Origin of the sequence: Frankia sp. QA3 (assembly GCF_000262465.1) — a bacterium.
GTDB lineage: Bacteria > Actinomycetota > Actinomycetes > Frankiales > Frankiaceae > Frankia.
In genome coordinates this window covers 2,166,597-2,279,200 of the sequence record NZ_CM001489.1, presented here as the reverse complement: position 1 = coordinate 2,279,200, position 112,604 = coordinate 2,166,597, and the positions used below count along the sequence as shown (strand labels likewise).

Here is a 112,604-nt window from a genome sequence, read left to right as displayed (position 1 = left end):
CCGTGATCTCCTCCCGATGGCGGTCGGCCCTGGCCAGGGTGCCGACAGGCCAACCGGCCGCGTCCACATAGGCCACGACCATCTCCGCGGAACCGTCGAGGAATGCCGTGAGCTGCTCGGCGCTCATCGCGATCCGCCGGCGGCGCTCAGCCGGCATCATCCGCTCCTTCCGTGAACAGGGCGGTGAGGGGGGTCACCCGGATGATGATCCGCTTGCCGTCGAGCAGTCTCTCCCGGACCTTGCGGACGACATGGGGCGGCGTGACGGGGGGCGGCGTGACGGGGGGCGGCGTGACGGGGGGCGGCGTGATGTGGGGCGGTGTGGACAGGCCCGGCTCCGGCCCGTCGCCGTCGCGCATCCAGTGCTCGATGGTCCCCTCACCCGGCTGCACGCGTCCCCAGACGCTGAGCACCCGACGATCGGCGGCACGGTCCCGCGGCACCACGACCACGCACACCCGGCCGTCACGCCGCAGGTGGCTGACCTTCGCGCTCCTGCGGTAGGTGTTGAACTCCAGCGTCCCGTCGCACCATCGGACGGTCATCGGGTAGCCGATCGGCCCGCCGTCCGCGCCGGTCACGATCAGGAAGCCACGCGTGTGCACGGCGAGGAACCGCCGCTGCTCGCCGGTCAGGCCAGCGCCGGGCGGCTGGCCGTCCCGCCCGCGTCGGTCGGGTAATTCCGCGTCCGGACCGGCGGCGGCGTCCTCGGTCGGAACCGTCATCTTCGATCTCCCCGGGCCTGGGCCGACCCTCGGGGTCCACGGGGGTCAGCGTCCGATGGTGGTCATGTCGGAGTAGCGGTCGCCGACCGGCGGCTCGATCGCGTCGAGCCGGGCGAGCTGGTCGGGGGTGAGGACGAGCGCGTCCGCGCCCGCGTTCTCCTCCAGCCGGCTGACCCGCTTCGTGCCCGGGATCGGAGCGAGGTCGTCGCCCTTGGCTAGCAGCCAGGCCAGCGCCACCTGGGCCGGGGTGGCCCCGAGCTCGCCGGCGACGGCCTCCACCTCAGCCACGATCCGCAGGTTCTGCGCCAGCGCCTCGGCGGCGAAGCGAGGATTGCCGCCGCGGAAGTCGCCGGCCTCGAGCTGGTCCGCCGAGCGGATCCGGCCGGTCAGGAAGCCGCGACCGAGCGGGGAGTAGGGGACGAAGCCGATGCCGAGCTCGCGCAGCAGGGGCAGGATCTGCGCCTCCGGTTCCCGCGACCACAGCGAGTACTCGGTCTGCAGCGCCGTGATCGGGTGGGTCGCGTGCGCCCGCCGGATCGTCTCGACGCCGGCCTCGGACAGGCCGATATGGCGGATCTTGCCCTCGGTGACCAGCTCGCCGAGCGCGCCGACGGTGTCCTCGATCGGCGTGTCGGGGTCCACCCGGTGCTGGTAGTAGAGGTCGACGTGCTCCACCCCGAGGCGGCGCAGGGACCCCTCGAGCGCGGCCCGCAGGCTCGCCGGCGAGCTGTCCAGGCCGGGCCGGTCGCCGTCGCGGTGCGAGATCAGACCGAACTTGGTCGCCAGCACCACCTCGTCGCGGCGCCCGGCGATCGCCCGGCCGACCAGCTCCTCGTTGAGGAACGGGCCGTAGATCTCCGCGGTGTCGAGGAAGGTGACGCCGAGGTCCAGCGCCCGGTGGATCGTCCGGATCGACTCGGCGTCGTCCGCACCGGCGCCGGCGTAGTACGCCGACATCCCCATCGCGCCGAGGCCGAGGCGGGAGACGTCCAGTCCGGCCAGTGACACATGCTTCATGCGCCGTGATCCAATCCGAGGGGGTCGGGACGAGCCGGGTGCGGCACCCGGTGCCACGTTAGTCCTCGGGTCGCACGAGACTCCGCTGGCACGCCAGGCCCGCTTCCCTCCTCAGGAGGCGGTGGACTCGGCGGCACGGGCACCATGCCGCCGCCCAGGCCCTGCTCCGCCGCGTCAGGCGCGGACGAGCTCGTTACGGACGAGCGGGATGACCTCGGTGGCGAACCGCTCCCGGTGCTCGGGTTCTGCCAGCCCGAGTGCCTGAAGGAAGGTGAAGCCGGCCCGGACGATCGTGACGAGCTGCTCGGCTATCGCCTCGCTGCTGCCGACGACGAGCCGGGACGTGGGGGAGCGGCGCTCGTCGAACCCGACGACGACGTTGCAGGCGCACGTGATCTCATCGGGATCGCGCCCGGCGGCCAGGGCACTCGACCGGACCGCGGCCCGCATGGCCACCGCCTCGGCGAGCTCCAGCCGGGGCAACGACGGAATCCAGCCATCGGCGAGCGCACCGGTCAGCCGGAGTGCCCGGGGACCGTAGGTGCCCAGCCAGACGGGGATGCGATGCGCCGGCCTGGGCTCGATGCGCGCCTCGTCGGTGTGGAAGTGCTCCCCGGCGAAGGTCACCGTCTCCTCGGTCCACAGGCCACGGATGATCCGCACCGCCTCCTCGAGGGCCGCGACCTTCTGCCCCGGCGTGCGTCGAGCCAGGCCGAACGCCGCGAACTCCTGGTCGTACCCGCCGACGCCGAGGCCGAGCACGAGCCGCCCGGCGCTGAGCCGGTCGAGAACCTCGGCCATCTTCGCCGTCACCGCCGGTGCGCGGTAGGGCAGCCCGAGCACGTTGGGCAGGACGCCGATGCGTTCGGTCGCCGCGGCCACCCACGTCAGCGCCGTCCACGGCTCGAACCTGGGCTGGTCGCTGTGGAGGTGATCGCTGATGCTGAACAGGTCGTATCCGAGGGCATCGGCGTGTTGCGCGTCCTCGGCCAGGCGATCCGGATCGAAGCCGACGCCCAGCTCCGTGCCGAATCCGAGCTGCTGTCCGACAATGGTGCTCACGGAGGATCCTCCTGTGGTGATGGTCATGAGCGAGGCCGCTTCCAGCGGACGCGCTCGGCGGCGCTCCGGAGCAGCACCCGCTCGGCCTGCAGGTCGAACGGGGCGGCCAGGCCGCCGCCGGGTGGGCCGGCGTCACTTCCGCAGGGAGGTGTCGAAGAACCACGGGAAGCCCTGCGCGTCGAAGGTCAGGCCGTCGACGTTGGGGGCGGTCCCGACGATGTAGACGACATCGTTGATCGGGATGGCCTGGGCCTGGTCGATCGCACCGCGTCCTCCGAGATGGTCTTGAAGGTGATTCCGTCGAGGAAGGGCGCGTTCTGGTGGGCCGCCGTCGCCGGAGCCCAGGCGTGGTCCGCCCACCTGGTGAGGGTGACCTCCTGGCGCGGGGTGTAGGAGTCCAGCGTGAACGGCCCGCTGTCGACGATCTTCTGGCAGGTGCCCTGCGGTCCCTTCGCGAAGGTCGCGGGTGATTCCAGGCCGAAGAACGCGGTGGACGCCGCCTGGAGGAGCTGGGCGCCGGGTTGCTTGAAGCGCACCGTGGCCGTGTCGCCGTCCACGACCGTCGTGCCCTGGTAGCCGGCGAGGTAGAGGACCGAGGAGGTCGACTTGGTCGCCGGGTCGACGACGCGGTCGAAGTTCCGCTTGACGGCTTCGGCGTCCAGGGGCGTCCCGTCGCTGAAGGTGATCCCCGGTCGCGGATCGAACGTGAACTCCCGCGCGTCGGGGGAGACCGTCCAGGAGGTGGCCAGCCAGGGCTTGAAGCCGCCCGTCCTGGGATCCTGCGCGACGAGCGAGTCGACCACACCACGGGTCACGAGCTGCACGGTCGCCAGCGGTGACTGGTGGGGATCGATGCAGCCGCCGTCCTGGTCGATCGCGTAGGTCAACCGGCCGCCCTGCTGGGAGGTCCTGCCGCCGTCGCCGCCCCCGCAGTCCGCCAGGGTCCACGCGCCGAGTGCGACGCCGGGTGCTCCGGCGACGCGACGGACGGAGGGGCTGGGGGTGCGTCTCACGGCGGCTCCTCGCGAGGCTGGGCGGCTTCCCGATGCGTCCGGTCGGCTTTGTCGGCTTGGCGACGGTAACGCGGGACGCTGGTAAAGTACAACGTGCATGGCAAATCGGGGGCGGGGACGGCAGGAAGCCGTCCGGACCTGTGGAGGACCACTGAGCACCTCACTGCCCGGCATCTCGCAGCCCGGCGTGTCGCAGCCCGGCGTGTCGATCTCCGGCTCGATGCCGCCGGACGCGGCAGCGCTGGGCCCGGCGGCACGGACGGGTGGGCGGGCGGGCAAGCATGCGGCGATCACCCGGGCTGCCCGCAGGATGTTCGGCCGTGACGGCTACTCGCGCACCAGCATCGACGCGATCGCGACCGAGGCCGGTGTCTCCACGCGCACCATCTACAACCACTTCGAGAGCAAGGAGCAGCTCTTCTCGGCCGTCCTGCACGCAAGCGCGGCCCAGGTCGCCGACGAGTTCGCCCGTAACGCCGAGCGCCGTCTGACGGGTACCGACCTGGAGGGCGACCTCGTCGCTCTGGGGCACGCCTTCGTGGCGCAACGGACCGAGTTCCCCGAGCACTTCGCGATGGTCGAGCAGATCAAGACCGAGTCGTCGCACTTTCCGCCGGCGCTCATCGACGCCTGGCAGCAGGCCGGTCCGCTGCGGGTGCGGGGCGAGGTCGCCCGCCGCCTGGCCCGGCTCGCCGATGCCGGGCTGCTACGCATCGGCGACCCCGCCGTCGCGGCGGTCCACTTCATCGCCCTGGCCACCGCCGGCGTGTCGATGCGCCCCTACGGCTCGCCGCCGCTGGACGAGGGACAGACCCGCGAGGCCGTCCGCGTCGGCATCGATGCGTTCCTTAACGGATATCGCGCCGGATAGGGTGATTCGACGGAATCGTCCAGATGCGAGGGGGGCTGGCCGCGGTGACGGATGCAGGCGAGCGGGACCTGGCGGGCGAGCGGTGGTGGCAGAGTCTCGTCGAGGAGCGCAGCCCGGTGGATCTCAAGACCGACCAGCCGCATTCGGCCCGGATGTACGACTACTTCCTCGGCGGGAAGGACAACTTCCCCGCTGACCGGGAGGCCGCCGAGCAGTCGCTGGCCGCGTTCCCGAACCTGCGGGTCGTGGCCCGGGAAAACCGGGCGTTCCTGGCCCGGACGGTCCGCTTCCTGGCCGGCGAGGTCGGCGTCCGGCAATTCCTCGACATCGGCACCGGCATCCCCACCTCGCCGAACCTGCACGAGATCGCCCAGAGCATCGTCCCCGACGCGCGCGTGGTATATGCGGACAACGACCCGATCGTCCTCACCCACGCCCGCGCCCTGCTCACCAGCACCCCGCAGGGCGCCACCGCCTACCTCGACGTCGACGTCCGCGACGTCGAGAGCATCCTGACCTCCTCGGAGCTGCGCGAGACCCTCGACGCGACGAAGCCGGTCGCGCTGTCCCTCATCGCGCTGTTCCACTTCATCCCAGACTCCGACGACCCCTACGGCATCGTCCGCAGCCTCGTCGACGCGCTTCCCGCCGGCAGCTACCTCGCCCTCTCCCACATCACCGCCGACCAGGACCCGGCGTGGGAGCAGGTCGCCGAGACCTACCGCAGCCGCGGCATCCCCCTTCAGCCGCGTACCCGCGCACAGGTCGCCCGGTTCTTCGACGGCCTGGAGCTGGTCGAGCCGGGTGTACAGGTCGTCCACCGCTGGCGCCCGGACGGCACCGCGACCGGCCTGACCGACCTCGAGGTCAGCAACTACGGCGCGGTCGGCCGAAAAGTCTGACGCGCGCCGCCGCGCCGCACAGTGCTACCCGGAGGCGTGGCGCGGTTCCGCGGAACACCATGATCGCCAGAGCAGAGCAGAGCAGAGCCAGAGTCAGAGCCGGAGCCGGAGCCGCCAGGGACCACCACCACCCACCAGGCCACCCCCGCCGTCGAGATCAGCACCAGCCGTGAGCGGGCACCCGCACACAGCCCCACCGGAAACCCCTGCGACCAGGGCGCATAGCCGGCTGCGAGCAGAAGGTGACCGGGCAAACTCCTTGATCCAGATGGTGGACATGCGAAGCCCGAGACCGGCGAGGCAGCCGCCCGGGGTTCTGCCGTAGCGGGTGGCGGTGCCTCGCCACACCTTCAGTCTGTTGATCAGATGTTCGGCTGATCAGCCGTTCGGCGGTGTTCCGTTCCGTGGCGGGATCGGCGTCGTGGCCGACAGGCCGGCCGCAACCGCTCCGGGTGCGGGCCGAACCCGCAGATCGGCAGAGGAGGCCCGATGAACCCCCACTGCTCGCCCGTCACCTCCACCCACATCACACCCGACGACCTACCGGATCACGCCCCACCGGAAAAGCGAATCCCGCAGACAGATCACCACTCGACACGCGCCCCTAGGACGCGGTGACGATGTCGGAGCGCAGCGGGGCGAGGATCGCGCCGAGCTGGCCGGTGGTCTCCGCCGGGACGCCGAGGCCGGCGAACGACGCGATCAGATGGTCCACCACCGCGTCGAAGTGGGCGCCGGTGATGCCGAGCGTGGCGTGTACCGTGGCGAGGTCCCGGCCCTGGTAGACCTCGGGGCCACCGATCGCCGCGGCGACGAATGCCCGCTGGTGCGCCTTGAGACGGTTCAGGTCCCGGTTGGCGAAGAAGGGTGCAAGGGTGGGGTCGGCCGTCACCCGGACGTAGAACTCGTCGACCGCGGCCTGCACGGCCGTCGCGCCACCGACAGCGTCGTAGATACTCATCAGCGGTCTCGCTTTCGCAGGAGAGGTCCGATCGTGGATCGTTGACCATGCTGTGTTGCGTGGGCTGCGCGCTGGTACCTGTCCGATATGTCCAGTGAACCGCAGGCGCGACTTTCCGTGAAAGAGCCGAATGCCCGCGCGGCGGAGACAGACGGCCGGCGCCCGCGGGCCGTCCGGCTCCTTACGCCCAGGCGTGGGAGGACACATCGCCTGTTGACGGCCGCGGCCGCCGCCCAGCCGAGACCAGCCGCTGGTGGTGGGGACCGGGCCGGTCCCGCCAGCCGTGGAACACGGCCTCCACTCGCCAGGCCAGATCCTGGCCCGTGCCTCGATACTGGCCATGTCCCGGTCCGGTCGAAGTGGGAGGGTGATGCGGTGACCTCGGCATCCACGACGGCCGGCCCGGCATCCGCAGGCGATCGGGGGGCCGCGACCGGGACAGCGCCCTGCGACCCGCCCAGCGACCCGCCCGGCGACCCGGCCTTCGACGCGGGACCGGTCGGCTTCGTCGGGCTCGGCACGATGGGCCAGCCGATGGCGGCGAACCTCGCCGCCGCGGGCCGGCCGCTGGTGGTGTGGAACCGCACGCCCGTCCGAACCGGGCCCCTGGTGGCGGCCGGGGCCGAGACCACCGACGACCCCGCCGAGGTGTTCGCGCGCTGCCGTGTCGTGATCGTCATGCTCGCCGGCCCCGAGGCGATCGATGTGGTGCTCGACCGCGGCGGCCCGACGTTCCCGGCCCGGCTGCGGGGCCGCATGCTCGTCCAGATGGGAACGACCTCGCCGGCCTACTCGCGAGCCCTCGACGCCGACCTCCGCCGGGTGGGCGCTCGCCTCGTCGAGGCACCGGTGTCCGGGTCGCGTGGGCCCGCCGAGGCCGGACGGCTCGTGGCCATGCTCGCCGGCGACCCCGGTGACGTCGCCGGTGTGCGACCGCTGCTCGCCCCGATGTGCCAGGACCTGGTGGACTGCGGGCCGATTCCCCGGGCGATGTCGACGAAGCTCGCCGTCAACCTGTTCCTGATCACGCTGGTGACGGGGCTCGCGGAGGCGGTGCACTTCGCCGGGCGCAACGACGTCGACCTCGGTGTGCTCGGCCGGGTGCTGGCCGCGGGCCCGATGGCCAGCGACGTCTCCCGGACGAAGCTGCCGAAGCTCGTCGAGCGTGACTTCACCGTGCAGGCCGCCGTCCCCGACGTGCTGGAGATCACCCGTCTGATCGCCCAGGCGGCCCGGTCCGCCGGCATCGCGTCGCCCCTGACGGACGTCTGCCACGCGCTCTACCGCGAAACCCTGGCGCAGGGCCGCGCCGCCGCCGACATGGTCGCCGTCCTCACCGCCCTCGAATCCCGCAGCGACCCCGACCTCGCCCCCGCTGGTCCTGAACCTGACCGCGCTGATTCTGAACCCGACCCCGCCGCCCGATGACCGAGCCGCAGAGGATCACCGTGGGGACGACCCGGCTGTGCTGTCGGCGGCACTGGTCTCGGTGACGAAGCCGGTCTGGATCAGGCGGCTGCCTCGACGCGTGCACAGCAGCGCGGGCGCTGTTGCGTTGGCGGCGCCGTGGTTGACCCGGCCGAACGCGCATGATCGAGTTATGCATCGTAGGCGTGTGCTTCCTCCGGCCGGGTCCTCGCCGCGCACATCCCCGCCGCCCACCACATCGACGAGCGGTACGCGAACAACCCGATCGAAGCCGACCACGGCAGGTTCAAAGCCCGACTCCGCCCCATGCGGGGCCTCGAACGTCTGCGATCCGCACAGGTGATCGGCTCCGGACACGCCTTCGTCCAGAACATCCGCCGCGGCCGCTACGAACTCGCCAGCGACGCCGAGCCTCCCCAGCGGCTCGCGGCTGCCTTCACCGAACTCGCCCTCGCCCTCTGATCAGGGGCACCACCTGAGCCCGCCACGTCCCGCCTCGGCATAACGCAACAGAGCTGATCGGCGCGGGGGACGGCGCCGCGGTGGGGGAGGCGGGCGAGGACCTGGACGGCGGCGCGGATGTCGATCGCGGGAGGAAGGGGCGGGATGGTGCCGCCGGCTCGTGGGACGGGGGCGGGATACCTCCCACGGCGTAGGCGGGTACGCCGCAAGGTGGATACCGACGCCCGCATAGATCGCTCTGTGGGCCGTCGTCCTGCCGTGTCCAGCGGATTAGGTTCAGCACCGTTGCTGGACTTGGATCCCTAGAGATGGGCGATCAGCGATGATCGAGGTGCAAGGTCTCACCAAGCGATACGGCGAGAAGCTCGCCGTGTCGGAGCTGAGTTTCACGGTCCGGCCCGGCATCGTCACCGGTTTTCTCGGGCCGAACGGATCGGGAAAGTCCACGACGATGCGGATGATCGTGGGTCTGGACCAGCCGAGCGAGGGCAGCGTCCTGATCAACGGGCAGCGGTACCGCGATTTCCGGGCGCCGCTGTGCGAGGTCGGTGCGTTGTTGGAGGCGCGGTCGGTGCACACCGGTCGGTCGGCCTACAACCACCTGCTGGCCCTCGCCCAGACCCACGGCATCCCGCGCCGCCGGGTCAGCGACGTCATCGAGCTGGCCGGGCTGGCCGGGGTGGCCCGCAAGCGGGCCGGGGGCTTCTCGCTGGGCATGGGGCAGCGGTTGGGTATCGCCGCGGCGCTGCTCGGGGATCCCGGGACGCTGATCCTCGACGAGCCGGTCAACGGCCTCGACCCGGAGGGCATCCGCTGGATCCGCACGCTGCTGCAGGACCTGGCCGCGCAGGGGCGCACGGTGCTGGTGTCGTCCCATCTGATGAGCGAGATGGCGCTCACGGCCGAGCATCTCGTCGTCATCGGGCAGGGTCGGCTGATCGCGGACATGTCCGTCGCGGACTTCGTCGCCGGCGCCTCCGAGAACGTCGTGCACGTCCGGTCGCCGCGCGCGCCGGAACTGCGGGATCTGCTGCTGTCCGCGGACGTCACGATCCGCGCGGACGGAGTCGACGTCCTCGAGGTGTCGGGCCTGCCGAGCGCTCGGATCGGTGATGTCGCCGCCGCGGCCGGCATCCCGTTGCACGAGCTGACGCCGCGTCAGGCGTCGCTGGAGGAGGCGTTCATGGCGCTGACCCACGACGCCGTCGAATACCACGGCGGCTCGGCGTCGACGCTGCCGCACCAGCCGGGGGACGGGGCAGCGCAGGCGGTGGGTGGCGCCCACCTCGAAACCCACGGGGCGGGAGCGAGATCATGACAACGTTGACGGGCGTCGGACCGGGGCGCGGCGAGCTGACGGCGAAGGCCGGCTACGGGGTCACCCAGCGGCGGGTCCTGCTGTCGGAATGGACGAAGCTGCGGTCCCTGCGGTCGACTCTGTTCTCCCTGCTCGCGGCGATCGTCTTCGTGGTCGCCCTCGGCATTCTCATCTCCTGGGCGCAGGCCAGCCACTGGGATCAGGCGTCGCAGATCGACCGGCTCACCTTCGACCCGACGAACACGAGCCTGAGTGGCGTGTTCCTCGCGCAGCTCGCGATCGGCGTGCTCGGCGTGCTGATGTTCAGCGGCGAGTACGGCACCGGCATGATCCGCGCGACGATCACCGCGGTGCCCCACCGCCTGCCGGTGCTGTGGGCGAAGTCGATCGTGTTCGCGGTCGTCACGTTCGTGCTGATGACGGTCTCGTCGTTCGTCGCCTTCTTCGGCGGCCAGGCGATGCTGTCGTCGAAGCACATCGAGACCACGCTCGGTCATTCCGGCGTCCTCACCGCCGTGGTCGGCGGGGGTCTCTACCTGACGGTCGTCGCCCTGCTGGGAGTCGCTCTCGGCGCGCTGGTCCGCAGCACCGCCGGCGGGATCGCCATCCTGTTCGGGGTGCTGCTGATCCTTCCGTTGATCGTCAACTTCCTTCCGTCGAGCTGGTACGACAACATTGATCCGTACCTGCCCAGCAGCGCCGGCCAGGCCGTTTTCGCCGTCGTGCGGGACTCCTCGTCGATGGCGCCCTGGACCGGCTTCGCGCTGTTCTGCGGATACGCGGCGGTCCTGCTGGCCGCCGCGGCGGTGGTGCTGCGGCGACGGGACGCCTAGGGTCGTGGCGTCCTCGGCGCGGGGCTTCGGGCGGGTCGTCGGGCGGGTCGTCGCGAGCACAATGGAGCGCGTGGCCCATGACGTGGCTGTCGACGATCTGCCCGGCCCGCGCAGCCCCGGCCGGATGCGCCAGCTGCTCGCGGCGCATCCGACCGGGGTCGACGCGGCGATCGTGCTTCCGTGCGCGGCGCTGGCGCTGATCGCCGCGGTGCTGCACCCCGAGGGGCACCCGCTGGGCATGGTGTTCGCGGCCGTGCTGCTGGTTCCGCTGATCTGGCGGCGCTCCCGGCCGATCGCAGTGTTCGCCCTGCTCGCCGCGATCGCCTTCGTCCAGTGGCTGCTCGACGTGACCTCGCCGGGCGACGCGGCGTTGCTCATCGCCCTCTACTCCGTCGCCGCGTCCCGGCCCCGTCGCTGGATGCTGCTCGCCGCCGGCGTCACCGAGCTCGGAGTGGTGCTGGCGGCGGTGCGCTGGGGCGGGCCGCCGGTGCAGGAGATGTTCAGCGCCTTCGTGTTCCTCACCGGCATGGTGATCGCGGCCTGCGCGACCGGGGTGAACATCGGTGGGCGCCGCGCGCGGCTGGCCTACCTGGAGGACCACGCGGCCCGCCTCGAACGCGAACGCGACCAGCAGAATCGCCTGGGCGCCGCGGCCGAACGGGCCCGCATCGCCCGCGAGATGCACGATGTCGTCGCCCACAACCTCTCCGTGATGATCGCCCTCGCGGACGGCGTGGCGTTCACCCTCGATACCGACCCCGCCGAGGCCGGCCGGGCGGTCCAGGCCGTGTCCGACACCGGCCGTGAGGCGCTCGCGGAGATGCGCCGGCTGCTCGGCATCCTCCGGGACGACGCCCAGCAGGACACCCGCGCGCCGCAGCCCGGCCTCGCTGATCTCGACCGGCTGGTCGAGCAGGTCCGGGCGACCGGTCTGCCCGTCACCATGGAGATCAGCGGCGAGCCGCTCGTGCTGTCCGGCGGCGCCGCGCTCACCGTCTACCGGCTCGTCCAGGAAGCCCTGACCAACACCCTCAAGCACGGCGGGCCCGCGGCGACGGCCCAGGTCCGGCTGCGGTACGGCGCCGGCGCGGTCGAGGTCGAGATCCTCGACGGCGGGCTGGGCCGGGCAGCCGCCGGACGCCGCGCCACCCAGACCACCGACCCGCACCACAGCGGGCCCGCCGGTTCTGGTGGGCCCGCCGGTTCTGGTGGGCCCGGCGGTTCTGGTGGGCAGGGGCTTGTCGGGATGCGGGAACGGGTGGCGGCCTTCGGCGGCATCGTGGTGGCCGGGCCGCGGCCGACGGGCGGCTGGCGCGTGCACGCGCGGCTTCTCGCCGATCCCGATCCGGTCGCGCCCGCCGCCGGCGCCGCGCCGGGCGGCCCCGCGCCCAGGCGGGTCGCGGCGCAGCGGGTGGCCGGGTGAACATCTCGGTCCTGCTCGTGGACGACCAACCGCTGCTGCGCCTGGGCTTCCGGATGGTGCTGAACTCGCAGCCCGATCTGACCGTCGCCGGGGAGGCGGGCGACGGCGCGGAGGCGATCCGGCTGACCGCCGAGCTCGCGCCCGACGTCGTGCTCATGGACGTCCGGATGCCCGGCATGGACGGGATCGAGGCGACCCGTCAGATCATCGCCGCCGGCGGGACGGCCCGGATCCTCATCCTGACCACCTTCGATCTCGACCAGTACGCCTACGCGGCCCTGCGTTCGGGTGCCAGTGGCTTCCTGCTCAAGGACGTGCCTCCGGCGGATCTGCTGTCCGCGATCCGGGCGGTGGCGGTCGGCGACGCGGTGGTCGCGCCGAGCATCACCCGGCGGCTTCTCGACACCTTCGCCCACAAGCTGCCCGACCCGGACAGTCCGCAGGCTCCCGCGGATCCCCGCCTGGCCCGGCTCACCGACCGTGAGCTGGTCGTGCTGGGCGAGGTCGCGGCCGGACGCTCCAACGCCGAGATCGCGGCGCACCTCGTGCTGTCCGAGGCGACCGTGAAGACCCATGTCGGCCGGATCCTCGCGAAGCTGGAGCTGCGCGACCGCGTCCAGGCGGTCGTCTTCGCCTACGAGACGGGCCTCGTACGCCCCTCCGACCGGCCGCCCACCCAGCCGGGAGCGGCCTGACTGGCGCCCTGACCCGCGGCGCTGCCCACGCAGGTCACTGCGGCAACCCAACCGGAAGCGTGCTGCCTGCGTGTTCACGGGCGAACGGGCTGGCCAGTCGGCCTAGCGGCGTCGGGGGACGGAATCGGTTCGTGGTCGGTGAAGACATCCGTCGGGGAACGAGGAGCGGCTGCCGTTAGGGTGATTCAAGGTGTTCGTCCTGATATGAGGGGGCTGGCCGCGGTGACGGGCGAAGGCGAGCGGGACCTGGCGGGCGGACGGTGGTGGCAGAGTCTCGTCGAGGAGCGCAGCCCGGTGGATCTCAAGACCGACCAGCCGCATTCGGCCCGGATGTACGACTACTACCTCGGCGGGAAGGACAATTTTCCCGCCGACCGGGAGGCCGCCGAGCAGGCCCTGACGGCGTCCCCGAACGTCGCGACCGCGGCCCGGTCGAGCCGAGCGTTCATGACCCGGGTGGTGCGCTTCCTGGCCGGCGAGGTCGGGATCCGCCAGTTCCTCGACATCGGCACCGGCATCCCCACCTCCCCGAACCTGCACGAGACCGTCCAGAGCATCGCCCCGGACGCGCGGGTCGTCTACGCCGACAACGACCCGATCGTGCTCACGCACGCCCGCGCCCTGCTGACGAGCAGCCCCCAGGGCGCCACGGTCTACCTCGACGCCGACCTGCGCGACCCCGAGCGCATCCTGGCCGCCCCCGAACTGCGCGCCACCCTCGATCTCAGCCGGCCGGTCGCCCTGTCCCTGATGTCCATCTTCCACTTCATTCCCGACTCCGACGACCCGCACGGCATCCTGCGCCGGCTGCTCGACGAGTTGCCGTCCGGCAGCTACCTCGTCCTCAGCCACGGCACCGGCGACGTCGACCCGGCGGTGGCGGCGGCGGCCGAGGCCTACCGGCAGCGCGGCATTCCCACCCGGCTACGCAGCCAGGCCGAGGTCGAGGGCCTGTTCACCGGTCTGGACCTGATCGAGCCGGGGGTGCAGCTGGTGCACCGCTGGCGCCCGGACGGCACAATCCCGGCAGGCCTGACCGACGCCCAGGTCAGCGCCTACGGTGGCGTCGGCCGGAAGGCATAGCACCGCAACTCATGCCTTCGCGGGCTGCGACGCGACCCCTGCTACCTGGTCGGCCAGGGCGGCGTAGGCGAGCATGGACAAGGTGATGTGGCGTACCAGGCCCGGTAGTCACGGAACTTGGTAGTCGTCCAGTCCGCAGGTCTGTTTCACCTGCTGGAAGGCCTCCGCGATCGCCCACCGGTATGCGCTCGTGCTGTTCGAGGCACTCACCGCCGTCGCGTGCTGGTGTTCCCCGTCTCAGAGCTGGCCGCGATCTGCGCTCCGCAAGCGGCCCCCGTACCAGCAGCTCGGGCTTCGGGTTTGTCGACTCCACTCCTGCCGATCCGGTCCTTGGCAACCTTTCGGACCGCTCTCGCGTATGAGAGGGGTGAGCGCGGCGACCGGGAGGTGAACGGGTGGGCGACGGCCGGGACCACCGTCTCCTCGACGGCGGCGACGGCGACGACGGCGGCCGGGATGCGGACGGCCGGGACGTCGGCGACGAGGACTTCGAGGGGTTCGTGCGCCGGCGCGGCGCGCACCTGACCCGGTTCGCCTACCTGCTCCTCGGGGACCGGGGCCGAGCGGAGGACCTGGTGCAGACGGCCCTGGTCAAGACCTGGTTACGAGGTGACCGGATCGCCCCCGAGGGCCGCGAAGCGTACGTGCGTCGAACCATGGTGACGACCGTCGTCTCCTGGTGGCGCCTCGGTGGTTGGCGTGAACGGTCGACAAGCACGCTTCCCGACCTCGTCGCGGCAGCGGACGCTACCGCCACAGTCGACGAGCGCGACCTGCTGCTGGCCGCGCTGCGGCGCCTGCCACCGCGGCAGCGGGCAGCGGTGGTGCTCCGGCACTATGCCGCGCTGACGGAGGCGGAGACGGCAGACCTCCTCCACTGTTCGGTGGGGACGGTCAAGAGCCAGACAAGCCGCGGCCTGGCCGCCCTACGGGGCGTGCTCGCGACCACCGAAGCCTCCTTGGAGGGTGAGCGCAGGTGACCGACCGGATGATCGAGACACTGCTACACCGGACGGCCGATCGCGTCGAGGCTGATCCCGCTCTGGCCGAGAACGTGCGCGGTCTGGTCCGCCGGGCCCGGCGCCGGCGCGGCATCGCCGTGGCCGGGGCGGCAGTCGCGGTCGTCGCGGCGGGTTCGGTGGTGTTCGCCGGCCCGGTCCGGGACTGGCTCGACGACGGCGGCCCGGCTCCCGCCGCGATCGTGGTCGCCCAACCGGCCAGGTCGCCCGACCTCACCTCCTGGCGGTGGCGGGACGTCCCGCCACCCGACCCGACCACGTCCGGCAACGACGTACGCGCATTCGTGGTGGGGCACTCACTTGTCTCCCTCGACTACGACGACGGGCACTACGTCGCCTCGGTCTCCGGGACAGCCGGAGAGCCCTTCGGCCCCGCTCGACCAGCCAGCCCAACGACGTTGACCAGCGCCGTGTCCGCCGCTTCCGACACCACGTTGTATCTCTGGGGCGGCCAGGACACTGCGCGGGGCACGCCCGCGCAGGGGCCCACCTACCCGCCCAGCGGCCTCGCTTTCGACGTCGCTTCGCAGACCTGGTCGAAGCTCCCACAGGCGCCGATCGAGTCCCGCGACGGGGCGGTCGCGGTGTGGACCGGTGACCGTCTGTTGATCTGGGGCGGCACCGTCGGGGCGGCCCCGAACACAGGTACACCGAGTCGAATCCGTGCCGACGGCGCCGGCTACGACCCTGCAACAGGCACCTGGGAGGTGCTGCCGCCCGCCCCGGGCGGCGGCAGCCTCGTTCCGGTGGCCGCTGTCTGGTCCGGCGAGCGGATGGTCGTCTGGGCGAGGGCGCAGGACGATTCGTCCGGGCCTGAGAGCGGGCGGACTCTCGTCTTCGACCCGGCTGCCCGTACCTGGAGCGTAGCGGCTGGTCCGCCGGTGCCTGCCGCCGGCGCGAGCCTGGTGGCCACTGCGGCCGGGCCGCTGGCGGTATCGGTGCTCTTTGAGCAGTCGCGGGCGGCACGGTTCGACGCGACGACCGACCGGTGGGTCGCCCTGCCAGGTCCTGCCGTGCCGACGGCGACCATCTGTCCGACGTCGGTGGTGGCGCTGCTCGAACCGGCAGTCGCGGTGGCGCTCCCGTCCTGTGCCGGAGGGACGCCGCAGCTGTTGGACGAGACCTCCGGCGCCTGGGTCCCGCTGCCGTCCTGGGGTACCGGTCTGACCGGCGTGGCCGGAGCGGGCGGGGACTTCCTCGCGCTCTGGAACCCCGCAGGTCGGTCGGTTCCCGGGGCGTCGCCGAGCCTGCGGGTGCTCTCGGCGCCCTGACAGCACCGCTGACAGCAGACGAACATGTGCAGTGCCGCCACGGCCAGACGGATGTCCGCGGCCTGCCAGGGCCCAGAGCTGCGGGAGGGCGGATCCGGCCACGGCGGCGTGTCCGTCGGCCGTTGCCGCCAAGGATCACGCCCCAGCACGCTGCGGTGGTCCGCTCAACGCCCACCTGGCGGGGAAGCCTGGACATCCACTCGATTGTGTCGTACTAAATGAGCGGGGCCGGGGAGGCCGGTAGGGGCTGGCGATCGCCCGATCGGGGCTCGACCGGCATACGAGCGGAGGCGACGACCGATGAGCACAGACAGCCACGGCAGGGACCCCTACGCGTTACGGGACAGGATTCTGGCGCTCGACCCCGTCGAGAATGCCCGGGAGATCGCTCATCTTTTTCACCGCGACTTCCAGCGGGCCCTGCTGCCGCAGATCGCGACCGGATTCTTCGCGACGATCTCGCCGCCCCGCATGACCCGGATCCTGATCCGCACCGGTGAACTGGAGTTCCGCAACCGCAAGCGGCTGGTGGATCAGATGCTCATCCATCACGAAATGCTCACCCACGGTTTCGTGCCGGGTCGGGGGCGCGACGCGCTGCGTCGGATGAACGAGATGCACCGCAAGTACGCAATCACCGCGGAGGACTTCACGGCCGTGTCGGTCGAGACCACCCTCGGCCAGCTCACGGCGGCCCGGGAGTACGGCTGGCGTGAGCTCACCGAGCACGAGGTGCTCGGCGTGATCGAGTTCGAGCGCGTGCAGGCCCTGCACATGAACATCCGGGACGTGCCCGCCACGGTCGAGGAGATGGTCGCCTTCCGCGACGACTACTTCGCCCGGCAGGTGCGGTTCGCGCCGCAGAACTCCCGGCTCGCCGAATCCGCGCTCCGGCTGCTGGCGACCCTCGTGCCGGCACACGTCGCGCCGCGCGTCGAGAAGGTCATGATGAGCCTGACAGATCCGCGCATCGTCGCGGCGCTGGGCTACGACTATCCCGACGCCGCCTACCGGGAACGGGTCCACCGCGCGACGCGCGAGCACGCGGCCCGGGACGCCACCGACAAGCGGGCGCCGCAGGTCGTCCTCGACCTGATCTCAAGCGTCTACCCCGACGGGTACGAGATCGATCGACTGGGCACGCATCTGCGCTCCGACGAGCAGCCACATGGGCGCCGGGACCACGCCCTCCCGCCGCCCATGTGCCCGGTGTAAGTCGGTGCCCTGAGTGCGTTAGTGCCCCGGTGCGAGTCAGTGCCCCGGGGTGAGTCGGCGCCCCGGGGTGAGCCGGTGCCCCGGGATGAGGGGGTCGTCGTCGGCGTGGACGACCCTCCGGGGCGATGTGTCCTGCCTGCCGCCAGCCTCCTCGCATCCTGGATTCGCTCGCGGATCACTCTCCGCGACGGACGTCACAGTGACACGTGTCGTGACGGGCCAACCGTGGATGGGTGCTGTCCGGGCCGGGACGCGACCCGATCGGCGCCGGATCGTCATCGCCTGGCTCCGCCCCGGGCGGTGTGACAGGTCGCCGGCGAAGGCGCCCCGCGGCCGGCGTCTCAGGGCTAGCACTACACATCAACACGGGAAGGAGTGGAGTCCACTCGTCGACCCGATTCTGTCAACGCGCAAATGATTGCGTTCAAGTGACCTGCCGCCTGGTAGGGGTAGCACGGACGGATTCGAGGTGCGCCCTAGCTGTTCGACCTGTACGCCTTCCCTGCTAGGCTTCCGCCGGAAGAAATTTGAAAATCTGGTCGAGAGATAGGCATCATACGAACTGTTGTGTGGGAGTGATATCTTCCGATCGCCGTCGGTCGGAAGAATGGTGGCGCTGGAGCTCGCGCTTTTTTGTGACGGACGCCATTTGATCGGCCGTCTACCGGTGGGCGGAAATGCAGGGAAGTGGGCGTCATCACGGGGGTTCAGTCGGTCCCCGATAATAGTCGAGAGGTGGCTCATGCGGGTGTTGCGGACGAGGTCGGCCGCGGTGGTGATCGCGGCGGCGACAATGCTGGCGGCCTGCAGCTCCGGCGGATCCTCGGATACTTCGCAAGCCAGCGGGACCTGTGCACCGGGGGTGACCGACAGCTCCATCAAGGTGGGGCTGCTCTATCCCGACACCGGGGTGATGGGAACGCAGTTCTCGGGTTACCGCGCCGGCGTGACCGCCCGGCTCTCGGCAGAGAACGCCGCCGGCGGCGTCAACGGTCGAAAGATCGACTACATCTGGGAGGACGACGAGTCCGATCTCCGGGGCAACCTCCAGGGCGCGCGGACCCTGGTGAACGCGGGAGCCTTCGCCGTCCTGCAGTACACCTCGTTCTCCCAGGGCTCGGCCCAGTACCTCGACGATCAGCACGTTCCCGTCGTCGGGGTGGCCGACCAGCCGCTGTGGGGTGACCACGACAACATGTTCACCTACACCTTCATCACCGACGCCGGCCGCAGCACGACGACCCTCGCCGACTTCGTGCGCCAGCAGGGCGGCACCAAGGCGGCGCTGGTCGTCACCTTCCTGACCGAGGCGTCCAAGCTGTATGCGGCGGGCGTCCGGCAGAGCCTGGAGAACGCGGGCATCCCGGTGATCCAGGACGACATCGACTCCACCAACGCCACGGACGTCGCCCGGAAGATCATCGCTGCCGGCGCCGACGTCGTCATCGCCGCCTCGCCGCTGGACCTCTATACCGGCGTGCTCGACGCCGCCATCAGCGCCGGCCACCCCATCAAGGTCGCGGTCTCGGCGGTCAGCTACGACCCGCGCCTGCTCGCGCCCTACGGCAAGAAGCTCGCCGGCACCTACTCCCAGCTCACCTTCGCGGCCCTGGAGCGCGACCTGCCCGCGCAGCGCCGGTTCCAGCAGGCGATGACCGCCTACTCGCCGGAGATCCAGCCGCCGGGCCAGAACAGCGCCATCGCCGGCTACATCAACGCGGACCTGTTCATCCGCGGCCTGAAGACCCAGCAGGGCTGCCCGACCCGGGAATCGTTCATGAACGGCATGCGGTCGATCACCGATTTCGACGCCGACGGCATGATGGTGCAGAAGATCAACCTCGCCGCCGACCACGGGCAGCTCGACCGCTGCTCGGACTTCGTGCGCATCGCCCCCACCGGCGACCGCTTCGAGGTCGTCAACCCGCAGCCGCTGTGCGGGCAGCGCATCGGCGGAAACGGGTAGCAGCCGCGGGGGCCCGGGCAGGCGGGGCCGGGACCAGCCGCACCTGGAGCCGGAGAGCGCCGGCGCGGCGGTTCCGCGGCGCGCCGGCGTCCTTCCTGGAACCTGCCCGTCCCGCCGGGCCACCGCCGGCGGGACGGGCGGATGCGTCGCACGCCCGGGCCGGGACGTGGTTGCGGTCAGACCTCCAGCGTGCGCAGCGCCGTCGCCGGGCAGCGGGCGACCGCCCGGCGCGCGGCGTCGACGCTGGCCGGAGCGACCGGGTCGGCCTCGTCGACCAGCGGCGCGACGAGGCCGTCCTCGCCCTGGTCGAAGACCTCCGGCGCCGTCATCACACAGTTCCCGGCGCCGATGCACCGGTCCCGCTCGGCAACGATCCGCACGGCTCCTCTCCTTCCCTGAAGATCCTCATCCGCCGGGCGCGGCCCCGGCGGGCCGCGGGGCGTCACCACGTGATGGGCAGCGCCTGCAGTCCGTGGATCACCGAGTAGGGCCGGAAGGCGATCTGCTCGTACGGCACGGCGAGCGCGAGGCCGGGGAAGCGCCGCAGCAACGCAGGGTAGGCGATCCGCAGCTCCAGGCGGGCCAGCGGCGCGCCGAGGCAGTGATGCAGACCGTGACCGAATGCGACGTGCCCGGTGGGCTCCCGGGTGATGTCGAGGCGATCCGGATCGTCGACGAGCGCCGGATCTCGGTTCGCCCCGGGCAGCGCGAGGACGATGTGTTCCCCCGCCGCGATGGTGTTCCCGGCGATCGTCACCTCCGTCGTCGCCGTGCGCGGGATGCCGGAGTGGACGATGGACAGCCAGCGCAGCAGTTCCTCGACGGCCGGTTCGACGCGGGCCGGGTCGTCGCGGACCATGGCCAGCTGGTCGGGGTGGCGCAGCAGGGCCAGGGTGCCCAGACCCAGCATGTTCGCGGTCGTCTCGTGGCCGGCGAGCAGCAGCAGGGAGGCGATGCCGACGAGTTCCTCGGCGCTCACGTCGTCGCCGTGCTCCCGCACGAGCATCCCGAGGATGTCCTCGCCCGGGTCCCTGCGCGCCCGCGCGACGAGGGTGGCCATGTACTCGCGGCTGGCCTGCTGCAGGGCGAGGCGCCGCTCGGGTGGGTGGGAGGCGTCGAGCTGGTCGACGGTGCGTCGCTGGAAGGCGGCCCGGTCGGCGTACGGCACGCCGAGCAGCTCGCAGATGACCAGGGAGGGCACCGGCAGGGCGAACGTCGAGACCAGGTCGGCGGGTTTGCCGGCCCGTTCCACGTCGTCGAGGGCCGACTCGACGATCTCGACGATCCGCGGCTCGAGAGCGCGCATCCGGCGCACGGTGAATTCCGGCGTGAGCATCCGCCGCAGCCGGGTGTGATCCGGCGGGTCGTACGAGAGAAGATTTCCCACCCGGGCGCGCGCGTACTGCTCCTCGGTCAGTCCGGCGGCGTCGGGGGGCGTGAGTGCGCGCCGATCGGCGGTGCTGAACCGCGCCGAATCGGAAAGGACCTCGCGGACGTCGTCATAACGGCTCACCAGATGGGCGGGAACGCCGAAAGGCGTCACCACCGCAGCGATGCCCGCGCTGTCGCGTACCTGGGCGAGCTCCTCGATCGGATCGAACTGCGCGCGCCGCATGTGCAGTGGTATTTCCGATACTTCGGCCATCACCTCTCCGCCTTTCGCCGATCGCGCTGAACGTGACGCCGACGACGGTACCACCGAAGTGAAAGTTCGCTATCACTTCGTTCGGGTGGGTTGCCGGAGGTGAGCTCCCCCGGTTCCCCGGGCGCCGGAATCCCGCGCTGAACTGCGAAGACCGCCGGCGTTGCCGGTGGTCCGACCGTTCCTGCCCAGGGACACCTTGGTGGTAATCGCACCGGTGCCATTGATCGGACGTGCCGGTCGGGTCTGGTCGCGGCCGTCAGCTTCTCGATCTCGGCGAGCCGCCGCGCGCCGCCGGCATCTGCCACCTCGCGCTCCGTCCCGGCCGGTCACGTCGGCGACTGCGCCGACGGCGCCGACGGCGCCAAGACGCGTCACCCCGGGGTCGCCGGCCCGGTGAACGCCCGGCGCAGGTGCACGAGCGCCTCGCGCACCGCCGGACCGGGTCCGCCGCGCCAGATCAGGGCGAGCATGGCGGGTGCCTCGACGTCGTCGATGATGCGGGCGGCGAGCCGGTCACGGTACCCGACGGCCATCGAGGTGCTGAGGATCGCGACCCCGAGCCCGCGGGCGGCGAGGTCGGCGAGGGCGTCCGCGGCGCTGGCCTGCAGGGCGATCGCCGGTCGCCGGTGCTGCGCGGCGCAGGCCTGGTCGAACACGGCGCGCAGGCCGGTGCCGGCAGGCATGCAGACGATCGGGTAGGACTCCAGGTCCCGCAGGGTGACCCGGCGCCGCCGCGTCAGGGGGTGGCCGGGCGGCACCGCCGCGACCAGCCGCTCGCTGACGACGGTCAGCCCGTCCAGCCCCTCGACGGAGGCGGTCGCGGTTCCGATGAGAGCGAGGTCGAGGGCGCCGGCGCGCACCCCCTCGGCGAGGCGGTCGGAGCTGTCCTCCAGCAGCGAGACCTCCACGCCGGGATGCGACCGGTGAAAGGCGGCGAGGGCGTCGAACAGCGGCGTGATGGTGCAGCCGGTGACCATGCCGACGGCGAGCCGGCCGCGGATCAGCCCGGTCACCTCGCCCACCGCCTGGCTCACCGCCCCGGCGGCGGTGAGGGCGACGCGGGCGTGTTCGAGCGCGGCCTTGCCCGCGACGGTGAGGGTGACGATGCGCGCCGACCGGTCGAACAGCTCGGCGCCGAGTTCCCGTTCCAGCTGGCGGATCTGGGCGCTGACCCCGGACTGGCTGATGTGCACCCGTTCGGCCGCCCGGGTGAAGTTCTGCTCCTCGGCGACCGCGACAAAGTATTCCAGCTGCCTCAGATCCATGACCGTTGATTCTAGTCCTCAGTAGAACCATCTGTTGGACTTCTGATTTGGCGGTGGCCACGCTGGGACGCACCGACGTTGTCCACCCCCGGGAGAAACAGGTGTCGACATGCGTAAATGGCTGCCACTGACGACCGTCTGTCTCGGCACGTTCATGCTGCTGATCGACGTCACCATCGTGAACGTCGCCCTGCCCGACATGGCCGGTGACCTGGGCGCGTCCTTCGGGGCGCTGCAGTGGGTCGTCGACGCCTACGCCCTCGCGCTGGCCGCGCTGGTGCTCGGCGCCGGCTCGATCGCCGACCTCGTCGGGCACCGTCGCGCCTACATCGGCGGGCTCGCGGTCTTCGCGGCCTCCTCGCTGATGTGTGGTCTGGCCCCCGACCCGGGCATGCATGATCACCATGCGCGCGGTCCAGGGCGTAGGGGCGGCGGCCATGTTCGCGACCACCTTCGCCCTGCTCAACAGCGCCTACCCCGGCCGCGACCGGGGTAGCGCCTACGGCGTCTGGGGTGCGGTGGCGGGCGGCTCGGCCACGGTGGGCCCGATCCTCGGCGGACTGCTCACCGAGGGTGCGTCCTGGCGCTGGATCTTCTTCGTCAACCTGCCGGTCAGCGTCATCGCCATCCTGCTGTGCGCCACCACGCTCGTCGACGCGCACGCACCGGCCCGCGCCAGGCTGGACCGCGGGGGCATGGCCAGCTTCACCGCCGCGGCGGCCGGTGCCACCTACGCGCTCATCCACGGCTCGGCCGGATGGCCGCAGCTCGTGCCGGGCAGCGTCTTCACCGCCCGCGCGCAGGGCAGCCTGTCCGCCCGCGGTGTCCCGGACGCGGCACAGCTCGCCCACGCCATCGCCGGGGGAGGGACACCGGCCCTGCTCCAGACCGCCCCGTCCGCCGGGCGGCAGCTCCTCGACAGCGCGGCGCACGGGGCGGCGGTGAGTGGCGTCCAGGCGACCTTCGCCGTCGCCGGGGCGCTCGGCATCCTCGCCGGCCTGCTCGTCATCGTCCTCATGCGGCCCGCCGAAGCTCACGCCGCCGGACAGGACGACAACCCGCCCATCCCACGCGGGGCGTCCGTGGAGGTGCCCAACTAGATGCACCCGCGCCGCGGAACCTGAGCCGATGCCCGCCGACCGTCCGGTCCGCCTTCACGGCGGTGCGGTGGTCGCGTCCTCGGTGAGCACCAGGGCGAGGAGACCTCGGGCGCGGGCGTCGAACTCATCGTGGCGCAGCCGGTTGAGTCGGCGCGCCCCCTGATCGACCTGTTCGAGCAGCCCGGCGGCGCGCAGGACAGCGAATTAGTTTCCCCATAAACTTATCGAGTTAGCGGACTTTTATCTATGTTCCGCGCACGAGGGAGCCATGGTGGCCGCTACCCGTGCCGCGCCTTACGAAGTCCGCCAAGCCGGCCCCGTCCTCGGCGCCGAGCTCGTCGGCGTCGACCACCCCAAGTGGCTGTACCGCCATGCGGAACCCTCCGTTCAACATCGAATCGCTGAGCCGTCAGGTGGTGCCGGAGATTGGCGGTCGCACGCTGTGGGCCGAGCTGCAGGCGGCATGCGACGGTCGGGTCGTCCTGCGGGGGAGGCTTCGAAGTACCTCAAGCTGCGTTAGCTGAAGACTGTCGTGGTGAGCGTTGAGGAAAAAGCGCGCGTGATGCGTCGGACGGGGATCGGGAAGGTGAGCTCAGCTCTCCGCTGTTGAAACCCGACTTGGGCCAAGATCTGCGAAAGCTACTGATCTTTTCTTTCATGCGCGATGCCGGTCGATGGATATGATGACGGCTCCACGGCCGGTCGGGTGACGGCGAGGTACCCGTCGAGCGGATCAGGGCGGTGTCGGACCGGCCCGCGGACGGCTGTCAGCCGGAGCGCAACCCCGCCCCCGATCCGGACCTGCGATCACGGTGTTCCGCGGAACCGGACGGGCTCCCCTCCAGCTCGACCCGGCGAATTAAAGACCAGTAGCGGTTGCGGGGATGTGAACTGCGGTTTCGGTTGGGGAGGCGCGCACTAATCGGGGGTGGGACGGGTCCTGCTCCGTCGGGTGTGGCTCCCTAGGCGCGGACGGTGAAGACGGCGTCCGGGGCGCGGGCCGTGCAGATCGTGTACTCGCAGCCTCGGGGGGCGCGCGAGATCGAGCCGCAAGCCCGGGTTCTCCAAGGAACGGTGCATCGAGCCACAGATCACCGTGGGCCTGCTCACCGACGCCGGGATGGTCTCTGACGCCGGGATGGTCTCTGACGCCAACCGGCGCGCGATCGAGGCCGGCGGCCACACCATCACCGCCGCCGACCCCCCACCCGACGATCTCAAGACCGCACTCGACGCGATCCGCGGCACGCACTAAGACCTCGTTTCACAATGAGTGATCAGGCCTGCTCGGGGTAGGTCCTGTCTGTGTGACTGATGACGTGCTGACCGATGAACTGTGGGACCGGCTGGCCCCGCTGGTCCCGGTCCGACCGCGGCGGTTCCGCTATCCGGGCCGTCGGCCGGTCGACGACCGGGCGGCGCTGGCGGGCATCCTGTGGGTCCTGCGCAACGACGTCCCCTGGAGGGAACTGCCTCCGGGCCTGTTCGGGGTGTCGGGGGTGACCTGCTGGCGCCGGCTGCGGGACTGGCACACGGCCGGGGTGTGGACAGCTCTGCACGAACACCTGCTCGCCGAGCTCAACGCCGCGGGACGGCTCGACCTGCACCGGGCTCTGGTGGACTCCTCCCACGTCCACGCGCTCAAAGGGGGGGCGCGACGGGTCCGAGCCCGGTCAACCGAGCCCATCCCGGCAGCAAACACCATGTGATCACCGACGCGTCCGGGGTGCCGCTGGCCGCGACCGTGACCGGCGGGAACCGCCACGACGTCACTCAGCTCATCCCGCTTGTCGAGGCGATCCCCCCGATCCGTGGACGCCGGGGACGGCCATGCCGCCGGCCCCGCTACCTGCTCGCGGACCGCGCCTATGATCACGATGCCTACCGTCGCAGGCTCACCGCCAGACAGATCACTCCGATCATCGCCCGTCGCGGAGCACCGCATGGCTCCGGCCTGGGCCGGCAACGCTGGCCTGTCGAGCGCACCCTCGGCTGGCTTCACCAGTTCCGCCGGCTGCGCACCCGCTGGGAACGCCGCGTCGACATCCACCAGGCATTCCTGAGCCTGGCCTGCTCGATCATCTGCCTACGGCAACTCCAAGGATCATTCTGAAACGAGGTCTAAATGGCCCGAGTCGGGTCATCCGCCGGCTGGTCGGGGATGGTTTTTGCGTGCTGGTTCGCTGGTCGGAGAATCCGGCCAGCACGAAGTCCAGCTGGCGCCGCCAGGATTCAAGGTGCGCTATTTGGAATGAAGCGAGACAGAGGCATCGCGCAGCAGCTCGAGGCGACCGGGGCCACCGGTTACCTGCCTGTTTCGGAGCCTCGCAGTACCACCGGAATGTTGCGAACTCCAACACCGGTACCGACGGCCTGCCGGTGCGAAGACATATCGGTCGATCATGCCGGCCGCTTCCACCGGCCCCTGTGTCGACGGGACGGACCCGGCTCGGCCGGCAGGGAGACGGAGTGGCGCTTCGTGTCGAGCCGTATCGCGGGCGTCAGGTGCACATGGCAACCATGCATTTACGTTAATGATTACTACGGACGTGGGTGGTAGATCGCAAAGTCGTTCGTGTTAAATCTGAACGGACCGGAGCGCGGTCACGGCTCCCATACCATTGCCCGCCCGGGAGGCGCCATGACAATACCGTCCGTCCCTGGGCCACTGAACCTGGCTGACGTGAGGAAAGGCCAGTTCACCCAGGCGGTGCCGGCGCCGCCGCCGCTGCGTCCCGACGACCGGTTCGGAAACGTCGTCGACCGGCTCCGCGCCGTCGCTGCGGTCTGCCGCGACGTCGTGGCGGTCCGCGACGAACATCGTGCCGTCACCTTCGCCCAGCTCGTCGCCTGGATGGACGTCGTCGCCGACCGCATCCTTCGCCAGCCCGCCGCGGCTGACCCGGACGCGCCCGTCGCGGTGCTGTTGCCCCACGGCGCGAGCGGGATCGCCGCCGTCATGGGCGTCATCGCGAGCGGCCGGCCCTGCGTGCCCCTCGACAGTATGAGTCCCACCGACCGCCTCGCTCAGGTCGTGGGACTGGCAGGGGCCTCGGTGTGCGTCACCGGACCGGCTGGCTCCGCCGACCAGCAGACTGCCGCCGCGCTGCAGGGGATCGTGGAGACGATCGACGTCGGCGACGAGCGCGTCGCCGAGTGGTCCCCGGCGCTGGCTGACCGGGTGGCGTCGACCGCGCCGCGCCGGGCCGACACCGATCCAGCAGTGCTCATCTTCACCTCCGGGTCGACCGGAGTACCGAAGGGTGTCGTGTGGCACCACCGCGCCCTGCTGGGCATCCACTACGCCATCCAGGTCCGGGACGTGATGCGGTTGGTTCCGGGCGACCGTCTGCCGCTGTTGCTGCCCTACTCCTTCATCTCGGGGATGAACCGGCTGGTCGGTGGCCTGGTCTTCGGCACCACCCTCGAGATGTACGACCCGCGGGTCCGCGGCGTGCGCGACCTGGCCGACTGGCTGCGCACCACCCGGCCGGCCGGGATCGTGGCCACGCCGGCGCTGATCCGGACCGTGTTCGGCTGCCTCGAGCCGGACGAGGTGCTCGACGATCTCCGATTCGTCATGTCGGTTGGCGAGGCGATCTACGCCCGCGACGTTGAGCTGGCCCGCCACCACCTACCGCCGACCGCGGCCTTCCTGGTCTCCTACGGAGCCTCGGAGCTTGGCACGGCGACCTGCGCCCCGATCTGGTCGGACGACGACCTACCCGACGGCGTGATGCCGGCCGGGCGGCCGGTGGTCGACGTCGCGGTGAGGGTGCTCTCGCCGGACGGTATCGAGATGCCACCCGGTGAGACGGGTGAGGTCGTCGTGGCAGGCCGCTTCATCACGGGGGGCTACTGGCGGGCGCCGGAGGCGAGCGCAGCGCGGTTCGGCGTCGGGCCAGACGGCACGCCCACCTACCGCACCGGAGACCTCGGGCGCCTCGATGCCAGCGGCCAGCTCAGGGTCGTCGGCCGCAACGACGCGGCCGTGAAGATCCGCGGATACCTCGTCGAGCCGATCGAAATCGAGTCCGCCCTGCTGGCGAGCTCGGATGTGCTCGAGGCCGTCGTCGTGGCCGACAGGACCTCGGAGCGGACCCGCCTGGTCGCCTACGTCGTCCCCGCGACCGGCGCCCGGGTCTCCCCGGCATCGATCAGGCGCCTGCTACGGGCCAAGCTGCCGTCCTACATGGTGCCGGCCACCGTCATGCTGGTCGCCGCACTACCGAGGACCGACCGTAGCAAGGTCGACCGACTGAACCTGCCCCCCGCCCCCGCCGGTCCGAAACCCGGCCAGAACCCGCCCCGCGACCAGTGGGAAGAGGCCGTCGCCGGCGTGTGGGCCGCCGCCCTGCACCTCGACGATGTCGGTATCCACGACGACTTCGTCGAACTCGGCGGCGACTCCCTCATCGCCGAAGAGCTCCTCACCAGGGTCGCCGACGAGCTCGGTGTCGAACTCCCCACCTCCACCGTCGCCGACGCCCCCACCGTCGCCGAGTTCACCGCCCGCCTGCGCAATGCCGGTACCGACGTCCTACGTCACCCCACCGTCGTCCCGCTGCGCACCACCGGCAGCGGCCGGCCCCTGTTCTGCTTCTGCGGCGCCGGCGGCCTCGCCATCGGCATGCTTGGCTTTGCCCGCCACTTCGACGGCGAACGTCCCGTCTACGGCATCCAGGCCCACGGCCTCGAATACCGCGGCCTGCCCGACTGGTCCATCCACGCCGCCGCCCGCCGCCACGCCCGCACCCTGCGCCTACTCCAACCCACCGGCCCCTACCACCTTGCTGGCCACTCCTTCGGCGGCCTCGTCGCCTTCGAAACCGCACGGCTTCTCACCGAGGCCGGCGGGCAGGTCGAACTGCTCATCCTCATCGACAGCTTCCCACCCGACACGTCCTCCAGCGTCCTCGCGGGAGGGGTGCTGCCCTCTGCGCTGCCAGGGGGCCCGACCACGACCTCGAATCCGGCCCCAGCCTTGGACCATGCGAGGGGATCGGCTACGGGCCCGGCGCGCGCGGGGGCTGCCGCGCGGGTCCTGCTCGGCCGGGCCTGGCGCGTGGCCCAGCTCCCGTTGGCTGGCGTCGTTCAACTCAAGGGCATGAACCAGTACGACATCTTCTACGACCAATCGCGGGTGCTCGCGAGGTTGTACCGGCCCAGGCCCTGGAACGGGCGGGCGCTGGTCTACACGGCGACCGCCTCTGCGCACCGCACGGATGCCTGGCGCCCGCTGCTGACCGGCGAGGCGACCTACCGCACCGTGGGTGGCGACCACGACACCGTGCTCCGCGAACCCGTCGTCAGCGAGATCGCGGCCGACGTCCGTGCGGTCCTCGCCGGCCGCACCGGCTCCCGTCAGGCCTGAACGGCTGCCGCGTGGGTGCTCCTGGAGTGACTGACATTCCTGGCGACCGGGAGAACGCGATCCCGTGACCAGCCGACAGCGAAAGGTCCGTGGCGTGAGGGTGCAGGGCGCAATCAATGTCGAGGACTTCCGGGAGCTGGCGCGCCGCAGGCTTCCCCGGGCGGTCTTCGACGCCCTGGAGGGTGGAGCCGGCGACGAGGTGTCGCTGCGGCGTAACCGCACGGCGTTCGACCGCATCGAGTTCCGCCCGCGGCCGCTCGCGGACGTCGCCGAGCGAGACCTCTCGACGACCGTGTTCGGTGAGCGGCTGTCGATGCCGATCATGCTGGCACCCACGGGCGCGGGTCGCCTCGCGCGATCGTCCGCGGAGATCGCCGTGGCGAGGGCCGCGGCGCGGGCGGACATCGTGTACATGCAGAGCACCGTGGCAGCCTTCCCGCTCGAGGAGGTCGCCGCGTGCTCGACCGGCACGCTGTGGTACCAGCTCTATCTGCCCCCCGACCGCGCCGAGGTCGACAACCTCGTCCGGCGGATCGCGGCGGCAGGTTACCGGGCCCTGGCCATCACCATCGACACGCCGGTCCTGGGCAACCGTGAGCGCGACACGCGCAACAGGCTCATGAGTCGGCCGCCGCATCCCAGGACGCTGCTGCAGGGGGCCGGCAAGCCGGCGTGGGCAGCCGACTTCATCCGCGGCAAAGTCGACTTCATGCGCGGCCAGCTCGGCGCCGGCCGTCCCGGCAGTCCGTCCCCGCTGAGCCTCGACCAGACCCGAGCGACGATCACGTCGTCGTCGGACTGCGTCACCTGGAAGGACGTCGAGCGGATCCGGTCGTTGTGGGAAGGCCCGTTGCTCCTCAAGGGCCTGATGCGCGGGGACGAGTGCGATCGGCTCGTCGAACTGGGCGTCGACGGTGTCGTGGTCTCGAACCACGGCGGACGGCAGCTGGACGGCGTCCCCGCGACCATCGATATCCTGCCGGAGGTGGTTGACGCGGCGGCGCGCAGGCTCACGGTGTTCCTCGACGGAGGTGTCCGGCGAGGCAACGACGTGGCCAAGGCGCTGGCCCTCGGCGCCGCGGGTGTCTTCGTGGGTCGGCCATACCTGTACGGCCTCGCCGCGGGCAGCGAGGCCGGTGTCCTACGGGTGATTGAGCTGCTGCGCGTGGAGTTCGACCGCGCGATGGCACTGCTCGGCGCCGCGACCGTGGCGGACCTCGACCGCAGCCTCGTCTCGGGCGCACGTATCCCCAGCACCCTCTCACCGTCGGCGCGATAGGCCATGCCGTTGCCGCGACCTGGTCACGCCGTTCGCCGGCGAGCACGTCGATGACCTGTCCGTCTCCGTAGCCAATCCGCACCCGCGAGGGTGTCTCACCCGAGCCTGACAGGGAGAGAGCAGCACAAGCAACGTTGCCGGCGCGGGGCGAATCTGCCGTACGAGTGGCAGGTCTGGTGGCCTCACCCGTCCCCTCTCCTGTCGGCACGGCGGCAGGTAACACCACTGCCGGCCAGCGACCACACCAGGCCGATCTCAGGATGGGTAGCCGGTGTCTGCCATGCTTGGCCGTGAAGCCGACCGTGCGCTCACCATCGGTGCACAGGTCCCGGTCAGAAGATACGGAAGGGTAGTACCCGGCGCAGAACGTCGCCGGCCTGGTCCGCCCAGCCGATGATGTCGAGTCCGGCGGTGAGGTTCCCCGGCGGCCGGTTGACCAGCGTGTCGCGTTGCAGGAGTCGGGCGAAGTCAACGGTGATCGGGCCCGTTCGCGGTGTACGGCCGTCCGGGTGCAGGAATGTGACCCCGGCGAGCTGCATGACGTTGATTATTTCTTGGGCGATGAGGCCGTATCCGATGGTGGTCGGGTGCACACCGTCCAGGGAGAACAGGCCTCCGGTGGCCCGGGTGTTTCCGTCGCTGGTCAGGAACCTCGAGTCCGGTAGCGGCCGGAGCGCCTGAAGCTCTGGGGGGAGGGGGTAAGGGGTCCACCAGTCGGGTCGGGCGAGCAGATCCTCGGTGTATCGGCGCGCGGCGAGCCTGTCCAGCATGCCGGCGATGTCGACGACGTACCAGTCCCGGCCGGCGCGCCGCTCCGCCCGCACCATGTCGGTGATGACGTCGTTGTACTGGTCGATGGCGCTGTCGACCGCTCGGGCCTGCTGTGAGGTGATGTACGGGTCCCGTTTCGGGTTGAAGGTCCGGTCGGAGATCCATGGCCGGGTGTAGTAGGGAAAGTAGCGTGAGCCGGGTTCGATTTTCGCGCCGATCCCGCGGGCGATCGGGGCGACCGTCACGTGGGGGACGGTACACCAGATGATGTGCCGTGCCCGGATGGGGCGGACACGGTCGGCGATGCGGGCAAGTTCGGCGGCGAAATGGCTGGGGCGCCAGACGGTGAACCTGTTCTTATGCGCCGGGTCGTCGTACCCGTCGCCACTCCAGGCGACGTCCAGTTGGGTGACCGTCGGCAGGGCGTTGTTGGCACCAAGGAAGATCACAAGTGTTTCGATGCCGTGCTCCGGGTCGCCGTCTCCAAAGTCCTTGCCAAGTTGTTCCGCCGCGTCGAACACCGTCATCTGCCGGGCTGTGTCCGGTGTGCAGGGCAGCACCCGCAGTGCGGCACGCTCGCCATTGTTCTGAACTATCTGGATTACGGGGTCGTCCTTCGGGGTACCGATGGCCGTGCGGCAGCTGTCCGCGGTCTTCACCAGGGTATCCCCCAGGTCCCAGCCGTATACGCCCAGGTTGTGGTTGAGGCGGCCGCCGATGGGCGAAGCCGACCCCGGACCACGCTCCCAGTAGTCTTCGATCTCGTCCATGCTCTGCCGGAGCCGGAAGAGAGCGAGCGGGACCTCCCACAAGTCGACGTGCTGGCCGTACCGTTGTGCCAGGTCCCGCAGCAGGAGTTCGATGTTCAGCGGTATCCCGCCGGCACCGTTGTAGGTAGGGAACCGAAAGCTTCTGTACCAGCCGAGTTCGTACGCGATGATCGCGGGATAGGAGAGGTCGGTGTTGAAGACCGCGCCGCTCTGGAATCCGTGGGTGAGCGAATCGCCGATCGTGACGAGCCGGTTGTTTGGCCTGGGCTTGCCCTGCCATGAGGTCGCGACCGGGATACCTAGTGTTGGATCGGCCTCCGGTACCCGCGGCTGCGCGTTGATCGCTATCTCCGACGGCGTGGCGGAGTCAAGCTTGGTGGCGGGCAGTGCATGTGGCATGGGGTTCTCCCGACGAGAGATGGGTCGGTGACGCGAGAGAGAATGATAAACCCGCCGGAGAACGCAACGAGCCCGGCAACCGACGAAATCAAGGGGCAGGTCTGTCGCCCCGCGGGGGGTTTGTCCCGTGAACGGAAGATTCTCCTCTTTTCCTCGGTCTCCGTCGAGGTCGTCTGGTGCGATGCGCGCCGTCATGAGCATAACTTGGTACGGATTCCATGTCGACATCGTGAAGTAGATGCGCGTGGCCCCGCCACCGTCGTCGCTGACATAATCCCTGTCGGCCCACCGACGAAGCGCACCTGGTTTCGTCGGGAACGAACCCGACGAGGTCGGCCTCCCCGGTGCGCGGTACGCCTCTCACCACGTTGGACCCACCGTTTCATTGATTGACGGCGTTGTCGATCGCTGCCCGCTCGGAGGAGCCGGGAGGGAACGACTCCTCGTCGACAACGTACGGAACTCGTGCCCCGGGCCGGCTGCGGGAGCTTCGGAATTCGGCGTAGCCCAGGCGGTAGCCTCGCCGGCATCGATAGTTTCCTCATGTCAAGGTCGTCGACGATCTCGCGGTAACTCTCGCTGGCCCCGTGAGCGCGCCGGGAGTGGTGTCTTGACGGTCGCCGCAGGCGATCGTCAAGACCGGGACATCAGGCTGGTGGTCTTCGTAAGGGAATGCTGGGAGCAGGGCCTGCTTTGCCGCATCGACAGGTCCGGGCGGACGACACGTCAACGACGGCGCGGTGTCACAGGTGAGGCCCAGGTTGCCCGCCAGGTGGCGGGACCGACGACGCCGTCGACAGTGAGCTGTCTGTCCAGCTGGAACGCGCGACATACGGCGTCGCTGACCTCCCCGTGGACACCGTCGGCGGTGAAGGGGCGTGGAGTGCCGCCGAGGGTGGCGTGGCGCCATCCGCGTTCGTGCAGGCGTGCCTGCCACAGGGTGACGTCTGGGCCGGACATCAGTGGAGAGGCGAGGGCAAGGGACCGTCCGGGCCAGGCAGGTGCAGGACCGCCACTGGGCACGGCCTGGGTGTACGGGATGCGGACGAATCCCAGGCAGTAGCCGCGGTCGTTACGACGGCTGCGTTCGAGTACTTGGCCGCCGTTGGAATCGTTCCCGACGGCGGTGTTTCCTTCGATCGCGGTGAATGCGTCGGGATCGGCAACATCCACACGGGAGACCCAGCCGATGTGGTCGGGGCCGGAGTGGGCTGGGGTTTTCCAGCCGTACCAGGCTCCGAACTTGTTCTGGTTCGAGCTGGCTGGCGATTCCGTGCAGCCGATTTCCGGGCGCAGTACGGCCTCCACGTCGGTGGCGGTTGTCACGACTGTCCCTCCTGATTTCCAGGACCGTGATCCCAGCTGGTCACGGAGAGGTCGGCGGATTCCCAGATCGACTCCGTTAGGCGGTCGGTTAGCGGTGGCGCACCCGATCACGCCACCCCGTGCCAGATGCTTCCGTTGCCACGCACCCCCACGGCGGCGCCCTGCTCGTGGATCGCGATGCGGCCCTCGCCCTGCGAGCCTTGTGCTTCGCGGCACGTTGTGGTGTTCTCGACCATCGACATGTGTCTGCCTCCCCGGACCCCCTGCTCGTCGCACGTCTCGAGGAGGTCACGCGTCGCGATGGCTGGCTCGTAAGGATCGAGGGTTGCGCACCGCAGCGTCCGGTGCACGAGTAGTGGGCTACTCGGATCCGGTGGCGAGGTGGAGACTCCGCTGTCCCGTAGCACGGCGGCGAATTCGGTGCGGCCGTTGACCCCGAGCCGCGCGCTGGCTCGTTAGGGATGGCCTTTCACCGTGCGTACCGGAACGTCCGGACGGTCGGCGATCCGCTGGTTGGATGGGCGATGGGCGATGGGCGATGGGCGGCGAGGGTGACGACCTCGCGTTTTCCGGTCGGTGAGCGGTGGCGGCCGCTCGATGGCGCCCATCCTGAGGTCGGCCGCGACCTGTGCGATGGGTCGGCGGCATCGATCAGGTCGAGCAGCTTGCAGCGGAACTCGGGCGGATAGCTCCCGGACGCGCAGGTCCTCCAGGTCGCTGGATGTCAGATCATCCCGCAAGCCGATTCCACGGAACCGAGGGCACATCATTCCCGGCGTTGAAGGCGGATTGGTACGGTCAGCGGGTGCGGGGGGTATGGCCGTTGACCGGCCGGGCCGACGAGATGGCTTATATCAGCAGAGTGATCAGTCCGGCCTTCAGGTCGGGGGGTGTGGTGCTGGCCGGCGCGGCCGGTGTGGGCAAGACCCGTTTGGCCCGTGAGGCACTCGCCGAAGCCCGGGAGCGAGGGATGATCGTTCGCTGGGCGACGGCGACCGCGTCGGCGGGCAAGGTTCCGCTTGGCGCGTTCGCCCCGCTGGGTGCCGCCGGTGGCGATCTGACGAATGTGATCAGACGGGTGGTCGACACGGCGGCCGACGGCGAGTCCGCTGACCGCGACCTCGTCGTCATCATCGACGATGCGCACCTGCTGGACGAAATCTCCGCATCGCTGCTCTATCAGGTGGTTTCGCGGCAGCTCGCCACGGTGATCGTGACCATCCGCACCGGCGAGCCTGCTCCGGACGCGGTCACCGCGCTGTGGAAGGACGGGTATCTGGATCGGTTGGAGGTGTTGCCTCTCGCCGAGAAGGAGACGGTTCTGTTGTTGGAGGCGGTGCTCGCCGGCCCGGTGGACAGTGCCGCCGCCCGCCAGATGTGGTCGCTGGCGCAGGGAAACACCTTGTATCTGTGGCAGCTCGTTGCCGGTGAGCGGGAGGCCAGGCGCCTACGGGAGGTCCGCGGTGTCTGGCGGTGGCACGGCAAGCCTCGACTCTCTCCGGGGCTCATCGAACTGGTACGGGCCCGTATGGGCGACCTGCCCGGTCTGATTCGTGAGACGGTCGACCTGCTCGCTGTCGAAGAACCACTCGGTCTCGCCCTGCTGGGCGGGTTGACTGATGCTCGCGCTGTGGAAGAGGCCGAAGAGCGCGGTCTGGCGACAGTGGAGGCAGACGGGCGGCGGTTGCTCGTCCGGCTGGCCCATCCGCTGTACGGGGAGGCGCGCCGGTCGAGCATGGGGCTGTTGCGGGCCCGGCGGCTACGCGGGCGTCTCGCGGTCGCGTTGGCGGGCACCGGGGCGCGCCGTGCCGACGATGTGCTGCGCCGGGCCGTACTCGCGGTGGATTCCGATCTCGAGCCGGATCCGCACCTGCTCACCGCGGCGGCACGTTCGGCCAGCAGCCTCGGTGACCTTCAGCTGGCGGAAAAGCTGGCCCGGGCCGCGGTGAACGCTGGCGGAACCTTTGATTCCCGGCTTCTGCTGGGGTACACCCTCGGCTGGCTTGATCGCGGGGTGGAATCCGACCGCGAGCTGGCGATCCTTGGCGAGCTCGTCCAGGACGACACCGAGCGTGTCCTCGTGACCTTCGCCCGGGCCGGAAATTTTTATTGGAACCTGCATCAGCCGGACAAAGCCGAAGCTGTCCTGGACGAAGCGGATCGGGCCATCGCCGACAACAGCGCGAGGCCCGTGCTGACGAGCATGCGAGCGGCGTTCCACGTCTGGCTCGGCAGACCTCACGAGGCGGTGCGCCACGGCCTCGACGCACTCACCTACCAGGACCTCCCCGACGAGTCCCTGATCCTCGCGAGCTGGGGTGTCGTTGCCGGGCTCGGAGTCCTCGGCCGGATCGACGAAGCCAGGCCGGTGCTACCTCGCGGCTACGCGGCGGCAGGCCGGCTCGGTGACGGGCCGATCCTGGGGATGGGACTGCGAGACCTGCACATTCTTGGCCTACGACTGGCAGGATTCCTGCACGAGGCGGAGACCGTCGCCCGCGCCTATCATGACGAACACCGCGACTCCCTCGGGCCGTCCTACCTCATGGGTATCGCTCTGATGGGACACACCGCTCTGCTACGCGGACAGGTCGAGACCTCCATCCGGTGGCTTCGGGAGGCCCATGCAGGTTTCACTGAAAGTGGCAGTGGCAGTGGCGGTTGGGAGTTGCGTTGCCTGATGAGTCTCACGCAGGCGCTGGCCATCTCCGGTGAAACAGCAGCGGCCCGGCAGGCGCTGGCGGACATGGAAGCACAATGGCACCCCGGATTCGTTCTCTACGAGCCGGACATGACGCTGGCCAAAGCCTGGGTCGCGGCCGTGGAGGGAGCCACCAGCGAAGCGATCCGAATAGTACGCACGGCGGCCACGGCCGCCGGCGACGCTGGCCTGTTCGCCTGGGAGGTACTCGCGCTGCACACCGCTGTCCGCTTCGGCGACCGAAGCGTCGCCGCGCGTTTGTCGTCGCTGGCACCCCGAGTCCATGGTCCGGGCGCACCTGCCGCGGCCATGCATGCCGCCGCACTGGCCGCCGACGACGGCGACGCCCTACGAGCCGCCTCGGTCCGGCTGGAAGAGGCAGGTGATCGCCTCTCCGCGGCAGACGCCGCAGCCCAAGCCGCTGCCGCGTACTCCAGGCACGGCCACCGCGGCGCCGCGCATGCGGCCGTCACTCGGGCCGTCCAGCTGGCCCCCTCCAGCGGTGGTAGAACTCCTGCGCTCGCTGCGGTCGACCGTACACTTCCGCTCACCGCCCGGGAACGCGAGATAGTCACCCTGGCCATCCACGGACTGTCCAACCTGGCAATAGCAAACCGCCTGTTCATCTCCGTGCGCACGGTAGAAGGTCACCTCTACCGGGCCAGCGCCAAACTCGGCGCCAGCGGACGCGCCGAACTAGCCGCCCTGCTAAGCGGGGACTGACCCAACATGCTCGCGGACGCCGCCGCGAAGCAGCCGTCTCCGGCGCGCCTGCACGCGATAGCGGCCGGGCGGCACCGAGCGCGCGCGACGGAAGGCGCGGCTGAAGGCGTAGACGGACAGGTGGCCGACCGGCCGCGCCACCGCCGCGGGGGCGCTGCCGAGCGCGTGCTCGGTGCCACGGGGGAGGAGTAGCACGTCGCCGGGCAGGCGTACGTGTTGACCTGGGATCCCGCCGAAAGTGTGACGGGTGACTCGGCCCACGCCCCAGGCGCCAGCGGTCCGGTCATCCCCCGTTCACCCACGACGGTTGACCGAGGCTCATGTGCCATTTGCGTCTACAAGCGCAGGTAGACGCTTCGTCAAGACGGCTGAAGTCAAGCCCTCCTGACAGGTAGGGACACTGTGCTGCCCGGACACGGCGAAAAACCTGGGCGTCTACCGCCAACAGCCCGGCAACCACGCGTCGACCGGCTACCCGCCTGTCCGGCTGCTGGCGCTGGTCGCCTGCGGCACCCGCACGATCATCGATGTCACGTTCGGGTCGACCAGCCGCGAGGAGACCATCTACACGGCTTTGGCACTAGAGTGGGAGTTCAGACTCGCCAGAACGTAAACAGGTCAACGGTCAGAGCCGCACTCCCAGAGCAGGAAGGCGGCTAGCCTTCCGTCGAGTAAAGGGGATACCACCCGATATGGGCTCTCGCGTGCTGGCTCTCGGCCATTACCAGCCGACCGGAATATTGACAAACGACGACCTCGCGGAGATCGTCGACACGAACGACGAATGGATCAGGACGCGGGTGGGAATCCGCACCCGCCACATTGCTGGAAAAGACGAGTCCGTGGCGGACATGGCCGCCCAAGCCGCCGAAAAGGCCCTGGCCAACGCCGGACTCACTGCCGACGAGATCGACCTGGTCGTGGTGGCCACGTGCACGGCCGTGGACCGGTCCCCGAACACGGCGGCCCGGGTGGCCCTCCGCCTGGGAATCCCCTCTCCCGCCGCCCTGGATATCAACACCGTGTGCTCCGGTTTCCCCCACGCCCTGGCCACGGCCGACCACGCCATCAGTGCGGGCTCCGCGACCAAGGCACTGGTCGTCGGCGTGGATAAACTGACCGCCTTCACCGACTGGACCGACCGGACGACCTGTGTGCTGGTAGGTGACGGCGCCGGCGCCGTCGTGGTCGTCGCCGCCGAACAGCCGGAGATCAGTCCCGTAGTATGGGGATCCGTGCCCGACATGGGGCATGCGGTCCTCATCCAGACCCCGACGAACACCCTCTCCCAGGAGGGGCAGGCCGTTTACCGCTGGGCAACCACCGCGCTGCCCGCTGTCGCCCGGCAGGTGTGTGAACGCGCCGGCATCACCCCCGCGGAACTGGGCGGCGTGGTGCTGCACCAGGCCAATCTGCGGATCATCGAGCCTCTCGCCCACAAGATCGGTGCGGTGAACGCCGTCATCGCCCGCGACGTGGTGGAATCCGGCAACACGTCCGCAGGCAGTATCCCCCTGGCCTTCTCCAAGATCGTCGAACGCGGCGAGATTCCCAAGGGCGCCCCGGTACTGCTCTTCGGCTTCGGTGGTGGTCTGTCCTACGCAGGCCAGATCGTGCGCTGTCCCTGAGGCCGGAACGCCCCCAGGCCGGAATGGATGACACGCGACATTCCCTGCCGCACCGGTTCGTGGAGTTACACCAGCACGGCCCAGCACAGGGATTTACGACACGGAGGTATCCGGTGCCCGACCTGTTGCGGCTCGACGCCGCCGCCCTCGTCCTCGTCGGCCGCGAGGTCGTGACGATCCCGGACGCCGCGCTGGCCAACCCGACGCCGTGTGACGGCTGGACGGTGCTGGACCTGGTGCGCCACATGAACTCCGAGCACGAACGGGTGTCAGCGCTGGCGCGCGGCGCGCTACCGGCCGACGCGGCCGGCGATCAGGACCCGCGCGACGACTTCGCGCTGATCGCGGCTCGCTGGGTCGCGACGCTCGAGCAGGCCGGTCCACAGATCACCGTCCCGAAAGTCGGCGGCGAGGTCCTCACGCGCGAGGTCACCGCGGTGCACTTTGTCGACATGCTGGTACACCGCTGGGACCTCGCCCGGGCGCTGGAGCGCCCGTACGCCGCGCCGGACGTGCTCACCCGCGCCGCGCTGCCCATCGCCCGCAAGATCACTCGGCCGGGCAGCGGGCTCAACGGTCCAGGCGGCGTGTATCGGCCGCCGCTGCCCGAGGATCCGGCTCTCGACCCGGTCGACAACCTTGCCGCGCTGCTCGGCCGCGACCCGCGCTGGCGCCCCGCGCCTGAACCCCGCGCCTGAACCCCGCGCCTGAACCCTGCGCCTGAACCCTGCGCCTGAACCCCGCGTCGCGGGCCCGCTCCCGCCGTGGCCCGGCCAGCTCGACCGCGGTGTCCGCGCAGCGCCGTTCGGTCCACGACGACGGGGCCCGCGCGCCGCGGCTCGGTTCGCGCCGACGGACTCCCGCGGCCGCACGTCCGCGTTGCGCGGGGCGCTCGGAGCGACGAAGCGCAGCAGGACTCCGGCCAGCGTCGCGCCGAAGGCGGCGACCGCGCAGAACCAGTAGACGTCGAGGAACTTGCCCAGCGGGTTGGTGGTGTCGCCGATAAGAAGCACGGCCAACCCCCAGGTCGACGCCGCGGTCATCCACACCCTCGCCTCCCGCGAGTGGGTGAGTAAAGGCCAGCCGCTCTGCCTGACCGGGGACTCCGGCACCGGCAAGTCCCACCTGCTGATCGCGCTGGGCACCGAAGCCGCGATCCGCGGCTACCGCGTCCGCCCCACCCTGGCCACCGAGCTGGTCAACGAGCTGGTCAACGAGCTCGTCGAAGCCGCCGACGACAAGCAGCTGGTCAAGACCATCGCCCGCTACGGCCGCGTTGACCTGCTCTGCATCGACGAACGGGGCTACATGGAACTCGACCGGCACGGCGCCGACTCCTACCGCCTTGCCCAGACCCGCGCCCGCACCACCGACGGTGGCTGACCAAAACCTCACCGCCCACCCGCGCATCGCCCGCCTCGGCCAGGATCGGTCAGGTGACGACGGTTCTGCTCGGGTTCGCCGCCGGCCTGCTCATCGCGACGATCACCACTCCCGTCGGGGTGTCGGGGGCGGTGTTCCTGCTGCCCGTGCAGCTCGACGTCCTGCACACCCCGAACCCGGCCGTCACCCCGACGAACCTGCTGTTCAACGTCATCGCCACCCCCGGCGCCCTGGCCCGCTACCGCCGGCAGAACCAGCTCGCCGGGCCGCTGGCCCGCCTGCTCGTCGTCGGCACCCTGCCCGGCGTCATCGCGGGCGCGATCGTCCGCGTCCACCTCGTCCCCGGTGCCCGGCTGTTCCGCCTGCTGCTCGGCCTGTTCCTGCTGCCCCTGGGCGCCTGGCTCTGCCTGCGTACCCTGCGCCACCCGGCCGGGCACCCCTCCCCGCCACCGCAACCCCGGACCATCACCGCGCTGGCCCTGCTCGTCGGCCTCATCGGCGGCGTCTACGGCATCGGCGGCGGCTCGATCCTCAGCCCGATCCTTGTCGGGCGCGGCATGCCCGTTCCCACCGTCGCCCCCGCCGCCCTCGCCGCCACCCTCGCCACCTCGATCGTCGGCGCCGCCACCTATGCCCTGCTCGCCCTGACCACCACCGGCAACATCGCCCCCCACTGGGCCGTCGGACTCGCCAGCGGCCTCGGCGGCCTCGGCGGTGCCTACCTCGGCGCCCGCCTCCAAGCCCACGTCCCCAACACCGGCCTGCGGCTGCTGCTCGGTGCCCTCGCCATCGCGCTGGCCGCCGTCTACCTCACCCAAGCCCTCTGACCGACGCCGAACCCTCCCGCTCCTGCGCCCCCGCCAGGTGATCCTGATCAGCGCTCTTCCGGAAGCTCGACGACCACACTGGTCGACTTCACCGCGCCGACCACCACCACCCCCGGCTCCAGCCCGAGCTCGTCGGCAGCCTCCCGACTCATCAGCGACACCAGCCGGTGCGGCCCGGCCTGGACCTCGACCTGCGCCATCACCGGACCCCGCACCACCCGCGTGACCAGCCCAGGAAAACGGTTGCGGGCCGACTCGGCGACCACCGGGGACCGTGCAAACCCCTGCTCGACGGCCAGATCCTCCATGAACCCGGCGAGAACAGCACCATCGACCGCGTAACGCCCAGCATCGTCCGTGATCATCGTCAAACGGCCGCTGTCCGCCCAACGACGCACCGTGTCGTAACTGACGCCAAGAAGCGCGGCAGCATCCTTGATCGGAAAGCTCGGCATGACCCAGATTACAAACCTCACCTGACCAGCCGGCCTTCCTCGGCTACGGCCTGTCGGTGCCCGCCCCGCCGCTGCCGTCATCCTCTCTCGCTTCTGGCGCCGGAAGCGTCAGCTACGGCTGTCTCTCCGCGACGGCGGGAGGCAGGCAGCGTCGCCTCAGCACCATCGCCGTCATCCATCGCATCCAAGCCCCCTACGCCCCGACCGGAACGAGTGGTGCCCAAACTCGTTGACACCACCCACCCCCACATCCCCGCTGCGGTCAGAACTCGGCAACAAACGCGGTCACATCTCGTCGACAGAGCCAGGCATGCCTGCGCGCGCACCGCAGGCTGGTCGAACCGGCCAGTCTCGGGCTGCCCGCCGCTCGGCGCCGGCGCAGCCGGTTGAGTCGGCGCCCCCTGAGCGACCTGTTCGAGCAGCCCGGCGGCGCACAGGACAGTGAATTAGTTTCTCCATAAACTTATCGAGTTAGTAGACTTTTATCTATGAGGACGACAGGCTGGTGTACGTCTTCAACCTCGAGAAGGCCGGTGGGGCCGCGACGTGGCACATCGGCGGCTGACCTCCGGGCGAGCAGCACGCCGGGCGAGGCGGAGGCCGAGCGCGGAGATGTCGTCGACGCTGGCTGCCGAGGCGAAGCCCCTCTGGTGGATCCGATCAGCGAGAGGGCAGACCGAGGTTCTCCAGCGCCTCCCGCAACCGGTGCCGGCCGGCAAGCGACTGTGGGCCTGCCAGCCGGGCCAGCACGCGTTCGCTCCACGAACCGGGCAGCCCGTACCGGGCGTTGTACTCGCCCAGCCGCTCGTCGTAGGCCGGGATGTGCGAGTCGGCCGTGGTGGCGTCGTACCGCTCGTGGTGCAGGACGGCGGCCTGCGGCAGCCGCGGCTTGATCCCGGCGTGCTCGGTTGGGTCGGGTGTGCCGACCGCGAGCCCGAACGCCGCCGCCGCGTGCGGCGGCAGGCCCAGTTCGGCCGCGATCTGTTCGGGACGGTTGCGGACCGCCCCGACGAACACCGTGCCCAGGCCGAGCGACTCGGCCGCGATGACGGCGTTCTGTGCCGCGAGGGCGGCATCGACGAAGCCGAGGATCGTCGACTCCAGGTAGTCGGTGGCCTCCAGTGCCGCGCCCGCGCCGTCGGCGAGCCGACGGGCCCGACTCAGGTCGGCGACCCAGATCAGGAACAGCGGTGCCTCGTTGATGAACTGCTGGTTGTTCGCCAGCGCCGCGAGCCGGGCCTTGCGCTGCGGGTCCCGCACGGCGATCACGCTCCATGCCTGCAGGTTGGACGACGTCGACGCGGACTGGGCGGCCGCGACCAGCGCGGCCAGCTCGTCGTCGGCGACCGGCCGGGGCGTGAACCTGCGCACCGACCGGTGCGCGAGCTGCAGCGTCACGATCTCGCTGGCGACGCTGAGCGTCGCCTCCGGATCCGCATACCGTGCGGTGATCGTCATGATTGTCCTCTCGTGATGGGCCGGGGGAAAGCCGGCGACCAGGCAGGCCCGTCCGGGCGCGTGGCGCGGCGGGATTCCTGCGGCCTGGTGGTGCGCGAGATGGTCCATTCGTCCGGGATGGGGGCGTCTGGCGGCTTAATAATAAGTCCCGATCTTTGTGGCCGAATGATTGCTGTATTCCTACCGGATTGCTGCGTCCAGCTCCTCGCGGGTGACGAGGGAGATCGCGCGGCCGTCTCGCAGGACGACGGCGGCGGCGTGGCGCGGGCCGAGGGCGGCGCGGGCCGCGGAGACCGGCTGGCCGCCGCCGACGGCCGGCAGCGGGTCGACGAGGTGATCCGACACCGGGCTGTCCGGACGGATCCTTCCCGCGGCGATCGCCGCCCCGAGCGCGGCGGGTTCGATCCAGCCGAGTATCTCGGTGGCGGACAGGCCGTGCCGGCGCTCGGCGCGGGCGAGAACGACCGCGACGGCCACCACCGATCCGGGCAGACCATCCACGGCCGCGCCGGCGCTGGCCCGCGAGGAGACCGTGACCAGGCGGTCGGCCCAGCCGGGGCTGCGGTCGAGCAGCTGGCGCACCGTGGGCTCGGCGCCGTCGGGATCCTCCAGGAAGCCCCACCGCCGCAGCCAGTCGTCGCTGAAAACGGTCGACAGGTAGGAACGGCCCGAGTCGGGCAGCAGGACCACGACGAGATCATCCGGGCCGAGCGTGCGGGCGACCCGCAGCGCGGCAGCGGCAGCGGCACCCGACGACGGGCCGGCGAGCAGCCCCTCCTCGCTGGCCAGCCGCCGCGCGGTCAGCAGGGATTCCCGGTCCGGTATCCGCTCGAAACGATCGACCACGTCGCGGTGGTAGGACTGCGGCCAGACGTCCTCCGCCGTGTCGGGGTGCAGGAAGTGCCCAATGCTCTCGACGTAGTAGGCGCTGCCGTCACCGCCGGAGTAGACCGACGTCTCGGGGTCGGCGCCGACGACCGTGACCGTTCCCCCCGAGGCCCCTCTGAGGAACTCGCCCGTGCCGCTGATGGTGCCTCCGGTGCCGACCCCGGCCACGAAATGCGTCACCCGTCCGCCGGTCTGCCGCCAGATCTCCGGCCCGGTCGTGCGCAGGTGGGCCGCGGGGTTCGCCGGGTTGTCGTACTGGTTCGCCAACCAGGCGCCCGGAATCTCGTCCACCAGGCGGCGCACGACGTTGAAGAGGTGATCCGGGTGTTGTTTGGCGAATCTGGTGGGGGCGAGCACGACTTCGGCGCCGTAGGCCCGCAGAATGTCGACCTTCTCTCGGGCCGATCTGTCGGACACCCCGACAATCACCCGGTAACCTCGCTGCCGGCCGATGATCGCCAGGCCGATCCCGGTGTTGCCGGACGTGGCCTCGACGATCGTCCCGCCGGGTCGGAGCAGCCCGTCGCGTTCGGCCTGGAGCACCATCGACAACGCCGCCCGGTCCTTCACGCTGCCCCCGATGTTGAGGAACTCCGCCTTCGCGTAGAGGGGGGTCACGATCCCGCGGCCGAGCTGCGTGAGCCGGAACAGCGGAGTCTCGCCGATCGCGTCGAGGACCGACTCGTGGACCGTCATGACACGTGCGCGTCCGCGCCGACGAGGATCTTCTGGAAGCAGCGGGAGTGGGTCAGCGCCTCGTACGGGGAGAAGATCGGGATGCGGGTGTAACCGGTTCTGGCGTACACCCGCTCCGCGTCCGGTTGCCGGTCCCCGGTCTGCAGCACGATCCGTCCCGCGCCCAGGCGCCGCGCCGCCTGTTCCACCGCAGCCAGCAGCCTGGCCGACACCCACCGGCCGCGATGGGAGGGGACGACGTACATGCGCTTGAGTTCCAGGTCGTCACCCAGCCAGCGCAGCGCGGCATGCCCGACCGGTAGCCGGTCGGTGGTGTAGGCGACACCGGTGTAGGCGACCGTCTTCGCCACGATGTCCGGGCCGGGCGCCGGCGGCCGGGAGGCCAGCCGGTCGGCGTAGCGGAGCCGCATCTCCGCGACCATTGCGCTACGTAGTGTCACTGCCGCCGGGTCGTCCCAGTCGACACTCTCAATGTGGATCATCGGTTCGGATACCACGCCTGGCTCCAGATCGACGAGGGGCCGCACGCCGGCTGCATGAGGGGATCGGTGTGTCCAGTATTCTCTACCTTCTCGGTCGACAGATGGGGAATGCTCGCGGCCACCGGTTCACCCGCCCATCCCGCGCGGGGGCCTGCGTGATTACCAGGGAACCGCCTGACCGTCCTGCCCGATGAACTCGCCACCGGGACCGTCGGGCCTGCCGGCCGCGAGGCGAACCGGGACGGCGGCACCCTGTTCGACCGTCAGCACACCCTGGTGGTCGTTCATGTCGGTGGCGACGAATCCCGGATCGGCCGCATTGACGCGGATACCGGACTCGCGCAGGTCGTTCGCGTAGATCAGGGTGATGGCGTTCACCGCCGCCTTGGACGCGGCGTAGGCGAGCATCCGCCGGGTGGCGGCGCCGCTCGTGGGGTCGGCCAGCTGCGTGAGTGAGGCGATCGCGCTGGACATGTTGACGATCCGGCCCGCCTCCGCGCGGCGCAGCAGCGGTAGCAGGGCGTTCGTGACGGCGATCAGGCCGACCACGTTCGTGTCGAACGTCGCGCGCACGGCGTCGGCGGCCACCTCGGCCACCGGCGTGACGCCGGTCGCGTGCAGGTCGTTGTTGACCGCCGCGTTGTTGACGAGCACGTCCAGGCGTCCGGCCTCGCGCTCCAGCCGTTCGACGGCGGCGGTGATCGACTCTGCGTCGGTGACGTCGAGCCGGAGGCTTCGTACGTCACCGGCGTCGGCCAGCTCGGCCGCGGCGCGCTCGCCGCGGGCAGGATCGCGCGCCCCGAGGTAGACGGTCATGCCGGACGCGGCGAGCTGACGGACCGTCTCGCGGCCGATCCCGCGGGTGGCGCCCGTGACGAGGGCGATCGTCGCCCTGGTCGTCGTTTCCCTGGCCAGGGTGGTCGTGGTTGTGGTCGTGGTCATGGTCCCATGCAAGCGCCTCGTACCGCCCCGGCGGAAAGACCGATGCGGCACCGATTCATAAGCTCGCGGCATGGATCCGCTCGAGACGCGGGAGCTGCGCCACTTCCTCGCGCTCGCCGAGGAGTTGCACTTCGGCCGGGCCGCCGAGCGGCTGCGGATCGCGCAACCCGCGCTGTCCCGTACGATCCGCCGCCTGGAGCAGCGGATCGGGGTGGCGCTTGTCGAGCGCACGACCAGGCGGGTCGCCCTCACCCCCGCCGGCGAGGTGCTCGCGCGCGAGGCGCGCGTCGCGCTCGACGCCGTCACGGCGGCGGCGAGCCGTGCGCGCCGCGCCGGCGTCGGGCAGCCACGCCTCGCCGTCGCGACGAAGGCCGACAGCGACGCGGGGCTGCTGCCGCGCCTGCTGCGCGCCTACGAGAGCGCGCAGGGCCGGCCGGTCGACCTGCTGCTCGGCGGCTGGGGCGAGCAGACCGGCATGCTGCGCGACGGGCGCGCGGACGTGGCCCTCCTGCACGCCCCGTTGGACGCCACCGGCCTCGAGATCGAGCTCCTGCTGACCGAGCCGCGGGTGGTCGCGCTGTGCGCCGAACACCCGCTCGCTCGGCGCGGGAACCTCGCCGTCGCCGACCTCGCCCCCGAACCCCTGCCGCGGTGGGAAGGGCCCGGAGGCGACGAGATCTCGCTGCTGTGGTGTGGTCACGAGCCGGAGGCCGGGCGGGGGCCGCGGCCCGGTCACCCGCAACCCGCGCCCGCCGCCGGCCCGCCGACCCCGGACGTCGCCCAGCTGCTGCGGCTCGTGGAGCTGGGGCGCGCGGCCGCGTTCGTTCCGGTCTCGATCGCCCGCCGCTATCCGCGCCCGCGGATCGCCTACCGAGCCGTCGCCGGACTCACCCCGGCGCGCCTCGTGCTCGCCTGGCCCGCCGGTCTGCGTTCACCCGCCGTCGCCGCGTTCGTGAGCATCGCCGTCGACGTCGCCGCCGAGCTCGCCGCCGACTCCGACGTCGACCCCGACGTCGATGCCGGCCCCTGGACTGATGCCGGCCGCGTCGAGGGTGCCGCGCTCGACCAGCCGCGTTCTGGTTCCCGGCTGGGTGTTCCTGGGCGGGAGCCAAGATAATCAACGGTGATGACGACGATCGAACAGTTGATCAAGAAGTGGCCGCAATGACCGAGGCCACCGCGGCTGGTCCGGCGCCGGGCTGGCACAGGCAACTGTTGCTACCTCGCCAGGGCCTGTGGGAATGTCGATCCCGTGCGGATGATGACCAGGTGAGCGAGCATTCCGTCGCCCAGACCCTCGAGCAGGCGTTGCAGATCGTGCCGGTCGGTGAGGATGATTTCCAGTCGGTGAGCCTGGTCGACACCGGCGGTTATCCGCTCTACGGCGGCCAGATCCTGGCCCTGGCGCTGCGCGCGGCGGCGATGACGATCGAAGCCGACCGCCGGCCGCACTCGCTGCATGGCTACTTCCTGCGCGCCGGACGGCTCGGGGCCCCGGTGACCCTGCACGTCGACCGCGACCGCGACGGCCGATCCTTCTCGGCGCGCCGGGTCGTCGCCCTCCAGGACGGCAAAGCGATCTTCTCCATGGTGACGTCGTTCACCCGGGGCACGGGCGACTTCGTCCTCGACGAGGTGCCGCGGTTGCGTCGCACCTACACCCAGCCGCCGGACAAGCACCGGATGCTCCTGCTCGACCTGTACGAGTTCACCCCCCGCCACCAGCAGGGCGACCGGTTCTACTTCCCGGACCACGCCGAGATCCTCCCCGTCGGCCCGCTGTCGGACGACTGGCTGACCCAGACCTGCGCCGCCGCCTACATGTCCGACATCGGCACCGGTTTCGGCCAGGTTGCCGATCCCGCCATCGCCAGCACCGAATCCAGCGTCAGCCACTCGATCTGGTTTCACGCCCCGGCGCGGGCCGACGACGGGCTGACCCTCGAGATGTGGCCCAGCAGCGCCGCCAGCGGACTCGGGCTGTACTCCGGCTCGGTCCGGGACGCCGCGGGGAACCTGATCCTCGCGATCGCCCAGGAACAGCTCATCCGCTCACGCAAGCCGGCCCCGGGCGCACCGGCGTAACGCCCACCCCGCTCCCGTCGCCCCGCCGGTCGTCCAGCCGCGCGTTCCCCGCCTCGGCTTGCGCGTTCTCGCCTATCCAGAGGGATAAATCGGACGCGGAACCCTCCGGACAGGCGGGAAGTGGGTGACTCCCGTGGCGGCTTACGGCTTGCGGCCGACGGCGCCGTAGAAGCTGACCTGGGCGTCGGTGAGATCGGTCGGGGTCTCGCCGTCGGGGCGCCAGCGGTGCACGATCTGCAGGCCGGGATCCAGCAACTCCAGGCCGTCGAAGAAGCGGGCGACCTCGGTTCGGGTGCGCTGCTGCGCGGGGATGCCGCCCGCCCGGTAGGCGGCGGCGAGCCGCTCCATCCCCTCGTCGTGGTCGGCGGTGGCGTGGGTGAGGGTCAGGTAGCTGCCGGAGGGCAGCTCCTGCAACAGCCGGCGCAGCAGGCCGTGGGGGTCGTCGGCGTCGGGGATGAAATGCATGATCGCGATCAGGGAGAGCGCGACCGGTCGGGTGAGGTCGAGGGCGGCGCGCAGTTCCGGGGCGGCCAGGATGCTTTCGGGGTCGCGCAGGTCCACGTCGAGGTAGGCGGTCGTGCCCTGCGGGGTGCTGGTGAGCAGCGCGCGGGCGTGCGTGAGCACGATCGGATCGTTGTCGGCGTAGACGACCCGGGCGTCCGGGGCGACGTCCTGGGCTACCTCGTGCAGGTTCGGGCTGGTGGGAATGCCGGTGCCGATGTCGAGGAACTGGCGGATCCCGGCCTCGCCGGCCAGGTGACGGGTGGTGCGGACCATGAACGCCCGGTTCGCGTGCGACGCGACGCGGGCGTTCGGGAACCCGGCGAGGGCCTGCTCGGCGGCCTCCCGGTCGGCGGGGAAGTTGTCCTTGCCACCGAGGTAGTAGTCGTACATCCGGGCCGAATGCGGCTGGTCGGTCTTCAGGTCGATCGGGCTGTGCTCACCCGCGAGACTCCTCCACCACGTCGTACTCCCCGAACCCTCGACCCCGGACTCGTGCGGCTCCCCGCTGGTCACCCGCGACCATCCCCCTTACGTATGCAGACGATCCTCGCGAATCACCCTAATACGTACCTAAGTCGAAGTGCGCGGCTCGCTGTGGACAAAGCTCGGCGCGGACCATTGCGGGGAATGCGCGACGGGGCCCGCGCGGGGGAGGACGTCAGCGCGAAGTCCTCGGCGATCACCTCGGCCGGCACCCCGGCGAGGTCGAGGACCAGCGCGATGACCAGCGCGATGACCAGCCCCGTGCGGTCCTTGCCGGCGCTGCAGTGCACGATCGCCGGCAGTGCGCCCGGCGCGGCGAGCGCCACGACCGCGGCGGTGAGGCGGCTGCCGCGCTGGTCGACGGCGAAGTCGAACACGCTGGCCAGATCGCGGCCGTTCGGGTCGTCGATGAGCCCGGTGCGCAGCGGCAGGTAGCCGATCTTCGAGGAGATCCGGGTGTAGGCGCGGTCGCTGGTGCGGGGGCTGGCCCTTGACGGTGATGTTCGGGTGTTCCTTCTCGAACTGCGCGATGAGGCCCTCGACCACGGGCTTCCAGGTGCCGGTGCTCAGCAGGTTGTAGGTCTCGAATATGGTGGCGTGGAGTAGGCGTGCGGCCATCGACGTCAAGGTCGAGAGGGTCTCGCCCTCACCGGGACAGCTCGTCGAAGATAGGCTCGACCAGCTCGATCAGATGGCCGACGTCGACCTGGATGGTGCGGTCGGCCCGCCCGCTGCCGCAGAAGACGACGCCCATCTGCCGGACGGCGACGTCGAACACCACGACCACCCCCGGAACGGCGCACACCGGGCTCGCTCCACCGGGCTCCATGCCGAGGGCCCGCAGGTCCTCCGGGGCGGCCTGGCTGAGCTTCGCGCGAGAGGTTCCCGCCGCCCTGGCGAGCCTGCCGTAGTCGACCCGGCCGGTGACCGGGAGCGCGGCGAGGACGAAACCGCCGTCGGCATTCCTGAACACCATTGTCTTCAGCAGCCGCTCGGTCGGGAGCCCCAGCAGCAGTTCCGCGTCCGCCCGCCCGACAACCGGGTCGTGGTCCATCGCCGTGAATGGCACTCCGGCCGCCTGGAGCACCTGTTCCGGAGAGGAAATGCCATCCGGTCGGTGTACCAGCTCGGGCATGACGTACCTTCCCTCGACGGAAGGCAGACGCTACCACCCGGGTCGGACGGCAGCCCTGTCATATTTCCGGGGTACTCGACATCCGGGTCAGTGCCGGTCGCTGACGGCCAGCTTCAGCCCCAACCCCACCATGACGACTCCCGAAGCCCCGCCGATGGCCGACAGCCGGCGCGGCGACCGCGCCAGCCAGGTGCGGGCGGTTGCGGCGAGCAGGCCCCACGACACGTCCGAGACCAGCGCGATCGTCACGCAGATCAGGCCGAGGACCAACAGCTGGACGGGCACGCCACCCGCCGACCGGTCGACGAACTGCGGCAGTACCGCCGTGAAGATGAGCAGTCCCTTGGGATTACTGAATCCCACGACGAATCCGTCCCGCAGGACGCGTCGGGAGGTGTGAGCCGACGTCGGCCCCGCGGCCACGACGGTGAGATCACCGCGGTGCCGCCATGCCTGCCAACCCAGATAGGCGAGGTAGCCGGCGCCGGCGAACTTGAGGACGGAGAACACCGCCACCGAGCGTTCGACGACGATTCCCAGGCCGCATGCCACCGCCACGACCTGGAGCAGCAGGCCTGCCTCGTTGCCGAGTGCGGTGAACACCGCCGCCCGCCGACCGAGCGAGACCCCCCGACTGACGACGAAGAGCACGCTCGGTCCGGGCACCGCGATCAGCGTCACCACGACTATCAGGAAGGATGCGAGATGACGGGCATTGATCACGGCAGCGGAACTCCTAGGTTGCGCGCACGGCGGTCAGGGCGCGGCGGGCCTCGCCGAGCAGCGATTCGAACCGCCAGGCGTCCACCGAGACGGGCTCACCGCGGGCTACGACCAGCCGGACCAGGACCGCCCGTCGCCGCGGTCCGCCCAGGGCGACGGCGCGTCCGCCCACCTCGACCGCCAGCGGGCCGAGCATTCGGATCCGGACCATCACGCACCGATTCTAGACGAATACGCCTTATCGGGCTGGGCCTCGGTGTCCACCACCATGGTGAGGACGAGCTGGTCTGGCCGCTGCTGCTCGCCCGCCTGGACCTGGACGCCGACGTCGTGCCGCGGATGGAAGCCCAGAGCGAGTCAACGCCAGGCTCCTACCGCAGCGGCTGGAGCTGTTGGGCGCCGGCGGGTGCGTAGGAGCGGATCGCGGGTTCTCCCGCGAGCCGTCCCCGGAATGACGCAGCCGACGAGCGGTGCGGGGGCCGCCGAGGCCGTGGTCAGGGGGCCGGGGCGTGGGCGTGGATGCGTCGCTGCGTGGTGGAGAGCCGATCTGCGATCAGCTTGAGGACCTCGGCGGCGATGCCGAGGCGGGTGGGGTCCAGGCCGGCGATTGCGGCGCCGAGCAGGTCGCGGCGGGCGGCGTGGACGCTGTCGAGCGCATGCCGGCCGCGGTCGGTGATGTGGATGAGATGGACGCGGGCATCGCGGGCGTCGCGCCGCCGGCTGATCAGGCCGTCGCGTTCGAGCCTTTTGATCCGCGGGGTGACCGAGGAGACGTCGACGCCGTGGCAGGCGGCGACGGCCGAGACGGGCATGGGGCCGTGCCCGTCGAGGTACTCCAGCAGCGCCCACGAGGCGGCTGGCAGGTCGAAGCCGGACCGCCGCGCCAGGTCGCCGACGGTGGCGCGGTCGGCGAGGATCCGCGCCACGTCCGCGAGGGCCCGCTCGAGGGCGGCGAGGGCGGTCGGCGGGGCAGGCGCGGGGTTCATCGATCCACGGTAGAGACGCGCGGGACGACACCACAAGTTGGGGCCAACCAACTATCCGCTACGGTGGGCCGGTGAGCGTTGCCGCCGTTGCCGCCGTTGCCGCAGACGACGCCGCCGGAGGCCGCGGGTGAGGCTGTCCATCGTGGAGCTGGGCACCGTCGCGCCGGGCACGGACGAGCGGCAGGCGCTCGTCGACGCGGTCGAGACGGCCCGGCACGCCGAGGCGTGGGGCTTCCACCGGGTCTGGTTCGCCGAGCACCACCTGAGCCGGTCCGGCGCGTCGCACCACCCGGAGCTGCTGATCGCGGCCGCCGGCGCGCAGACGTCGACGATCCGGATCGGGTCCGGGACGGTGCTGATGAACCATTACAGCCCGTTCAAGGTCGCCGAGATGTTCGCCCAGCTCGAGGCCATGTACCCGGGCCGCGTCGACCTGGGCATGGGGCGGGCGACCGCCGGGCCGGTCATTGACATGGCGTTGCGGCGCGACCGCCGGCAGCCCGCGCAGGACGACCACACCCAGCAGGTCGCCGAGACGCTGGCCTGGCTGTACGACGCCTTCCCACCCGGGCATCCCTTCACCGGCAATCCGCTGATCCCGTCGGTGCCCGGGGTGCCGCAGACCTGGCTGCTCGGGTCGAGCCCGTCCGGGTCGAACCTCGCGGCCGGGCTCGGCATCGGGTACGCCTTCGCCGGTTTCATCAATCCGGCGGGGGCGGCGGCGGCGCTGCGGCGCTACCGCGAGCAGTTCCGTCCCCAGGGGTTCGGGCTGACGCAGGGGTTCGGGCTGGCGCAGGGGTTCGGGTTAACCGAGCCGCGGTCGATCCTGGCGGTGAACGTCACCGTCGCCGAGACCGAGGCGCAGGCGCGGCGGCTGGTCGGCTCGGCGAAGGGCTTCTACGCCCGGTTGCGCCGCCAGGGCGGCGACGCGGTGCTGCCGAGCGCCGACGAGGCCGCCGCGGAACTCACCGACGCCGAGCAGGAGCAGCCGACCCGGATCGTCGACGGGCGCTGGCCGCAGTTCGTCGCCGGCGACGTCGCCGGGGTCCGGGCGACGCTGGAGCGGATGCTCGCGGAGAGCCGGGCCGACGAGCTGATGGTGCAGAACCTCATCGCCGACCCCGCCGACCGGCGCCGCTCCCACGAGCTGCTGGCCGCCATGTTCGACCTGCGGCCCGCCACGGGCGTCGCGCCGGCGGCGCACATCCCGACCTGAGCGGCGCTTCGACCCGAGCGGCGCTTCGGCCCGACCGAGAAGAGGACAGACAGATGGCATCGGACCCCGATCGCACGGTGGGTGTCGGCATCGTCGGCCTGAGCGCGAACGGCGGCTGGGCGGCCGGTGCGCACCTGCCCGCGCTGGCCGCCGTCGACGGCTTCGCGCTGCGGGCGGTCGCCGCCAGCAGCCCGCAGTCGGCGCGCGCCGCCGCCGATGCCTACGGCGTGCCCGCGGCCAGCGGGAGCGCCGAGGAGCTGGCCGGGCGCGACGACGTCGACCTGGTCGTCGTCTCGGTGAAGGTGCCGCGCCACCGCGAGCTCGTCCTGCCGGCGCTGGCGGCGGGCAAGGCGGTGCTGTGCGAGTGGCCGCTGGCCAACGGCCTGGGTGAGGTCCGGGAGCTGGTCGAGGCCGCCGCGGGTGTCCGGTCGTTCATCGGCCTGCAGGGGCGGTTCGCCCCCGCGGTGCGCTACCTGCGCGACCTGGTGGCCGACGGGTACGTGGGCGAGGTGCTGTCGACGACGCTGGTGGGCAACGGCGGCGTGTGGGGCCCGGTCATCCATCCCGGCGGCGAGTACCTGCTCGACCGGGACCTGGGCGCCACCATGCTGACGATCCCGTTCGGCCACACCGCCGACGCCGTCACCAGCGTGCTGGGGGAGTTCGCCGACGTCGCCGCCACCACCGCGACCCGCCGACCCCAGGTCCGCAACGCGGAGACCGGCGAGTCCGTCCCGATGACCGCCGAGGACCAGATCGCCGTGTCCGGGACCCTCGTCGGCGGGGCCGTCGTGAGCATCCACCTGCGTGGTGGGACGCCCCGTGGCACCGGCTTCCTGTGGGAGGTCAACGGCACCGACGGCGACCTCCAGATCACCTCGTCGACCGGCAGCCTCAACTACGGCCAGATCACCATCCTCGGCTCCCAGGGCGGCGAGCCGCTCGCCGAGCTGACCCCGCCGGCGTCCTACGACGCCTTCCCCGCCCTGGCCGGGCAGCCGGCCGCCGCCGTCGCCCACGCCTACGCCCAGATCGGCCGTGACCTCGCCGAGGGCACCACGGTGACGCCCGACTTCACCCACGCGCTGCGCCGCCACCAGCTCCTCGATGCAGTCGCCCGCTCCGCCGCCACCGGCCGGCGCGTCCAGGTGCCGGAGAAGTGAACCGCTGCGCGGACGGGCCGGCGGCGCCTCGGCCGGGCGCGCGGGTGGCGGTGCCCGGCCCCCGCCGCCGCAGGGGGCGGGCCGAGCGGGTAGGCATACAGGGGTGAGCACACCCGAGCCGGCCGAGTTCCCGGCCTCCCACCGCGACCTGATCGACAACCCGCTGACCGGTGTCCTGACCACGATCGGCGCGGGCGGTCGGCCCCAGTCGACCGCCGTCTGGTTCCTCCCCGACGGGCCGGCAATCAAGGTCTCGATGATCAGCACCCGACAGAAGCTGGCGAACCTGCGGCGCACCCCGGTGGCCACCCTGTTCGTGTTCGACCCCACCAACCCGGCGCGCACCCTGGAGATCCGCGCCGACGTCGAGCTCGTGCCCGACTCGGACAAGTCCGTCCTCGCCCGGATGACGGACCGGTACAACGCCGACTTCGCCCGGCTCAGCGCCCTCGACCCCGAGCGGACAACGGCCGTGCTGCATCCGCGCCGCGTCGTCGTCCGCGGCTGACCTCGTCGTCCGCGGCCGGCGGCTCGTGGGGGAGGCGGCGCAGGTATTCGCCCTCAAGCTCGAACATCCGCCGCGGGTGGGTCTCGAGCACGTCCTCGCTGCCGTTGAGGAACGTCTCGTGCCGGGTGGCATGCAGACGCTCCAGCTCACGGGCGACGTCGTCAGCGGACAGCCGCGCCGCCGGAACACCTTCTCCCAGGTTGGTCATGCGCCCTACCCCGCCTCGACCTCGGGTAACGGCGACCTCGGGTAACGGCGACCTCGGGTAACGGCGACCTCGGGTAACGGCGACCTCGGCGGGCGACGGCGGGGCACCTCGGGGAGTGCCGTGTCCGGCGGCCGGGACGGGGCAGAACGCCGAGGGGGCCGGCTGGCACGAGGCGCCGCGGGGAGCCGGGGCCCGGGAGGTGATCAACCGGATGTCCGGTGTCGAGGGGGAGGAGGTCCTCGCCCGCCTCCTCGCGCAGGGGCACCGGCTCGATCCCGCCCGCCTGCCGGCGGCGCTGGAAGGTTACTATTCCGCGCTCGGGATCAACCGGCTCGCCATCTACCTCGCCGACGTCCAGCAGGACGTCCTGCTCCCCTTCACCTGCGACGGTGTGGACCTGCCCGGTCTGCGCATCGACGCGTCCATGGCGGGCTGGGCCTACCGCACCACGTCCACCCGGGTCGCCGACGATCCCGACGGCACCATCACCGCCTGGATCCCGCTGATCGACGGCATCGAGCGGATCGGGGTCCTGGAGATCGGCACGCCGGCCCTGGACGCGTCGACGTTGCGGTGCTGCCGCTCCCTGGCGTCACTGCTCGCGCTGCTCCTGGTGTCCAAGAGCACCTGGAGCGACGCCTACGCCTGCGGCCGGCGGGCGAAGCCGATGCGGCTGCCCGCCGAGATGGTCTGGGCCTTCCTGCCGCCACGCACCATCGGCAGCCCGCAGGTGACCTCGACCGCCGTCCTCGAACCCGCCTACGACCTCGGCGGCGACGCCTTCGACCACTCGCTGGCCGATGGAGCCCTGCACACGGCGATCGTCGACGCCATGGGCCACGACCTGACCGCCGGACTCACCTCCGCGGTCACCATCGCCGCCTGCCGCAACGCCCGCCGCGGCGGCGCGGACCTGCCCGAGATCGTCGCCACCGTCGACGGGCAGCTCCACCAGGTGTTCCCGCAGAACTATGTCACCGGGATCTTCGCCCGGCTGGAGCTGACGACCGGCACGCTGCGGTGGGCCAACTGCGGGCACCCGGCGCCGCTGCTGCTGCGCGGCAACGACCTCGTGCCCGCCGCGCTCGATCGCGCCGCGGCGCTGCCGCTCGGCCTCGGCCCGGAACTGGCCGACGCCGGCTGGCCGGTCCACGAGGCCCAGCTCCGTCCCGGCGACCGGGTCCTGCTGTACACCGACGGCGTCACCGACGCCCGCTCCGACACCGGGGAGCGGTTCGGGCAGGAGCGGTTCACCGACTTCATCATCCGCGCGGTCGCCGCCGGGGAGACCGCCCCCGAGGTGCTGCGCCGGCTCATCCGCGCGATCCTCGAACACCAGCATGGCCGGCTCACCGACGACGCCAGCATCGTGATGTTCGAATGGCACCCGACCGGCTCCGATCCGCAGTTTCGCGCCTGAGGGCCGACGCGGCCCGGGTTCGGTGCGATCGGTCCGGCTCCGGCGAGTGACTATGCGCGCCAGCGTGGCAGCGCGAGCCGGAACAGTTCACCGGTCGACAAGGTTGGAGACGGCACGCGGCGAGGTGCCGGTGCCGCGCCCGGGTCGTCGAGGGGTGCTGACAATGAAGATCGGAATCATCGGGGCGGGCCAGATCGGCGGGACGCTGACGCGGCGGCTGAGCGCGCTCGGCCACGAGGTGCGGGTGGCCAACTCGCGGGACCCGCAGACCCTGGCGGAGCTCGCGGCGCAGAGCGGGGCCACGGCCGTCTGGGCGGCCGACGCCGCCGAGGACGCCGACGTGGTCATCATCAGCATCCCGCAGAAGAACGTTCCGAACCTGCCCGCGGGCATCCTCAAGGGAGCGAAGCCGGGGGCGCCGGTGATCGAGACGAACAACTACTACCCCCGGCAGCGTGACGGCCGCATCGAGGCCATCGAGGCCGGGACCCCGGAGAGCGTCTGGGTCGCCGAGCAGGTCGGCTCGCCGGTGATCAAGGTGTTCAACGGGATCTTCTGGAAGCACCTGCTGGAGCACGGCCGGCCGAAGGGCGAGGGCCGCATCGCGCTGCCGGTCGCGGGCGCGGACGGGCCCGGCAAGGAGCTGGTGTTCGACCTGGTCGATCAGTTGGGCTTCGACCCGGTCGACGGCGGCACGCTGCAGCAGTCCTGGCGTCAGCAGCCCGGCACCCCGGTCTACGGCGCGGACCTCGACGTCGCCGGCACCACCGCGGCCTTGGCAGCCGCTTCCCAGGTCCGCCCGGAGGACTTCCGCGCCTGACGGGGCGGGCCGCCGCGCCGACCGGGCCGGGCCCCGGACGCGGTCGGCCGGTGAGCCGGTCGCGCCGGGGCACGCTCCCGCCGGGGCCAGCCGGTGAGCCGGCCGGCCCCCGGGTTGCGGGGGTCAGCCGGCGGTCTCGACCGCCGGGCCGGGCACGAATCCGGGGTCGACCTGGTCGGTGAGGTCGCACCCGGTGGCCTCATTGGCCCAGGCCAGGGCGTTCTTGACGTGAAACTCGATCATCTGGCGGTGGAGTCGGTCGGCGTCCCTGGGGGTGCTGTCGACGGCGTGGCGGATCTGCGCCAGGGCGGTGAGGTTGGCCTGCTCCAGGTCACCGATCGCGACGAGACGCCCCTGTTCCATCGCGCGCACGGCCGGCGAGTGCTCCAGGCAGACGAGCAGGTCGTCCCCGACCTGGTCGCGCAGGAACGCGACGTCGTCCGGGCCACTGATCTTGTTGCCGATGACGGACAGGGGGATGTCGAAGCCGGCGGTGTAGTCGCGGTACTGCCGGTACACGCCGATGCCCTTGCGGGTGGGCTCGGCGACGAGGAACGTGCGGTCGAACCGGGTGAACAGGCCCGAGGCGAACGCGTCCGCCCCGGCCGTCATGTCGACGACGGCGTACTCGCCGGGGCCGTCGACGAGGTGGTTGAGCAGCAGCTCCACCGCGCCGACCTTCGAGTGGTAGCAGGCCACCCCGAGGTCCTCCTCGGTGAAGGCACCGGTGGCCAGCAGCCGCACCCCGCCCGCGTCGACGGCGAACCGGCGCAGCAGCGGATCGGCCGCGCCCAGGGTGAGCAGGCGGGAACCGGCGCCGGGCGGAGTGGTCTTGACCATGTGCGCCGCGCTCGGAATCCGCGGATTGTCGCCGCGGAGATGGTCCTTGATCTCGTCGAGGTGGTCACCGAGCGCGGGCACGGCCGCGGCGTCCTCCTCCTCCAGCCCGAGGGCGATGCCGAGATGCTGGTTGATGTCGGCGTCGAGCGCCAGGACCGGCCGGTGCTGGGCGGCCAGATAGCGGGCGAACAGGGCGGACAGCGTGGTCTTTCCGCTCCCGCCCTTGCCCACGAACGCGATCTTCAAGGTCGGCTCCTCACTGCTCGTGGCGGCACTGCCGCGATCATCCGGAGATCCGGGGTGTTGAAAAGCGTAACGGTTGTCATTAAGCCTGCCGCGGTGGGGCCCGCGGGCCGTGCGCCGCTGCCGGTCCGCCGCTGCCGGCGGGGTGCCGGACCGGCCAGGCGGCCCTACGGTGGGAGGTGCGGGAGGGTCCGCGACCGGACGGTCCCCGGCCGGTGGGGGCCGTCGGAGCGCACCCGGCCCGGGGAGGTCTGGCATGCTGGCCGCCGCCGTGCGCACCGTCGAGCTTCCCTCCGGCGAACCGATCCCCGCTCTGGGCCTGGGTACCTGGCACCTCGCCGAGGACCCCCGCCGGCACGCCCAGGAGATCGAGGCGATCCGGACCGGGCTGGACCTCGGGATCTCCCTGATCGACACCGCGGAGATGTACGCCGACGGCGCGGCGGAGGAGCTCGTCGGCGAGGCGATCGACGGCCGCCGCGACGAGGTGTTGCTGGTGGGCAAGGTGCTCCCGCAGCATGCCACGGTCCGGGGGACGATCGCCGCCTGCGAGGCCAGCCTCGCCCGGCTGCGCACCGACACCCTCGACCTCTACCTCCTGCACTGGCGCGGGCCGGTCCCGCTGGCCGAGACGCTGGAGGCGTTCGCCGAGCTGGTGGAGGCCGGCAGGATCCGACACTGGGGGGTCAGCAACCTCGACGTCGAGGACATGGCCGAACTGGTGGGCCTGCCCGGCGGCGAGGCCGTGCAGACCGACCAGGTGCTGTACAACCTGACCCACCGGGGCGTGGAGCTCGACCTGCTGCCGTGGTGCCGCGAACGGGGAATTCCGATCATGGCGTATTCCCCGCTCGAGCTCGGCCACCTGGTCCACGAGCCGGCGCTCGCCGGGATCGCGGCCCGCCACGGCGTGACACCGGCACAGGTCGCGCTGGCCTGGGCGCTGGCGCAGGAAGGCGTGGTCGTGATCCCGCGCTCCCACGACAGCCGCCACGTCCGCGAGGACCGGGAGGCTCTCGACCTGCGGCTCACCCCCGACGAGCTCGCCGGCCTCGACCGTGCGTTCCCGCCGCCGCCCGAGCCCGTGCCGCTGGAGACGCACTGAGCCCGTGTCGGCCGCACCCACTCGCGGTGCAGCGCGTTCGGCGAGTTTTCCCTTATATCGCACTTTCCTTGCCCTGCTGGGAAGTGTCTGTCTCGGCTATTCCTCGCCAGGGTGCCGTGTTTGAACCGAGGGGCTTGGGCAGGGGCGCGTTGTCGATGTTTTCTGGGCCCGATTCGATCCCCTGCCCCGGAGATGGGGCTCGACGGGGGCCTTTCGCGCCATGACCGTTGCCAGCCGTCCGATCAACCGAGCTCCCCAGCCGAGCAGTCTCGCCGACGTCCTCGACGTGGTGCTCGACAAGGGGATCGTCATCGACGCCTACGTTCGGGTCGCGCTGGTGGGAATCGAGATCCTCACCATCGACGCGCGGATCGTCATTGCCAGCGTCGACACCTACCTGCGATTCGCGGAAGCGGTGAACCGGCTCGATCTGCAGCCCAGGGAGCAGGTCGCCGGCCTTCCCGGGCTCATGCGCGAGGTCACCGAGGGCACCGCTCGACACAAGACGAGTGGAGCGCTCGGCGGACTGAAGGACACGGCCGAGGAGGTGGTCGGCGCTCTGCGTGGCACGCCGTCCGAGGAACGGCGCGGGCGGGACCTGCCGGCAGGTCGCGAGGCCCCGGCAGAGCGCCGCGGCGGCAAGAAGGGGTGAGGGCCGTGCCCGTGATCGTATACGGCATCACGCGAGCGGATCACCCGGTTCCGCAACCGGCGCCGCCCGGCCTTGGGCACCCCCCGCAACCGGTGTATCTGGTGCGGTTCGGGCCGTTGTCGGCCGCGGTGAGCTGCCCCGCCGACGTCGGGGTCCTCGGCGACCAGGAGGCGGTGCAGCATCTGGACCTCCTGCAGCGACTGCTGGCGCGAGGCCCCGTGCTGCCCCTGCGGTTCGGCACGGTCGCCCCCGACGAGGACGCCGTGCGCACGGAGGTCCTCGTGCCGCTGGTCGAGGTGATGCCGCAGCGGCTCGACGCCGTCGACGGTCTCGTGGAGCTGCGTCTCGACGTGGACGAGGAGGAGCAGTCCGCGTTGCAGGCGGTGCTCCGCGGGTCGCCGGTGGCCGATCGGCCGACACCGGACGCTCTGGACGAGCGGATCAGGTTCGGGCAGGAGATCGCCGAGCTGATCGTGCAGCGGCGGCAGCAGCAGGCCGAGGAGATCCTGAGCGAGCTGCAGCCGCTGGCCCGCTCGGATCAGCCGCGCCGGCGCCACGGCGGGGCGGCCGATCCCGTGCTCAGCTGGGCCTTCCTGCTGGCCGCCGACGACGTCGAGACCTTCGACGCCGCGGTCGCGAGGCTGCGGCGGGCCCGACCCGAGCTCGCGATCGAGTATGTCGGGCCGTTGCCCGCCATCGACTTCATCGAATTTCCCACGGGCAACCGGACTTCAGCGGGAGAGCGCGCCGACTCCTTCGCGGGAACCGGCCGCTGGGGCTGGGGATCGGATTCGGACGAACACAAGGGAGATGATCAATCGTGAGCAGCGCGAAGATTGCCGCGGCGCTCGTCGGTGGCTACGTCCTCGGCCGGACCAAGAAGGCGAAGGCGGCCGTCGGCGTGGCGCTCTGACTGACCGGACGCAATCACGATCCCAAGGACCTCGTCCGGGATCAGGCCGTGAAGCTGCTGAAGTCTCCCCAGGTCGAGCGTCTCACCGAGAACCTCCAACAGCACGACGACGGTGAGGGGGCCGTCGCCCCGCCGGCCGTGCCCCCGCACCCGCTCGCGGCGCTCGTCCTCGCCCGCCGGTGGCGGAAGCCGAGTGACGACGGATCGATGAGGAGGGGACATGACGCAGACGACGGCGAAGCAGACGGGCATAGTCGGCACCCTGCGGGACAGCCCGGCGACGAAGAGCCTGGTCGACCAGGCGAAGAACCTGGCGAAGGCGCGGGGTGCGCACCTGGTCGGGAAGACGACGGAGCGGCTCACGTCGAGTACGGACAAGCTGAACGTGCTCGCCGACACGGGCGGCGCGGGCTCCGCGCTCAAGGCGGGTGCCCAGCAGCTGGCCAGCGGGAAGTCGCCGCTGCGAGCCGCGTTCACGACGGCGGCCTCGGCGGTGAAAGACAAGGTCGAGTCGGTGCTGCATCTCGGTGGTAAGGGCTCCGGCGGAAAGAGTGGGCCGCCGAAGGCCACGAACATCGAGGAGACGATCGATGTCGGAGCGCCGGTCACCGTGGCGTATGACCAGTGGACGCAGTACCCGCAATTCTCCCGCTTCATGAAGGGCGTCGAGGCGGTGGATGCGAAGAGCGAGACCGAGCAGAACTGGCGGTCAAGGTCTTCAAGTCGCGGCGTAGCTGGGCGGCCAAGGTCCAGGAGCAGATACCGGACCGGCGGATCGTGTGGACATCGGAGGGCGCGAAGGGCTCCACCAGGGGAGCCGTCACATTCCACCCGCTCGCCGACGACCTGACCCGGATACTGCTGGTCATCGAATACTATCCGTCCGGATTCATGGAGAAGACCGGGAATCTGTGGCGGGCTGGCGGTCGACGGGCTCGGCTCGATCTCAAGAATTTCCGCCGCCACATCACGATGCAGGGCGAGGCGAGAGCGGTTCGTGGCGAGGGGTGATCCGCGACGGTGAGGTCGTCGAACAGACCGACGAAGGCGAACGGGACGGGGAGTCCGAGGGCACGCGGGACACCAACGCCGCGGCCAAGTCGGGCCGCGGCGATGCCGAGCCGCGAGCGGGCGCCGGGTCATCGGAGCCCGCGGACGAGGACACCTCCGACGAGCACGAGCAGCCCTCCGACGCCGAGGGCAGGCCCAGGGCGTCGGTCGGCGGCTGAGCGTCCACGCCTGAGGGACGCCTCGGAGGGGGTAGCCCCCACGCCATCATGAGATCACAATCCGTCATCGTCGGTTCTGGCGGCTCGTCGATCGCCGAACGGGCCGTGCGCGCGGCCGGTGTTGGTCAGGTGCGCCGCGGTCAGACCGCGGCGCCGGCCAGCAGGGCCTCGATCTGACCCAGGGCCTCGGACATGCCCTCGACCATGCCCATGGACACCATCTGCTCCATCGCCTCGGACGAGGGGAAGGTGCTCTCGATCGTCATCACGGTCGCCGTCTCGCCGTCGGCGGTGAGCAGGACGCGGACGATCGTGGTGGGCAGGTCGGGGTTGGGGCGGCCCGAGTCGTCGGCGAACCCGTCCTCGAACTCCAGCCGGTGCGGGACGTCGACCGACCGGACGCGCCACCAGCCGTAGTGCTTGTCGCCCTCCGGGCCGGTCATGAAGTACGTGACCGAGCCGCCGGGAGCCAGGTCGTGGTCGACGACGGTCGCCGGGTAGGTCGGCGGGCCCCACCACCGCTCGAGCTGGCGCGGGTCCGCCCAGATCCGCCACACCCGCTGCGGCGGCGCCTCGAACTTCGCGGTGATGGCGAGCCTGAGGGCCTCAGGATCCTTCTTCACGTCGATCACGGTCATGCGCGTGCTCCCTGCCGTCTACTCGTTCGTTGTCTGCTGGCTTGTCGTCTGCCGGGTCGGGCGCGGCGAGGATCGCGGCCATCCGCTCGATGCGTCCCCGCCACACGGCCGCGAGCTCGTCCAGCAGTCGATGGACCTCGCGCAGCGCGTCCGCGTTGCCCCGCACGCGCTGCTCCCGGCCCTGCCGCCGCTTCGTGACCAGCCCGGCGCCCTCCAGTACCGCCACATGCTTCTGGACGGCCGCGAAGCTCATCGGGAACCGTCGGGCGAGGTCGGAGACCGAGTGCTCGCCGGTCAGGGTGAGCGACACGATCTCGCGCCGCGTCGCGTCGGCCAGGGCGTGGAAGAGGCGATCGGCGTGCTCGGCGGAGCCCTGATCTACAACCATCGGGTTTTACGTTAGCGGACGTCGGAGGGCGGCGCAAGGACGGCGGCGTTTCCGGCATGGTCGGGCCCTCCCGGCGGTCGCCGGCCTGGCGGCTCCGGCCGCCCGCTCCCGGCCGTAGGCGCCGGCCATGCGCTCCCGGCCGAAGGCTGCTCGTGGCGCCGCCCGCTCTCGGACCCCCGCCACTGTCCGATCACGGGTGGCGGGAGTCTCGGCCGGGAACCATCACCCTGCCGTCCGCGGTCCCTGCCAGAACGTCGTCCACGCGGACAGAACCTGCATTGCGTCGATGGAGTGCAGGCATGGAAGACCCGGATGGAATTATCGGTCTGATCGCGGAAAAATTCGCTCCCGAGGATGTGGAGGAAGTTCTCCTCCTTCTTCGGGAGGGCTGGACGGAGAACTGGATGGCCAACACCGATCGGGCGCTGCGGCCCATTGTCGAGCTCGGTGCCGGTGACCTCGATCGCACCAGGTACTATGCTCGGCTGGCGCGGCTCGATTTCGAGATGTACTCCTGTGGACGGGATACGCCTGACTGGCCGCGCCACAGACTGCTCGTGGCGGGTCGGTGGATCTGCCAGCGGCCGGCAGGACCCCGCGCACTCGATCGTCGGCGCCCTCGAGCATCCAGCCGGAGATCGAGTACTACGTGTACGGGGCGGTCACCGCGATCCAGCACGTGCTGCCCGGCCTGATCGAGCGGGCCTCGGGGACCATCCTGCCCACCACCGGGGCGTCCTCCGCGCTGGTCTTCCCGCAGATGGGCAACGTCGGCCGGATCGCCCCGCCGAAGACCGGCCTTCGAAGGCGGATCCCGAGCCTCGGGGCGGATCATCGACAGGTCGGCGATTCGACAGCCGACCGGCACGATCGTGAGAAAGGTCAGGTTTCGGTGGTGGCCTCCGCGCCAACGATGTAAGCCGCGGTAAGGACCGTGATCTCGATGAGTTCGTAGAGCAGCTCGCAGGCATTCTGCATCACGAAAGGAAGCGATGCCGAAGCGTGTCGACCACGACGTCCGCCGACGGGAGATCGCCGACGCCCTGCTGCGCGTGGCGGCCACCCGCGGGCTGCACAACGCCGGATTCCGGGAGGTGGCGGCCGAGGCCGGGGTGTCGGTGCGGCTGGTCGAGTACTACTTCGAGACCAAGGAGAAGCTGCTGCTGTACGGGCTGCGGCGGATCGGCGAGCAGTTCGGCCAGCGGGTCGGTAGCCGGCTCGCCGGCGCGGCGGCGGCTCCGTCGGGCCGCGAGCGCCTCGAACTCGTCCTGCTGGCGACCCTGCCTCTGGGCGAGCAGAGCCGCCCCGTCTACCTCGTCTACAACCAGTACTTCGCGCTCGCCCTCACCGAACCCGCACTGGCCGCGCAGCCCTACGCCCGCGACCCCGACGCCCTCGAGGCCTGGGTGGTCGAGCAGCTTCGCGCCTGCCAGGCGGACGGCCGGCTCCCACCCGAAGTCGAGGTCGCCGACGAGGCCGTCGCCCTACTCGCGTTGACGGTGGGGCTGGGTAATGCCGTCCTCGGCGGCAGACCGGCGCAGGACGCCCGCCGCCTGCTCGCCCGTCATCTGGACCGCCTGCTCGGGCCGCCCGGTGACGGCGCCCGGCCAGGGACCACCGGGAACCCGACAGGCCCACGCACGGGACCCGCAGACGACCGGGCGGCGGACAGGTGACGGGAGCGACGCATGCGGCGCACAGTGCCACGCGCCAGCACAGTGCCACGCGCCAGCACAGTGCCACGCGCCAGCTGAACGCGCGCTGAAACCCTCCTGCGCAGGCCCGGGCGGATCGTCGGTGCGGCACAGGGCCGGGCCCGACCGCGACGTCCTCGGTGAACGGAGACGACCGGCCGGCCTGCGGTCCGCATAACCTTGCCGGCCGGCCGCCACGGCCGCGACGGCCACCGCGAGAACCACGACCGTCACGGATGCCTCGAAGGTCCGGATGCCTCGAAGGTCCGAATGCCTCGAAGGTCCGAATGCCTCGAAGGTCACGATCGTCGTCCGGCGGCTTTCCGCACGGCGGCGCCGCAAGGACGTCAGCGACGCCATCCCCGGTCAGCCCCTGGCGAAACCCGGACGGTCGCGGACCCTCCTCAGCCGCGGATAAGCAGGACGATCGCCGCGGTCGCGCCGCCCAGGGCGACGGCGGCGGCGCCGACGTCGAGGCGGTTGTCCCGCAGGACGGGCAGCCGGGCGTCGACCGAGTGACGGCCCGGGCCGGTCAGGGCGAGGGACACGGAGACCATGGCGATCAGGATCTCGTACTCGATGCCGTCCGGGGCGAAGAAGCCATCGCCCCAGCGGGTCGCCATGGCATTGATGAGCGTGCCGAGGATCGCGGCGGCGGCGAGCGGAGTGAGCAGGCCCAGCACCAGGCCGATCCCGCCGAGGGTCTCGGTGAGCCCGGCGACGACGGCGAAGGCCCGGCCAGCCGGGTAGCCGGCGCTGGTGAAGAACGCCGCGGTGTTGTCGAGGCCGGATCCGCCGAACCAGCCGAACAGCTTGCCGGTGCCATGGCCGACCATGGTCACGCCGATCGTGAGACGCAGCAGGAGCAGCCCGAGGTCCAGCCCCGTCGTCGCCGGGCGCCGCCGCGCCTTCTCCGCTTGTGCGTCGCTGGCTCGTGTGATCGCCTCGTCTCCCGTCCGTCCGATGGATGCCTGCCGACTCTCCACTGTCGTCGACGCATCGTATCTTGACAATCACCTTCTGTGTTCATGGGGCCGGCGTCGACGATCCGCACCCCGTAGCGGCCGGCCAGCGCCGGCTCGGCCGCGGGCAGCACGATGCGCCGCTCGATGATCTGCTTCTCCCGCTCCCTCCCGGTGACGGCATCCCACAGGTCGCTTCGCTGGGCAGCACCCGGCCGTCCACCGTGTCTAGCACCCTCTCCCGCAACCGACGCATGGGCGTCAGTGCTATGCGACATCCTTGCCGTGGCTGCCGGGCATCGCTACTGTAAGGGTGCAAAACAAGGCCGATGTGTATGGGCAGAGCCGCCGGGTGGATCCGGATGGAGAGTAGAGCATTCAGTGCGATCCGAGAAGCTTGCCGACGTTTCCGCGGAGCAGTTCTTCGCACTGGACATCCGGGTCGGCCAGATAGTGCGGGTCGAAGAGTTTCCCGAGGCGCGCCGGCCGGCGTGGAAACTCTTCATCGACTTCGGTGAGAATATTGGGCTGCTTCGGACCAGCGCTCAGGTCAAGAACTACTCGGCCGAAGATCTGAAGGGGCGCCTGGTGGTTGCGGCAGTCAATTTGGGAACGAAGCAGGTTGGACCTTTCCTCAGCCAGTGCCTGGTGCTCGGCGCCATTACCGAGGACGGGTCGGTCGCGCTCCTGGAAGTGCCCAAGCAGGCCCGGCCTGGAGACCCCGTCGCCTGATCCTCCATCGTCGAGGCGGCGAAGGTGTTCGTTCGCGGCAGCGGGGACAACAGCCGACGCCGCGCCCGGCGATGCCGCCGCTCGGCACGGCATCAGATGAGCGGCTCGTACCGGCGAAATCGTGACGCGGCGCGGCGCGGCGGTCCGAGACCCGGCCGCGCTGAGGGATCTTCGTCCAGCCCGACCGGGTCCGCCTCGGGCTTACCAGGCGGGGTGCAGGTCGCGGGCCCGGCAGAGGTCCTGGGCCTCGATCGTCGTGCCGAGCAGGGGTTCGGCGTCGGGGCTGTCCAGCAGCCAGCGCACGGTCGCGCCGATCGCCGACGGGGGAGCGGCCCCGACGAGCTCGCGGCCGTAGTCACGCACCGTGATCTCGTTGCGCTCGGTGGCGACGTAGCCCGGCTCGACGTTGAACACGCGCAGCCCGCGCTCGGCGTATTCGGTGTGCAGGATCCCGATCAGCGGGTTGCCGGACGCCTTGCCGACGGCATAGGCCAGCCCCCAGCCGCCCTGCCCGGCCGGGGCGGGCGGGACGAGCCAGGCGGCGCCGGAGGTGATGGTGACGACGGCGCCGCCACCGCGGGCGAGCATCGCCGGCAGCAGCGCGCGGGTGAGGATGATCGGGGCGATGCAGTGGGCCTCGAACATCTTCTCGTAGGCCTCGAGCGGCGTGTCGAGGAAGACGTCCATGAGCCCGGGGCCGATGTAACGCCCGTTGTGGACGATGACGTCGACGCCGCCCCAGGTGTCGAGGATGCGCCGGCCGGCCGCCTCGACCGACTCTCGGTCGGTCAGGTCGCACGGCACGACCAGGGCCTTGCCGCCGCGGGCCTCGATCTCGGCGGCGGTCTCGGCCAGGCTGCCGGGTAAGGGGCGCGCATCGGAGTGGTGCACCGTCAGCGCATTGTCGCGGACCTCGCCCGGCTGGACCGTGCGGGCCGAGACGGCGAGGTCGTAGCCGGCCTCGGCCAGGGAAAGGGCGATCGCTTTGCCGATGCCCCGGCTCGCGCCGGTGACGAACGCTGTAGCCATGGAACCTCCAGAGCTAGAATTGATCATCGGTAATTTACCGTTTTGTATTGATCGCCGTTAGTGTTGCCGGGACCCTGGTTCCGTGGGTAATGCGCGGGCTGAAACAGTCGCGATCCGCTGTGACCGTGCTGCCCGATCCGAATGCCGACCTGAGCGCCTGTGCTGACGTGCTGGCGCAGACCCGGCCCCGGGCCCACGCAGCGGGCGGTTCGTCGCCGCCGTCGAGGCCGAGTGGCCGACGGTGCGGATGCATGACGTCATCGACCGGCCGGCACTCGACCTCCCGGCGACTCCCGGGTCCGCCTTCAGGCGCCGCGTGTCGGTGACCCTCGGTGGCGAGAGGTGGCCCTCGCGGCACACCGGTGATACTTGGGGTTCTGGCCTGGAGAGCCTCGGGCGGTGGAGACCTCGGCCCGGCGGGCCGATCTGGAGGAGCGTCGGATGACATCGTCGGCTCGCCTGGGGCGCCCGGTGAACGCCGACGCCGAGCGCACCCGTCGCCGCATCCTGCTGGCGGCGATGACGCATGTGGCCGAGGTGGGGTACTCGAGGGCGACGATGAAGTCCATCGCCGAGCAGGCGGACCTGACGAGCGCGGCGATCTACCGGTATTTCCCCTCCAAGGTCGACCTGGTGCTCCAGGCGTTGGACGATGTCTTCGCCGACGTGGTGGGGCGGCTGGAGGCGGCGGCCTTCTCCGTCCGGGGTTTGGGCCCGCGCCTGGTCGCGCTGCTGGAGGAGGCCCTCGCGTGCATGGCGGACCACCCGTCGATGACGCGCTTCGAGGCGAGCCTGCTCTTCGAGTCGACGCACACCCCCGAGTTCGCGGCCGCGGTCGGGTATCGCCGCCACAGCGAGGAGACGCTCTACCGTCGTCTGGTGGTCGAGGCGGTCGAGGCCGGTGAGCTGCCGGGGGAGACCTCCGTCCAGGCCATGGTGGATCTGCTCACCTCCGTGAGCTGGGGGCTGACCCACCTGTCGGTGACCGCCACGGCCGACCGGCACCGCGCGGCCATCCGGCTGACCGAATCGCTGCTCGCCCAGGGTTTCCCGACCGCTTCCTGAGGTCACCCTTTGGCCGCTCGCCACCCGCCGGGGGCCGGCCGCCACCCGTGCCTGCGTCGAGAGCGCGCACCGACGCCGCCGACTCCGTAGATCTTTCGCGGTGAGGTCGTTGACATGAGCTGGGTCACATCCTAAAGTAAGTAACTGTTCATTTACTTCCCTTCCGGCCGTCGCGGTGCCGCTGGCATCGGGGCCGCGCGCGGCCGGACGCGCCCCGCCGCGGGCGCCCCTCGAAGGAGGAAGTGGGTTGACCATCCAAGCCGAACCGAGAGCCCCGCAGCGGGCGGCATCGCCGGCCTTCCCACACGCGATCACCGATCCGTCGCTGGTGCCGGTCGAGCGGTACTTCGACCCGGGATTCGCCCGGCGGGAGAAGGAGAAACTGTGGCCGCACGCCTGGCAGATGGCCTGCCGGCTCGACGAGATATTACGACCCGGTGACTTCACCGAATACCGGATCAACGACCAGTCCATCCTCGTCGTGCGGGAGAGCGCCGACACGGTGAAGGCGTACTTCAACGCCTGCCGGCACCGGGCCACCGCGCTGGGAAACGGCAGCGGAACGTTCCACGGTGGCCAGATCGTCTGCCCCTACCACGGCTGGCGGTGGAACCTGGACGGCTCCAACTCCTACGTCTACGCGCAACGCGGTTTCGCGCCGGACTGTCTCGCCCCCGATTCCCTGCGTCTGCGTGAGTGCCAGGTCGGCATCATGTTCGGGATGGTCTTCATCAACATGGATCCCGCGGCACCTCCGCTGGCCACGGCCCTGGCCGGAATCGCGCAGGCCCTGGCCCCGATCGGGTTCGAGCGGATGCGGGTCCGCTGGTGGCGCCACCTCGTTCTCCCGGCGAACTGGAAGATGGCGCAGGAGGCCTTCATGGAGGCCTACCACATCATGCAGGCGCATCCGTCGCTGAGCATGGGCGCGGCGGACGACGACTACGACATCGATGTGCTCGGCGGCAACTTCGAGTGTTTCGCCGGCGGACATGCGCACCTGTTGCCCAGCGACGGCTCGGTGCCCGTTCCCGGCATGTCCGTGGCGGACTACTTCACGCAGTTCAACAACGCGCTGTACGTCGGCACCGACGCCTACGCCACCGACCGGGAGATGTTCCTCCAGCAGAGCCTGGCCGAACGTGACATCGACCCAAACGAGTACCCGAAGGCCTTCTTCGAGGCGCTCTACCAGTACGCCGCGGGCGCTGGCATCCCGCTTCCGCCGCCGGCCACCGGCACCACCGGCTACGCGCACATCTTCCCGAACATGACGGTGCTCCCCGCCTACGGAAACTCGATCATCTACCGGGTGCGGCCGAACGGCGACGACCCCGAGTCGTGCCTGTTCGAGGTGTGGGCGGTCCAGATCCCCGCGGGAAGCGAGGACGAGCCCGACCCGCCGGTCCTCGAGGGGCCGATCGCGATCGAGGACTGGCCGCAGATCTTCAAGGAGGACTTCCGCAACGTGGCGGCCCAGCAGAAGGGCGTGCACACCCTCGGACTGCGGAACCTCGTGCTCTCCGGCCGTTACGAATCGATGATCGTGAACAATCATCGGATGATCGACGAATACCTCTCCCGGTGACGCGGCGCCCGGCGCGGGTCCGGGTCGAGCCCGCCGGCATTGACATCGCCGTCGCGGCGGGAGAGTCGGTCTTCGCCGCCGCGCTGCGCTCGGACCTGACCTGGCCAACGATCTGCTATGGCCAGGCCCGGTGCACCGCATGCGTTCTGCGGGTGGTCGACGGCCACCAGAACCTCGGCCCGCTGGAATCCGTCGAGCGGGGCGTTCTCCGCCAGCTTGCCAGTCGTCGCGGCCGCAGGCCGAGCCGCGACACCCGGCTCGCGTGCCGGCTCACCGTCACCGGCGACGTGACGGTCGAGAAGAAGGGCGCCCAGCCGAATCCCCCCGGTGCGCGGCCGCGCGCGGAGGATCCGGAACGCCTCGCCTAGCGCGCGGAACGACGCAGGCGCCGCGCGCATTCTCCCTAGCCAGGAAGTCGCGAAACCCATCCGGGAAGTACGAAACACGGACATCGTCACCGGGATCACCGGGGGAGTGGTCCGGATTCGAGGAGCAACCAGCATGGCTTTACCTCGATCGATGAATTTACCCGCGTCCACCACGGCGGATGCCGTCGACGAGACGTTCGACGTGATCGTGGTCGGGTTCGGCGGCGCGGGCGCGTGCGCCGCGATAGCGGCCGCCGAGGCGGGCACCCGCGTCCTCGTCCTGGACCGTTTCTACGGCGGCGGTTCGACGATCCATTCGGGCGGCGTCGTCTACGCCGGTGGCGGGACGGCCCAGCAGGAACAGGCCGGGATCGCCGACACCGTCGAAGGAATGTACGAGTACCTCCGCCTCGAGGTCGGCGACGCGGTCGGCGAGAAGACTCTGCGCCGGTTCGTCGAGGGCAGCCGGGAGATGGTCGAGTGGCTTGGCCGGCAGGGGCTGGAGTTCGAGGGAAGCCTCTGCCCCTACAAGACGTCGTACCCGACGAACCGGCATTACCTCTACTACTCCGGTAACGAGCTCGCCTCCGGTTACGCCGACGTCGCGCCGCCGGCGCCGCGAGGGCACCGCACGCACGCGAGGAACTTCTCGGGGGCGACCTTCTACGGCCGGCTGCGGGAGTCGGCGCTGCGCCTGGGGGTCACCTTCCGTCCCCTCGCCGAGGTGCAGAGTCTGGTGGTCGACGACGGCCGGGTGGTCGGCGTGGAGTACGACGCGCCGCTGCCCGGGCGCGAACCGGGCGGGTGGCACCGGAAGTTCACCGAGCTCGCGGCCAAGGCGCACGTCTGGAACCCGGCGTTCGGCGCCCGGCTGAGCGCGGTCGCGGTCGCCGCCGCCCGCCGGCGGTCGACGCGGCGACGGGTCCGGGCGACGGGCGGGGTGGTGCTCACCACCGGCGGCCACGGCTTCAACCGGGAACTCGTCGCGCGGCACGCCCCCGCCTGGGCGGGGCTTACCGCGCTGGGCACGGCGGGCGACACCGGCGCGGCCCTGCGCCTCGCCGCGGACGTGGACGCCGCCACCTCCCATCTGGAGAAGATGTCCGGCTGGCGGTTCCTCTCGCCGCCGTCGGCCTTCATGCGCGGGATCGTCGTGAGCGCCGAGGGCGCCCGGATCGCCAACGAGCAGCTTTACGGCGCGACCCTCTCGACGCCGCTCGTCGAAGACCACCACGCCCACGGCTACCTGGTGGTCGACGCGCAGACGTGGCGCAGCGCCCGCGGCCAGATCCGTGAGCAGTCGGCCTTCTTCCACCTCCCGCAGCTTGCCTATCTGTTCGGCCCCGCCGGTCACCGACGCGCCGCCACCCTCGCCGAGCTGGCCCGCGGCCAGGGCATCGACCCGGCGGGCCTGGAGAAGACCGTCCGGGAATACAACGAGACGGCTGCCGCCGGCCTGCCGGACCCCTTCGGGAAGAACGGCGAGTTCCACCGCGCGATCGGCGACGGCCCCTACTACTCGGTGGACGTGTCGGCCCGCGCGTCGTCGCTGTACCCGTTCCCGTTCATCACCCTCGGCGGCCTCGTGGTCGACGAGGACAGCGGCGCCGTTCTGCGTCGCGACGGGTCGATCGTGCCCGGACTGTACGCCGGCGGTCGCTCGGCGGTCGGTCTGTGCAGCAACAGCTACGTGTCCGGGCTCTCCCTCGCCGACGCCGTCTTCTCCGGACGCCGTGCCGGTGCGCACGCCGCGGGCGGATCCGTCCCCTCCACGCAACGGGAGTTCGCATGACCACCTCGACGTCCCTGGATGCCGCCGCCCCGGCGGACCTCTCCGCGCCACCGGATCCCGAGGTCCAGCTCGAACTGTTCCGGACCGCGACCCGGATCGCGCGGTTCGACGAGAAGTACCGCTCCCTGATGACCAGCGGCGCGATCGGCGGCATGTACTACTCGCCGCGCGGTCAGGAGTTCGCCGCCGCCTCGGTCGCCGCCCACCTGCGCCGCGACGACTACGTCGTCACCACCTACCGCGGGTTGCACGACCAGATCGCCAAGGGCGTCCCGCTGCGCCCGCTGTGGGCGGAGTATCTCGGTAAGGCGGCCGGTACCTGCGGCGGCAAGGGCGGCCCGATGCACGTCACCGCGCCCGAGTACGGGCTCATGGTGACCACCGGGGTCGTCGGCGCCGGCCTGCCGATCGCCAACGGGCTGGCCCTGTCGGCCCAGCTACGCGGCACCGATCAGGTCACCGTCGTCAACTTCGGCGACGGCGCGTCGAACATCGGCGCGTTCCACGAGGCCCTGAACCTGGCCTCGATCTGGCGCCTGCCCGTCGTCTTCGTCTGCCAGAACAACCGGTACGCCGAATACACCCCGCTGCGCGAGGGAACCTCCGTCGACCGGATCGCGAATCGGGCCGCCGCATACTCCATGCCGGGCCTCACGGTGGACGGGAACGACCCGATCGAGCTGTACAACGCCGCCGGCGCCGCGATCCGACGGGCCAGGACCGGCGGCGGGCCGACGCTGCTGGAGGCGATGACCTTCCGGTTCTGCGGTCACATCATGGGCGATCAGCAGGTCTACATCCCCCAGGAGGAGCTGCGGGCCGCCGTCGCGGCCGACCCGCTGGTCCGCTTCCGGGCGCAGCTCGCGGCCGTGTTCACCGAGACGGAGCTCGCCGCAGTCGAACGCGCCGCCGCGGACGAGGTGGCGGACGCCTGGGAGTTCGCGCGGACCGCCGAACTGCCCGCGGAGAGCGAACTGACCACCGACGTGTACGCGGGCACCGCGCAGGACGGAGCGAGGAAATGACGACCGCTGGGACGGCGACGCAGGAGACCGCCCGCACGCTCGGCATGGTGCAGGCCATCAACGAGGCCCTCGACGTCGCGCTGGGTACCGACCCGGCGGTCTTCGCCCTCGGCGAGGACATCCAGGAACCCGGCGGCGGCGGGTTCGGCGTCCACAAGGGCCTGGGCGTGAAACACGGCGCCCACCGCGTCCGGATGACCCCCATCTCGGAGCAGGCCATCATGGGCGCGGCCATCGGCGCCGCCATCTCGGGCCTGCGGCCCGTCGCCGAGATCATGCTGATGAACTTCGTGCACGTCTGCATGGACCAGCTCGTCAACCATGCCGCGAAGCTGCGCTACATGTCCGGCGGGCGCACCCCGGTGCCGCTGACCGTCCGCACCGCCACCGGCGCCGGCGGCGGCTTCGGCGCGCAGCATTCGGACATGCTCGAAGCCCAGCTCGTGCACGCGGCCGGGCTCAAGGTGGTGGTGCCGAGCAACCCCGCCGACGCCAAGGGGCTGTTGCTGTCCTGCATCTTCGACGACGACCCGTGCGTCTTCGTCGAGATGACCGGGCTCTACTTCGCCGCCCGCGGCCCCGTGCCCGCCGGGGACCACCGCATCCCCCTGGGGCAGGCGACCATCGCCCGCGCGGGCGATGACGTCACGGTGGTCACCTACGGGCGCCAGGTGGCCGACTGCCTGGCCGTCGCCGAGCAGCTCGCGGACGAGGGGGTGGGAGTCGAGGTGATCGACCTGCGCACCCTGGCGCCGCTCGACACCACGACGCTGCTCGGCTCCGTCGCCCGGACCCGCCGGGCCGTGGTCGTCCACGAGGCGGTGCGCCGCAACGGGTTCGGCGCCGAGCTCTCCGCGACGATCCACGCCGAGCTGTTCGGCCAGCTCGCGGCGCCGGTCGTCCGGGTCACCGCTCCCGACACGCCGGTGCCCTACGCGAAGTCCCTCGAAGAGGCCTACATCCCGAGCCGGTCGCGGATCGCGGCGGCCATCCGATCCACGCTCTGATCCCGGCCGGCGATCCAGGCACCGATCCAGGCACCGATCCAGGCACTGGCCGAGGGCCGCGAACAGTCGAAGGAGACACCCCCGGTGGCGGAGGAACTGCGTATCCCCCAGCTCGGAGTGACGATGACGGAGGGCATCATTGGCGAGTGGCTCGCCGACGACGGCGCCAGCGTCGAGGAGGGCCAGCCGCTCTACGTCCTGGCGACCGACAAGACCGAGACCGAGATCGAGGCGCCCGCCGCGGGCAGGCTCGTCATCCTCGGTGTGCCGGAGGAGACCTACCCGGTGGGCACCCTCGTCGGCCGGATCGAATGATCGCGAGGCCCGAGATGTTCGCCGCGATCGGTGCGCCGCTGCCGCCGGTGCTCGACGACCAACGACCGAGATGATCGTGACAATCGCAGCAGATGCCACCGTTGCGCCCCGGACCCCGCTGCGAGTGGGGTTGCGGTACGACATGCGGGTGCCGGCCGAGTTCGGGCGCTCGACACAGGAGTTGTACGGCGCCGCGCTCGAGCAGGCGAGCTGGGCGGAGGCCAAGGGCTTCGACGACATCAAGGTCACCGAGCATCACGGCTGAGACGATTCGTACCTGCCCTCGCCCGTTCTGCCCGCGACGGCGTTCGCGGCCAGAACACGGCGAATTCGGCTCAGCCTGAGCGTCATCGTTCTCCCGTTGTACGACGTCCTGCGGGCCGCGGAGGATCTGGCCGTGCTCGACGTGATCAGCGACGGCCGCCTCGAGGTGGTCGTCGGAGCCGGGTACCGGCCCGCGGAGTACGCGATGTTCGGCCGCTCCTTCGCGGGCCGTGGTTCGCAGGTGGAGGACGCCGTCCCGCTGCTGCGGCGGGCGTGGAGCGGCGAGCCGTTCGACCACCGCGGCACCACCGTCCGGGTGACGCCCGTGCCGGTGCACCAGCCGGGGCCGCCGGTGCTGCTGGGCGGGTCGTCCCCGGCGGCGGCCCGGCGCGCGGCGCGCGGCGCGCGTCGCCGACGGGTTCGTGCCGATCGACGCACCGCTGGTCGAGGTCTGTCGCGCCGAGTGCGCGGCGCTCGGGCGCGAGCCTGGCCTCACGATGTCCCGGATCGGGCCGATGTTCCTCCACGTGTCCGATGATCCCGAACGGGCGTGGGCGCGGATCGCGCCGCACGCGCTGCACGAGACCAACTCCTACGCGCAATGGCTCGCGTCGGCCGGCGGCGGGGTCTACCGGCCGGCGGAGGATGCCGACGTGCTGCGCGCCGGCGGGAGCTACGTGGTGGTCACGCCGCAGGAGTGCGTCACGCTGCTCACGACGCTGCGACAGCCGGGAAACGACGTGGTCGCGCTGCACCCGCTGAGGGGCGGGTTGGACCCGAGGCTGGGCTGGGAGTCACTGGAACTGTTCGCGGACAAGGTGCTGCCCGCGCTCGACGGCGCCCGCGGGGACCCGCCCGGAGAGGTCTGACCACAGCGCCCGGTCAGCCCGGGTCCTGGTGAGGTGCGCCGGTGGTCGGCCGGATCGAGTGATCTCGGACGCCTGCCGACGACGTCGATGGTCGGGTCAGCGTCTGGTCACTCCGGGCTGCCCGTGCGGTAACGTATGGCGATAGGTTTGTTACGTTTCGTCCTTGCTGCGGTTTCCGATCCGGGCGCCCATCTGCGCGGCCGGCGTGCGGGTCTGGCCGCGGCAGGCGTCCCGGATCAGGAGTCGTCATGGCGCTGCTGCTGGCCGATGAATGGGACGACCACCTGCCGGGTTATTCGCTGCTGGTCTTCCGGGACGGCACGGGGGAGCGTCTCGCGCCACCGCCGGGGCTGGTACCTGCGGAGGAGGGTGTCGAGGTCCCCGGCGTCGACCTGGTCGGTGGCCTCGTCTCCACCGGGCTCGGCTGGATGTTCGGCAACCTGCGGTGGTCGGACCGGGAGCCTCGGGTGCGGTTCGAGGTCTGGGACGACGCCCCCGACCTCGACCTCGACAGCGGGCGATGGGAGGACGTGGTCGAGACGCCGTACTGGTCCGCCAGCGGAACCGTGATCCTCGACGAACTGGTGCACACCGGCGGCCTGCGGACCATCCGTCTGGGCTCGCCCGGCGCCTACCGGATGCGGGCGTCCTACCGCGAGGGGTTCATGTCGGACCTGGGCGCGCCGGTGGACGAGGCCCAGCCCCGCGAGACCGCTGACGGCGTCGTCGAGGAATGGCGGGTGCAGACCTGGCCGGACCGGACGGCGGCCGACGGTGGTCCCGAACCGCCGCGCTGGCGGGCGCGCCGCCGCACCGCGGCGGCCCATCGTCGTACCAGCGGCTGGTCGAGCACGTACCTGGGCCACGTCGGCATGGATCTGCTCGACGCGGTCCAGGCGCTCGGCCGGCCGGTGACCGCGGCGGAGATCACCGCCTGGTACGCCGAGCGGGGCGGTGACGCCGACGCCGACGCCCTCGCCGCGCCGCTGTGGCCGTCGCCGTCGCCGCCGCACCCCACCGGCCACCCGGATCAGGACGCCGAACTCGCGCGTCGGCACGCCGAGCGCATCGCCGAGGGCGAGGCCGGGCGGGCCCGGCTCGCGGGGTTCGCGGCCGAGCTCGGCGTGCCCGTTCCCGGGACCCGGGGGGAACTGCTCGACTTCCTGGTCGCCGCCGGTCAACTCACCGCCACGGACTCCCCGGCCGGCGAGGCTGATCAGGGACCTCCCGGCGGACCCGGCGCGGCGGACGCCGTCCGGGTTCGGACCTACCAGGCGCACCCCGATCCGCCGACGGTCGCCGAGACGGTGACGATCCCGGCGGCCGAGGCGGCGAACCTCGACCGGCACAACGCGACGAGGACGCAGGGTGAGCTCGCCGCCGATGTCCTGGCCGTCGTGACCTGGTCGCCGGACCGCCGGTACCCGACCACGACGGCCGCCCTGGCCGACCGCCTGCTCATCTCGACCGAACGGGCCCGCGAGGTGCTGCGGCACCTCGTCGACGTCGAGGTGCTGACGGTCGAGGGCGATCCGGCACACGAAGAGGCGGGGATCGTCCTGCGGTGGCGTGCGCACACCACCGAACCCCCGGTCGTAACCGGCGTGGACGAGCAGGCGGCGGGCGAGGCGGGCGGCTCCGGGCGGGACGCGTTCGAGGCCTTGCTCGGCGAGCTGGCCGAGCGCTACCCGTCCCCGTCGGCGGTGGTCCCGCCGCCGGACGCCACCGGACGATCGGCCTGGTTCACCGGATACTTCGCCCTCCCAGGCCCGGCACCGCGGGCCGAGGCCCCAGCCGCGGGCGCGCCGCCGCGCCACGGGATCGTCACCTCGGACGGCGCCGTCGTGGTGTGGCGCTGCGGGAACCCGGTGACGCTCGCGCGGCTGCCCGGATCCCCCAGCCGCGCCGTGGCGACCCCGTTCGGCGTGGTCGTCGCCACCGGCGACGGGTTGTTCGCGGTCCGCCCCGACGGGCAGGTCGACCGGCTCGCCGACGACGTGCATCGGCGGTTCTTCGTCACGCGTAGCGGGCGGTTCGCCGCTGTCGTCGAGGCCGAGTGGCCGACGGTGCGAATGCGTGACGTCGTCGACCGGCTGACGTGGATCTCGGTGGTGGACGGCTCGCGCCGGGTCGCGCCGCTGGACCCCGACAACGACGTCCGCGTCGTCGGGGTGCACGGCGAGACCGCGTTCGTCGAGGTCAACTACGGCGGATCGGCCCATGGGCGCCGGGGCGGGTACCTGGGCTGGACGCCGGACGACGCCCCGCAATGGCTGGAGCGGGGGATGGGCCAGGTCGACCCGCTCAGCGGGGCGCAGCTTGGCTACCGGGACGGAGCCCCGCTGGTCACCTGGCTCGACGGGAGCCGGTTCGGGGTGCCGATCGACCCAACGCCCAGGCTCGCCCCCGGCGGCCGGCGTGTCTACACGCTGCGCCACGACAGGCCGGCGATGACCTTCTTCGACGTGACCGACCCGTCCGAACCGGCGGTGACCTGGCTGCCGACCGCGGTCAGGCCGGACGACGGAGCATGGGAGGACGAGCGGAACCTGCTGCTGCTGCCCGAGGGATGGCTGGACGGCGGGTGGGTCGCGCTGCGGTGTGACACCCACACCGGGCGGCTGACGAGGGTGCCCCTACCCGGCGAGGGGCCGCCGCCGATCCTCGTCCGCGCCCTGAGCTGATCCTGCCGCGGAGTTCTGCGGACTTCTTGATCGGCAGCCGAAGAGTCGGCGCGGGGAGGGCCGCGCCGGCGCTCAGCCCGGGGGGAAGGCCGTGACGGGCCCGGCCACCGACAGCCGCACCCGGGCACCCGGGCGAGGGAGGCTGTCGCCCGAAACCCGCGCGGTCACGGCGAGGCCGGACCGGTCGAGCCGAAGCTCCACGGTGGCGTCGTGGCCGAAGTACCGCACCTCGACCACCCGCCCGCCCACCCCGTCGTGGTCGGTCGTCCTGTCGTGGTCGGCTGTCCCGTCGTGGTCGGTCGTCCCGTCGTGGTCGGGGTCGCCGTCCGCCGGGGGGAGGAGCCTGATCTGCTCCGGACGCACGAGCAGGCGGGCCTCGCCCTGGGGGGACCCCGGCGGGACGGTGAGCTCGCCGAGGTCGCAGGCGGCGGTGCACGCGGTGACCACGGCGGGCACGAACGCGGCGGCGCCGACGAAGGCCGCCACCGTCGGGTTGGCGGGTGCGGCGTAGACGTCCTGCGGGGCGCCGACCTGGGCGATGCGCCCGGCGGACATGACCGCGACCTGGTCGGCGAGCGACAGCGCCTCGTTCTGGTCGTGCGTGACCAGCAGCGCGGTGGTCCCGCCCGCGCGCAGCGCGTCGACGACGGCGCGGGCGGTGCCGAGGCGCAGGGCGGCGTCCAGGGAGGAGAACGGCTCGTCGAGCAGCACCAGGGACGGCCGCGGGGCCAGCGCCCGCGCCAGCGCCACCCGCTGCTGCTGGCCGCCGGAGAGCTGGTGGGGGAAGCGGTGGGCCAGGCCCGCGTCCAGCCCGACGAGCTCCAGCAGCTCGCCGGCCCGTCGGGCGCTGCGGCGCTCGGCGCGCGGCAGGCCGAAGCCGATGTTGGCCGCGACGTCGACGTGGGGGAACAGGGCGCCCTCCTGCGGGACGTACCCGACGCGGCGCCGTTGGGCGGGGAGGCTGCGGCCAGGGCCGAAGACCCGCTCGGGGCCGAAGTCGATGGTCCCGCCGTCGGGGTCGCCAAACCCCGCCACCAGCCGCAGCAGGGTGGTCTTGCCGCAGCCGGACGGTCCCAGCACCGCCGTCACGCTCCCGTCGGGCACATGCAGGTCCACTGCGACGAGCGCGGCCGTGGTGCCGAACCGCTTGGCCACTCCGGTCACGGTCAGCGCGGTCATGAACCTCTCCGGGCGGAACGGGTGAGCAGGAAGGTCGCCGGGGCCGACAGCAGCACCATCAGGCCGGCGTAGGGGGCGGCCGCGCCGTAGTCGACGTCGCGGACGTTGCTCCAGAACTCGGTCGCCAGCGTCTCGGTGCCGGTAGGCGAGAGCAGCAGGGTCGCGGTGAGCTCGGTGACCACGGCGAGGAACACCAGGATGGCGCCGGCACCGACGCCGGGGGCGATCAGCGGCAGGGTGACCCGCCGCCAGGCCTGCACCGGGCGGATGCCGAGCGAGTGCGCGACGTCGTCCAGGACGGGCGGCGCCTGCGCGATCGCGTTGCGCACCGCGACCGTGGCCCGCGGCAGGAACATGATCGCGTATGCGACGATCAGCAGGGTGGTGGTCTGATACACCGCCGGCACGATCTCCAACGAGACCGTGACCAGGGCGAGCGCCACCACGATGCCCGGCAGTGCGTTGGCCGTGAAGGTGCTGCGTTCGATCAGCATCCCGATCCGGCCCGGGTGGCGTACCGCGAGCCAGGCCACCGGGAGCGCCAGCAGGACGGCGCACAGCGCGCCGGCGAGGCCGAGCCCGGCCGCGGTCGCGGTGGCGGTGGCCAGGTCGGCGGCGGGGAAGGCGGTGGAGGCGCCGACCACCAGCCAGCGCACGAGGTTGACCAGCGGCACGCCGAGCGCCAGGACCACGACCGCGCCGAGCCCGGCGAGGGCGGGGGCGGCGAACCAGCCCAGCCGGGCGGGCTGCGCGGTGCGGCTGGCGCCCGAGCCGAGCCGGGCGTAGCGGTGCCGGCCGCGCAGGCCCAGTTCGGTGACGACCAGGACCCCGCAGTACAGCACCAGCACGACGGCGAGCATGTTCGCCGCCGGGCTGTTGAACGACGACAGGTACTGGTCGTAGATGGCCGTGGTGAAGGTGGGGAAGCGCAGCATCTGCAGGGCGCCGAACTCGGCGAGCAGGTGCAGGCCGACCAGCAGGGACCCGCCGAGGACGGCCGGGCGCAGCTGGGGGAGCACGACGCGGGCGAACGTCCGCCACGGGCCGAGCCCGAGGGAGCGGGCGGACTCCTCCAGCGCCGGGTCCAGCCCCCGCAGCGTCGCGCCGACAGGGAGGTAGACCAGCGGGTAGTAGGCGAGGGTGACGATCAGCAGGGCCCCCCGGTAGCCCTCGACGGCCGAGGTCAGCGAGACCCAGCCGTAGCTGACGACGAACGCCGGCAGGGCCAGCGGGGCGGCGAGCAGCACGTGCCAGACCCGCCGTCCCGGCAGGTCCGTCCGTTCCACCAGCCAGGCGGCGGCCGTGCCGAGCACGGCGCTGGCCGCCATCCCGCCGATCACGAGCTCGGTGGTGTTGACCAGCAGCTCGCCGACCCGGGGCCGGATCAGCAGCCGGCGGGCCTCCGTCCAGCCGGTGCTGATCGTGTACCCGATGACGAAGAACAGCGGGACGGCGGCGAGTAGCGCGACGAGCACGCAGGCCAGCAGCAGGGGACGCGGATACCCCGGGCGGCTGCCCGCCCGCCGCACCGCTGCCGCCGCCGCCGCCGTCGTCGTCGTCGGTGGCGGCGCGGGCGCGGGCGCGGTGTTCAGAGCAGGTCCGCCTCTTGCATCAGCTCGACGACCTTCGGCCCGTTCAGGGTGGAGACGTCGATGGCGGGCGGATCGAGTTTCGCCAGCGGGGTCAGCGCGGGGTTCGTGGGGACCTTGGCCGACACGGCGTACTCCAGGGCGCCGCTGTCGACCAGCGTCTTCTGCCCAGCCTCGCTGGTGAGGAAGTTGACCAGCCGCTGTGCCTCGGTCGGATGGTCGCTGGCCGCGAGCACGCCGGCCCCGGAGACGCTGACGAACGCGCCCGGGTCCCGGTGGCCGAAGAAGTGCAGGTCGACGTTGCGGCTGTCCTCGCCCGACTCCGCCTGGTCCTGGTACCAGTAGTAGTGGTAGATCACCGCGGCGGGGACCTCGCCGGCGTTCACGGCGCGCATCGCGGCGATGTTGTTGGCGTAGATCTTCGCGTTGCGCTTCAGCCCGGCGAGCCACGTGGCGGTGGCGTCCTCGCCCTTCACCGCGAGTACGGCGCTGACGATGGCCTGGAAGTCCGCTCCGGCCGCGGCGACGCCGACCTTGCCCTTCCACTCCGGTCCCGCCAGATCCATGATCGACGCGGGCAGCTCGTCCTTGGTGACCTTCCCGCGGTTGTGGATGAACACCGTCGACCGGGCCGCGAAGCCGACCCAGTTGCCGGTGCCCGGGACGTACTGGTCGGGCACCTGGTCGAGGGTGGCCTGGTCGAGGTGCCGGAAGCCGCCGGCGCGGTCGACGAGCGTCATGGCCGGGGAGTTCTCGGTGACGAAGACGTCCGCCGGCGAGTTGTCGCCCTCCTGGACGATCTGGTTCGCGAGCTCGGGGTCGCCGCCGCGGCGCAGCTCGACCTTGATGCCGGTCTGCTTGGTGAACGCGTCCACCATGGTCCGCATCAGGTCCTGGTGCTGGGCGTTGTAGAGCGTGAGCGTCGTGCCGTCGTTACCCGAGCCGCACGCGGTCAGACCGACCAGGCAGGCCGCCGTCGCCAGCACGACGAAGGCTCTTCCTATCGAACCCAACGAAATCCTCCACCTGGGCAACTGGTACCTCTCACGTTCGGCGGCGCGACCGTCACCCTCGCACCCCCCGCTACCTGGACAGATCCGTCCGATCGGTCCCGAACTCCTAGCCGAGGTAGAAGTTAACTCATGCTTACCTTAGAGCTTGAGGATGTGACGAGCGGCACATCTCGCGGGCGCCATCTGCCGAGCAGGCCCATGGCGTGGAACGAGACCTTCCCCGCGGCCACGCCGACGGCGAGCGAGGCCAGCAGTGCCAGCACCGGATGGTCGTTCTGCAGGTGGGGGAACACCTGCCAGTGGGTGAGGTAGATGTAGAGCGAGCTGGCGGCCAGCGTGCCCGCCAGCCGGCGCAGCGGGCGGGGGCAGCGCAGGGTCGCGGTCCAGATCAGCAGGAGCACGCCGCCGAGCACCACGTGCTCCCGGCGCGCGTCGGCGAAGAACCCCGGGATGCTCAGCGCCGCCGCCGCCGTCACGACCAGCCGCTGGCGGACCGTGGTCGCCGCGGCGGTGGCCCATCCCAGCGCGAACAGCCAGAGCACCGCGACCGATGTCTGGGTGTGACGCGGGCCCGGCGGCAGGGCCACGACGTCGAACCGGGTGAGCAGGCCGACGGCGAGGACCGCGACGGCGACGGCGAACGGCCGGCGCCGCTGCCAGCGGTCGAACGCGGGGACGCTGAGCAGAGCCGTGAGGACCAGCAGGATCTGGACCAGGGCCTCGACGAACCAGAACTCCCAGGGCGGGCCCGCGAGGTCCGGCCCGAACACGCTGTTGAGCAGCACGATGTTGGCCAGGCCGTGTTCGTCCATGGCGAGCACGAGCGCGGTGATGAACAGGATGCTCGGCACCGCGATGTACGCGACGCTGCGCAGCAGCCCGCGCACCCGCTCGCGTCGCGGCGCCGCGGTCAGGTGGAAACGGGCGACGTTGAAGCCGGCGACGGCGATGAGCAGATGGGCACCCCCGAGGATGCCGCCGACCGCGTCGAAGGTGTTGGCGTGCGTCCCGACGATCAGCACGATCGCCACCGCGCGCAGCAGCACGCTGGTCTCGATCGAGCCGGTGGCCCCGCGTCGTCGCGGCTGCGCGCGCGGCCTGAGGTCCCGCAGGGGCGTGGTGTGCCAGCCGGGCGGCAGGTGACCGAGGGCGTCCTCCAGCCGCAGCGACAGTTCCACGTACGACAGCGAGTCACCCCCCAGGCTCACGAAGGTGCTGTCGTCGGTGACGTCGTCGCGGTGCAGCAGCTCGGCGAACAACCGGCGGACGTCGACCGGCCCGCCCGCCGGCCCGCCTCGGCCGGTGCGACCGGACGGGGACGGGGACGGGGGCGCCGGGCGGACGTCGCGGGCGAGCTGGCGCAGCGCGACCAGGTCTGGCTTGCCGGTGGCCAGACGGGGCAGGGCGGCCAGACGGTGCACGCGCACGGCGTTCTCCGGCAGCCGGCAGGCCCGTGCGACCAGCGTGCGGATCGGGGCGGTGTCCCCGTCGCCGCCGATCATCACGTCGTCGATCATCACGTCGCCCTCGATCATCACGTCGAGGGCGTCGTCGCCAGCCGCGCAGCCGGCACGCAGCCCCTGGCCGGCGAGAGTGTCCTCGACGTGCTGGAGGTCGATGCGGATCCCGAAGAGCTTGGCGAACCGGGTGCGCCGGCCGACGATCTCGTACAGGCCGTCGTCGGTGCGACGCGCGAGGTCACCGGTGCGCAGCTCGTCGAGCGTCGCGCCGAGGGCGAGGTCCGCGGGCGTGCGCGCGTAGCCCATCATGACGTTGGGCCCGCGGTACACGAGCTCACCCACGTCCTCGCCGCCCCGGATGCCCGCGGCCCCGCCTTCGCCGTCCCCGCCTTCGCCGTCCCCGCCTTCGCCGTCCCCGCCTTCGCCGTCCCCGCCTTCGCCGTCCCCGCCTTCGGTGACCTCGTAGACCTGGGTGTCCTGGGCGGCCGGGTTGTCGTCGGCCAGGGGCTCGAGCCGGAAGGAGCCGCCGGGGATCGGGATCCCGATGGTGTGGGGATGGGTCGCGGCGAGGTGCGCCGGCAGGTAGGCCATCCGCGCCGTTGCCTCGGTCTGGCCGTACATCACCACGAGGTCCCAGCCGCGGCGGCGCCCGAGCTCGGCGTAGCGGGCCACCCGCGCCGGCGCCAGCCGGCCCCCGGCCTGCGTGACGTAGCGCAGGTGCGGCAGCGACATCTGGTCGAAACCGATCCGGTCCAGCAGGTCGAACGTGTAGGGGACGCCGGCGAGCGAGGTGCCCCGCGCGTCCCGGAACAGGTCCCAGAAGCAGGCGTCCACGACCGACAGCGACGTCATGATCAGCCCGGCCCCGCGCAGCAGGTGGCTGTGCACGACCGACAGCCCGTAGCAGTAGTACAGGGGCAGGGTCGTCGCCGCGCGGTCGTCGGGGCGCAGGCCCAGGTACTCGGCGATCGACTCCGCGTTGGCCTGCAGGTTCGCGTACGACAGCCGGACCAGCTTCGGCGAGCCCGTCGAGCCCGAGGTACTCAGCAGCAGCGCGAGGTCCGGGTGAAGGTCGTGCCCCGAGCCCTCGCGACGCTGCTCGACTCGTGTCCGTGCGCCGTCCGGGCGGACCACTACGTCCGGATCGTAGGCTGCGATCAGGGCTTCGGTCGCCTCGGGATGGTCGCCCGGCACCAGCAGCACCACGTGCCCGGCGGACAGTGCCGCCAGGTACGAGACGAGCACGTCGACCGTGGTGACCGCCGCGAGGAGCACCAGGCGCCGCCCGGGGCCGAGGCTGCGGGCGGCGGTGTCGACGCGGTCCGCGAGCTCGGCGTAGGACAGCCGACCCTCGGCCGTGACGACGGCCGTGCGGTCACCGTGCCGCTCGAGGCCTTCGACGAGGAACCCCACGGCTCGCAATCCGCCGGCTCGCAATCCGCCGGCTCGGAGCCCGCGGGCTCTGGACCCGTCGGGGAGGAACCCGTCGGCGAGGGGCACGTCGGCGAGGGGCACGGTCGGGCCGAGGAAGGGCGGGACTGTGCTGGTCACCAGGACAATGTACAAGTAAAGGCAGGTTACCCTAAGGTGTTCGGGTCGCTACGCTTATGCCCTCTGTGGTCGAAGTGTCACGTCTGGTGTGCCGTCCCGGATCCCGACGTGTTGTTCGAGGGCGACGGGGTAGGGCGCGGCGCGTCCGGTGAATGCCAGCGACCCCTGGGAGGAAACATGAGTTTCAACCCACTTACGGAAAAGGGCATCAACCTCGACGAACAGGTACGAAACTGGGCCGAGCTGAATGTCGAGCCGTACGACAAGGCCTCCGTCGATCCCTACACCCGCTGTCGGGTGATCGCCATGAACGGCATCGAGGTGGAGGCGGTGATCTTCAGTCACCAGTTCAACCGCCATACCGATGTGCCCGAGGTGAAGGCCGCGCTGGCGGAGATCCGTCGCATCGAACAGCAGCAGCAGAAGGTCGTCAACTGGCTGATCCCCGCCGAGGAGTCGACGCTCGAGGTGACCCTCGGCTACGAGCAGGAGGCTGTCGACCTCACCGCGTGGCTGGCCCGCAGCGAGCCCGACCCGTACCTGAGGCAGACCTACGATTTCGGGCTACTGGAGGATTTCGACCATCTGTACCGGTATGCGAACCTCTACGAGCTGATCGAGGGCAAGCAGGCCGAGGACGTGGTGGCGCGGCTCACCGAGGTCATGCCGGGCCGACCGACCAGGGTCGAGCACCGCCACCCGGCGGACAACATCCGCAAGCACTACGATCGGCACACGGTCGACCCGCTCAGCCGACTGCACGCGCTCACGATCACGGCGGCCGAACAGCAGACGATGAACTTCTACATGAACATCGGGAACCGCTATCTCGAACCCGTCGCGCGGGGGCTCTACGCGGAGATCGGAATGGTCGAGGAGGAACACGTCACCCAGTACGAATCGATGCTCGACCCGGGCGAGAGCTGGTTCGAACAACTCCTCCTGCACGAATACAACGAATGTTACATGTACCACTCGTTCGAGGCGCAGGAGAGCGATCCCCGCATCCGCCGGATCTGGGAGCTGCATCTCGCCATGGAGATCGAGCAACTACGCATCGCGGCCGACCTGATGCGCCGCTACGACGGCCGCGATCCCCTCGAGGTGCTGCCGGCGGCGCTGCCGGAGCCCGTCCTACTGGAGCCGAACAAGCAGTACGTGCGCGAGGTGCTCGCCGACCAGGTGGACCTGACCAGCCTGGGCACCGGGTACGTGCGCGACGCCCACAAGCGCTTCCAGGAGAACCTCAAGCGGGTCAACGCCGCCGGCAACCCCAGCGAGGAGGTCATCGACATCCATCGGGAGCGGTTCGGCCGCGAGTACCGACTGCAGACCGAAGGCCCCCATCCCGTCCGGGAACTCCGCGAAGAGGCCTTCGCCGGCCAGGCCTGAGACCGAGGAGGTATGCGTCATGGTCACGACCGCAGTACGCCCGGAAACCGGTGCCACGATCAAACCCGGACCGATGATCACCGTCCCGGCGGACCGTCTGGTGCAGGACGACCAGCTCCGCGACTTCGCCGCGGACAGCGGGCTCGACGGCCCGTTCCTCGCCGACCAGTTCTCGGCCTTCATCGCCCACGAGCGGATGGGGCTCAACCTGCTGCGCACGCTGCACACGCGCACCGACAACCCGGGGCTGCGCAACCGCTACGCCGAGCTGGAGGGCGAGACCTATGAGGCCGTGGGGGAGTGGGAGCGCCTGATCGAGGCCCTGGGCGGCAACCCCCAGTACGCAAGCCCCGCCGGCCGGGCCACCGAGGCGCTCGACGACAAGGTGACCGAGGCTCTTCTGCTGTCCGGTTCCGCCGATCCGCTGACCTTCGAACAGGCCGAGGTGCAGGCGTACCTGGCGGCGGCGAACCAGTGCGTCGCCCAGGCGACACTGCTCGCCGCGTTCGCAGAGGAGGCCGACGACGGCCAGGCGAAGCAGGAGATGACGGCCTCGACCGGCGCCCTGCTCCCGCCGGCGCGCCGGCACGCCGACTGGGCCACCGACACGCTGCGGACGATGGCCGTGGCCCAGGCCAAGCACCCCATGGTCCGCAAGATCGGAGAGGCGGCCGAGCAGATCGTGGACAAGGTCCGCAACGCCGTCACCCCCGGCTGAGGGACCACCTGCGAGGGACCACCGGCGAGGGGCGACCGGGCGAGGGGCGACCAGCCGGTCATCCCTCCGGGTCGGCGGCGCCCTCGGTCTCGAATCCCAACGCACCTAACCATCCCGATGTACCTGATGAGGTGGACAGGTGACTCCGATCGGTGGAGGGTTGGGCGATTCTTTCGCCGCGGCGGAGCGGCTGAATTAATCGGAGGCGAGTGTCGGTGCCGCGGGGGTGCGACGTGCGGCCAGCGAGTTGTCTCATGGAGATCGTTGGTCACCGCTTCGGCGTTGTCTCCCGGGTCGGGAAAACCCGTTGCCTACGGGGATGTGCATGGCTTGACTGATGATGTGCGCGACTATCATCCGATGGACAGCTTCGGCGCCGAGGCGGCGGACGACTACGACACCGTCGTCCGAGGCGACGAGGCGCAGACCGTTGCATTCCTGCACGAGCTCGCCCGGGGCGGGCCGGCCCTCGAACTCGCCATCGGCACCGGCCGGATCGGAATCCCACTCGCGGCCAGCGGCATCCGGGTCGACGGTATCGATCAGTCGCCCGCTATGGTCGCGAAGCTGCGCGCCAAACCAGGCGGAGAGGCCATATCCGTGACGATGGGCGATTTCGCCGACGTCCCGCTGGAGGGAAAATACCGGTTGGTCTTCCTTGTCTACAACACGCTGTTCAACCTCCTGACGCAGGACGACCAGGTCCGATGCTTCGAGAACGTGGCCAGGCACCTCACGCCGGACGGGGTGTTCGTGGTGGAGGCGCTCGTCCCGGCCTTCCTGTTCCGGCTCCGGGACGACCAGTACGTCGACGCGGAGCGCATCGCTACCGACGAGGTGCGCCTAGACGTCGGCCGCCATGATCCGGTGGCGCAGCGGCTCGACGAGAGCCACGTGGTGCTCACCAGCCAGGGGCTGCAACTCCTTCCGATCGTCACCCGCTATGCCTGGCCGAGTGAGCTCGACCTGATGGCACGCATCGCCGGCCTGCGACTGCTCGACCGTTGGGGCGGCTGGGAACGCGAGCCGTTCACGGCGACGAGCCGCAACCACGTGTCCGTCTATGGAGTCCGCAGGCAACCGCCGGCCCGACTGGACTACTGATCTTTAATGTGTGGTGTCGGTTGATGGTTCCTGTTGATGGTTCCCGGGTCGGTCCCGGTGGCGGCGGGTGTTGATCTTTCTCGATGTGGGGCGGTCTCGGTGACTCGGGTGGCCGCAGGGACCGTGGCGTAGGACGGGGTGCCCGTGGCGCACGCTGCCCGGATCGCGGGGAGCCGTTCCACGGTGTGGGTGGTGGCCGGCACTGCCGGGCGGTATCCACCTTCCCCTCCGCCAGGGACGTGCCGGCTACCGGGACCGCGGTAGACACAGCCGTCGGAGTTGCCGCAAGGCCAACCATCGTGATCACTGGGCCGGGGGTGTCGTGGATCATCGGACCCGGGCAGGCTCCCCTCCACCACCGACACTTTCCCGACCACGGCCATCACCCTCCCACCACCCCGTCACCACCGCGTCGTCGTGGCCCACCACCCCAGACACCTGGCAGCCAGACACCACCTGCGTTCCTCACCGACGCGGCGACAGCCACACCCCGAGACCGCACACCCACCCCCGCACAGCCAGCACGACCAGACCCCACACACCCCGGCCACCAGCGATCCACCCGACCCGGCGAATCAAAGATCGGTAAAGCATCGACGGCGCCCGCTGGGGTCAGATGGCCGGCTGCTACCGAGTAGGTCGGGCGCCTGCTGCGCCCGCAGGGGGGCCAGATGCCGTCTGCACCGGCCGGGGGGTCGGGCGCCTGCTGCGCTCGACGTAGGGCCGAAGTCGGGTGCACCCGAGAGAGGGTCACATGTCGGGGGCACCAGGCAGAGGGTCAGATGTCGGCTGTGTCCGGCGGCGGGGTGGGCCAGGTGGGCAGGGCTGTGACGGCGCATCGATCCCGGCGGCGCGACCCCGCTGCGGAGCGTCACCAGACGACGGGCGGCGTCTCCGCTCGGCCGATCGGAGCCCTGAGCGCGTAGCGCAGCTCGGTGGGCGCCACCGTGGGCCGCAGCCCGGACACTTTCTCGATCAGCGCCGTGAGCACCTCGGTCAGCTCGACCCGGGCGAGGTGCGCGCCGATGCGGTGGTGTGCCCCGGCGCCGAGGGTCGGGTTGGGAAGGTCATCGACAGCGGGTGGTAGCGCAGGAGCTCCTTGACGGCGTTGGGCATGCCGCTCGGGTCGGCGACGAGAGCCTTCCAGTGCCACCGCTGGATGAGCAGCGTCGTGACGACGTTTGTGATGACGCCGCCGGTGGTCTCGAACCCGCCGATGAGCAGCGTCATCGCGAGTGAGTGCAGCTCGGTCTCGGTGAGCTTGCCGTTGTCGTCGTCGGCCGCGGCGATGAGGACGGCAAGCAGACCCTCCGGGCTACCGGCGTCACCGGCGCGGCCTTGCGCGCACGCACCAGCTCGCTCATGTACCCGTACAGCGCGCCGAGCCCGGCGGCGGCCTGCTGCGGGCCCAGATGGAACCGGAACAGCGACTCACTCCAGGTCCGGACCTTCTCCCGGTCGAGGCCGGGGACGCCGAGCAGCTGGCAGATCACCTCGATCGGGAGGTGGACGGCGACCCGCGGATGTCGCCAGGCGCGCCCTGGGCCGTCATCGCGTCGATCCGGGTCCGGGCCGTCGCCGCGATCCAGCGCCGCATCCGCTCGATCCGCCGGTGCGCGAAACCCGCGTTGACCATGCGCCGGATCCGGGTGCGCTCCGGGGGTCGAGCCAGGGCAGGGAGTTCGGATCGGGCGTCTGGCCGGCCGTCAGAGGCAGGGAGAAGTCCAGCGTCCTGGGCGGGAGAAGCGGGGATCGGCGAGCAGCGCCCGGGCCGGCGCATAACAGACGATCAGCCAGATCGGGAGCTGACCGGGACCGAAACGCACACGGACGGCGGACGCTTTCCGCGCGAATTTCGCCAGGACTTCGGACGAACGCGGCGAGAACGTTTCGGGAAACGGGGAGAAGGAATTTCCTGATCGTGCTGCACGGCTTCGGTGATCGGCATGGGGATCGGATTTCCTTTCGCCACCAGGGCCGGGGCGAGTGGCCGACCGATCGCGGTATGCCGGTTGGCCGTACGTAGTGAAGATGGTGAGAAAATGGGTGCGGAAGCCGCGTCGGGAAAGCTTGTTGTCAACGTGCTCTGTACACTTCCTATTTTCGGTGGGAGAAGGTCATCCGGCGTGATGTCGGATTGTCGGGCGATGGGCGCCGCCGCCCCGCGGCCGCGGCCCCGCCCGCCCGCCGCCGCATGCATGGTGTCGCGCGCCCCGGCCTCGATGCAGCGCATGCATGGTGTCGCGCGTCCGTTCCGGCACCGCGCAGAGATGGGCGTGACGCGCCCGCTCCGGTGGTGCGTGTGTGGGGGCCGGGCGTCCGTTCCGGCGCCGCGTGGCCGGGTGTCGCCTGCCTGCGCGCGGGTGCCCGTGCCGGTCGGCGTGAGCGCGGCCGGTTCACCCGGACGTGCTGTGATCCCCCGGACACGTAGCCGGCACCCCACCGGAGTGCCCATCTCGCCGTTGCAGATCCGGTTCACGTTGACGCCATGCATGTCCGTGGGCCAGATTGACCCCGCATACGAATCCGACAATCAACCTAAAAGGGCCATAGAGCGGTCCCTGCCGAGGAGTGTGCCGTGACGCTACTGGTCCGCTGGTGCCAGCGGTACCGATGGCTGGTCGTCGCGGTGTGGCTGATATCGCTGATCGCCGCAACGGGCGTCGCCCAGCAGAAAGGTGCCCGGTTCAGCCAGGATCTCGGCGTTACCGGCGCCGAATCGCAACAGGCGATGGATCTGGTGGCCAGCATCATGCCCGACCGGAAACTGCCGGACCTGGAGATGATCGTCGTGCGCGCCCGTGCGGGCGACGTGCAGGCACCCGAGGTGCGGGCGCGGGTCGCCACGATGATCGAGCAGATCGGCAAGCTTCCCGGCGTCGGCGGCGTGTTCGACCCCTACAGCCCGCTCGGCGCCGTGCCGCTCGGCGGCAGCCCCCTGAGCGCGGACGGACACACGGCAATCGTCTCCGTGCTCATGAAGGGCTCGCCGACCTCTCCCGACCTCCCCGCGATGCGCGCGTTGATCGCCACCGCCCGCGACTACGACGGGCCCGATCTCCAGGTCGAGGTCACCGGGCCCGCCACCACCGTGGTCGTGCAGGGGACGATCTCGCCCTGGCCGATCGCACTCGGCATCGGGGTGGCGCTGATCATTCTCTGCCTGGCGGTGCGATCGCCGGCTGCCGTCACCATCTGCGCCGTCACCGCCGGGGCGACGACGGCGGGGGCCCTGGCCGGCGTGACTCTGCTGTCCCGTCAGGCGAACGTCATGCAGCTCGCGCCGTTGCTGGCGCTGGTGCTCGCCTTCGGCCTGAGTCTCGGGTCCGCCCTCGTCATCGTCAACCGCTGCCAGAGCGGCCTGCGTCAGGGGCTGAAGCCCGAGGACGCGGCGCGCGCGGCGATGCGCCATCCCGGCCGGGCGACACTCGCGGGCAGCCTCGGGCTCGCCGTGGTCATGCTCGGCACCAGTGCGCTGCGGCTGAGGGTGTTCGACGGCCTCGCCCTGGCCGGGTTCACCGCCGCCGCCGTGAGCATCCTCGTCGTCGCCACCCTGCTCCCCGCGCTGCTGCGGATCTGCGGGAGTGGCCTGCTGGTCTGGGCCGAGCGGACCTACCTGCTCGCCACCGGAACCGGCCTGCCGGTGCGGCCGGGTCTGCGAGTCTGGTGGGCGGGGATCGTCGGCCGCCATCCCCAGGTGCTGGCCGGCGCCGCGGTCCTGCTGCTCACCGCCCTGGCGCTGCCGGTGGTCGGGCTGCGCCTCGGCGGCACCGACAACGGCGTCGACCCGACGTCGACGACGAGCCGGCGTGCCTACGACCTGATCAGCGAGGAGTACTTCCCCGGGCTCAACGGGCAGCTGATCGTCGTCGCCACGGGCGTGTCTCCCGACCAGCCCGCCGCGCTGCCCCACCTGCTGGAGGCGCTCAACCACACCCCCGGGGTGACGAGAGCCTTCCTCGTCCTGCAGAACGCCCCGACGGCGAGCGCCCTGATCCAGGTGATGCCGAGCGACCCGCCCCGGTCGGCGGCGGCCAGCGACCTCGTGCACCGGCTGCGCAGCTCCACGGTGCCGGCGGCGATCGCGTACACCTCCCTGGAGGTGTACGTCGGCGGCCAGACGGCGATCTTCGAGGACATGTCGGACCGCTTCGCCCGCGTGCTGCCCGCCTTCCTGCTCCTGGAACTGGGTGTGCTCGGGCTCGCGGTCCTGCTCGGCCTGCGCTCGGTGCGGCACAGCCTGGCGATCACCGCGGCCAGCATGCTCGCCCTCGCGGCGACCCTGGGCGTCATCACCTCGGTCTTCTGCAACGGATGGCTGGCCTCCGGGCTCGGCGTGCGCACCGGCCCGATCGAGCCGTTCATCCTCGGCCTCATCCTCATCATCGTGTTCGGGCTGTCGATCGGCATGCACCTGACGCTGCTGAGCCGGTTGCGAGGCTCCGCGGACGCCCCGGATCCCCAGGCCGCGATCAGCAGCCGGCATGCGGACGTCGGTGGTGTCGTCATCACGATCAGCATGATCATGGTTGCGGTGTTCGTGGCGCTCACGACGCAGCAGGTGCGGATGATGAAGCTGCTCGGCGTCGGGCTGTCCGTCGGTGTGATCCTCGACGCGCTCGTGCTGCGGGTGGTGCTGCTGCCCGCGCTCATCCACCTCGTCGGCCTGGATCACCGCCGCGGCGGTGACCCGCCGCCTCCCAACCCCACCGCCGCGCCCCGCCGCGGCCCGCGCCGCCGCCTGCTGCCGGCCGGCGTGCCGATGTCGATGGGGCCCGCCGGCCTGCTCCGCCTGGACATCCCGGCCGCCGGAAGGCGTCCACCCGGCGCTCCGCGTGCCGCGGGCGGTGCTCACTCGCCGGCCGCGACGCAGGCCTCCCGCAGCACGGGGGTGGGGGAGCCGAGCAGAAAGCCCTGGCCGTAGGGGATCCCGGTCTCGCGGGTGGTGAGCAGCTCGCCCGTCGTCTCGATCCCCTCGGCGACCACGCCGCCGCCGATCTCCTCGGCGACGTGCACGAGCGCCGTCGCGACCGCGCGCCGCGCCGGATCGGCGTCGATGCCCTGGGTCAGGCTGCAGTCCATCTTGATGATCTCCGGGCGTAGTCGGACGAGCTGCTCCAGCCCGGCGTAGCCGGCGCCGACGTCGTCGGCGGCGAAGCGGACCCCCAGCCGGCGCAGCCGGTCCAGGTCGCGGGTGACCTCGGGGACGTCGGCGATCCGCTCGTGCTCGGTGATCTCGACCAGGAGGCGCTCCGCGTCGGTCCCAGTGATCATCTCCACCAGGCCGGCCGACAGGGTGGTCGCCGAGGCGTTGACGGCGAGGCCGACGTGCGCGGGGATCTGGGGGAGCACGCCCAGCGCGCGGCGCACCGCGGCGAGCTCCAGCTCGACGGTCAGCCCGACCGCGCCGGCCGCCGCGAACCACTGCGACGTGCTGCGGGATGCGTCCGGAAACCGGGACAACGCCTCCACCCCGATGATCCGCGCCCGTTCCAGGTCGAACACCGGCTGGAAGGCGAGCGCCGGGCCACCGGCGTCGATCAGGCGGCTGACGTCCAGCCAGACCTGGCTGCGCGCCTCCCACATCCGGTGCAGGTCGGTCACGGAGTCGCGCAGGATCTCGGCGAGCATGTGCAGGAAGCGGGCGTCTCGTTCGCGCAGCTCGTGGTGGGGCCGGTGGGCGAGGCAACCGAGCAGACCGTAGATCGCGTGCTCGCCGTCCACGACCGGCACGGCGGCGTAGGAGCGGATGTCCAGCTCGCGTACGACGGGGGAGTCGGCGGTGCGGGGGTCGGCGAGGGTGTCGGGGATGAGCGATGGCAGCTGCCCGCTGAGGACCTGGGCGTACAGGCCGGTCTGTCGCCGCACGGTGGAGCCCTGCGTGATGTGGAAGGATGCGCCGTCGCCGCTGAGGACCTGGACGACGAGCATGTCGCCCTCGATCCGGCCGAGCCAGGCCGCATCCATGTTCAGGCGCCGGCGCAGCACACCGAGCAGCTCGACCACCGCCGCCGACGGCGTGGGAACCTCGGCTGTCGGCCCGAGCAACGAGGCCGCGCCTACCGTCATCCGCCCTCACCTCCCCGCGAGGTGTCTGTTCCCGCGACCGCGTCCGCGCACACGCGCGCCGGCCGCCACCGCGACCCTGGGCGCGGGTAAATGCCCAGCTCATGGGCCTGTGCGTGGTCCGCCGCAGGATTGGAGCAAATTCGGTGCTTTATGCACGCGAGGGCGGGAAGGGGGGGTGTCGAGGGCTTACCACGCCGCAGAGCTACCAGGTGGAGTGACCACGTGACCATGTTCGACAGCTTGTTGCACGGCCTTGACGACCAGGACCGGGACCGGACGCGGGAACTGATCGCCGACAGCGTGGCTTCCGACCGCGCCGATGCGCTCGCGGGTAAGGCGCCGGATCGGCTCGTCGACTCCGGCAGCCGCCGCCGCCGTTCCCGGACCGACGCCCAGCGCCGCTAGCCGCTGGCTACCAAGCCGCCAGCCGGCCCCACGCACCCGGCGCGAGTCAGCGTTCGGTGCCGTCGGGACGGGGCGGGAATCAGCCGTCGCGGCACGTCTCGGCGCGCGGTGGATCCCCGCGGTGACCGCGCCGGACGGCGGTCAGCAGGCGATCGCCGGTTGGCCGGCGGGGGTGGTCAGCGACCCAGCCTGGCGCGTACGTCCGGGCGCCGCAGCGGTGGCACCGTCGAGGGCGGCTGGCGACGCGCCGGAAGCGCCTCGAGCAGCCGGTTCACCGAGCCCGCGACCTCGGCGACGGCGGTTTCGAAGGCGGCGTCCGCCGCGGCTGACGGGCGGCGCAGGCCGCTGATCTTCCGGACGAACTGGCGGGCGGCGGCCTCCACCTCGTCGGCGGTCGCCGGCGGTTCGAGTCCCCGCAGCTCGGTGATGTTGCGACACATACCGCAACGTTAGCGACCGCATCTCCCGCGAGCCCGACGATCCTCGGGGTGCCTGACGCCGGACCGCCGGCGCGTCGGGCCCGAACAGTCCTGGCCGGGGCCGGTCCTTCCCCCGGCCGGGTTCGCCGCCCCCGCCCGCCGCCACCTCAGGGCCATCAGGTTGTGGTCTTCCCCTGAAATCACATACCTCGGGCCGCTGCAGTGGGGGAAAATAACGGGGGGTGCAGTGCCATGCCCATGCACGGAGCGGGGCATGGCGGTACTCACCGTGGAGGGGAGTCGAGCGCTCATGGCGGACGGGTATTACGGCGAGTCGTCAGGTGGGAATCGGGGGGCGGGCCGGCGCGGCGAGCGGTTCGCCCAGGCACGCCGTCTGGCCGGCCAGGCGCGCCAGGACCGCACCACCTCGTGGTACATCCCGCTGGTGATCACGGTGATCGCCGCCGGGGCGTCGTTCGACGCCTTCGGGCGCGCCTTCGGCTTCCTCTACGCCCTCGTGCTGACGGTCGCCTTCGTCGCGCTGACCTGGACGACGATCCGGCTCATGCCGTCGGTGTCCGACGAGCTCAACGTCTCCCGCATCAGCGGGCCGCGCAAGCTGTACGCGGTCGCGAACACCCCTGTGCGCACACGAGGACTGTTCCTGCTCGCCGCCGGGCTGCCCATCGCCATCGCCCTGATCAAGGCGGTCGGGTTCTTCGTGCTCGGCGGGATCCTGCTCGTCGGCCTCGTGGTCGGCGCCGCGCTGGCCGCGGCCTGGGTGTTCGAGCGCCGATAGCCGCCGTCGCGGCCAGTCGGTCAGGCGTCGGCGGCGGATCGGTCGGGGCCGGACCCGGGCGATGCCGGCGCCGGCCGGGTCGCCCAGCGGATGCGGAGACGATTCCGTGACCGGCCAGGCGGCTGACGGTCGCCTCCGTCGCGGGCAGGTACGGCAGCCGCAGCGGCCAGCGGGCCCATCAGCTCGTCGGAGCCGCCGTTGACGGGCACAGCCGCTCCAGGGTGCAAAACGCCTGCGCGACCGAGGCCAGGGTGAGACCGAGGCCAGGGTGAGACCGAGGCCAGGGTGAGGTGGTGCAGGAACCCCGCGTAGGTACGGCCCTCGAAATGGCCAAGAGCCTGTCTCGTGTGGCCGTGCCGGGTACATATCCGATCATGGATGTGTGGGAGAGCAGCCTGGCTGTGCGGCTGGTCCCGGACGAGTTGTGGGAGCTGGTGGAACCGCCGCGGCCTGGTCAGCCCCGGCGCCTGACCGCCGCCCCCCGAGCGGGAACACCGGGGCGGCGGGGGCCCGGCGTCCGGTCATGCGGTGTCACATCCGCTCCGCCCATCTCGTTCCTCCTGTTGAACGGCCGCGTGGGTTGGCTGATGAGGAGGAACGGTCATGCGTGTCATGGTGGCGGGGCGACCGGGGTGATCGGGCGCCAACTGGTGCCGCTGCTGGTCGCTGGCGGGCATGAGGTCGTCGGGCTCGCCCGGACGGCTTCGGTGCGCTCGGCGGAGCTGGAACGGGCGGGGGCTACGTGTGTCGCCGCCGACGCGCTGGACGGGCCCGTGCTGCGGCGCGCGGTGCTCGACGCCGCGCCGGACGCCCTGATCCACCTGCTCACCGCGATCCCGGCCGCGCTCGAACCGCGGCACATGGCGCGCGATTTCGCCTTGACGAACCGGCTGCGCGTCGAGGGAACCCGCAATCTCGTCGCGGCGGCCCGCGAGGCCGGCGTGCGGCGGGTGATCGCGCAGAGCATCGCCTTCGCCTACGACGCCGACGCCGTGCTCGGCCCCGGCCCCCAGCCCGCCGGCGACGCGACGGTGCGCCCGGCCGGTCGCGGCGCCGCCCGTGGCGATCTCGCCCCGGCGACCGAGGACGTGCCCCTGCTGCGCACTCCGCCGCGGCAGTACGCTCCCGTGCTGGCCGCCGTCCATGAGCTGGAACGCCAGGTGACGGCGCCGGAGGTGGGCGGTGTGGTGCTGCGTCTCGGTCACCTCTACGGCCCCCGGGTTCGGCCTTCGACGCGGACGGATCCTTCGTGCGGCAGATCCGGGCCGGCCGGCTGCCGATCGTCGGCGGCGGGACGGCGATGTTCTCGTTCGTCCACGCGCTCGACGCGGCGGACGCGATCATGGCCGCCATCACCCATGACGGCGGCGGGACCTTCAACGTCGTCGACGACGAGCCGGCACCGATGCACGCCTGGGCCACCGAGCTCGCCCGGCTCCTCGACGCACCCCGACCGCGGCGGGTGCCGGCGCCCGTGGTCCGGCTGCTCGCCGGCTCGTGGGCGGAGTTCTTCCTGACCCGGCTCCGCGGCGCCGACAACACCCTCGCCCGCACCGAACTCGGCTGGCGGCCCCGCCACCCCTCCTGGCGCGGGGGCCTCGCCGCCGAGCTTTCCGCCTCCAGCCCTGCTGCGGCGGGAGTGGCGTCGCGGAGAAGTGGACCGTCCGCGTGAGCTGGCCGGTGATGCCGCCGACGATGCTGGACAAGTCGCCGGCGAACCTCGACCGGGTGGTCACCCCCCCACGAACGCCTGACCGTCGCACCTCCACCATCGCCCGGCGGGCGCTCACAACAGGACCGCGCCGCGCTGGTCGAGCGCATCATGGGGTGATGGTGGGTGTACGGATGATCAGTGGTGCCGACGAGGTGCGGGCCTGGCTCGGCGGGCACGTCCTGCAGCGCGTCGCCGGCCCGCAGGGCCCGCGTCGACGGGAGCAGATCTTCGACGCCGCGGGTGAGCGCTGGTTCGCCGAGGACCGGCCGATCCGCCGCGTGCACGCGGACGCGGCGATGTTCGTCGGGGGGCTGCGCGCGCTGCTGTTGCAGTCGCTGCACCCCCTGGCCATGGCCGGGGTGGCCGCGCATTCGGACTTCCGCCACGACCCGTGGGGGCGCCTGCAGCGCACGAGCTTCTTCCTCGCGGCGACGACCTTCGGGCCGGCCGAGGAGGCCGAGCGGGCCGTCGCCCGGGTCCGCGGGGTGCACCGCCGCGTCCGCGGGGTGGCGCCCGACGGGCGGCCCTACGCCGCCGGCGACCCGCATCTGCTGCGCTGGGTACACGTAGCCGAGGTGGACAGCTTCCTTGCCGCCTACCAGCGCTACGGCGCCGGCGGCCCGCTGGACGCCGACGAGCGCGACGCCTACGTCGCCGACGCCGCGACCGTCGCCGACAGGCTCGGCGCCGCCGACCCGCCGCGCACCGAAGCCGAGCTGGCGCGGGCCCTGCGGGAGTTCCGCCCCGAGCTCGCCGGCACCCCCGAGGCCCGGGCCGCCGCCCGCTACCTGCTGCTCAGAGCGCCACTACCGCTCGTGGCGCGGCCCCCCTACGGTGCGCTGGCATCGGCCGCGGTGGGGCTGATGCCCGCCTGGACCCGCTGGCCGCTGCGGCTGCCGTATCTGCCCGCGACGGAGGCGACCGTCGGCCGCCTGGCCGGTCACGGAATCGTCTCGGCCATCCGCTGGGCCACCCGCCCGGCGCCGGCAGCCCCCGGAACCGCCTTCGAACGACCCACCGCCGGCACCTGACCGACCACAGGCGTCGACCGGTGCAAGTCGGTCCACCGCTCACCCAGGCGTGGATGCCGGTGAGGGTGTCGTGGACGCGGTCAGCGATTCCGGCCCGGTCGACCACTCGCCCGCTCGGTGGGTGTGGGGGCTGTGTTGGGCCGAGTCGGCTGCGCCGATCGCCGTACGCGCGTGCTCGACGAGATCGACCGCCCCGCGGTGACCGGTAGCCGAGATCGCCCGGCAGACGTCGGCGATTCGACCCTCCATGATCGATGACGGGACCGCGGTCGTGGTGATCGCCCCGTGGGTCAGGCTGATTGCGGTGTCGGGGTCGCCAGCCTGGGCGTGCGCAAGAGCCAGGTGCAGCACGAAGCCGAGCCGGTCACGGGGTAGGGCGGTGCCGATCAGGTCGATTGCCGACCCGAGATGTGGTGGTGTACAGAGAGTGTTGCTGCGTGATTGCTGAGTCAGTGTCCGTGGAGGGTCCGTCGCCGGCACGCCACCGCTGCCCGCCGAGTTGGTGTTCGGAGCGGGGATGGCCGCGCTGGCTCCGCTCCTCGGGGCGGCGCGGGGCGCACTGGGCGTCCCCGAGGAATACGGCCGCCTCCTGTTCGGCCTGGAGGACCCGGTGTTGACGATGCTCTGATCGAGGTCAGGCGCCGGGGCTGACCAGCCTGTCGAGGTTCGCCAGCGACTTCTCCAGCATCGTCAGCGGCACCACCGGCCAGCTCACCCGGGCCTTCCACTTCTCCGACACGCCGCTCCAGTCGCAGTAGGAGGTCACGTCGGTGGTCCGGTCGTCGACCGGCGCCAGGGCGTAGCCGTAGACGTGGCCGATCGGGGGATGGTCGATCCCGCCGACCGCCCACTCGATCAGGGCGTCCGGCTCGATGTGGGTGACGACGTTGCGAACCCGGTACTTGCCCAGCGGCACGTCGCCGAGCGGCTCGCGGTCCATGTCCATCTCGAAGGTGTCGCCGACGCTCGTCACGCGCCGGGCGTCGCCCGCGGCCACGAGCATGCCCGACCCGTCGATCCGGACGTGCCCGTCGGGATCCGTGACGAGCTCGAAGATCCGACCGGCCGGGGCGGAGATCCGGCGGGTGGTGGAGATGCGCTGCTCGTCGGCCACGGGTGCTCCTTCGCGTCGGGATGGATCCGAGGTGCCGTGCCGCCGGCGATGACCGCAAGCCTGCGGTGACCCGGGTCACGCCTTTACGTTGTATATGCCGTGGGTGGCCGGCGCTCAACCGATTCCGGCGAGGCGCCGCCATGGCGCTGAGCTGCGGTGGCACGCGCCAGAGCGGCGGTTCCCTCGCGCCGGCCGGCCTCGGGAGCCCGTCCCTCGCCTCACCGTGCCCGGGGTGCGCAGCCGCGGGGCGTCGGATCGCTGCCACGGCCCGCAGCGACGTGGTTTCCGCCGACGTATTACCGTCTGCTCGGAAGAGGCGGTTTGGCCAGCCTTGTCGTCCCGTGGACATCCGGAGAGCACCCATGACAGCCGACGCGTCGCCGCAACAGGACCCGCGCGCCCGGATCGACACCTCCGTGCCGCATTCGGCCCGGATCTGGAACTACTGGCTGGGCGGCAAGGACTCCTACCCGGTGGACCGGGTGGCCGGCGACGAGTACCTCAAGATCTTCCCCGGCATCGCCGAGCTGGCGCGCGCCTCCCGCGGCTTCCTCACCCGGTCGGTCACCTGGCTCGCCGCCGAGGCCGGCATCCGCCAGTTCCTCGACATCGGCACCGGGCTGCCCACCGCCGACAACACCCACGAGGTCGCCCAGCGGGCCGCGCCCGAGTCCCGGATCGTGTACGTGGACAACGACCCGCTGGTGCTCGTCCACGCCCGCGCGCTGCTCGTCGGCTCCCCGCAGGGCGCCACCGACTACCTCGAGGCCGACCTGCGCGACCCGGCCGCGGTGCTGGCCGGCGCCGCGCGCACCCTCGACCTCGACCGGCCGGTCGCGCTGATGCTCATGGGCGTGCTGGGCCACATCGCCGACGACGCGGAGGTCCGCCGGATCGTCGACGACCTGCTGGCCCCGCTCGTCCCCGGCAGCTACCTCGTCAGCTACGACGGCACCCTGCCCGAGGGCGGCGGGGAGTTCGACGCGGCCCAGGACGACTACAACGACAGCGGTGCCGTGCCCTACATCCTGCGCACACCGGAGCAGCTCGCCCGCCGCTTCGACGGCCTCGAGCTCGTGCCGCCCGGCGTCGTCCCGCACACCCACTGGCGGCCCGCCCCCACCCCGGACGGCAGCCTTCCCCCGGCCGTCGACGGCTACTGCGGCGTCGCCCGCAAGGCCTGATGCACCCCCGCTTCGAGTAGGGCCCCCAGCCGCCGTCTCGCCTTGAGGCTGCCCGTCCCGCCGCCGGCCCACCCGAGCCCACCCGAGCCCACCCGAGCCCGCCCGAGCCCACCCGAGCCCGCCCGAGCCCACCCGCCCCGCCGCCCCGCCGCCGCTGCCCGCGCGATGCGTCCCGGCGGTGGCGGGCCGGGGTGCGGTGGGGCTACCGTGATCGGCATGCTGGCGGTCTTCGGGGCACCGGGGCGGTACGTGCAGGGCCGCGGCGCGACGGAGGCGCTCGGGGCGGAGATGGCCCGGCTGGGGCTGACCGGGCCGGCGCTCATCGTGACGAGCCCGGCGCCGCGCCGGCTGCTGGCGGCGAGCTGGGCGGCGAGCCTCGACGCGGCGGGCATCGGCTTCGCGGTGCACGCCTTCGGCGGGGAGTGCAGCCGGGCCGAGATCGACCGGGTCGTCGCGGCGGCGCGCGGCCAGGGGGCGCGGGTCGTCGTCGGCGCCGGTGGTGGGAAGGTCCTCGACACCGCCCGGGCGGCCGCGGCGACGCTCGACGTGGCGGTGGTGACCTGCCCGACGACGGCGTCCAGCGACGCTCCGTGCAGCGCGCTGTCCGTCGTCTACACCGACGGCGGCGCCTTCGACCGCTACCTGTTCTACCGGCGTAACCCGGATCTCGTGCTCGTGGACACCGCCGCCGTGGCCCGCGCGCCGGTCCGGCTGCTCGTCGCCGGGATGGGGGACGCGCTCGCCACCTGGTTCGAGGCCCGGACGGTGGGCGAGGCGCGGGCGGCCAACCAGCTCCACGGGGCGCCGACCGCCGCCGCGGGGGCCCTGTCCCGGCTCTGCCACGACATCCTGCTCGCCGACGGGCCGGCGGCGGTCCGCGCGGTCGCCGCCGGCGCCGTGACCCCGGCGCTGGAACGCGTCGTCGAGGCGAACACGCTGCTGTCGGGTCTCGGCTTCGAATCCGGCGGGCTGGCCGTCGCCCACTCGGTGCACAACGGGCTGACCGCCGCCGCCGCGACCCATCCGTACCTGCACGGCGAAAAGGTCGCCTTCGGCCTGCTCGTCCAGCTGGTCGTCGAGGGCCGCCCGGATCGCGAGCTGCGCGACGTGCTGGACTTCTCCGCCGCGGTCGGGCTGCCGACCACCCTCGCCGAGGTCGGTCTGACCGAGCCGGACGGTCCGGGCCTGGAGCGGATCGCCCGCCGTTGTCTCGCCGACGGCGAGACCGCCCATCACGAGCCGTTCCCCCTGGAACCGGCGATGATCGTCGACGCCGTCCGGGCCGCCGACGCCGCGGGCCGCGACCACCGCGCGGCGCGGGTGCCGGCGAGCTGAGGCGGGCGGTCAGCCCAGGGGGTGGACCCAGCGCGTCCACGACGACTGCACTTCCATCCCGGTGGAAGGTGAGTTCGCCGAGGTGGAGGCGGTTGTCCAGGACGCAGCGGACCTGCTGCCCGGCCGGCCGGCCTTCACGAGATTGACCGCCGTCGTCGAGGACATCTCGGTTTCGCCGTACGGCCGACGTCATCCGTGCGAGAGTGCACGGGTGCAGCGTTACCTCCTCGTGAGTCGGCCGCATATCGACCTCCAGCGAGTGACGAGCGCGGCCTGTCGCCGGATCTGACACCCCCGGGCCGTTTCGCGCGCGGCCGGCGCCCGTAGGCGTCGCCGCACCCCTCACTCGCTTTCGCGGAGACGATTGTGTTCTCTTCACGTGTGGTAGTACGTGCAACAGCTCGGGCGCGCGTGCGCTCGGTCGCCGTCACCGTCGCCGTCACGCTGGCCGCCGCGACGATCACGGTCCTGGGCCCGGCCGGAACGGCGGCGGGCGCGCAGGGCTCGGACGCGGCAACGGGCTCCGACGTCGTCCTCACCTGGTACGACGTCACGGCGGACACCGTCGCCGCCGCGGCCCTGCCCACCCAGGTCACCAACAGCCGGATCTGGGCGGTCGGCTGGCTCGCCGCCGACCGTGCCCTCACCGCCCATCCAGGGTCGACTGGCCGCACCTTCGCCACCTCCGCGTTCGCGACCGCACTGCACGACAGCCTCGTCGCGCTCGTCCCCGCCCGCGCCGCCCACCTCGACGCCGCCCTGGCTGCCACGCTGCGCCAGCTCCCCGACAACCACGACAAGGACGCCGGCATCGACGCTGGTCAACGCTCCGCCCGCGCGCTGGTCGCCGAACGTGCCGGAGACGGACTCGACGTCGCCTCGGTCAACGCCCCCTACAGCCCACCGCCGCCGGCCCCGGGCGTCTGGCGGCCCACACCCCCCGCGTACGCCCCGGCGGTGCAGTCCGGGCAAGGCCGGGGACGAACGTTCCTGCTCGGACCGGCCAACCGGTTCCGCCCCGGGCCACCGGCCCCCCTCGGATCGGCGCAGTACCGCCGCGACCTCGCCGAAATCCGCGCGGTCGGAGCCGCCGACAGCACCGTGCGCACTCCCGCCCAGACCGACGTCGCGAAGTTCTGGGCCCAGGCCTCCCTCGCCGGCTACACCCCCATCCTGCGCGGCCTGCTCGCCCAGACCGGCGGACGGCCGCTCGGGTGGCAGGTCCACCTCGTGGCCACGTTCCACGAGGTCACCGTCGACGCCCAGATCGCCGTCTACGACGCGAAATACGTCTACGTCCGCTGGCGCCCCGTCACCGCCATCCGTGCGGCGGACACCGACGGCGACCCCACCACCGCGCCCGACCCCACGTGGACGCCGCTGACCACCACGCCGGCACACCCCGAGTACCCCAGCGGGCACTCCACCTACGCCGGCGCCGCGCAACGCGTGCTCGAGGCGTTCACCGGCCCCGGGCCCCTCCAGCCGATCACGGTGACCAGCGCAACCGCGCCGGGCGTCAGCAGGACCTACGCCTCGTGGCGGCAGGCGACCAACGACAACATCAACGCCCGGGTCTGGGAGGGCATCCACTTCCGCGGCACCGACATCACCGGCGCGGAACTCGGCCGAAGCGTCGCCTCCTACGACCTCCACCTGCTCGGACTTTGACGATGACCATGCCTGCAATGGCAGCCACCGGTCTGCGACCAGTTCACCGCGCGCGAACCGGTGGCCCTGTGGCGACGCCGGCTCGGGCTGCCACGTCGCCGGTGGCCTCCGCGCGCTGACCAGGTCGATGACGCGCGGCGCGGGCGGCGCTGTCAGGCCCGGGCGGGGTGCGCCGGGTTGCGCGGGGTTACGGCGTGTTGCGGCGGCCTGTGCTGCAGGTCCTTCGACGCGCGCGACGGTGCGGGTGTACTGGCGTCTGCTGAGGGCGGGGTTTCGTCGCCAGTCCGCCTACCGGCTGGCGGCGTTGGGCGGGGTGGCCGCGAACGCGACGTTCGGGCTGCTCAAGGTGGAGGTACTGTTCGCGACGGTGCGCGCGGCGGGCGGCGACCTGGCCGGGTACGACGTCGGGCGGATGAGCACCTACATCTGGCTTTCCCAGGCGCTGCTCGGCTCGGTCAACCTCTCCGGCCGGACCGACATCGCCGACCGGATCAAGGACGGCCGGGTCGCCGTCGACTTCCTGCGCCCGCTGGACGTGCAGGCCGCCGAGATCACGATCGAGGTCGGGCGGGCGCTGTTCGCGCTGATCCCGCGGGGGATCCCGATGCTCGTGATCGGCGTGTTCGTCGGGATGGCGCAGCCCGGGTCGTTCGCGGCGTACCCGCTCGGCGCGGTGAGCCTGCTGCTCGGGATCGTGATCTCCGTCGCGACCGCCTACCTGGTCGGGGTCGCCGGCTTCTGGCTGGTGGAGACCCGCGGCCTGCAGGTCTTCTACCTGGTGGTCTCGGGGTTCCTGGCTGGGCTGTTCGTGCCCATCCGGCTGTTCCCGCGCTGGTTGTGGCTCGCTGCCCAGGCGACGCCGTTCCCGTCGATGATGACGTACCCGATCGACATCCTCGCCGGCCGCGTTGGCCTCGCCGGCGCGCTCACCCTGCTCGCGGCGCAGCTCGCGTGGCTGGCCGGCGTCGGCGGGCTCGGCCAGGCGCTGACCCGCGCCGGCCGGCGCCATCTCGAGGTGCAGGGTGGCTGAGGCGCGCGGTGTCGAGGCGCGCGGTGTCGAGGCGCGCGGTGCCAGGTACGGCGTGGCTGAGGGGCTCACTCTGCGAGTCCGGCTGCGTCCCTACCGGGTGGTGCTCGCCGCTCGGGCCAGTTCTCAGACCTCCTACCGGGCGAACTTCGTCATCGACCTGGTCAGCTCGCTGCTGTCCGCCCTCGTCGAGCTGGCCGAGATCTGGGTGCTGTTTCATGCGGTGACCCGGCTCGGCGGACTGGAGTTTCACCAGATCCTGCTGGTGTTCGGCCTTGCTGACCTGGCCTTCTCCCTCGCCGACCTGGCCTTCGGGCACTGCGACAACCTGCCCACGTACCTGCGCGCCGGCACCCTCGATGTGTTCTACCTGCGGCCGCAACCATTACTGCTGCAGCTGGTCACCAGCGACATCAGCCTGCGGCGGCTGGCGCGCGCGGCCGTCGGTCTGGCGGCGCTCGGCGCCGGCCTGGCCGTCAACGACGTCGCCTGGGGCGTGGGCAGCGTGGCGCTGCTGGTGGTCGCCCTGGTCAGCGGCTGCGCGACGTTCGCGGCGATGTTCGTCCTGGCGGGAGGCCTGCAGTTCTTCCTCGTCGATGGCGAGGAGATGACCAACGCGTTCGTCTACGGCGGTCGCTATGCCGCCACCCAGCCGGCGTCGGTATGGTCGCGACCCCTCCAGGCAGTGTTCGGGTACTTCTTCCCGATGGCCTTCACCGGTTTCCTGCCGACGCTGCGGCTGCTCGGCCTGCCGGCACCCGCGTGGCTGCCGACGTGGCTGGGCTGGTGCGGACCGCTCGCCGCGCTCTGGGCGTGGGCGATGGCGCTGCTGTGCTGGCACTGGGGCGTGCGGCACTACCGCGGCGGCGGTGGATGAGGCAGACAGTGGACGGAGGGGACGGCGGATGAACGCGATCGTCGAGACCGCGGGACTGACCCGGGAGTTCACCGTGCGTGACGGGCCGCGCCGGCGGCGGCTGACCGCCGTCGAAGACCTGACTGTACGGATCGAACCCGGCGAGGCGGTCGGCTACATCGGTGCCAACGGGGCCGGCAAGTCCACCACGATCAAGATGCTGACCGGCATCCTCGTGCCTACCCGCGGCACGGTGACCACCTGCGGGCTGCGCCCGGTCAAGGACCGGCGCCGGCTCGCCCGCCGGGTCGGGGTCGTGTTCGGGCAGCGTTCCCAGCTGTGGTGGGACCTGCCGGTGCGCGAGTCGTTCCGGATTCTGGCCGCGATCCACGCCCTGCCCGCCGCCATCGAGCGTGCCCGCACCGAGGAGCTGGTCGAGCGGCTCGAGATGGCCGACTTCCTGGCCACCCCGGTCCGTCAGCTGTCCCTGGGCCAACGGATGCGCGCCGAGGTCGCGGCCGCGCTGCTGCACGCCCCCCGGCTGGTGATCCTCGACGAGCCCACGATCGGCCTCGACGTCCTGTCCAAGCAGCGGCTGCGGGAGTTCCTCATCGCCAAGCGTCGTACCGACGGCACGACGCTGCTGCTGACCACCCACGACATGGGTGATATAGAACGCCTGTGTGATCGTGTCCTGGTCATCGACCACGGCCGGCTGGCCTACGACGGCGACCTGGCCGGCCTCGGGCGGACCACCGGCGCCGAGCGGGTGCTCGTCGTCGACCTCGCCGAGCCGTCCCCGGACCTGATCGGGATCGGCGTGGCCCGCCACCTGTCCAGTGAGGCGCACGGCCTGCGCCAGCGCCTCGCGTTCGACGCGGAAACCACCACCGCTGCCCGCGTGTTCGCGGCGGTCGCCGAACGGGCCGAGGTCCTCGACTTCACCGTCGAGGAGCCCGACATCGAGGACGTCGTCCGCCGGATCTACGCCGCCCGCCGCTGACCGCCGAAACCGCCGAACCAAGGTCCACCTGCCCCATGGTCGCCCCGTGGGCGGCCCGGGACGGTCAGCCCAGGCGGACGGCGAGCAGGGCGGTGTCATCCTCGTGATCGGCGTCCCGACCGAGCGCGGCCAGCGCCCGGTCGCAGACCTCCTCGGGGGTGCCCTGCGCCGCGGCCCCCGCCCGCAGCAGCTCCATCCCCTCGTCGACCGGCCGGCCGCGGTCCTCGACGAGGCCGTCGGTGAAGAACAGCAGGGTGCTGCCCGGCTCCACCTGCAGCTCCGTCTCGGGATAGTCCGGCAGGCCGGCGCTCAGCGGCGGCCCGGGTTCGACGAGCAGGTAGCGGGCCGGCGCCTTCGGGGGGATCAGCAGCGGGGGCAGGTGCCCGGCGGAGGCGAGGACGAGCCGGCCGTCGTCGGGATCGAGCAGCGCGAACGCCGCCGTCGCGATCCGGCCCTGCTCGAGCCGGTTGGCGGCCGCGTCGAGCAGGGTGAGCACGACCGCGGGGCTGGTCTGGGCGACCGCGTGGGCGCGCACCGCGGCGCGCAGTTGACCCATGGCCGCCGCCGCGTGGATCCCGTGCCCCATCACGTCGCCGATGACCAGCGCGATCCGGCCGTCGTCGAGGGGCAGCACGTCGTACCAGTCGCCGCCGACCAGGGCCCCGGCGCTGCCGGGCAGGTAACGCCAGGCGAAGGCGAGTCCGGGGATCTCCGGCAGGCGCTGGGGCAGCAGGCTGCGTTGCAGCGTGACCGCGGTCCGCCGCTCCTGCTCGTACTGGCGGGCGTTGCCGATCGCGACCGTCGCCCGGTCGACGAGCTCGGCGACCACTCGTTGCTCGTCGTCCTCGTAGGCGTGGCCCTCGGCGGCGACGAGGCCGACCGCCGCCACCGGCCGACCGCCGAGCACCATCGGAAGCGCCAGCCGCGTGCCGTCCGGGGAACGCACCGGCCGGCCGGTGCGTAGCGCCTGCGTCATGCCCCCACTGTCCGGGACCGCCCGGCTGCCCCGCCAGCCGCGGAGCGGATCGGTGGACGGACCCCGAGCCGGGACAGCGGACGAGGCGTGGACCGGGACGACGGACGGGTCCTGAGCCGGGACGGTCGGCGGCGGGTCGGCGCGGTCGGTGACGGCGACGATCTCGACGCCACCCTCCTCGTCGAACCGGCACGCCGCCGCCCGCCCCGCATGCCACGGCACGAGCAGGGCGACGAGGTGCTCCAGGATGCGTCGGGTGTCCAGGGTGGAGGTGAACAGGTCCGTCGCGGCGGCGAACAGGGCGGTGCGTTCCCGGGCCTCCCGCTCGACGGTGAACAGCCGGGCCCGTTCCAGCGCCAGCGCCGTCTGCGTCGCCAGCGCCTGGACGAAGGTCCGCTCGTCGTCGTCGAACAGGCGGGAGTGGTCGAAGGAGAACCGCAGTGCGCCGAGGGTGCGGTCACCGACGAACAGCGGCAGCACGCACATCGACACCGCCGTGGGCTCAAGCTCGGCGAGGTCGGGGTAGCGGGCGTCGCGCTCGCGGCGCGACTCCAGCCAGACCGGCTCGCCGCTGCGCAGCGCGTCCATCGCCGGCAGCCGGTCGTCGAGCCGCTCGGCGCGCAGCGCCGCGATCATGCTCTCGCCGTAGCCGACCGCCCCGGGGATCGCCAACCGCCCGGAGCCCTGCGGGACCATCAGCACCCCGCCGCTGGCGCCGAGCGCCTTCGCGCCCTGCGAGACGACGGCGGCGGCGACCTGCTCCGGGGTGGTCGCCCGGGCCAGGGCGGCGGTGACCCGCTGCAGGCGGGCGGAGCGCTCCGCGATGCGCTGGGCGGCCACGACCACGTCGAGGGTGTCGAGCAGGTACTGCTCGAAGCTGCGGGTCGTCACCGTGCCCTCGCCACGTTCGGCGGCGCGCAGCTGTTCGACCAGCGAACCGATGTACCACCGCCGGAACGCCACATGCTGGGGCGGGGACTCGACGGTGAGCAGCCTGGCGGCGCGGGCGTAATCCTCGATCTCCTCCAGCGCGGCCAGGTACTGTTCGGCGTCGGTTGCCGTGCTCAGCGGGAGGACCAGCTCCAGCGGGGTGCGTGGCCGTCCGGCCGACGAGGCCGCCAGCGCCTGCCGTTTGATCGCCTGGCGCGGCCCGGTGAACCGGGTCGTGACCGTCCCGAGCAGTTCGGCCAATCGCTCGGGGACGGCCGCGCTGGCACCGGACGCCGCGCCGCTCGCGGCCAGCGCGAACTCGCGGACCAGCCCGTCGACGTGGTGCTTCGCCGCGAGCAGGAGATCGGTGGGCACGTCGCCGAGGCGGACGAGGTGCCCCGGCGACGACGTGGGCTGCCCGCTCGCGGACAGGATGATCGTGCCGACGCCGCGCAGGCCGCTCATGCCCCTGATCCCGACCGTCTGCGCCCCGCCGTTGTCCGCGGAACCGCCGGCGTCCGTGGAGCCGGCGGGAGAACCGGTCGCCCCGACGCCGCCGACGGTGTCCGGCCGCCGAGCCGGCACGCGGCGGGCGGCTCCGCCGGCGCGCGCCCGCCCCGGGGGAGTCCGACCGCCGGTGTCCGGGGCGTCCGGCCGGCTCTCGCCCGCGACGTCGCCGTCCCCGGCGAACTCCGCCCACACGATCTTGCCTGCGGCCACCGGCTGGACTCCCCACCGGGTGGCCGAGGCCGCGACCAGTGTCATTCCCCGCCCGGTCAGCCCGTCCCCGCCGGCCGGGGGGCGAAGCGGCATCGTCTGGCTGGAGTCGCTGACCTCGACCCGCAGCGACGCCCCGCCGGTGAGGATCCGCACCTCGATCGGGGCGGCCCCATGCAGCAGCGCATTGGTCGTCAGTTCGCTCAGGACGAGGCGGACGTCGTCCACGGCCGGCTCCCACCGGGTGCCCGCCAGCATCCGGACGGCCAGCCTGCGCACCTGGTCGACCCCGCCGGAACGGCCGTCGAGACGCACCGTGGCGCGGTCGCTGCCGGCGGCAGCATCCCCGGCGGCAGCATCCCCGCCACCGGCATCCCCGCCACCGCGGCCCGCCGCGCCGCCCCCGGGATCATCCATCTGCCCGGGAACCGCAGCCGGTCCGCCTTCGCCGTGCCCGTGCCCGCCGTGCCCGTGCCCGCCGTGCCCGTGCCCGCCGTGCCCGTGCCCGCCGTGCCCGTGCCCGTCGTGCCCAGGTCTGTCGCGCCCGTGCCCGCCGTGCCCGCCGGTGACGGCGTCGCCGAAATCGCTGTGCCTGCCCACCCTGCCGGCCTCCCGTCCGACCGACCACTCCTGAGGTCGGCCAACCCTGATGTCGGCCAACCCTGATGCCGGGCAACCCTGACGGCCCGACGAGACGCGGCCCTTCACCGTGCCTCTCGGCGAGGTCCAGCATGCCAGACAAGTCGGTGTTGCCCTGGGCGATGCCGCCCGAACCGGCTGCCCGCGGGCCGGCGCCGACCGTCGCCCCGAGGCGGGTCGGACCAGGTCCTGATGCCTGACGTGCCGTCCTGACGGGCGCGGTCGGCATGCTCACGGCAGCCTACGAACGACCGCCGCGGGTTTCCGCGGGCGGGCGGGGGAATAGGCACCTCGCGCCGCGTGGCGCCCATGACCGTCATCCCGCTCATGTCGGAGAGGCCGCACCATGCCGGTATTGACTCCCACGCACCGCACCCTGTCACCCGAGGTCGACGTTCCTCCGCTCGCGTCCTGGCGTTCCGAGGGCGCCTGCGGTGCGGGCGATATCGATCTGTTCTTCGCGCCGGACGGCATCCCCCGCCGGGAACGCGCCCGCCGGGAGGCGGCCGCGAAGGCGATCTGTGGTCGGTGCCCGGTGCGGCGGGAATGCCTGCGGTACGCCCTGCGCACCGGCGAGCAGTTCGGTGTCTGGGGCGGGCTGAACGAGGGGGAACGGGCTCGCCTCGGCCGGGGGTGAGGCGGCCGGGAGCGAGGAGGGAGAAGTATCATGCATCCGGTGCGAGGGCTGCTGGCAGGCGCGGCCGCCGGGGCCGCGGGGACGACCGCGCTCAACGCCGTCACCTACCTGGACATGGCCTGGCGGGGACGCCCGGCGAGCGACACCCCGCAACGGTCGGTGGAGTCCCTGGCCGCCCGTGTCGACGTCGACATTCCCGGCGCGGGGGACACCCGGGCCAACCGGCTGCAGGGGCTCGGGCTGCTGGCGGGCCTGGCGACCGGGGTGCTCACCGGCGCGCTCGCCGGGGTGCTGCGGGCCTTCGGGCTGCGGCCGGGCCCGCTGGCCGGGGCCGTGCTCACCGGCGCCGGCGCGATGGGTGCCGCCGACGGGTCGATGACGGCTCTGGGGGTCAGCGACCCGCGCACCTGGGACGCCGCCGGGTGGGCGGCCGACGCCGTGCCGCATCTCGCCTACGGCCTGGTCACGGACCTCACCCTGCGCGCCCTGACCCCGACGCCGTGACGCCGGCGCCCGGACCCCGGTAGGCGGGCGCAGCCGACCATGACGGACGCGGTGGTGATCGGCGCGGGTGTGAACGGCCTGGTGGCCGCGAACCTGCTCGCCGACGCGGGGTGGGACGTCGTCGTCTGCGAGGCGGCCGGCGTCCCCGGCGGCGCCTGCCGCTCCGCGCAGGTCACCGCCCCGGGGTTCGTCACCGATCTGTTCAGCGCCTTCCATCCGTTCGCCGCGGCGAGCCCCGCGCTGCGCCGCCTGGACCTGCCCGCGCAGGGCCTGGAGTGGTGCCGGGCGCCGCAGGTGCTGGCCCATCCCACCCCCGACGGACGCTGCGCGCTGCTGTCGATGGACCCGGCCCGCACCGCGCGGTCCCTCGACGACTTCGCCCCGGGCGACGGCGCCGCCTGGCGGGCGCTGGTGGACCGGTGGGCGCCGCTGCGCGAGCCCCTGCTCGACGCGCTGTTCACCGCGCCGTTCCCGCCGCTGCGTGCCGGGCTGCGCCTGGCCCGCCGCCTCGGCGCCGCCGACGGGCTGCGCTTCGCCCGCTTCGCCACGCTCGGCGTGCGCCGCTTCGCCGAGGAGGAGTTCACCGGCGAGGGCGCCGCGCTGCTGCTCGCCGGCAACGCGATGCACGCCGATCTCGGCCCGGAGACGGTCGGCTCGGCGCTGCTCGGCTGGCTGCTGACCATGCTCGGCCAGGACGTCGGCTTCCCCGCGCCGCGCGGCGGAGCCGGGCGGATCCCCGACGCGCTGGTCCGCCGCCTGCGCGAACGCGGTGGTCGGCTACGCACCGGCGCGGCGGTGCGGGCCGTCGAGGTGCGCGGCGGGCGGGCCCGCGGCGTCCGGCTGGCCGACGGCACCCCGCTGGCCGCCCGCCGGGCCGTGATCGCCGACGTCGACGCGGTGTCGCTGTACAGCAACCTGGTCGGCGCCGGCCAGCTGCCCGCCCGCCTGCTCGACGACCTGGCCCGCTTCCAGTGGGACCATGCCACCATAAAGATCAACTGGGCGCTGTCCGGACCGATTCCCTGGGCGGATCCGCGGTGCGCGCAGGCCGGCACCGTCCATCTCGGTGGCACCCTGGACGACCTCAGCCGCACCGCGGCGCAGCTTGCCCGCGGGCTGGTGCCCGCCGACCCGTTCTGCGTGCTCGGGCAGATGACCACGACCGATCCCACCCGCTCCCCGCCGGGCACCGAGAGCGCCTGGGCCTACCTGCACGTCCCGCAGTGTCCGCGGGGCGACGCCGGGGGAGCGGGCCTCGCCGGGCCGTGGGACGACGAGGCGGTGGCGCGCGTCGTCGAGCGGGCCGAGCGCACCGTCGAGGCGGCCGCCCCCGGGTTCGGCGCCCGGGTGCTGGCGCGCCACGTGCAGTCCCCGGCTGGCCTGCAGACCTCGGACGCGGTGCTGCGCGGCGGTGCGGTGCACGGCGGGACGGCGGCGCTGCACCAGCAGCTCGTCTTCCGCCCGGTACCGGGGCTCGGTCGACCCGAGACGCCCATCGCCGGTCTGTACCTGGGGTCGATGTCGGCCCATCCCGGCGGC

Annotated in this window: 106 protein-coding genes and 4 pseudogenes (1 of these 110 only partly in view); 70 read left to right on the top strand and 40 right to left on the bottom strand. The window is 71.7% G+C overall.

Features of this window, described 5'->3' with window-relative positions; all coding sequences use genetic code 11:
- From FRAQA3DRAFT_RS09350 to FRAQA3DRAFT_RS09330, 5 genes are all read right to left on the bottom strand, one after another.
- Nucleotides 1–160 carry the 5' end (the start) of a hypothetical protein gene (locus tag FRAQA3DRAFT_RS09350; protein WP_157467234.1) on the bottom strand. 254 nt of this gene lie to the left of the window's left edge, so the window shows 160 of its 414 coding nt (coding positions 1–160); its start codon is at nt 158–160; its stop codon lies beyond the left edge, outside the window.
- Nucleotides 147–725 (bottom strand): pyridoxamine 5'-phosphate oxidase family protein, encoded by a 579-nt coding sequence (locus FRAQA3DRAFT_RS09345; RefSeq protein ID WP_009738812.1) that lies wholly within the window; start codon nt 723–725, stop codon nt 147–149. Before FRAQA3DRAFT_RS09345 ends, FRAQA3DRAFT_RS09350 begins: the two co-directional genes overlap by 14 nt.
- A gap of 45 nt (nt 726–770) precedes the next feature.
- Complete coding sequence (locus tag FRAQA3DRAFT_RS09340) at nt 771–1,742, bottom strand: aldo/keto reductase (protein ID WP_009738811.1); 972 nt, start codon at nt 1,740–1,742, stop codon at nt 771–773.
- Between the two features lie 174 nt (nt 1,743–1,916).
- Nucleotides 1,917–2,804 carry an LLM class flavin-dependent oxidoreductase gene (locus FRAQA3DRAFT_RS09335; protein ID WP_009738810.1) on the bottom strand — a complete coding sequence of 296 codons (888 nt, stop codon included), beginning with the start codon at nt 2,802–2,804 and terminating at the stop codon, nt 1,917–1,919.
- Between the two features lie 185 nt (nt 2,805–2,989).
- A complete protein-coding gene (locus FRAQA3DRAFT_RS09330) occupies nt 2,990–3,817 on the bottom strand; it encodes an ABC transporter substrate-binding protein (RefSeq protein WP_009738809.1) in 828 nt (275 codons plus the stop codon).
- 187 nt (nt 3,818–4,004) lie between these two features.
- On the opposite strand from FRAQA3DRAFT_RS09330, the gene FRAQA3DRAFT_RS09325 reads away from it, so the two are divergent.
- Together FRAQA3DRAFT_RS09325 and FRAQA3DRAFT_RS09320 are read left to right on the top strand one after the other, a co-directional pair.
- Entirely contained in the window at nt 4,005–4,688 is a 684-nt protein-coding gene (locus FRAQA3DRAFT_RS09325) for a TetR/AcrR family transcriptional regulator (RefSeq protein WP_157467232.1), read from the top strand.
- Nucleotides 4,689–4,711: 23 nt separating this feature from the next.
- A complete protein-coding gene (locus FRAQA3DRAFT_RS09320) occupies nt 4,712–5,590 on the top strand; it encodes an SAM-dependent methyltransferase (protein WP_009738807.1) in 879 nt (292 codons plus the stop codon).
- Nucleotides 5,591–6,194: 604 nt separating this feature from the next.
- Here FRAQA3DRAFT_RS09320 and FRAQA3DRAFT_RS09315 read toward each other — a convergent pair.
- Nucleotides 6,195–6,551, bottom strand: a complete 357-nt coding sequence (locus FRAQA3DRAFT_RS09315) for a group 1 truncated hemoglobin (protein ID WP_009738806.1) — start codon at nt 6,549–6,551, stop codon at nt 6,195–6,197.
- A 375-nt stretch (nt 6,552–6,926) separates the two neighbouring features.
- Between FRAQA3DRAFT_RS09315 and FRAQA3DRAFT_RS09310 the strand changes: the two genes are divergently transcribed.
- From FRAQA3DRAFT_RS09310 to FRAQA3DRAFT_RS09260, 11 genes and pseudogenes are all read left to right on the top strand, one after another.
- Complete coding sequence (locus FRAQA3DRAFT_RS09310) at nt 6,927–7,979, top strand: NAD(P)-dependent oxidoreductase (RefSeq protein ID WP_009738805.1); 1,053 nt, start codon at nt 6,927–6,929, stop codon at nt 7,977–7,979.
- Nucleotides 7,980–8,234: 255 nt separating this feature from the next.
- A pseudogene (locus tag FRAQA3DRAFT_RS32795) lies at nt 8,235–8,441 on the top strand (DDE-type integrase/transposase/recombinase); the annotation flags it as partial.
- A gap of 322 nt (nt 8,442–8,763) precedes the next feature.
- Nucleotides 8,764–9,759 carry an ATP-binding cassette domain-containing protein gene (locus tag FRAQA3DRAFT_RS09300; RefSeq protein WP_009738804.1) on the top strand — a complete coding sequence of 332 codons (996 nt, stop codon included), beginning with the start codon at nt 8,764–8,766 and terminating at the stop codon, nt 9,757–9,759.
- The gene (locus FRAQA3DRAFT_RS09295) at nt 9,756–10,592 is read left to right on the top strand and encodes an ABC transporter permease (protein WP_009738803.1); all 837 of its coding nucleotides are present in this window, start codon (nt 9,756–9,758) and stop codon (nt 10,590–10,592) included. The genes FRAQA3DRAFT_RS09300 and FRAQA3DRAFT_RS09295 overlap by 4 nt, the downstream gene beginning before the upstream one ends.
- Before the next feature lie 61 nt (nt 10,593–10,653).
- Nucleotides 10,654–12,015: a histidine kinase gene (locus tag FRAQA3DRAFT_RS09290; RefSeq protein ID WP_369809453.1), complete on the top strand. Its 1,362-nt coding sequence runs from the start codon at nt 10,654–10,656 to the stop codon at nt 12,013–12,015.
- Complete coding sequence (locus tag FRAQA3DRAFT_RS09285; RefSeq protein ID WP_009738801.1) at nt 12,012–12,710, top strand: response regulator transcription factor; 699 nt, start codon at nt 12,012–12,014, stop codon at nt 12,708–12,710. The genes FRAQA3DRAFT_RS09290 and FRAQA3DRAFT_RS09285 overlap by 4 nt, the downstream gene beginning before the upstream one ends.
- 204 nt (nt 12,711–12,914) lie before the next feature.
- Nucleotides 12,915–13,793 carry an SAM-dependent methyltransferase gene (locus FRAQA3DRAFT_RS09280; RefSeq protein WP_009738800.1) on the top strand — a complete coding sequence of 293 codons (879 nt, stop codon included), beginning with the start codon at nt 12,915–12,917 and terminating at the stop codon, nt 13,791–13,793.
- A gap of 395 nt (nt 13,794–14,188) precedes the next feature.
- Nucleotides 14,189–14,773, top strand: coding sequence for a SigE family RNA polymerase sigma factor (locus FRAQA3DRAFT_RS09275; protein WP_009738799.1), 585 nt, complete (start codon nt 14,189–14,191; stop codon nt 14,771–14,773).
- Between the two features lie 8 nt (nt 14,774–14,781).
- A complete protein-coding gene (locus tag FRAQA3DRAFT_RS09270; protein WP_198287055.1) occupies nt 14,782–16,083 on the top strand; it encodes a hypothetical protein in 1,302 nt (433 codons plus the stop codon).
- Between the two features lie 300 nt (nt 16,084–16,383).
- Nucleotides 16,384–17,298, top strand: coding sequence for a hypothetical protein (locus FRAQA3DRAFT_RS09265; protein WP_009738797.1), 915 nt, complete (start codon nt 16,384–16,386; stop codon nt 17,296–17,298).
- An 862-nt stretch (nt 17,299–18,160) separates the two neighbouring features.
- Entirely contained in the window at nt 18,161–19,264 is a 1,104-nt protein-coding gene (locus tag FRAQA3DRAFT_RS09260; protein ID WP_157467230.1) for an ABC transporter substrate-binding protein, read from the top strand.
- A 176-nt stretch (nt 19,265–19,440) separates the two neighbouring features.
- Here FRAQA3DRAFT_RS09260 and FRAQA3DRAFT_RS09255 read toward each other — a convergent pair whose 3' ends face one another.
- From FRAQA3DRAFT_RS09255 to FRAQA3DRAFT_RS09245, 3 genes are all read right to left on the bottom strand, one after another.
- Nucleotides 19,441–19,644, bottom strand: coding sequence for a ferredoxin (locus FRAQA3DRAFT_RS09255; RefSeq protein WP_009738795.1), 204 nt, complete (start codon nt 19,642–19,644; stop codon nt 19,441–19,443).
- A gap of 62 nt (nt 19,645–19,706) precedes the next feature.
- Entirely contained in the window at nt 19,707–20,909 is a 1,203-nt protein-coding gene (locus FRAQA3DRAFT_RS09250; protein ID WP_009738794.1) for a cytochrome P450, read from the bottom strand.
- Between the two features lie 371 nt (nt 20,910–21,280).
- A complete protein-coding gene (locus tag FRAQA3DRAFT_RS09245) occupies nt 21,281–22,174 on the bottom strand; it encodes a LysR family transcriptional regulator (RefSeq protein ID WP_009738793.1) in 894 nt (297 codons plus the stop codon).
- A gap of 109 nt (nt 22,175–22,283) precedes the next feature.
- Here FRAQA3DRAFT_RS09245 and FRAQA3DRAFT_RS38020 point away from each other — a divergent pair, with 109 nt between their 5' ends.
- Together FRAQA3DRAFT_RS38020 and FRAQA3DRAFT_RS31395 are read left to right on the top strand one after the other, a co-directional pair.
- Nucleotides 22,284–22,670 carry an MFS transporter gene (locus tag FRAQA3DRAFT_RS38020; protein ID WP_051054229.1) on the top strand — a complete coding sequence of 129 codons (387 nt, stop codon included), beginning with the start codon at nt 22,284–22,286 and terminating at the stop codon, nt 22,668–22,670.
- Complete coding sequence (locus FRAQA3DRAFT_RS31395) at nt 22,612–23,274, top strand: MFS transporter (RefSeq protein WP_051054227.1); 663 nt, start codon at nt 22,612–22,614, stop codon at nt 23,272–23,274. The genes FRAQA3DRAFT_RS38020 and FRAQA3DRAFT_RS31395 overlap by 59 nt, the downstream gene beginning before the upstream one ends.
- 54 nt (nt 23,275–23,328) lie before the next feature.
- On the opposite strand, the pseudogene FRAQA3DRAFT_RS38575 reads toward FRAQA3DRAFT_RS31395, so the two are convergent.
- Nucleotides 23,329–23,478: pseudogene (locus FRAQA3DRAFT_RS38575) on the bottom strand (transcriptional regulator); the annotation flags it as partial.
- An 892-nt stretch (nt 23,479–24,370) separates the two neighbouring features.
- Between FRAQA3DRAFT_RS38575 and FRAQA3DRAFT_RS34780 the strand changes: the two are divergent.
- The 4 genes from FRAQA3DRAFT_RS34780 (at nt 24,371) to FRAQA3DRAFT_RS09220 (ending at nt 29,927) form a co-directional block, all read left to right on the top strand.
- Nucleotides 24,371–24,529, top strand: coding sequence for a hypothetical protein (locus FRAQA3DRAFT_RS34780; RefSeq protein WP_157467228.1), 159 nt, complete (start codon nt 24,371–24,373; stop codon nt 24,527–24,529).
- A 52-nt stretch (nt 24,530–24,581) separates the two neighbouring features.
- Nucleotides 24,582–25,387, top strand: a protein-coding gene (locus tag FRAQA3DRAFT_RS32785; protein ID WP_369809406.1) for an IS5 family transposase whose coding sequence is annotated in 2 segments (ribosomal slippage) — nt 24,582–24,927 and nt 24,927–25,387 — 807 coding nt in all. Because the reading frame shifts where the segments join, the coding sequence is not laid out codon by codon here.
- A gap of 570 nt (nt 25,388–25,957) precedes the next feature.
- Nucleotides 25,958–28,648 carry an AMP-binding protein gene (locus tag FRAQA3DRAFT_RS09225; protein WP_035920739.1) on the top strand — a complete coding sequence of 897 codons (2,691 nt, stop codon included), beginning with the start codon at nt 25,958–25,960 and terminating at the stop codon, nt 28,646–28,648.
- Between the two features lie 94 nt (nt 28,649–28,742).
- Nucleotides 28,743–29,927 carry an alpha-hydroxy acid oxidase gene (locus FRAQA3DRAFT_RS09220; protein ID WP_009738790.1) on the top strand — a complete coding sequence of 395 codons (1,185 nt, stop codon included), beginning with the start codon at nt 28,743–28,745 and terminating at the stop codon, nt 29,925–29,927.
- Between the two features lie 332 nt (nt 29,928–30,259).
- On the opposite strand, the gene FRAQA3DRAFT_RS09215 is transcribed toward FRAQA3DRAFT_RS09220, so the two are convergent.
- From FRAQA3DRAFT_RS09215 to FRAQA3DRAFT_RS38015, 3 genes are all read right to left on the bottom strand, one after another.
- Nucleotides 30,260–31,867 carry a hypothetical protein gene (locus FRAQA3DRAFT_RS09215; RefSeq protein WP_009738789.1) on the bottom strand — a complete coding sequence of 536 codons (1,608 nt, stop codon included), beginning with the start codon at nt 31,865–31,867 and terminating at the stop codon, nt 30,260–30,262.
- Nucleotides 31,868–32,593: 726 nt separating this feature from the next.
- Nucleotides 32,594–33,193, bottom strand: a complete 600-nt coding sequence (locus FRAQA3DRAFT_RS31390) for a peptidoglycan-binding protein (protein ID WP_009738788.1) — start codon at nt 33,191–33,193, stop codon at nt 32,594–32,596.
- 107 nt (nt 33,194–33,300) lie between these two features.
- Nucleotides 33,301–33,435: a hypothetical protein gene (locus FRAQA3DRAFT_RS38015; protein ID WP_009738787.1), complete on the bottom strand. Its 135-nt coding sequence runs from the start codon at nt 33,433–33,435 to the stop codon at nt 33,301–33,303.
- A gap of 479 nt (nt 33,436–33,914) precedes the next feature.
- Between FRAQA3DRAFT_RS38015 and FRAQA3DRAFT_RS09200 the strand changes: the two genes are divergently transcribed.
- From FRAQA3DRAFT_RS09200 to FRAQA3DRAFT_RS09180, 5 genes and pseudogenes are all read left to right on the top strand, one after another.
- A complete protein-coding gene (locus FRAQA3DRAFT_RS09200) occupies nt 33,915–36,617 on the top strand; it encodes a LuxR family transcriptional regulator (protein WP_009738786.1) in 2,703 nt (900 codons plus the stop codon).
- A 692-nt stretch (nt 36,618–37,309) separates the two neighbouring features.
- Nucleotides 37,310–38,245 carry a beta-ketoacyl-ACP synthase III gene (locus FRAQA3DRAFT_RS09195; protein WP_009738784.1) on the top strand — a complete coding sequence of 312 codons (936 nt, stop codon included), beginning with the start codon at nt 37,310–37,312 and terminating at the stop codon, nt 38,243–38,245.
- 113 nt (nt 38,246–38,358) lie between these two features.
- The gene (locus FRAQA3DRAFT_RS09190; protein ID WP_009738783.1) at nt 38,359–38,943 is read left to right on the top strand and encodes a TIGR03086 family metal-binding protein; all 585 of its coding nucleotides are present in this window, start codon (nt 38,359–38,361) and stop codon (nt 38,941–38,943) included.
- Nucleotides 38,944–39,259: 316 nt separating this feature from the next.
- A pseudogene (locus tag FRAQA3DRAFT_RS09185) lies at nt 39,260–39,580 on the top strand (ATP-binding protein); the annotation flags it as partial.
- 101 nt (nt 39,581–39,681) lie between these two features.
- The gene (locus FRAQA3DRAFT_RS09180) at nt 39,682–40,455 is read left to right on the top strand and encodes a sulfite exporter TauE/SafE family protein (protein ID WP_009738782.1); all 774 of its coding nucleotides are present in this window, start codon (nt 39,682–39,684) and stop codon (nt 40,453–40,455) included.
- Nucleotides 40,456–40,502: 47 nt separating this feature from the next.
- Here the strand turns inward: FRAQA3DRAFT_RS09180 and FRAQA3DRAFT_RS09175 are convergent, their stop codons facing one another.
- The 5 genes from FRAQA3DRAFT_RS09175 to FRAQA3DRAFT_RS09155 form a co-directional block, all read right to left on the bottom strand.
- The gene (locus tag FRAQA3DRAFT_RS09175; protein ID WP_035922628.1) at nt 40,503–40,910 is read right to left on the bottom strand and encodes a molybdopterin-binding protein; all 408 of its coding nucleotides are present in this window, start codon (nt 40,908–40,910) and stop codon (nt 40,503–40,505) included.
- A 660-nt stretch (nt 40,911–41,570) separates the two neighbouring features.
- A complete protein-coding gene (locus tag FRAQA3DRAFT_RS09170) occupies nt 41,571–42,368 on the bottom strand; it encodes an NADPH-dependent oxidoreductase (RefSeq protein ID WP_009738780.1) in 798 nt (265 codons plus the stop codon).
- 180 nt (nt 42,369–42,548) lie between these two features.
- Nucleotides 42,549–43,952 (bottom strand): pyridoxal-phosphate dependent enzyme, encoded by a 1,404-nt coding sequence (locus tag FRAQA3DRAFT_RS09165; RefSeq protein WP_009738779.1) that lies wholly within the window; start codon nt 43,950–43,952, stop codon nt 42,549–42,551.
- Nucleotides 43,949–44,449, bottom strand: coding sequence for a GNAT family N-acetyltransferase (locus tag FRAQA3DRAFT_RS09160; protein WP_009738778.1), 501 nt, complete (start codon nt 44,447–44,449; stop codon nt 43,949–43,951). Before FRAQA3DRAFT_RS09160 ends, FRAQA3DRAFT_RS09165 begins: the two co-directional genes overlap by 4 nt.
- Nucleotides 44,450–44,593: 144 nt before the next feature.
- The gene (locus tag FRAQA3DRAFT_RS09155; RefSeq protein WP_009738777.1) at nt 44,594–45,376 is read right to left on the bottom strand and encodes an SDR family oxidoreductase; all 783 of its coding nucleotides are present in this window, start codon (nt 45,374–45,376) and stop codon (nt 44,594–44,596) included.
- A gap of 70 nt (nt 45,377–45,446) precedes the next feature.
- Here FRAQA3DRAFT_RS09155 and FRAQA3DRAFT_RS09150 point away from each other — a divergent pair, with 70 nt between their 5' ends.
- Together FRAQA3DRAFT_RS09150 and FRAQA3DRAFT_RS09145 are read left to right on the top strand one after the other, a co-directional pair.
- Nucleotides 45,447–46,493: a LysR family transcriptional regulator gene (locus FRAQA3DRAFT_RS09150; protein ID WP_009738776.1), complete on the top strand. Its 1,047-nt coding sequence runs from the start codon at nt 45,447–45,449 to the stop codon at nt 46,491–46,493.
- A gap of 152 nt (nt 46,494–46,645) precedes the next feature.
- Nucleotides 46,646–47,461: an acyl-CoA thioesterase II gene (locus FRAQA3DRAFT_RS09145; RefSeq protein ID WP_009738775.1), complete on the top strand. Its 816-nt coding sequence runs from the start codon at nt 46,646–46,648 to the stop codon at nt 47,459–47,461.
- A gap of 141 nt (nt 47,462–47,602) precedes the next feature.
- Here FRAQA3DRAFT_RS09145 and FRAQA3DRAFT_RS09140 read toward each other — a convergent pair whose 3' ends face one another.
- The 6 genes from FRAQA3DRAFT_RS09140 to FRAQA3DRAFT_RS09115 form a co-directional block, all read right to left on the bottom strand.
- Nucleotides 47,603–48,478: an SAM-dependent methyltransferase gene (locus FRAQA3DRAFT_RS09140; RefSeq protein WP_009738774.1), complete on the bottom strand. Its 876-nt coding sequence runs from the start codon at nt 48,476–48,478 to the stop codon at nt 47,603–47,605.
- A gap of 41 nt (nt 48,479–48,519) precedes the next feature.
- Nucleotides 48,520–48,825: a tyrosine-protein phosphatase gene (locus FRAQA3DRAFT_RS09135; RefSeq protein WP_051054225.1), complete on the bottom strand. Its 306-nt coding sequence runs from the start codon at nt 48,823–48,825 to the stop codon at nt 48,520–48,522.
- A gap of 269 nt (nt 48,826–49,094) precedes the next feature.
- On the bottom strand, nt 49,095–49,517 hold the full coding sequence (locus FRAQA3DRAFT_RS09130) for an aminoacyl-tRNA deacylase (RefSeq protein WP_198287052.1): 423 nt from the start codon (nt 49,515–49,517) through the stop codon (nt 49,095–49,097).
- A 153-nt stretch (nt 49,518–49,670) separates the two neighbouring features.
- The gene (locus FRAQA3DRAFT_RS09125; protein ID WP_009738772.1) at nt 49,671–50,306 is read right to left on the bottom strand and encodes a LysE family translocator; all 636 of its coding nucleotides are present in this window, start codon (nt 50,304–50,306) and stop codon (nt 49,671–49,673) included.
- A 13-nt stretch (nt 50,307–50,319) separates the two neighbouring features.
- Nucleotides 50,320–50,517, bottom strand: coding sequence for a hypothetical protein (locus FRAQA3DRAFT_RS34070; RefSeq protein ID WP_035920734.1), 198 nt, complete (start codon nt 50,515–50,517; stop codon nt 50,320–50,322).
- Nucleotides 50,518–50,800: 283 nt separating this feature from the next.
- Nucleotides 50,801–51,292 carry a MarR family winged helix-turn-helix transcriptional regulator gene (locus tag FRAQA3DRAFT_RS09115; protein ID WP_009738770.1) on the bottom strand — a complete coding sequence of 164 codons (492 nt, stop codon included), beginning with the start codon at nt 51,290–51,292 and terminating at the stop codon, nt 50,801–50,803.
- 127 nt (nt 51,293–51,419) lie between these two features.
- Between FRAQA3DRAFT_RS09115 and FRAQA3DRAFT_RS09110 the strand changes: the two genes are divergently transcribed.
- The 3 genes from FRAQA3DRAFT_RS09110 to FRAQA3DRAFT_RS09100 all read left to right on the top strand — a co-directional run bounded on the left by FRAQA3DRAFT_RS09110 (nt 51,420) and on the right by FRAQA3DRAFT_RS09100 (nt 54,179).
- Complete coding sequence (locus FRAQA3DRAFT_RS09110; RefSeq protein ID WP_009738769.1) at nt 51,420–52,508, top strand: MsnO8 family LLM class oxidoreductase; 1,089 nt, start codon at nt 51,420–51,422, stop codon at nt 52,506–52,508.
- 53 nt (nt 52,509–52,561) lie between these two features.
- Nucleotides 52,562–53,671, top strand: a complete 1,110-nt coding sequence (locus FRAQA3DRAFT_RS09105) for a Gfo/Idh/MocA family protein (protein WP_009738768.1) — start codon at nt 52,562–52,564, stop codon at nt 53,669–53,671.
- A gap of 103 nt (nt 53,672–53,774) precedes the next feature.
- Entirely contained in the window at nt 53,775–54,179 is a 405-nt protein-coding gene (locus tag FRAQA3DRAFT_RS09100; RefSeq protein WP_009738767.1) for a PPOX class F420-dependent oxidoreductase, read from the top strand.
- On the opposite strand, the gene FRAQA3DRAFT_RS32775 is transcribed toward FRAQA3DRAFT_RS09100, so the two are convergent.
- Nucleotides 54,112–54,387: a DUF6158 family protein gene (locus tag FRAQA3DRAFT_RS32775; protein ID WP_009738766.1), complete on the bottom strand. Its 276-nt coding sequence runs from the start codon at nt 54,385–54,387 to the stop codon at nt 54,112–54,114. The two genes, FRAQA3DRAFT_RS09100 and FRAQA3DRAFT_RS32775, sit on opposite strands and share 68 nt — an antisense overlap.
- A 211-nt stretch (nt 54,388–54,598) precedes the next feature.
- Between FRAQA3DRAFT_RS32775 and FRAQA3DRAFT_RS09090 the strand changes: the two genes are divergently transcribed.
- Together FRAQA3DRAFT_RS09090 and FRAQA3DRAFT_RS09085 are read left to right on the top strand one after the other, a co-directional pair.
- Entirely contained in the window at nt 54,599–55,807 is a 1,209-nt protein-coding gene (locus tag FRAQA3DRAFT_RS09090; protein WP_035922620.1) for a PP2C family protein-serine/threonine phosphatase, read from the top strand.
- A gap of 163 nt (nt 55,808–55,970) precedes the next feature.
- A complete protein-coding gene (locus FRAQA3DRAFT_RS09085; protein WP_009738764.1) occupies nt 55,971–56,627 on the top strand; it encodes an NADPH-dependent F420 reductase in 657 nt (218 codons plus the stop codon).
- A 123-nt stretch (nt 56,628–56,750) separates the two neighbouring features.
- Here FRAQA3DRAFT_RS09085 and FRAQA3DRAFT_RS09080 read toward each other — a convergent pair whose 3' ends face one another.
- A complete protein-coding gene (locus FRAQA3DRAFT_RS09080) occupies nt 56,751–57,713 on the bottom strand; it encodes an ATP-binding protein (protein WP_009738763.1) in 963 nt (320 codons plus the stop codon).
- Between the two features lie 253 nt (nt 57,714–57,966).
- Here FRAQA3DRAFT_RS09080 and FRAQA3DRAFT_RS09075 point away from each other — a divergent pair, with 253 nt between their 5' ends.
- The 5 genes from FRAQA3DRAFT_RS09075 to FRAQA3DRAFT_RS36985 all read left to right on the top strand — a co-directional run bounded on the left by FRAQA3DRAFT_RS09075 (nt 57,967) and on the right by FRAQA3DRAFT_RS36985 (nt 61,609).
- Nucleotides 57,967–58,815 carry an aldo/keto reductase gene (locus tag FRAQA3DRAFT_RS09075; RefSeq protein WP_009738762.1) on the top strand — a complete coding sequence of 283 codons (849 nt, stop codon included), beginning with the start codon at nt 57,967–57,969 and terminating at the stop codon, nt 58,813–58,815.
- A 220-nt stretch (nt 58,816–59,035) separates the two neighbouring features.
- Nucleotides 59,036–59,467, top strand: a complete 432-nt coding sequence (locus tag FRAQA3DRAFT_RS09070) for a gas vesicle structural protein GvpA (RefSeq protein WP_009738761.1) — start codon at nt 59,036–59,038, stop codon at nt 59,465–59,467.
- 5 nt (nt 59,468–59,472) lie between these two features.
- On the top strand, nt 59,473–60,291 hold the full coding sequence (locus tag FRAQA3DRAFT_RS09065; RefSeq protein ID WP_035920731.1) for a GvpL/GvpF family gas vesicle protein: 819 nt from the start codon (nt 59,473–59,475) through the stop codon (nt 60,289–60,291).
- A 713-nt stretch (nt 60,292–61,004) separates the two neighbouring features.
- Nucleotides 61,005–61,391 (top strand): SRPBCC family protein, encoded by a 387-nt coding sequence (locus FRAQA3DRAFT_RS36990; protein ID WP_232291985.1) that lies wholly within the window; start codon nt 61,005–61,007, stop codon nt 61,389–61,391.
- The gene (locus FRAQA3DRAFT_RS36985) at nt 61,388–61,609 is read left to right on the top strand and encodes a hypothetical protein (protein WP_232291984.1); all 222 of its coding nucleotides are present in this window, start codon (nt 61,388–61,390) and stop codon (nt 61,607–61,609) included. The genes FRAQA3DRAFT_RS36990 and FRAQA3DRAFT_RS36985 overlap by 4 nt, the downstream gene beginning before the upstream one ends.
- A 140-nt stretch (nt 61,610–61,749) precedes the next feature.
- On the opposite strand, the gene FRAQA3DRAFT_RS09055 is transcribed toward FRAQA3DRAFT_RS36985, so the two are convergent.
- Both FRAQA3DRAFT_RS09055 and FRAQA3DRAFT_RS09050 read right to left on the bottom strand, forming a co-directional pair.
- On the bottom strand, nt 61,750–62,247 hold the full coding sequence (locus tag FRAQA3DRAFT_RS09055; protein WP_009738759.1) for an SRPBCC domain-containing protein: 498 nt from the start codon (nt 62,245–62,247) through the stop codon (nt 61,750–61,752).
- Nucleotides 62,216–62,635, bottom strand: a complete 420-nt coding sequence (locus FRAQA3DRAFT_RS09050) for a helix-turn-helix transcriptional regulator (protein ID WP_009738758.1) — start codon at nt 62,633–62,635, stop codon at nt 62,216–62,218. The genes FRAQA3DRAFT_RS09055 and FRAQA3DRAFT_RS09050 overlap by 32 nt, the downstream gene beginning before the upstream one ends.
- 568 nt (nt 62,636–63,203) lie before the next feature.
- Here FRAQA3DRAFT_RS09050 and FRAQA3DRAFT_RS36980 point away from each other — a divergent pair.
- Both FRAQA3DRAFT_RS36980 and FRAQA3DRAFT_RS09040 read left to right on the top strand, forming a co-directional pair.
- Nucleotides 63,204–63,554, top strand: coding sequence for a hypothetical protein (locus FRAQA3DRAFT_RS36980; RefSeq protein ID WP_035920729.1), 351 nt, complete (start codon nt 63,204–63,206; stop codon nt 63,552–63,554).
- 73 nt (nt 63,555–63,627) lie between these two features.
- The gene (locus FRAQA3DRAFT_RS09040) at nt 63,628–64,311 is read left to right on the top strand and encodes a TetR/AcrR family transcriptional regulator (RefSeq protein WP_009738757.1); all 684 of its coding nucleotides are present in this window, start codon (nt 63,628–63,630) and stop codon (nt 64,309–64,311) included.
- Between the two features lie 422 nt (nt 64,312–64,733).
- Here FRAQA3DRAFT_RS09040 and FRAQA3DRAFT_RS09035 read toward each other — a convergent pair whose 3' ends face one another.
- Nucleotides 64,734–65,270 carry a DoxX family protein gene (locus tag FRAQA3DRAFT_RS09035; RefSeq protein ID WP_369809452.1) on the bottom strand — a complete coding sequence of 179 codons (537 nt, stop codon included), beginning with the start codon at nt 65,268–65,270 and terminating at the stop codon, nt 64,734–64,736.
- Between the two features lie 402 nt (nt 65,271–65,672).
- Between FRAQA3DRAFT_RS09035 and FRAQA3DRAFT_RS36975 the strand changes: the two genes are divergently transcribed.
- Nucleotides 65,673–66,023, top strand: coding sequence for a tRNA-binding protein (locus tag FRAQA3DRAFT_RS36975; RefSeq protein WP_009738755.1), 351 nt, complete (start codon nt 65,673–65,675; stop codon nt 66,021–66,023).
- Between the two features lie 201 nt (nt 66,024–66,224).
- Here the strand turns inward: FRAQA3DRAFT_RS36975 and FRAQA3DRAFT_RS09025 are convergent, their stop codons facing one another.
- Nucleotides 66,225–67,052, bottom strand: coding sequence for an SDR family oxidoreductase (locus FRAQA3DRAFT_RS09025; RefSeq protein ID WP_009738754.1), 828 nt, complete (start codon nt 67,050–67,052; stop codon nt 66,225–66,227).
- Between the two features lie 441 nt (nt 67,053–67,493).
- Between FRAQA3DRAFT_RS09025 and FRAQA3DRAFT_RS09020 the strand changes: the two genes are divergently transcribed.
- From FRAQA3DRAFT_RS09020 to FRAQA3DRAFT_RS08980, 11 genes are all read left to right on the top strand, one after another.
- Nucleotides 67,494–68,117, top strand: coding sequence for a TetR/AcrR family transcriptional regulator (locus FRAQA3DRAFT_RS09020; RefSeq protein WP_009738753.1), 624 nt, complete (start codon nt 67,494–67,496; stop codon nt 68,115–68,117).
- A gap of 247 nt (nt 68,118–68,364) precedes the next feature.
- Complete coding sequence (locus FRAQA3DRAFT_RS09015) at nt 68,365–69,705, top strand: SRPBCC family protein (protein WP_009738752.1); 1,341 nt, start codon at nt 68,365–68,367, stop codon at nt 69,703–69,705.
- A complete protein-coding gene (locus tag FRAQA3DRAFT_RS09010) occupies nt 69,702–70,073 on the top strand; it encodes a 2Fe-2S iron-sulfur cluster-binding protein (protein ID WP_009738751.1) in 372 nt (123 codons plus the stop codon). The genes FRAQA3DRAFT_RS09015 and FRAQA3DRAFT_RS09010 overlap by 4 nt, the downstream gene beginning before the upstream one ends.
- A gap of 151 nt (nt 70,074–70,224) precedes the next feature.
- Nucleotides 70,225–71,865, top strand: a complete 1,641-nt coding sequence (locus tag FRAQA3DRAFT_RS09005) for an FAD-binding protein (protein ID WP_051054223.1) — start codon at nt 70,225–70,227, stop codon at nt 71,863–71,865.
- Nucleotides 71,862–72,890 carry a thiamine pyrophosphate-dependent dehydrogenase E1 component subunit alpha gene (locus FRAQA3DRAFT_RS09000; protein ID WP_009738749.1) on the top strand — a complete coding sequence of 343 codons (1,029 nt, stop codon included), beginning with the start codon at nt 71,862–71,864 and terminating at the stop codon, nt 72,888–72,890. Before FRAQA3DRAFT_RS09005 ends, FRAQA3DRAFT_RS09000 begins: the two co-directional genes overlap by 4 nt.
- The gene (locus tag FRAQA3DRAFT_RS08995; RefSeq protein WP_009738748.1) at nt 72,887–73,897 is read left to right on the top strand and encodes an alpha-ketoacid dehydrogenase subunit beta; all 1,011 of its coding nucleotides are present in this window, start codon (nt 72,887–72,889) and stop codon (nt 73,895–73,897) included. Before FRAQA3DRAFT_RS09000 ends, FRAQA3DRAFT_RS08995 begins: the two co-directional genes overlap by 4 nt.
- Nucleotides 73,898–73,981: 84 nt before the next feature.
- Entirely contained in the window at nt 73,982–74,212 is a 231-nt protein-coding gene (locus tag FRAQA3DRAFT_RS08990; RefSeq protein WP_009738747.1) for a lipoyl domain-containing protein, read from the top strand.
- A gap of 76 nt (nt 74,213–74,288) precedes the next feature.
- Nucleotides 74,289–74,477, top strand: coding sequence for a hypothetical protein (locus FRAQA3DRAFT_RS32765; RefSeq protein ID WP_157467220.1), 189 nt, complete (start codon nt 74,289–74,291; stop codon nt 74,475–74,477).
- A 12-nt stretch (nt 74,478–74,489) separates the two neighbouring features.
- On the top strand, nt 74,490–75,014 hold the full coding sequence (locus FRAQA3DRAFT_RS32760; protein ID WP_083873537.1) for an LLM class flavin-dependent oxidoreductase: 525 nt from the start codon (nt 74,490–74,492) through the stop codon (nt 75,012–75,014).
- Nucleotides 75,004–75,345: a hypothetical protein gene (locus tag FRAQA3DRAFT_RS32755; RefSeq protein WP_051054218.1), complete on the top strand. Its 342-nt coding sequence runs from the start codon at nt 75,004–75,006 to the stop codon at nt 75,343–75,345. Before FRAQA3DRAFT_RS32760 ends, FRAQA3DRAFT_RS32755 begins: the two co-directional genes overlap by 11 nt.
- A gap of 248 nt (nt 75,346–75,593) precedes the next feature.
- Complete coding sequence (locus FRAQA3DRAFT_RS08980) at nt 75,594–78,029, top strand: DUF6042 family protein (RefSeq protein ID WP_009738746.1); 2,436 nt, start codon at nt 75,594–75,596, stop codon at nt 78,027–78,029.
- A gap of 72 nt (nt 78,030–78,101) precedes the next feature.
- Here FRAQA3DRAFT_RS08980 and FRAQA3DRAFT_RS08975 read toward each other — a convergent pair whose 3' ends face one another.
- The 4 genes from FRAQA3DRAFT_RS08975 to FRAQA3DRAFT_RS36960 form a co-directional block, all read right to left on the bottom strand.
- Nucleotides 78,102–79,208: an ABC transporter ATP-binding protein gene (locus FRAQA3DRAFT_RS08975; protein WP_009738745.1), complete on the bottom strand. Its 1,107-nt coding sequence runs from the start codon at nt 79,206–79,208 to the stop codon at nt 78,102–78,104.
- A complete protein-coding gene (locus tag FRAQA3DRAFT_RS38225) occupies nt 79,205–80,737 on the bottom strand; it encodes an iron ABC transporter permease (protein WP_009738744.1) in 1,533 nt (510 codons plus the stop codon). The genes FRAQA3DRAFT_RS08975 and FRAQA3DRAFT_RS38225 overlap by 4 nt, the downstream gene beginning before the upstream one ends.
- Nucleotides 80,738–80,796: 59 nt before the next feature.
- The gene (locus FRAQA3DRAFT_RS08965; RefSeq protein WP_009738743.1) at nt 80,797–81,810 is read right to left on the bottom strand and encodes an iron ABC transporter substrate-binding protein; all 1,014 of its coding nucleotides are present in this window, start codon (nt 81,808–81,810) and stop codon (nt 80,797–80,799) included.
- Nucleotides 81,811–81,932: 122 nt separating this feature from the next.
- Complete coding sequence (locus tag FRAQA3DRAFT_RS36960) at nt 81,933–84,707, bottom strand: AMP-binding protein (RefSeq protein WP_369809451.1); 2,775 nt, start codon at nt 84,705–84,707, stop codon at nt 81,933–81,935.
- A gap of 291 nt (nt 84,708–84,998) precedes the next feature.
- Here FRAQA3DRAFT_RS36960 and FRAQA3DRAFT_RS08955 point away from each other — a divergent pair, with 291 nt between their 5' ends.
- The 3 genes from FRAQA3DRAFT_RS08955 to FRAQA3DRAFT_RS08945 all read left to right on the top strand — a co-directional run bounded on the left by FRAQA3DRAFT_RS08955 (nt 84,999) and on the right by FRAQA3DRAFT_RS08945 (nt 88,035).
- The gene (locus FRAQA3DRAFT_RS08955; RefSeq protein ID WP_009738741.1) at nt 84,999–86,213 is read left to right on the top strand and encodes a hypothetical protein; all 1,215 of its coding nucleotides are present in this window, start codon (nt 84,999–85,001) and stop codon (nt 86,211–86,213) included.
- Between the two features lie 19 nt (nt 86,214–86,232).
- A complete protein-coding gene (locus FRAQA3DRAFT_RS08950; protein WP_009738740.1) occupies nt 86,233–86,931 on the top strand; it encodes a hypothetical protein in 699 nt (232 codons plus the stop codon).
- A 360-nt stretch (nt 86,932–87,291) separates the two neighbouring features.
- Nucleotides 87,292–88,035 carry a class I SAM-dependent methyltransferase gene (locus FRAQA3DRAFT_RS08945; protein WP_009738739.1) on the top strand — a complete coding sequence of 248 codons (744 nt, stop codon included), beginning with the start codon at nt 87,292–87,294 and terminating at the stop codon, nt 88,033–88,035.
- A gap of 996 nt (nt 88,036–89,031) precedes the next feature.
- Here the strand turns inward: FRAQA3DRAFT_RS08945 and FRAQA3DRAFT_RS36955 are convergent.
- Both FRAQA3DRAFT_RS36955 and FRAQA3DRAFT_RS36950 read right to left on the bottom strand, forming a co-directional pair.
- A complete protein-coding gene (locus FRAQA3DRAFT_RS36955) occupies nt 89,032–89,265 on the bottom strand; it encodes a hypothetical protein (RefSeq protein ID WP_232291982.1) in 234 nt (77 codons plus the stop codon).
- A 259-nt stretch (nt 89,266–89,524) separates the two neighbouring features.
- On the bottom strand, nt 89,525–89,671 hold the full coding sequence (locus FRAQA3DRAFT_RS36950) for a hypothetical protein (protein ID WP_232291981.1): 147 nt from the start codon (nt 89,669–89,671) through the stop codon (nt 89,525–89,527).
- Nucleotides 89,672–90,613: 942 nt separating this feature from the next.
- Between FRAQA3DRAFT_RS36950 and FRAQA3DRAFT_RS08935 the strand changes: the two genes are divergently transcribed.
- Nucleotides 90,614–92,959, top strand: coding sequence for an efflux RND transporter permease subunit (locus FRAQA3DRAFT_RS08935; RefSeq protein ID WP_009738738.1), 2,346 nt, complete (start codon nt 90,614–90,616; stop codon nt 92,957–92,959).
- Here FRAQA3DRAFT_RS08935 and FRAQA3DRAFT_RS08930 read toward each other — a convergent pair.
- Nucleotides 92,887–94,104 carry an EAL domain-containing protein gene (locus FRAQA3DRAFT_RS08930; protein ID WP_009738737.1) on the bottom strand — a complete coding sequence of 406 codons (1,218 nt, stop codon included), beginning with the start codon at nt 94,102–94,104 and terminating at the stop codon, nt 92,887–92,889. The genes FRAQA3DRAFT_RS08935 and FRAQA3DRAFT_RS08930 overlap by 73 nt on opposite strands.
- Before the next feature lie 222 nt (nt 94,105–94,326).
- Between FRAQA3DRAFT_RS08930 and FRAQA3DRAFT_RS08925 the strand changes: the two genes are divergently transcribed.
- Nucleotides 94,327–94,509 (top strand): hypothetical protein, encoded by a 183-nt coding sequence (locus FRAQA3DRAFT_RS08925; protein ID WP_009738736.1) that lies wholly within the window; start codon nt 94,327–94,329, stop codon nt 94,507–94,509.
- A 176-nt stretch (nt 94,510–94,685) separates the two neighbouring features.
- On the opposite strand, the gene FRAQA3DRAFT_RS08920 is transcribed toward FRAQA3DRAFT_RS08925, so the two are convergent.
- On the bottom strand, nt 94,686–94,949 hold the full coding sequence (locus FRAQA3DRAFT_RS08920; RefSeq protein ID WP_009738735.1) for a DUF2277 domain-containing protein: 264 nt from the start codon (nt 94,947–94,949) through the stop codon (nt 94,686–94,688).
- A gap of 289 nt (nt 94,950–95,238) precedes the next feature.
- Between FRAQA3DRAFT_RS08920 and FRAQA3DRAFT_RS08915 the strand changes: the two genes are divergently transcribed.
- From FRAQA3DRAFT_RS08915 to FRAQA3DRAFT_RS38000, 5 genes and pseudogenes are all read left to right on the top strand, one after another.
- The gene (locus FRAQA3DRAFT_RS08915) at nt 95,239–95,727 is read left to right on the top strand and encodes a hypothetical protein (RefSeq protein ID WP_051054216.1); all 489 of its coding nucleotides are present in this window, start codon (nt 95,239–95,241) and stop codon (nt 95,725–95,727) included.
- 326 nt (nt 95,728–96,053) lie between these two features.
- A pseudogene (locus tag FRAQA3DRAFT_RS38570) lies at nt 96,054–96,902 on the top strand (NAD-dependent epimerase/dehydratase family protein); the annotation flags it as partial.
- Between the two features lie 74 nt (nt 96,903–96,976).
- On the top strand, nt 96,977–97,399 hold the full coding sequence (locus tag FRAQA3DRAFT_RS38005; RefSeq protein ID WP_063820785.1) for an NAD(P)-dependent oxidoreductase: 423 nt from the start codon (nt 96,977–96,979) through the stop codon (nt 97,397–97,399).
- Nucleotides 97,400–97,572: 173 nt separating this feature from the next.
- Nucleotides 97,573–98,472 (top strand): oxygenase MpaB family protein, encoded by a 900-nt coding sequence (locus FRAQA3DRAFT_RS08905; protein ID WP_009738733.1) that lies wholly within the window; start codon nt 97,573–97,575, stop codon nt 98,470–98,472.
- A gap of 502 nt (nt 98,473–98,974) precedes the next feature.
- Nucleotides 98,975–99,100, top strand: a complete 126-nt coding sequence (locus FRAQA3DRAFT_RS38000) for a hypothetical protein (protein ID WP_255347002.1) — start codon at nt 98,975–98,977, stop codon at nt 99,098–99,100.
- A 6-nt stretch (nt 99,101–99,106) separates the two neighbouring features.
- On the opposite strand, the gene FRAQA3DRAFT_RS08895 is transcribed toward FRAQA3DRAFT_RS38000, so the two are convergent.
- Entirely contained in the window at nt 99,107–99,586 is a 480-nt protein-coding gene (locus tag FRAQA3DRAFT_RS08895; protein ID WP_009738731.1) for an SRPBCC family protein, read from the bottom strand.
- A 362-nt stretch (nt 99,587–99,948) separates the two neighbouring features.
- Between FRAQA3DRAFT_RS08895 and FRAQA3DRAFT_RS08890 the strand changes: the two genes are divergently transcribed.
- From FRAQA3DRAFT_RS08890 to FRAQA3DRAFT_RS08860, 7 genes are all read left to right on the top strand, one after another.
- Nucleotides 99,949–100,770, top strand: coding sequence for an SAM-dependent methyltransferase (locus FRAQA3DRAFT_RS08890; RefSeq protein WP_009738730.1), 822 nt, complete (start codon nt 99,949–99,951; stop codon nt 100,768–100,770).
- A 216-nt stretch (nt 100,771–100,986) separates the two neighbouring features.
- Nucleotides 100,987–102,105 carry a glycerol dehydrogenase gene (locus FRAQA3DRAFT_RS08885; protein WP_009738729.1) on the top strand — a complete coding sequence of 373 codons (1,119 nt, stop codon included), beginning with the start codon at nt 100,987–100,989 and terminating at the stop codon, nt 102,103–102,105.
- A 61-nt stretch (nt 102,106–102,166) separates the two neighbouring features.
- Nucleotides 102,167–102,394: a putative leader peptide gene (locus FRAQA3DRAFT_RS38565; RefSeq protein ID WP_035920724.1), complete on the top strand. Its 228-nt coding sequence runs from the start codon at nt 102,167–102,169 to the stop codon at nt 102,392–102,394.
- A 122-nt stretch (nt 102,395–102,516) separates the two neighbouring features.
- Entirely contained in the window at nt 102,517–103,776 is a 1,260-nt protein-coding gene (locus tag FRAQA3DRAFT_RS08875; protein ID WP_009738728.1) for a vanadium-dependent haloperoxidase, read from the top strand.
- A 238-nt stretch (nt 103,777–104,014) separates the two neighbouring features.
- On the top strand, nt 104,015–104,806 hold the full coding sequence (locus FRAQA3DRAFT_RS08870; protein ID WP_009738727.1) for an ABC-2 family transporter protein: 792 nt from the start codon (nt 104,015–104,017) through the stop codon (nt 104,804–104,806).
- Nucleotides 104,807–104,858: 52 nt separating this feature from the next.
- Nucleotides 104,859–105,680 (top strand): ABC-2 family transporter protein, encoded by an 822-nt coding sequence (locus FRAQA3DRAFT_RS08865; RefSeq protein WP_035922609.1) that lies wholly within the window; start codon nt 104,859–104,861, stop codon nt 105,678–105,680.
- 28 nt (nt 105,681–105,708) lie between these two features.
- Complete coding sequence (locus FRAQA3DRAFT_RS08860) at nt 105,709–106,662, top strand: ATP-binding cassette domain-containing protein (protein WP_009738725.1); 954 nt, start codon at nt 105,709–105,711, stop codon at nt 106,660–106,662.
- 64 nt (nt 106,663–106,726) lie between these two features.
- Here FRAQA3DRAFT_RS08860 and FRAQA3DRAFT_RS08855 read toward each other — a convergent pair whose 3' ends face one another.
- Nucleotides 106,727–109,885 carry a SpoIIE family protein phosphatase gene (locus tag FRAQA3DRAFT_RS08855; RefSeq protein WP_009738724.1) on the bottom strand — a complete coding sequence of 1,053 codons (3,159 nt, stop codon included), beginning with the start codon at nt 109,883–109,885 and terminating at the stop codon, nt 106,727–106,729.
- A gap of 385 nt (nt 109,886–110,270) precedes the next feature.
- On the opposite strand from FRAQA3DRAFT_RS08855, the gene FRAQA3DRAFT_RS08850 reads away from it, so the two are divergent.
- The 3 genes from FRAQA3DRAFT_RS08850 to FRAQA3DRAFT_RS08840 all read left to right on the top strand — a co-directional run.
- Nucleotides 110,271–110,561 (top strand): WhiB family transcriptional regulator, encoded by a 291-nt coding sequence (locus tag FRAQA3DRAFT_RS08850; protein ID WP_009738723.1) that lies wholly within the window; start codon nt 110,271–110,273, stop codon nt 110,559–110,561.
- Between the two features lie 30 nt (nt 110,562–110,591).
- Nucleotides 110,592–111,065, top strand: coding sequence for a hypothetical protein (locus FRAQA3DRAFT_RS08845; RefSeq protein WP_009738722.1), 474 nt, complete (start codon nt 110,592–110,594; stop codon nt 111,063–111,065).
- 39 nt (nt 111,066–111,104) lie between these two features.
- Nucleotides 111,105–112,604, top strand: a 1,500-nt coding sequence (locus tag FRAQA3DRAFT_RS08840) for an NAD(P)/FAD-dependent oxidoreductase (RefSeq protein WP_009738721.1), incomplete at its 3' end; no start/stop codon positions are given.

Coding starts and splice junctions, on each gene's coding strand:
- FRAQA3DRAFT_RS09025 (WP_009738754.1), bottom strand. CDS start 67,052: ATGGCTACAGCGTTCGTCACCGGCGCGAGCCGGGGCATCGGCAAAGCG.
- FRAQA3DRAFT_RS09020 (WP_009738753.1), top strand. CDS start 67,494: ATGACATCGTCGGCTCGCCTGGGGCGCCCGGTGAACGCCGACGCCGAG.
- FRAQA3DRAFT_RS09105 (WP_009738768.1), top strand. CDS start 52,562: ATGGCATCGGACCCCGATCGCACGGTGGGTGTCGGCATCGTCGGCCTG.
- FRAQA3DRAFT_RS32775 (WP_009738766.1), bottom strand. CDS start 54,387: ATGACCAACCTGGGAGAAGGTGTTCCGGCGGCGCGGCTGTCCGCTGAC.
- FRAQA3DRAFT_RS38020 (WP_051054229.1), top strand. CDS start 22,284: ATGCGTAAATGGCTGCCACTGACGACCGTCTGTCTCGGCACGTTCATG.
- FRAQA3DRAFT_RS31395 (WP_051054227.1), top strand. CDS start 22,612: ATGTTCGCGACCACCTTCGCCCTGCTCAACAGCGCCTACCCCGGCCGC.
- FRAQA3DRAFT_RS09295 (WP_009738803.1), top strand. CDS start 9,756: ATGACAACGTTGACGGGCGTCGGACCGGGGCGCGGCGAGCTGACGGCG.
- FRAQA3DRAFT_RS09345 (WP_009738812.1), bottom strand. CDS start 725: ATGACGGTTCCGACCGAGGACGCCGCCGCCGGTCCGGACGCGGAATTA.
- FRAQA3DRAFT_RS38015 (WP_009738787.1), bottom strand. CDS start 33,435: ATGTCGATGGTCGAGAACACCACAACGTGCCGCGAAGCACAAGGCTCG.
- FRAQA3DRAFT_RS08945 (WP_009738739.1), top strand. CDS start 87,292: ATGGACAGCTTCGGCGCCGAGGCGGCGGACGACTACGACACCGTCGTC.
- FRAQA3DRAFT_RS09300 (WP_009738804.1), top strand. CDS start 8,764: ATGATCGAGGTGCAAGGTCTCACCAAGCGATACGGCGAGAAGCTCGCC.
- FRAQA3DRAFT_RS08930 (WP_009738737.1), bottom strand. CDS start 94,104: ATGACGGTAGGCGCGGCCTCGTTGCTCGGGCCGACAGCCGAGGTTCCC.
- FRAQA3DRAFT_RS08975 (WP_009738745.1), bottom strand. CDS start 79,208: ATGACCGCGCTGACCGTGACCGGAGTGGCCAAGCGGTTCGGCACCACG.
- FRAQA3DRAFT_RS36950 (WP_232291981.1), bottom strand. CDS start 89,671: ATGGTCAACGCGGGTTTCGCGCACCGGCGGATCGAGCGGATGCGGCGC.
- FRAQA3DRAFT_RS09290 (WP_369809453.1), top strand. CDS start 10,654: ATGGAGCGCGTGGCCCATGACGTGGCTGTCGACGATCTGCCCGGCCCG.
- FRAQA3DRAFT_RS08845 (WP_009738722.1), top strand. CDS start 110,592: ATGCATCCGGTGCGAGGGCTGCTGGCAGGCGCGGCCGCCGGGGCCGCG.
- FRAQA3DRAFT_RS08850 (WP_009738723.1), top strand. CDS start 110,271: ATGCCGGTATTGACTCCCACGCACCGCACCCTGTCACCCGAGGTCGAC.
- FRAQA3DRAFT_RS09170 (WP_009738780.1), bottom strand. CDS start 42,368: ATGACGATCACCGCACGGTATGCGGATCCGGAGGCGACGCTCAGCGTC.
- FRAQA3DRAFT_RS09265 (WP_009738797.1), top strand. CDS start 16,384: ATGAGCACAGACAGCCACGGCAGGGACCCCTACGCGTTACGGGACAGG.
- FRAQA3DRAFT_RS08995 (WP_009738748.1), top strand. CDS start 72,887: ATGACGACCGCTGGGACGGCGACGCAGGAGACCGCCCGCACGCTCGGC.
- FRAQA3DRAFT_RS09245 (WP_009738793.1), bottom strand. CDS start 22,174: ATGGATCTGAGGCAGCTGGAATACTTTGTCGCGGTCGCCGAGGAGCAG.
- FRAQA3DRAFT_RS09280 (WP_009738800.1), top strand. CDS start 12,915: ATGAGGGGGCTGGCCGCGGTGACGGGCGAAGGCGAGCGGGACCTGGCG.
- FRAQA3DRAFT_RS09165 (WP_009738779.1), bottom strand. CDS start 43,952: ATGACGGTCCACGAGTCGGTCCTCGACGCGATCGGCGAGACTCCGCTG.
- FRAQA3DRAFT_RS09115 (WP_009738770.1), bottom strand. CDS start 51,292: ATGAACCCCGCGCCTGCCCCGCCGACCGCCCTCGCCGCCCTCGAGCGG.
- FRAQA3DRAFT_RS09175 (WP_035922628.1), bottom strand. CDS start 40,910: ATGCCGAGCTTTCCGATCAAGGATGCTGCCGCGCTTCTTGGCGTCAGT.
- FRAQA3DRAFT_RS09195 (WP_009738784.1), top strand. CDS start 37,310: ATGGGCTCTCGCGTGCTGGCTCTCGGCCATTACCAGCCGACCGGAATA.
- FRAQA3DRAFT_RS09215 (WP_009738789.1), bottom strand. CDS start 31,867: ATGCCACATGCACTGCCCGCCACCAAGCTTGACTCCGCCACGCCGTCG.
- FRAQA3DRAFT_RS08905 (WP_009738733.1), top strand. CDS start 97,573: ATGATCAGTGGTGCCGACGAGGTGCGGGCCTGGCTCGGCGGGCACGTC.
- FRAQA3DRAFT_RS08890 (WP_009738730.1), top strand. CDS start 99,949: ATGACAGCCGACGCGTCGCCGCAACAGGACCCGCGCGCCCGGATCGAC.
- FRAQA3DRAFT_RS09150 (WP_009738776.1), top strand. CDS start 45,447: ATGGATCCGCTCGAGACGCGGGAGCTGCGCCACTTCCTCGCGCTCGCC.
- FRAQA3DRAFT_RS08885 (WP_009738729.1), top strand. CDS start 100,987: ATGCTGGCGGTCTTCGGGGCACCGGGGCGGTACGTGCAGGGCCGCGGC.
- FRAQA3DRAFT_RS09270 (WP_198287055.1), top strand. CDS start 14,782: ATGATCGAGACACTGCTACACCGGACGGCCGATCGCGTCGAGGCTGAT.
- FRAQA3DRAFT_RS09340 (WP_009738811.1), bottom strand. CDS start 1,742: ATGAAGCATGTGTCACTGGCCGGACTGGACGTCTCCCGCCTCGGCCTC.
- FRAQA3DRAFT_RS08950 (WP_009738740.1), top strand. CDS start 86,233: ATGGTCACGACCGCAGTACGCCCGGAAACCGGTGCCACGATCAAACCC.
- FRAQA3DRAFT_RS09050 (WP_009738758.1), bottom strand. CDS start 62,635: ATGGTTGTAGATCAGGGCTCCGCCGAGCACGCCGATCGCCTCTTCCAC.
- FRAQA3DRAFT_RS08920 (WP_009738735.1), bottom strand. CDS start 94,949: ATGTGTCGCAACATCACCGAGCTGCGGGGACTCGAACCGCCGGCGACC.
- FRAQA3DRAFT_RS09070 (WP_009738761.1), top strand. CDS start 59,036: ATGACCGTTGCCAGCCGTCCGATCAACCGAGCTCCCCAGCCGAGCAGT.
- FRAQA3DRAFT_RS09090 (WP_035922620.1), top strand. CDS start 54,599: ATGTCCGGTGTCGAGGGGGAGGAGGTCCTCGCCCGCCTCCTCGCGCAG.
- FRAQA3DRAFT_RS36955 (WP_232291982.1), bottom strand. CDS start 89,265: ATGACGCTGCTCATCGGCGGGTTCGAGACCACCGGCGGCGTCATCACA.
- FRAQA3DRAFT_RS08980 (WP_009738746.1), top strand. CDS start 75,594: ATGGCGCTGCTGCTGGCCGATGAATGGGACGACCACCTGCCGGGTTAT.
- FRAQA3DRAFT_RS08955 (WP_009738741.1), top strand. CDS start 84,999: ATGAGTTTCAACCCACTTACGGAAAAGGGCATCAACCTCGACGAACAG.
- FRAQA3DRAFT_RS09075 (WP_009738762.1), top strand. CDS start 57,967: ATGCTGGCCGCCGCCGTGCGCACCGTCGAGCTTCCCTCCGGCGAACCG.
- FRAQA3DRAFT_RS09085 (WP_009738764.1), top strand. CDS start 55,971: ATGAAGATCGGAATCATCGGGGCGGGCCAGATCGGCGGGACGCTGACG.
- FRAQA3DRAFT_RS08860 (WP_009738725.1), top strand. CDS start 105,709: ATGAACGCGATCGTCGAGACCGCGGGACTGACCCGGGAGTTCACCGTG.
- FRAQA3DRAFT_RS09000 (WP_009738749.1), top strand. CDS start 71,862: ATGACCACCTCGACGTCCCTGGATGCCGCCGCCCCGGCGGACCTCTCC.
- FRAQA3DRAFT_RS08915 (WP_051054216.1), top strand. CDS start 95,239: ATGGCGGACGGGTATTACGGCGAGTCGTCAGGTGGGAATCGGGGGGCG.
- FRAQA3DRAFT_RS09055 (WP_009738759.1), bottom strand. CDS start 62,247: ATGACCGTGATCGACGTGAAGAAGGATCCTGAGGCCCTCAGGCTCGCC.
- FRAQA3DRAFT_RS09250 (WP_009738794.1), bottom strand. CDS start 20,909: ATGGCCGAAGTATCGGAAATACCACTGCACATGCGGCGCGCGCAGTTC.
- FRAQA3DRAFT_RS09200 (WP_009738786.1), top strand. CDS start 33,915: ATGTCAGATCATCCCGCAAGCCGATTCCACGGAACCGAGGGCACATCA.
- FRAQA3DRAFT_RS09040 (WP_009738757.1), top strand. CDS start 63,628: ATGCCGAAGCGTGTCGACCACGACGTCCGCCGACGGGAGATCGCCGAC.
- FRAQA3DRAFT_RS09315 (WP_009738806.1), bottom strand. CDS start 6,551: ATGAGTATCTACGACGCTGTCGGTGGCGCGACGGCCGTGCAGGCCGCG.
- FRAQA3DRAFT_RS09155 (WP_009738777.1), bottom strand. CDS start 45,376: ATGACCACGACCACAACCACGACCACCCTGGCCAGGGAAACGACGACC.
- FRAQA3DRAFT_RS34070 (WP_035920734.1), bottom strand. CDS start 50,517: ATGGTCCGGATCCGAATGCTCGGCCCGCTGGCGGTCGAGGTGGGCGGA.
- FRAQA3DRAFT_RS09005 (WP_051054223.1), top strand. CDS start 70,225: ATGAATTTACCCGCGTCCACCACGGCGGATGCCGTCGACGAGACGTTC.
- FRAQA3DRAFT_RS09320 (WP_009738807.1), top strand. CDS start 4,712: ATGCGAGGGGGGCTGGCCGCGGTGACGGATGCAGGCGAGCGGGACCTG.